The sequence below is a fragment of the Pantoea sp. MBLJ3 genome, from assembly GCF_000816655.1.
Taxonomy (GTDB): Bacteria; Pseudomonadota; Gammaproteobacteria; order Enterobacterales; family Enterobacteriaceae; genus Pantoea; species Pantoea eucalypti.
In genome coordinates, this window is the sequence record NZ_JSUT01000029.1 from 1 (window position 1) to 114,384 (window position 114,384).

At 52.1% G+C, this 114,384-nt stretch carries 114 protein-coding genes, 4 pseudogenes and 1 riboswitch (1 of these 119 only partly in view); of the genes and pseudogenes, 60 read left to right on the forward strand and 58 right to left on the reverse strand.

All coding sequences use genetic code 11. The features are described from left to right. Positions 1-142, forward strand: a pseudogene (locus NP77_RS19170) (IS6 family transposase); the annotation flags it as partial. A gap of 757 nt (positions 143-899) precedes the next feature. Here NP77_RS19170 and NP77_RS19175 read toward each other — a convergent pair. The 3 genes from NP77_RS19175 to NP77_RS19185 all read right to left on the reverse strand — a co-directional run bounded on the left by NP77_RS19175 (position 900) and on the right by NP77_RS19185 (position 4,688). Further along, positions 900-2,957: a pyrroloquinoline quinone-dependent dehydrogenase gene (locus tag NP77_RS19175; protein WP_369700129.1), complete on the reverse strand. Its 2,058-nt coding sequence runs from the start codon at positions 2,955-2,957 to the stop codon at positions 900-902. A 49-nt stretch (positions 2,958-3,006) separates the two neighbouring features. Beyond that, positions 3,007-3,366 carry a hypothetical protein gene (locus NP77_RS19180; RefSeq protein WP_039661328.1) on the reverse strand — a complete coding sequence of 120 codons (360 nt, stop codon included), beginning with the start codon at positions 3,364-3,366 and terminating at the stop codon, positions 3,007-3,009. 488 nt (positions 3,367-3,854) lie between these two features. Next, positions 3,855-4,688 carry an oxidoreductase gene (locus tag NP77_RS19185; RefSeq protein WP_039661329.1) on the reverse strand — a complete coding sequence of 278 codons (834 nt, stop codon included), beginning with the start codon at positions 4,686-4,688 and terminating at the stop codon, positions 3,855-3,857. Positions 4,689-4,793: 105 nt separating this feature from the next. On the opposite strand from NP77_RS19185, the gene NP77_RS19190 reads away from it, so the two are divergent. Continuing rightward, the gene (locus NP77_RS19190) at positions 4,794-5,714 is read left to right on the forward strand and encodes an AraC family transcriptional regulator (protein ID WP_039661330.1); all 921 of its coding nucleotides are present in this window, start codon (positions 4,794-4,796) and stop codon (positions 5,712-5,714) included. Between the two features lie 60 nt (positions 5,715-5,774). On the opposite strand, the gene NP77_RS19195 is transcribed toward NP77_RS19190, so the two are convergent. Next, complete coding sequence (locus NP77_RS19195; protein ID WP_039661331.1) at positions 5,775-7,253, reverse strand: SulP family inorganic anion transporter; 1,479 nt, start codon at positions 7,251-7,253, stop codon at positions 5,775-5,777. A gap of 485 nt (positions 7,254-7,738) precedes the next feature. On the opposite strand from NP77_RS19195, the gene NP77_RS19200 reads away from it, so the two are divergent. The 3 genes from NP77_RS19200 to arsC all read left to right on the forward strand — a co-directional run bounded on the left by NP77_RS19200 (position 7,739) and on the right by arsC (position 9,912). Beyond that, positions 7,739-8,092 (forward strand): metalloregulator ArsR/SmtB family transcription factor, encoded by a 354-nt coding sequence (locus NP77_RS19200; RefSeq protein ID WP_008924815.1) that lies wholly within the window; start codon positions 7,739-7,741, stop codon positions 8,090-8,092. Between the two features lie 86 nt (positions 8,093-8,178). Then, the gene (locus NP77_RS19205) at positions 8,179-9,462 is read left to right on the forward strand and encodes an arsenic transporter (RefSeq protein ID WP_039661332.1); all 1,284 of its coding nucleotides are present in this window, start codon (positions 8,179-8,181) and stop codon (positions 9,460-9,462) included. A 48-nt stretch (positions 9,463-9,510) separates the two neighbouring features. Next, positions 9,511-9,912 (forward strand): arsenate reductase (glutaredoxin), encoded by a 402-nt coding sequence (arsC, locus tag NP77_RS19210; protein ID WP_039661333.1) that lies wholly within the window; start codon positions 9,511-9,513, stop codon positions 9,910-9,912. Between the two features lie 363 nt (positions 9,913-10,275). Here arsC and NP77_RS19215 read toward each other — a convergent pair whose 3' ends face one another. After that, the gene (locus tag NP77_RS19215; RefSeq protein WP_039661334.1) at positions 10,276-11,937 is read right to left on the reverse strand and encodes a methyl-accepting chemotaxis protein; all 1,662 of its coding nucleotides are present in this window, start codon (positions 11,935-11,937) and stop codon (positions 10,276-10,278) included. Between the two features lie 297 nt (positions 11,938-12,234). On the opposite strand from NP77_RS19215, the gene NP77_RS19220 reads away from it, so the two are divergent. Continuing rightward, the gene (locus NP77_RS19220; RefSeq protein WP_039661335.1) at positions 12,235-12,687 is read left to right on the forward strand and encodes a GNAT family N-acetyltransferase; all 453 of its coding nucleotides are present in this window, start codon (positions 12,235-12,237) and stop codon (positions 12,685-12,687) included. 449 nt (positions 12,688-13,136) lie between these two features. On the opposite strand, the gene NP77_RS19225 is transcribed toward NP77_RS19220, so the two are convergent. Then, entirely contained in the window at positions 13,137-13,538 is a 402-nt protein-coding gene (locus NP77_RS19225; protein ID WP_008924809.1) for a helix-turn-helix domain-containing protein, read from the reverse strand. Between the two features lie 85 nt (positions 13,539-13,623). Between NP77_RS19225 and NP77_RS19230 the strand changes: the two genes are divergently transcribed. Continuing rightward, positions 13,624-14,559, forward strand: coding sequence for an aromatic alcohol reductase (locus NP77_RS19230; protein ID WP_039661336.1), 936 nt, complete (start codon positions 13,624-13,626; stop codon positions 14,557-14,559). A gap of 404 nt (positions 14,560-14,963) precedes the next feature. Here the strand turns inward: NP77_RS19230 and NP77_RS19235 are convergent, their stop codons facing one another. Beyond that, complete coding sequence (locus NP77_RS19235; protein ID WP_008924807.1) at positions 14,964-15,881, reverse strand: LysR family transcriptional regulator; 918 nt, start codon at positions 15,879-15,881, stop codon at positions 14,964-14,966. Positions 15,882-16,011: 130 nt separating this feature from the next. Between NP77_RS19235 and NP77_RS19240 the strand changes: the two genes are divergently transcribed. Further along, positions 16,012-17,409, forward strand: a complete 1,398-nt coding sequence (locus NP77_RS19240; protein ID WP_039661337.1) for an amidohydrolase family protein — start codon at positions 16,012-16,014, stop codon at positions 17,407-17,409. A 178-nt stretch (positions 17,410-17,587) separates the two neighbouring features. On the opposite strand, the pseudogene NP77_RS23880 reads toward NP77_RS19240, so the two are convergent. The 3 genes and pseudogenes from NP77_RS23880 to NP77_RS24085 all read right to left on the reverse strand — a co-directional run. Then, a pseudogene (locus NP77_RS23880) lies at positions 17,588-17,848 on the reverse strand (transposase); the annotation flags it as partial. A gap of 376 nt (positions 17,849-18,224) precedes the next feature. Beyond that, positions 18,225-19,469: an aromatic amino acid transporter gene (locus tag NP77_RS19250; RefSeq protein WP_039661339.1), complete on the reverse strand. Its 1,245-nt coding sequence runs from the start codon at positions 19,467-19,469 to the stop codon at positions 18,225-18,227. Positions 19,470-20,524: 1,055 nt separating this feature from the next. Continuing rightward, positions 20,525-21,109 (reverse strand): annotated as a pseudogene (locus NP77_RS24085) (DUF2778 domain-containing protein). Positions 21,110-21,736: 627 nt separating this feature from the next. Here NP77_RS24085 and hemH point away from each other — a divergent pair. Beyond that, positions 21,737-22,708: a ferrochelatase gene (gene hemH / locus NP77_RS19265; RefSeq protein WP_039661340.1), complete on the forward strand. Its 972-nt coding sequence runs from the start codon at positions 21,737-21,739 to the stop codon at positions 22,706-22,708. Between the two features lie 330 nt (positions 22,709-23,038). Here the strand turns inward: hemH and NP77_RS19270 are convergent, their stop codons facing one another. From NP77_RS19270 to NP77_RS19290, 5 genes are all read right to left on the reverse strand, one after another. Beyond that, a complete protein-coding gene (locus NP77_RS19270; protein WP_039661341.1) occupies positions 23,039-23,734 on the reverse strand; it encodes a cyclase family protein in 696 nt (231 codons plus the stop codon). Position 23,735: 1 nt separating this feature from the next. Next, the gene (locus NP77_RS19275) at positions 23,736-25,085 is read right to left on the reverse strand and encodes an MFS transporter (RefSeq protein WP_039661342.1); all 1,350 of its coding nucleotides are present in this window, start codon (positions 25,083-25,085) and stop codon (positions 23,736-23,738) included. Between the two features lie 539 nt (positions 25,086-25,624). Continuing rightward, complete coding sequence (locus NP77_RS19280) at positions 25,625-26,569, reverse strand: hypothetical protein (protein ID WP_039661343.1); 945 nt, start codon at positions 26,567-26,569, stop codon at positions 25,625-25,627. A gap of 182 nt (positions 26,570-26,751) precedes the next feature. Continuing rightward, the gene (locus NP77_RS19285; protein ID WP_039661344.1) at positions 26,752-27,024 is read right to left on the reverse strand and encodes a YrhB domain-containing protein; all 273 of its coding nucleotides are present in this window, start codon (positions 27,022-27,024) and stop codon (positions 26,752-26,754) included. A 291-nt stretch (positions 27,025-27,315) separates the two neighbouring features. Next, positions 27,316-28,290 (reverse strand): nitrilase family protein, encoded by a 975-nt coding sequence (locus NP77_RS19290; RefSeq protein WP_039661345.1) that lies wholly within the window; start codon positions 28,288-28,290, stop codon positions 27,316-27,318. Between the two features lie 100 nt (positions 28,291-28,390). Here NP77_RS19290 and NP77_RS19295 point away from each other — a divergent pair, with 100 nt between their 5' ends. Next, a complete protein-coding gene (locus NP77_RS19295) occupies positions 28,391-29,269 on the forward strand; it encodes a LysR family transcriptional regulator (RefSeq protein WP_039661801.1) in 879 nt (292 codons plus the stop codon). Positions 29,270-29,733: 464 nt separating this feature from the next. Here the strand turns inward: NP77_RS19295 and NP77_RS19300 are convergent, their stop codons facing one another. From NP77_RS19300 to NP77_RS19310, 3 genes are all read right to left on the reverse strand, one after another. Further along, positions 29,734-30,297 (reverse strand): TetR/AcrR family transcriptional regulator, encoded by a 564-nt coding sequence (locus NP77_RS19300; RefSeq protein WP_039661346.1) that lies wholly within the window; start codon positions 30,295-30,297, stop codon positions 29,734-29,736. Positions 30,298-30,545: 248 nt separating this feature from the next. Beyond that, entirely contained in the window at positions 30,546-31,247 is a 702-nt protein-coding gene (locus tag NP77_RS19305) for a glutathione S-transferase family protein (RefSeq protein WP_039661347.1), read from the reverse strand. Positions 31,248-31,592: 345 nt separating this feature from the next. Further along, positions 31,593-31,994: a VOC family protein gene (locus NP77_RS19310; RefSeq protein ID WP_039661348.1), complete on the reverse strand. Its 402-nt coding sequence runs from the start codon at positions 31,992-31,994 to the stop codon at positions 31,593-31,595. Positions 31,995-32,300: 306 nt separating this feature from the next. Between NP77_RS19310 and NP77_RS19315 the strand changes: the two genes are divergently transcribed. Continuing rightward, entirely contained in the window at positions 32,301-32,768 is a 468-nt protein-coding gene (locus NP77_RS19315) for a DUF1203 domain-containing protein (RefSeq protein WP_008924794.1), read from the forward strand. 313 nt (positions 32,769-33,081) lie between these two features. Here NP77_RS19315 and NP77_RS19320 read toward each other — a convergent pair whose 3' ends face one another. Continuing rightward, complete coding sequence (locus tag NP77_RS19320) at positions 33,082-33,420, reverse strand: helix-turn-helix transcriptional regulator (protein WP_003851702.1); 339 nt, start codon at positions 33,418-33,420, stop codon at positions 33,082-33,084. Positions 33,421-33,472: 52 nt separating this feature from the next. On the opposite strand from NP77_RS19320, the gene NP77_RS19325 reads away from it, so the two are divergent. Next, positions 33,473-34,465, forward strand: a complete 993-nt coding sequence (locus NP77_RS19325; RefSeq protein ID WP_008924793.1) for a threonine/serine dehydratase — start codon at positions 33,473-33,475, stop codon at positions 34,463-34,465. A gap of 241 nt (positions 34,466-34,706) precedes the next feature. After that, positions 34,707-35,312, forward strand: a complete 606-nt coding sequence (locus NP77_RS19330; protein WP_003851698.1) for a hypothetical protein — start codon at positions 34,707-34,709, stop codon at positions 35,310-35,312. Between the two features lie 228 nt (positions 35,313-35,540). Here the strand turns inward: NP77_RS19330 and NP77_RS19335 are convergent, their stop codons facing one another. Both NP77_RS19335 and NP77_RS19340 read right to left on the reverse strand, forming a co-directional pair. Next, positions 35,541-35,954, reverse strand: coding sequence for a hypothetical protein (locus tag NP77_RS19335; protein WP_008924792.1), 414 nt, complete (start codon positions 35,952-35,954; stop codon positions 35,541-35,543). Beyond that, positions 35,938-36,138 carry a hypothetical protein gene (locus NP77_RS19340; RefSeq protein ID WP_008924791.1) on the reverse strand — a complete coding sequence of 67 codons (201 nt, stop codon included), beginning with the start codon at positions 36,136-36,138 and terminating at the stop codon, positions 35,938-35,940. Before NP77_RS19340 ends, NP77_RS19335 begins: the two co-directional genes overlap by 17 nt. A 382-nt stretch (positions 36,139-36,520) precedes the next feature. Here NP77_RS19340 and NP77_RS19345 point away from each other — a divergent pair, with 382 nt between their 5' ends. Continuing rightward, positions 36,521-36,958 (forward strand): VOC family protein, encoded by a 438-nt coding sequence (locus tag NP77_RS19345; RefSeq protein WP_008924790.1) that lies wholly within the window; start codon positions 36,521-36,523, stop codon positions 36,956-36,958. Positions 36,959-37,118: 160 nt separating this feature from the next. On the opposite strand, the gene NP77_RS19350 is transcribed toward NP77_RS19345, so the two are convergent. Further along, positions 37,119-37,739 carry a protein phosphatase CheZ gene (locus NP77_RS19350; protein WP_052250676.1) on the reverse strand — a complete coding sequence of 207 codons (621 nt, stop codon included), beginning with the start codon at positions 37,737-37,739 and terminating at the stop codon, positions 37,119-37,121. A gap of 167 nt (positions 37,740-37,906) precedes the next feature. Further along, the gene (locus NP77_RS19355) at positions 37,907-38,581 is read right to left on the reverse strand and encodes a hypothetical protein (protein ID WP_039661349.1); all 675 of its coding nucleotides are present in this window, start codon (positions 38,579-38,581) and stop codon (positions 37,907-37,909) included. A 212-nt stretch (positions 38,582-38,793) separates the two neighbouring features. Between NP77_RS19355 and NP77_RS19360 the strand changes: the two genes are divergently transcribed. Continuing rightward, positions 38,794-39,105 (forward strand): cupin, encoded by a 312-nt coding sequence (locus NP77_RS19360; protein ID WP_003851688.1) that lies wholly within the window; start codon positions 38,794-38,796, stop codon positions 39,103-39,105. Positions 39,106-39,126: 21 nt separating this feature from the next. Here NP77_RS19360 and NP77_RS19365 read toward each other — a convergent pair whose 3' ends face one another. Continuing rightward, entirely contained in the window at positions 39,127-39,837 is a 711-nt protein-coding gene (locus NP77_RS19365; RefSeq protein WP_039661350.1) for an alpha/beta fold hydrolase, read from the reverse strand. Positions 39,838-39,942: 105 nt separating this feature from the next. After that, a complete protein-coding gene (gene gstA, locus NP77_RS19370; RefSeq protein WP_008924786.1) occupies positions 39,943-40,548 on the reverse strand; it encodes a glutathione transferase GstA in 606 nt (201 codons plus the stop codon). Between the two features lie 123 nt (positions 40,549-40,671). On the opposite strand from gstA, the gene NP77_RS19375 reads away from it, so the two are divergent. Next, positions 40,672-41,556 (forward strand): LysR family transcriptional regulator, encoded by an 885-nt coding sequence (locus tag NP77_RS19375; protein WP_181405308.1) that lies wholly within the window; start codon positions 40,672-40,674, stop codon positions 41,554-41,556. A gap of 334 nt (positions 41,557-41,890) precedes the next feature. On the opposite strand, the gene NP77_RS19380 is transcribed toward NP77_RS19375, so the two are convergent. Together NP77_RS19380 and NP77_RS19385 are read right to left on the reverse strand one after the other, a co-directional pair. Continuing rightward, positions 41,891-43,750, reverse strand: coding sequence for a M48 family metallopeptidase (locus NP77_RS19380; RefSeq protein ID WP_039661351.1), 1,860 nt, complete (start codon positions 43,748-43,750; stop codon positions 41,891-41,893). A gap of 364 nt (positions 43,751-44,114) precedes the next feature. After that, positions 44,115-44,552 carry a DUF2628 domain-containing protein gene (locus NP77_RS19385; protein ID WP_033762506.1) on the reverse strand — a complete coding sequence of 146 codons (438 nt, stop codon included), beginning with the start codon at positions 44,550-44,552 and terminating at the stop codon, positions 44,115-44,117. Between the two features lie 394 nt (positions 44,553-44,946). Here NP77_RS19385 and NP77_RS19390 point away from each other — a divergent pair, with 394 nt between their 5' ends. Together NP77_RS19390 and NP77_RS19395 are read left to right on the forward strand one after the other, a co-directional pair. After that, the gene (locus NP77_RS19390; RefSeq protein ID WP_003851674.1) at positions 44,947-45,288 is read left to right on the forward strand and encodes a hypothetical protein; all 342 of its coding nucleotides are present in this window, start codon (positions 44,947-44,949) and stop codon (positions 45,286-45,288) included. 71 nt (positions 45,289-45,359) lie between these two features. Next, positions 45,360-45,917, forward strand: a complete 558-nt coding sequence (locus tag NP77_RS19395; protein WP_003851672.1) for a hypothetical protein — start codon at positions 45,360-45,362, stop codon at positions 45,915-45,917. A gap of 149 nt (positions 45,918-46,066) precedes the next feature. Here NP77_RS19395 and NP77_RS19400 read toward each other — a convergent pair whose 3' ends face one another. Then, positions 46,067-47,245, reverse strand: coding sequence for an ABC transporter ATP-binding protein (locus tag NP77_RS19400; protein WP_369700126.1), 1,179 nt, complete (start codon positions 47,243-47,245; stop codon positions 46,067-46,069). A 265-nt stretch (positions 47,246-47,510) separates the two neighbouring features. Between NP77_RS19400 and NP77_RS19405 the strand changes: the two genes are divergently transcribed. The 6 genes from NP77_RS19405 (at position 47,511) to NP77_RS19430 (ending at position 55,020) form a co-directional block, all read left to right on the forward strand. Then, positions 47,511-48,731 carry an extracellular solute-binding protein gene (locus tag NP77_RS19405; protein WP_039661352.1) on the forward strand — a complete coding sequence of 407 codons (1,221 nt, stop codon included), beginning with the start codon at positions 47,511-47,513 and terminating at the stop codon, positions 48,729-48,731. Beyond that, positions 48,731-50,080 carry a carbohydrate ABC transporter permease gene (locus NP77_RS19410; protein WP_369700127.1) on the forward strand — a complete coding sequence of 450 codons (1,350 nt, stop codon included), beginning with the start codon at positions 48,731-48,733 and terminating at the stop codon, positions 50,078-50,080. Before NP77_RS19405 ends, NP77_RS19410 begins: the two co-directional genes overlap by 1 nt. A gap of 10 nt (positions 50,081-50,090) precedes the next feature. Next, a complete protein-coding gene (locus tag NP77_RS19415) occupies positions 50,091-50,942 on the forward strand; it encodes a sugar ABC transporter permease (RefSeq protein ID WP_003851665.1) in 852 nt (283 codons plus the stop codon). Between the two features lie 3 nt (positions 50,943-50,945). Next, entirely contained in the window at positions 50,946-52,139 is a 1,194-nt protein-coding gene (locus NP77_RS19420; RefSeq protein WP_039661353.1) for a glycosyl hydrolase 53 family protein, read from the forward strand. Positions 52,140-52,180: 41 nt separating this feature from the next. Then, complete coding sequence (locus tag NP77_RS19425) at positions 52,181-54,253, forward strand: beta-galactosidase (RefSeq protein ID WP_033762501.1); 2,073 nt, start codon at positions 52,181-52,183, stop codon at positions 54,251-54,253. A 449-nt stretch (positions 54,254-54,702) separates the two neighbouring features. Further along, positions 54,703-55,020, forward strand: a complete 318-nt coding sequence (locus tag NP77_RS19430; protein ID WP_003851663.1) for a glucose PTS transporter subunit EIIB — start codon at positions 54,703-54,705, stop codon at positions 55,018-55,020. Positions 55,021-55,125: 105 nt separating this feature from the next. Here the strand turns inward: NP77_RS19430 and NP77_RS19435 are convergent, their stop codons facing one another. After that, positions 55,126-56,388: a maltoporin gene (locus NP77_RS19435; RefSeq protein WP_003851661.1), complete on the reverse strand. Its 1,263-nt coding sequence runs from the start codon at positions 56,386-56,388 to the stop codon at positions 55,126-55,128. Between the two features lie 266 nt (positions 56,389-56,654). On the opposite strand from NP77_RS19435, the gene NP77_RS19440 reads away from it, so the two are divergent. After that, positions 56,655-57,725, forward strand: coding sequence for a LacI family DNA-binding transcriptional regulator (locus NP77_RS19440; RefSeq protein WP_003851659.1), 1,071 nt, complete (start codon positions 56,655-56,657; stop codon positions 57,723-57,725). Positions 57,726-57,909: 184 nt separating this feature from the next. Then, positions 57,910-58,236 (forward strand): hypothetical protein, encoded by a 327-nt coding sequence (locus tag NP77_RS19445; RefSeq protein WP_039661354.1) that lies wholly within the window; start codon positions 57,910-57,912, stop codon positions 58,234-58,236. Between the two features lie 108 nt (positions 58,237-58,344). Here the strand turns inward: NP77_RS19445 and NP77_RS19450 are convergent, their stop codons facing one another. Beyond that, positions 58,345-59,118: a membrane protein gene (locus tag NP77_RS19450; RefSeq protein ID WP_039661355.1), complete on the reverse strand. Its 774-nt coding sequence runs from the start codon at positions 59,116-59,118 to the stop codon at positions 58,345-58,347. Positions 59,119-59,887: 769 nt separating this feature from the next. Between NP77_RS19450 and NP77_RS19455 the strand changes: the two genes are divergently transcribed. Next, positions 59,888-61,135, forward strand: a complete 1,248-nt coding sequence (locus NP77_RS19455; protein WP_033762496.1) for a sensor domain-containing diguanylate cyclase — start codon at positions 59,888-59,890, stop codon at positions 61,133-61,135. A gap of 399 nt (positions 61,136-61,534) precedes the next feature. Further along, positions 61,535-62,893 carry an esterase-like activity of phytase family protein gene (locus NP77_RS19460; protein WP_039661356.1) on the forward strand — a complete coding sequence of 453 codons (1,359 nt, stop codon included), beginning with the start codon at positions 61,535-61,537 and terminating at the stop codon, positions 62,891-62,893. A 42-nt stretch (positions 62,894-62,935) separates the two neighbouring features. On the opposite strand, the gene NP77_RS19465 is transcribed toward NP77_RS19460, so the two are convergent. From NP77_RS19465 to NP77_RS19485, 5 genes are all read right to left on the reverse strand, one after another. Continuing rightward, complete coding sequence (locus NP77_RS19465; RefSeq protein WP_039661357.1) at positions 62,936-63,412, reverse strand: glutathione peroxidase; 477 nt, start codon at positions 63,410-63,412, stop codon at positions 62,936-62,938. Between the two features lie 166 nt (positions 63,413-63,578). Next, positions 63,579-64,601, reverse strand: a complete 1,023-nt coding sequence (locus tag NP77_RS19470) for an NADP-dependent oxidoreductase (RefSeq protein ID WP_039661358.1) — start codon at positions 64,599-64,601, stop codon at positions 63,579-63,581. Beyond that, entirely contained in the window at positions 64,601-65,422 is an 822-nt protein-coding gene (locus NP77_RS19475; RefSeq protein WP_039661359.1) for an oxidoreductase, read from the reverse strand. The genes NP77_RS19470 and NP77_RS19475 overlap by 1 nt, the downstream gene beginning before the upstream one ends. A gap of 123 nt (positions 65,423-65,545) precedes the next feature. After that, entirely contained in the window at positions 65,546-66,328 is a 783-nt protein-coding gene (locus NP77_RS19480) for an SDR family oxidoreductase (RefSeq protein ID WP_039661810.1), read from the reverse strand. A 67-nt stretch (positions 66,329-66,395) separates the two neighbouring features. Beyond that, positions 66,396-67,487, reverse strand: coding sequence for an alkene reductase (locus tag NP77_RS19485; protein ID WP_039661360.1), 1,092 nt, complete (start codon positions 67,485-67,487; stop codon positions 66,396-66,398). 128 nt (positions 67,488-67,615) lie between these two features. On the opposite strand from NP77_RS19485, the gene NP77_RS19490 reads away from it, so the two are divergent. Then, entirely contained in the window at positions 67,616-68,164 is a 549-nt protein-coding gene (locus tag NP77_RS19490) for a TetR/AcrR family transcriptional regulator (protein WP_003851633.1), read from the forward strand. 175 nt (positions 68,165-68,339) lie between these two features. Here the strand turns inward: NP77_RS19490 and NP77_RS19495 are convergent, their stop codons facing one another. Then, positions 68,340-69,140: an SDR family oxidoreductase gene (locus NP77_RS19495; protein WP_003851631.1), complete on the reverse strand. Its 801-nt coding sequence runs from the start codon at positions 69,138-69,140 to the stop codon at positions 68,340-68,342. 435 nt (positions 69,141-69,575) lie between these two features. Next, a complete protein-coding gene (locus NP77_RS19500) occupies positions 69,576-70,049 on the reverse strand; it encodes an Lrp/AsnC family transcriptional regulator (protein ID WP_039661361.1) in 474 nt (157 codons plus the stop codon). Between the two features lie 161 nt (positions 70,050-70,210). Here NP77_RS19500 and NP77_RS19505 point away from each other — a divergent pair, with 161 nt between their 5' ends. The 12 genes from NP77_RS19505 (at position 70,211) to NP77_RS19555 (ending at position 80,470) form a co-directional block, all read left to right on the forward strand. After that, entirely contained in the window at positions 70,211-70,567 is a 357-nt protein-coding gene (locus NP77_RS19505; RefSeq protein WP_003851627.1) for a Dabb family protein, read from the forward strand. Positions 70,568-70,596: 29 nt separating this feature from the next. Continuing rightward, positions 70,597-71,019 (forward strand): DUF2000 domain-containing protein, encoded by a 423-nt coding sequence (locus NP77_RS19510; protein ID WP_003851626.1) that lies wholly within the window; start codon positions 70,597-70,599, stop codon positions 71,017-71,019. A 97-nt stretch (positions 71,020-71,116) separates the two neighbouring features. Beyond that, complete coding sequence (locus NP77_RS19515) at positions 71,117-72,526, forward strand: phenylacetate--CoA ligase family protein (RefSeq protein WP_039661362.1); 1,410 nt, start codon at positions 71,117-71,119, stop codon at positions 72,524-72,526. Further along, positions 72,523-73,023, forward strand: coding sequence for an aminotransferase class IV (locus tag NP77_RS23895; RefSeq protein ID WP_231572347.1), 501 nt, complete (start codon positions 72,523-72,525; stop codon positions 73,021-73,023). Before NP77_RS19515 ends, NP77_RS23895 begins: the two co-directional genes overlap by 4 nt. Further along, positions 72,983-73,495, forward strand: coding sequence for an aminotransferase class IV (locus tag NP77_RS23900; protein ID WP_231572348.1), 513 nt, complete (start codon positions 72,983-72,985; stop codon positions 73,493-73,495). Before NP77_RS23895 ends, NP77_RS23900 begins: the two co-directional genes overlap by 41 nt. 21 nt (positions 73,496-73,516) lie before the next feature. Beyond that, the gene (locus NP77_RS19525) at positions 73,517-74,104 is read left to right on the forward strand and encodes a bacilysin biosynthesis protein BacA (protein WP_039661363.1); all 588 of its coding nucleotides are present in this window, start codon (positions 73,517-73,519) and stop codon (positions 74,102-74,104) included. Between the two features lie 3 nt (positions 74,105-74,107). After that, positions 74,108-74,653, forward strand: coding sequence for a carboxymuconolactone decarboxylase family protein (locus NP77_RS19530; protein ID WP_003851618.1), 546 nt, complete (start codon positions 74,108-74,110; stop codon positions 74,651-74,653). Between the two features lie 15 nt (positions 74,654-74,668). Further along, positions 74,669-75,640 (forward strand): ornithine cyclodeaminase family protein, encoded by a 972-nt coding sequence (locus NP77_RS19535; RefSeq protein ID WP_003851617.1) that lies wholly within the window; start codon positions 74,669-74,671, stop codon positions 75,638-75,640. A gap of 31 nt (positions 75,641-75,671) precedes the next feature. Next, positions 75,672-76,298: a LysE family translocator gene (locus tag NP77_RS19540; protein WP_003851614.1), complete on the forward strand. Its 627-nt coding sequence runs from the start codon at positions 75,672-75,674 to the stop codon at positions 76,296-76,298. Between the two features lie 643 nt (positions 76,299-76,941). Next, positions 76,942-78,282 carry an MFS transporter gene (locus NP77_RS19545; RefSeq protein ID WP_003851611.1) on the forward strand — a complete coding sequence of 447 codons (1,341 nt, stop codon included), beginning with the start codon at positions 76,942-76,944 and terminating at the stop codon, positions 78,280-78,282. A gap of 371 nt (positions 78,283-78,653) precedes the next feature. Continuing rightward, positions 78,654-79,823, forward strand: coding sequence for a S9 family peptidase (locus NP77_RS19550; RefSeq protein ID WP_039661364.1), 1,170 nt, complete (start codon positions 78,654-78,656; stop codon positions 79,821-79,823). Positions 79,824-80,026: 203 nt separating this feature from the next. Next, a complete protein-coding gene (locus tag NP77_RS19555) occupies positions 80,027-80,470 on the forward strand; it encodes a GNAT family N-acetyltransferase (protein WP_003851605.1) in 444 nt (147 codons plus the stop codon). Between the two features lie 60 nt (positions 80,471-80,530). On the opposite strand, the gene NP77_RS19560 is transcribed toward NP77_RS19555, so the two are convergent. The 3 genes from NP77_RS19560 to NP77_RS19570 form a co-directional block, all read right to left on the reverse strand. After that, positions 80,531-80,878: a cupin domain-containing protein gene (locus tag NP77_RS19560; protein ID WP_039661365.1), complete on the reverse strand. Its 348-nt coding sequence runs from the start codon at positions 80,876-80,878 to the stop codon at positions 80,531-80,533. 89 nt (positions 80,879-80,967) lie between these two features. Then, positions 80,968-81,918 (reverse strand): hydroxyacid dehydrogenase, encoded by a 951-nt coding sequence (locus tag NP77_RS19565; protein WP_008924763.1) that lies wholly within the window; start codon positions 81,916-81,918, stop codon positions 80,968-80,970. Continuing rightward, positions 81,918-82,610, reverse strand: a complete 693-nt coding sequence (locus tag NP77_RS19570) for an RraA family protein (protein ID WP_008924762.1) — start codon at positions 82,608-82,610, stop codon at positions 81,918-81,920. Before NP77_RS19570 ends, NP77_RS19565 begins: the two co-directional genes overlap by 1 nt. Positions 82,611-82,783: 173 nt before the next feature. Between NP77_RS19570 and NP77_RS19575 the strand changes: the two genes are divergently transcribed. From NP77_RS19575 to NP77_RS23740, 4 genes are all read left to right on the forward strand, one after another. After that, a complete protein-coding gene (locus NP77_RS19575) occupies positions 82,784-83,494 on the forward strand; it encodes an IclR family transcriptional regulator (RefSeq protein ID WP_008924761.1) in 711 nt (236 codons plus the stop codon). Positions 83,495-83,775: 281 nt separating this feature from the next. Then, positions 83,776-84,756 (forward strand): DUF1852 domain-containing protein, encoded by a 981-nt coding sequence (locus NP77_RS19580; protein WP_003851596.1) that lies wholly within the window; start codon positions 83,776-83,778, stop codon positions 84,754-84,756. A 27-nt stretch (positions 84,757-84,783) separates the two neighbouring features. Further along, positions 84,784-85,815, forward strand: coding sequence for a methionine synthase (locus NP77_RS19585; protein ID WP_039661366.1), 1,032 nt, complete (start codon positions 84,784-84,786; stop codon positions 85,813-85,815). Between the two features lie 270 nt (positions 85,816-86,085). Continuing rightward, positions 86,086-86,223 carry a hypothetical protein gene (locus tag NP77_RS23740; RefSeq protein ID WP_197066375.1) on the forward strand — a complete coding sequence of 46 codons (138 nt, stop codon included), beginning with the start codon at positions 86,086-86,088 and terminating at the stop codon, positions 86,221-86,223. Positions 86,224-86,309: 86 nt separating this feature from the next. On the opposite strand, the gene NP77_RS19590 is transcribed toward NP77_RS23740, so the two are convergent. Further along, entirely contained in the window at positions 86,310-86,888 is a 579-nt protein-coding gene (locus NP77_RS19590; protein WP_039661367.1) for an XRE family transcriptional regulator, read from the reverse strand. A gap of 63 nt (positions 86,889-86,951) precedes the next feature. Here NP77_RS19590 and NP77_RS19595 point away from each other — a divergent pair. From NP77_RS19595 to NP77_RS19605, 3 genes and pseudogenes are all read left to right on the forward strand, one after another. After that, positions 86,952-87,459 (forward strand): annotated as a pseudogene (locus NP77_RS19595) (N-acetyltransferase family protein). 137 nt (positions 87,460-87,596) lie between these two features. Beyond that, a complete protein-coding gene (locus NP77_RS19600) occupies positions 87,597-88,229 on the forward strand; it encodes a LysE family translocator (RefSeq protein ID WP_039661368.1) in 633 nt (210 codons plus the stop codon). Positions 88,230-88,318: 89 nt separating this feature from the next. Then, positions 88,319-88,747, forward strand: coding sequence for a GFA family protein (locus NP77_RS19605; RefSeq protein ID WP_039661369.1), 429 nt, complete (start codon positions 88,319-88,321; stop codon positions 88,745-88,747). A 15-nt stretch (positions 88,748-88,762) separates the two neighbouring features. Here the strand turns inward: NP77_RS19605 and NP77_RS23555 are convergent, their stop codons facing one another. Then, positions 88,763-89,311, reverse strand: a complete 549-nt coding sequence (locus tag NP77_RS23555; protein WP_039661812.1) for an ATPase AAA — start codon at positions 89,309-89,311, stop codon at positions 88,763-88,765. A gap of 214 nt (positions 89,312-89,525) precedes the next feature. On the opposite strand from NP77_RS23555, the gene NP77_RS19615 reads away from it, so the two are divergent. The 6 genes from NP77_RS19615 (at position 89,526) to NP77_RS19640 (ending at position 94,229) form a co-directional block, all read left to right on the forward strand. Next, the gene (locus NP77_RS19615) at positions 89,526-90,644 is read left to right on the forward strand and encodes an alkene reductase (RefSeq protein ID WP_039661370.1); all 1,119 of its coding nucleotides are present in this window, start codon (positions 89,526-89,528) and stop codon (positions 90,642-90,644) included. A gap of 16 nt (positions 90,645-90,660) precedes the next feature. After that, complete coding sequence (locus NP77_RS19620) at positions 90,661-90,975, forward strand: helix-turn-helix transcriptional regulator (RefSeq protein ID WP_008924754.1); 315 nt, start codon at positions 90,661-90,663, stop codon at positions 90,973-90,975. A 141-nt stretch (positions 90,976-91,116) separates the two neighbouring features. Beyond that, a riboswitch (TPP riboswitch) is annotated at positions 91,117-91,236 on the forward strand. 131 nt (positions 91,237-91,367) lie between these two features. Then, entirely contained in the window at positions 91,368-92,312 is a 945-nt protein-coding gene (locus tag NP77_RS19625) for an FAD-dependent oxidoreductase (protein ID WP_039661371.1), read from the forward strand. Beyond that, complete coding sequence (gene thiS, locus NP77_RS19630) at positions 92,296-92,493, forward strand: sulfur carrier protein ThiS (RefSeq protein WP_003851578.1); 198 nt, start codon at positions 92,296-92,298, stop codon at positions 92,491-92,493. The genes NP77_RS19625 and thiS overlap by 17 nt, the downstream gene beginning before the upstream one ends. Before the next feature lie 2 nt (positions 92,494-92,495). Then, a complete protein-coding gene (locus NP77_RS19635; RefSeq protein WP_003851577.1) occupies positions 92,496-93,251 on the forward strand; it encodes a thiazole synthase in 756 nt (251 codons plus the stop codon). Positions 93,252-93,260: 9 nt separating this feature from the next. Continuing rightward, positions 93,261-94,229, forward strand: a complete 969-nt coding sequence (locus NP77_RS19640; protein ID WP_039661372.1) for a HesA/MoeB/ThiF family protein — start codon at positions 93,261-93,263, stop codon at positions 94,227-94,229. A 9-nt stretch (positions 94,230-94,238) separates the two neighbouring features. Here the strand turns inward: NP77_RS19640 and NP77_RS19645 are convergent, their stop codons facing one another. Then, the gene (locus NP77_RS19645; RefSeq protein ID WP_039661373.1) at positions 94,239-94,652 is read right to left on the reverse strand and encodes an ASCH domain-containing protein; all 414 of its coding nucleotides are present in this window, start codon (positions 94,650-94,652) and stop codon (positions 94,239-94,241) included. 225 nt (positions 94,653-94,877) lie between these two features. Further along, positions 94,878-95,420, reverse strand: a complete 543-nt coding sequence (locus tag NP77_RS19650; RefSeq protein ID WP_008924751.1) for a thioredoxin domain-containing protein — start codon at positions 95,418-95,420, stop codon at positions 94,878-94,880. 320 nt (positions 95,421-95,740) lie between these two features. On the opposite strand from NP77_RS19650, the gene NP77_RS19655 reads away from it, so the two are divergent. Both NP77_RS19655 and NP77_RS19660 read left to right on the forward strand, forming a co-directional pair. Then, complete coding sequence (locus NP77_RS19655) at positions 95,741-96,010, forward strand: hypothetical protein (protein ID WP_003851569.1); 270 nt, start codon at positions 95,741-95,743, stop codon at positions 96,008-96,010. Positions 96,011-96,143: 133 nt separating this feature from the next. Next, positions 96,144-96,671, forward strand: a complete 528-nt coding sequence (locus NP77_RS19660) for a sterol desaturase family protein (protein ID WP_033762477.1) — start codon at positions 96,144-96,146, stop codon at positions 96,669-96,671. On the opposite strand, the gene crtB is transcribed toward NP77_RS19660, so the two are convergent. The 6 genes from crtB to NP77_RS19690 form a co-directional block, all read right to left on the reverse strand. Continuing rightward, complete coding sequence (gene crtB / locus NP77_RS19665) at positions 96,610-97,539, reverse strand: 15-cis-phytoene synthase CrtB (protein ID WP_039661374.1); 930 nt, start codon at positions 97,537-97,539, stop codon at positions 96,610-96,612. The genes NP77_RS19660 and crtB overlap by 62 nt on opposite strands. After that, the gene (locus NP77_RS19670; protein ID WP_039661375.1) at positions 97,536-99,014 is read right to left on the reverse strand and encodes a phytoene desaturase; all 1,479 of its coding nucleotides are present in this window, start codon (positions 99,012-99,014) and stop codon (positions 97,536-97,538) included. Before NP77_RS19670 ends, crtB begins: the two co-directional genes overlap by 4 nt. Beyond that, positions 99,011-100,171, reverse strand: a complete 1,161-nt coding sequence (crtY, locus tag NP77_RS19675; RefSeq protein ID WP_039661376.1) for a lycopene beta-cyclase CrtY — start codon at positions 100,169-100,171, stop codon at positions 99,011-99,013. The genes NP77_RS19670 and crtY overlap by 4 nt, the downstream gene beginning before the upstream one ends. Beyond that, entirely contained in the window at positions 100,158-101,453 is a 1,296-nt protein-coding gene (locus NP77_RS19680) for a glycosyltransferase (protein ID WP_003851562.1), read from the reverse strand. The genes crtY and NP77_RS19680 overlap by 14 nt, the downstream gene beginning before the upstream one ends. 9 nt (positions 101,454-101,462) lie before the next feature. Further along, positions 101,463-102,371 carry a polyprenyl synthetase family protein gene (locus tag NP77_RS19685; RefSeq protein WP_033762527.1) on the reverse strand — a complete coding sequence of 303 codons (909 nt, stop codon included), beginning with the start codon at positions 102,369-102,371 and terminating at the stop codon, positions 101,463-101,465. Between the two features lie 219 nt (positions 102,372-102,590). Then, positions 102,591-103,121 (reverse strand): YtfJ family protein, encoded by a 531-nt coding sequence (locus NP77_RS19690; protein ID WP_033742868.1) that lies wholly within the window; start codon positions 103,119-103,121, stop codon positions 102,591-102,593. A 165-nt stretch (positions 103,122-103,286) separates the two neighbouring features. Here NP77_RS19690 and NP77_RS19695 point away from each other — a divergent pair, with 165 nt between their 5' ends. Continuing rightward, positions 103,287-103,514: a hypothetical protein gene (locus tag NP77_RS19695; protein WP_003851555.1), complete on the forward strand. Its 228-nt coding sequence runs from the start codon at positions 103,287-103,289 to the stop codon at positions 103,512-103,514. A gap of 27 nt (positions 103,515-103,541) precedes the next feature. On the opposite strand, the gene NP77_RS19700 is transcribed toward NP77_RS19695, so the two are convergent. The 3 genes from NP77_RS19700 to NP77_RS19710 all read right to left on the reverse strand — a co-directional run bounded on the left by NP77_RS19700 (position 103,542) and on the right by NP77_RS19710 (position 106,541). Next, positions 103,542-104,219: a pirin family protein gene (locus NP77_RS19700; RefSeq protein ID WP_039661377.1), complete on the reverse strand. Its 678-nt coding sequence runs from the start codon at positions 104,217-104,219 to the stop codon at positions 103,542-103,544. 126 nt (positions 104,220-104,345) lie between these two features. Next, positions 104,346-106,076: a DUF2534 family protein gene (locus tag NP77_RS19705; protein WP_039661378.1), complete on the reverse strand. Its 1,731-nt coding sequence runs from the start codon at positions 106,074-106,076 to the stop codon at positions 104,346-104,348. A gap of 45 nt (positions 106,077-106,121) precedes the next feature. Next, positions 106,122-106,541, reverse strand: a complete 420-nt coding sequence (locus NP77_RS19710; protein ID WP_008924742.1) for a DUF2946 domain-containing protein — start codon at positions 106,539-106,541, stop codon at positions 106,122-106,124. A gap of 219 nt (positions 106,542-106,760) precedes the next feature. On the opposite strand from NP77_RS19710, the gene NP77_RS19715 reads away from it, so the two are divergent. Further along, entirely contained in the window at positions 106,761-107,714 is a 954-nt protein-coding gene (locus NP77_RS19715; protein WP_039661379.1) for a D-2-hydroxyacid dehydrogenase, read from the forward strand. Between the two features lie 198 nt (positions 107,715-107,912). After that, entirely contained in the window at positions 107,913-108,842 is a 930-nt protein-coding gene (locus NP77_RS19720; protein WP_003851547.1) for an Rpn family recombination-promoting nuclease/putative transposase, read from the forward strand. Between the two features lie 135 nt (positions 108,843-108,977). On the opposite strand, the gene glsB is transcribed toward NP77_RS19720, so the two are convergent. From glsB to fucO, 5 genes are all read right to left on the reverse strand, one after another. After that, positions 108,978-109,898 (reverse strand): glutaminase B, encoded by a 921-nt coding sequence (glsB, locus tag NP77_RS19725; RefSeq protein WP_008924740.1) that lies wholly within the window; start codon positions 109,896-109,898, stop codon positions 108,978-108,980. A 77-nt stretch (positions 109,899-109,975) separates the two neighbouring features. Next, entirely contained in the window at positions 109,976-111,175 is a 1,200-nt protein-coding gene (locus NP77_RS19730) for an MFS transporter (RefSeq protein WP_039661815.1), read from the reverse strand. Positions 111,176-111,349: 174 nt separating this feature from the next. Beyond that, positions 111,350-111,526, reverse strand: coding sequence for a hypothetical protein (locus NP77_RS23745; protein ID WP_197066376.1), 177 nt, complete (start codon positions 111,524-111,526; stop codon positions 111,350-111,352). 104 nt (positions 111,527-111,630) lie between these two features. Beyond that, complete coding sequence (locus NP77_RS19735) at positions 111,631-111,804, reverse strand: GhoT/OrtT family toxin (protein ID WP_008924737.1); 174 nt, start codon at positions 111,802-111,804, stop codon at positions 111,631-111,633. A gap of 309 nt (positions 111,805-112,113) precedes the next feature. Next, positions 112,114-113,262, reverse strand: a complete 1,149-nt coding sequence (gene fucO, locus NP77_RS19740; protein ID WP_008924736.1) for a lactaldehyde reductase — start codon at positions 113,260-113,262, stop codon at positions 112,114-112,116. A 258-nt stretch (positions 113,263-113,520) separates the two neighbouring features. On the opposite strand from fucO, the gene NP77_RS19745 reads away from it, so the two are divergent. Continuing rightward, a protein-coding gene (locus NP77_RS19745) for a dihydroxyacetone kinase subunit DhaK (protein ID WP_039661380.1) crosses the window boundary here: on the forward strand, positions 113,521-114,384 show its 5' portion. Its footprint extends 774 nt past the window's final position; the window shows 864 of its 1,638 coding nt (coding positions 1-864); the start codon lies at positions 113,521-113,523; its stop codon lies off the right edge, out of view.

Here is a 114,384-nt window from a genome sequence, read left to right on the forward strand (position 1 = left end):
TGCTGGGATTCAAATCATTTGGCGAACGCAGACGATACTGGCTGGCATTGAGTTAATGCACATGATACGCAAGGGTCAATTTCATCATTCAGCCAACAGTGAATTGTCACCGGCAGAGCAATTTTATCTGTTGGCTGTTTAATAAATCGGCAATGCCACTTTTGCTGACTTGTCTACGCTAATGCGACAGAGCCGTCACAGCGGCGCAGCCATTACCCATGCCTTTCTCATTTCGCTTCTCATAATGGTCGCCTGCCTGACTATCGGGGCAGCACTGTGTACCCGGCTTATCCGGCTCGGATCGCTCCGCGAGCCCGGCCCGCGTATCCCAACGGTAACTAGCAGGCTCAGCTGGCTGCGTTGCAGCGGCCAGCTGATAGACTCTCTGTTTTCACTTAAGTGGTGCACAGCCTATGCATGGGAATCTGATCGCTTCTTCAGTCCGGAACGACAGAAGAGTGGCCACTATTTCAGCAGTCATCGATCAAGCAGACAGGGCAACAGACCCAGTTCGCATTAAGTGAGCAGCAGATGCGCCATCACTGATATCAACCTTACTGACAGGCATCACACACTTATGGAAGGAATTGCGCCGCGAGGCCCGGAGTAATGGTGCATTTCAGAGCCCTGATCGACAACATTGCGTCATCGTCCATTACAGAGCTGGTTAAAAAGCATGCTAAAGCGGGGTTGGTTAAGCTGGCGCAGTAACAAAGCTAACGGGGTGCTTTAATCGGTCAAATGAACTGCACCTCATCAGTCAACAAGGCTTGTAAAAATTTCACAGGATTACGGCCAAAACGCAGTTAAATGGTCTGGTTTTAACAGGCACGTGATGCCTGGACGAAAAAAAATGGGGCCCTGAGGCCCCATGCTACTTAGCGTTTCTTCGGCGTCTGTTATTCAGGCAGGGCGTAAACCACCACCTGATCACCCACCTGATCTTTCAGGATGGTATTACCACCCGCGACAAACGCCACATACTGACGGCCTTTGTACTCGTAGACCGATGGGTTAGCTACCGCAGGGGCTTCTGCCTGATCGGACCATAATTCTTCGCCGCTCTCAACAGAGTAGGCGCGAACTTTTGCATCCATTGAAGCACCGATGAAAATGACGCCACCCGCCGTGACAGCCGGGCCGCCAATCGTCGGGGAGCCCCAGCTTTCTGGCATAAAGAAGCCATACTGCTGTGATGCGCCAACAGGACGACGCCATTTCACGTCACCGGTGTGCATATCAATTGCGACGATTTCACCAAATGGCGGCTGCCAGCACGGCATACCCAGCCAGTTATTAGCAACCATCAGGCGCAGGCCGTAGGGCGCGCCTTCCTGAGGGGCAAAACCGCTTTCATTGCCGGAACCATTATCCGCTTTTTCATAATCTTTGCGGCTGTAAAGTTTCACATACTGCACAATGTGAGAGGTGTTAACGATAGCAATCTGTTTTTGTGGATCGAACGCCACGCCGCCCCACTGTACGCCACCGGCACTGTCCGGGTAGGTCAGTGCACCTTCGCCTTTGGTCGTTGGCGGCGTATACATACCCTCATAGGTCAGCTTATCCCACAGTCGTGAACACTGACCGGCACCCACCACATCCGCCAGTTTCCAGATTGCCGGTTTTTTCGACTGATCGAGCAGCGGCGCAGGTTTGGTTGGGAATGGCTGGGTTGGCGAGAGCACTTCACCCTCTACGGATCCATCACCCTGAGGTACCGGTCGCTCTTCAATCGGCCAGACATCCTCGCCGGTCAGACGGTTAACCACAAACAAAAAGCCCTGCTTTGTGGCCTGAATCAGTGCCGGGATCTGTTTACCGTTGACGGTGATATCCATCAGCGTTGGCGCAGAGTTGATGTCGTAATCCCATACATCGTGATGTACCCACTGGCGGGACCAGACAACTTTACCGGTATTAATATCCAGTGCCGTGGTCGAGGTACCTAGTGGAATAGGCGCGGTGCGGTTACCGCCCCAGTAGTTAGGAGACGGCGACGAGACAGGCAGATAGACCAGACCGTGCGCCTCATCGGCAGACATATGCGTCCAGACGTTAGCCGTACCGGTGCGTTTGCGAACCTCCGCCGGAATGGCTTCAAATGTCCATTCACGTTTGCCGGTCTGCGCGTTGACGGCAAAAACGGTGCCTGGAGGGGCTTCAGCATAGGCCCAGTCTTTACCTGCCCAGCCAATCAGAAGATGGTTACCGACAACCGTGGGTGGCTGTAGCACCGACAGCGGGTATTTGGCATTCACAGTGTTCCACTGATTAAGATCTAATATGCCATTTTCCGCAAAATCGCTGCACGGCTTACCGGAATCTGCATCCAGCGCAAAAAGTTTGCCATCCACGGTTCCCATGTAGACGATCTTCTGACAGGCCTGGCCGGCAACCGGATTTTTAGCCTGCCAGTAGGAGACGCCACGGTTTTTCAGAACCGGCTGAGTCAGCGCTTTACGGGATGATTTAGTGTCATAGTGCCACTTCTCTTTACCTGTGCCTGGGTCAAGCGCGATCAGGCGATCAAACGGTGTACCGATATAGAGTGTCTGATTGGCAAAAATGGGTGTTGCTGACCAGACGGTAGCGGGTGTATCGCCTTTACCATCGGAGACATCGCCGGTATGAAACTCCCAGACTTTCTTCAGTTTGCTGACGTTGTCAGCGGTAATCTGTTTAAGAGGACTGTATTTCTGCGCATTCAGCTGACCATGAAAGCTGTCCCAGGTGGCAGAGGCGGGCACCAATGGGGTGGCGGGATTATCCGCAGAGACGACATTTTCTGCACTCTGCGTACCGCTTGATGCTTCATCTGTCGTTTTTGTCGTGCCTGGAGACTGTTGATTGGCCGCCTCAGCATCGACTTTTTCGCGCGCACCCATTGAGGCTTCTGCGGCTTTATCCTGCGCATGGAGAGTGAGCGGCGCAAGCAGCAGCGCCAGTGCCGTCATACTGACTTTCATGAGTGGAGAATAGTGATTGTTTTGCACAGGGGGTTCCTCAGGCGTTGACACGATGGCGGGCGGAGTGATTGTTAAGTGTAATCAGGCCAATCAGGCCGATCACCATCGCTGCGGTAATGATGTACTGATGCAGCAGCGCAGCAGCAAAACCGATACCGATCAACAGGAGTAAAGTCAGCACCATTAACGTAATGCGGGCACCACGCGTGGATGCGCCACGCAAAAGAAACGTCAGCAACGCCAGTACTACGCTGGCAATAGCCACACCCAGCGCTCCGATGGTGCCAGTCACGCCGGTCAGTGGTGTGAGCCACGCATACAAAGCGACCGCGAAGCCCATCACGGCGGCGAGTAGCAAGAGTAAGCCGCCCAGGCGGGAAGGTTGAGAGTGCATCATACCGGTAAATCCTTTTTGAATTCGATCAGTCATTAAATATGGCGCACTGACGTAATTTTGCGGATTATTTTTCCTGAACCCGGTAAAGGGAACTATTCACGCAATCCACACAACGATTATTGGTCACTAAATATCCTGTCGGCTGGTGAGCGCCCAACTGTTTTCCCTGTTCTTCTGTCTTTCAGCCCAAAGTGGTCAGAGAGTACGGGTATCGACGCGGAATTGCGCGTCTTGAGAAGGCGTATATGAAAACTATGCTCATCACCACAGCCGGAATCAGGTAATACAGACAGCAGTGTTTTATTTCGACAGGAGAAATGATGTTATGCAACGGATAATTAAGACATCGCTGTGCCCAAATACAGGACGTGCAGGCGCATGACATCTTAAATAAAGGGCAGCATAAAGATCAGTAAAGCGCCGGAGTGAAATGGCCGCTGGTGCGAGCGGCCATCATTATTCAGGGAACGCTTTGTATCAGTAACGGTTTACCCATCCGTTGAGCGTGTGAGGTTTTCCCATTGATCTATTTCCCGACCTAATGCGGCGAGATCCTGCCGTACTAACGTTAATGCATCACTGCCTAATAACAAATGCCTGGGTGGGTTCTGACTGTTAATTAATGTCAGGATGGCGTGAGCAGCCTTGACGGGATCTCCGGGTTGCTTACCACTTTTTTCCTGACGTGCCTGACGAATGGGGTCGAATAAAGCGTCATAGTCCGGGATACTGCGGTCGCTGCGCACCATTGAACGCCCGGCCCAATCCGTGCGAAACGAGCCGGGCGCCACGGCAGTCACATGTATATTAAAGGGTGCCAGCTCTTTGCTTAATGTCTCCGATATTCCTGCCAGTGCAAATTTGCTGCCACAGTAATAGCTTATGCCGGGCAGCGTAATGAAACTGCCCATTGAGGTGATATTAATGATGTGTCCACGGCGCCGATGGCGCATTCCCGGCAGGACAGCTTTGATCATCGCGACTGCGCCAAACACATTCACGTCAAACTGCCGTCGCATCTCAGCGAGCGAGGATTCTTCCAGAATGCCCTCATGGCCATAACCGGCATTATTTACCAGGACCTCAATGGGCCCGACGTCAGACTCAATCTCATTGACTACTTTATCAATACTCTCAACGTCCGTGACATCAAGCAGTCGTCCAAAGGCGCGCTGTGCATCGAGCGCCTCAAAAGCCTGTCGGGCTTCGCGGTTGCGCACAGTACCGATGACGCGATGGCCTGCGGCAAGTGCTTCCCGTGCCAGCGCGAGACCAAAGCCACTGCTGACGCCGGTGATTAAAATGGTTTTTGCAGATGTCATAAAAAGAACTCCCATACAGTGTGAAGGTTGCATGGTATTCTCAGTATCGCCGCATTCTTAGGCCGTATCTTCTCTTTTTCTTGCCTGATTTTATGAGGTGGCGGGATGTCAGGAATCATTTCTCTGGTGAAAACACTTGCGGTGCAGGAGGGATACAACCTCACTGCCTTACCTGATGTGCGCATTTTGCGCTCCGATCGATCGCTTAGCAGAACGCCTGTCCTTTACGATCCGGGCATTGTGATCGTCTGCCAGGGCAGTAAATGCGGTTATTTCGGTCAGCAGACTTATCTATATGATGAGCAGCGCTATCTGGCGGTTTCAGTGCCCGTACCCTTTGTGATGGAAACCGACGCGTCGGCAGAACATCCGTTACTGGCGATGTATCTGCATCTGGACTTTCAGCTTGCCGCTGAACTGATGCTGCAGATTGAGAAGCATGGCACCCCGCATCCCTCGGCAGCGCCGCAAAGCATGATGTCGAGCATGATGGATGACAGGGTAAAAACGGCTGTGCTGCGCTTGCTCGAAGTCCTGAATGATCCGCTTGAGGCGGAGATCCTGGGTCCTGCACGCCTTCGTGAACTCTATTTTCGCGTGCTGACAGGCGTACAGGGCAACGCAATGCGTGCCGCGCTGGCCTTACAGGGCCAGTTTGGCAAAATCGGCAAAGCGTTACAGCGCATCCATGCCACTTACGCGGAGCCGTTAACGCTGACACAACTGGCGATGGAGACGGGAATGAGCGTACCGACGTTCCATCATCATTTTAAAGCGATAACCCGGATGCCGCCGATGCAGTATGTGAAATCGATACGCCTGCATCAGGCGCGCATGCTGATGGTACGCCAGCAGATCACCGCGGCCGCCGCGAGTTATGCCGTTGGTTATGAAAGCCCGTCGCAATTTAATCGCGAGTTCAAACGCCTGTTTGGCTTGCCGCCAGCAGAGGAGATAAAACGTATGCAGCGTCATTTCGTTGTCCCGCCTCCGCAGCCAGCGTCGGTATTTGTTTCATCGCATTAAGGCTTTCTCAGCACCGCGGAATAGGGCGTGCGGATTGGCACGCCAGTGATCTCATGTGGATTAATGGCCACCCATTATCCGTTCAACCTCTTCAGGTTTGTCATGCACACCAAAACGGTCAATGAGCGTGCGGGTTGCGTCGTTCATGCCCCGGATTTCCACTCTGGCACCCTCGCGGCGGAATTTAATCACGATGCGGTCCAGCGCGTTGATCGACGTAATGTCCCAGAAATGCGCGAACGTTACGTCAATCACCACTCGTTCCTGAGTTTCCTGAAAATCAAAGTGGCGGGTAAAAAGATCTGCTGAGGCAAAAAAGACCTGGCCTGTCACTGTGTAGGTTCGGGTATCACCCTCCAGTGACGACCTGACTGTCATAAAATGGGCCACTTTTGTGGCAAAGTTCAGTGACGCAATCAGCACGCCGGTCAGCACACCAAACGCAAGATTGTGGGTTGCCACCACCACGACAACGGTCGCCAGCATTACGATGCTGGTTGAAACCGGATGGGTCCGCAGGTTCGTAATTGATCGCCATGAGAAGGTGCCGATGGAAACCATAATCATCACCGCAACCAGCGCCGCCATGGGTATCTGAGACACCCAATCGCGCAGGAAGATCACCATCAACAGTAGCACCACGCCGGCCGTGAGAGTGGAAAGCCGCCCCCGTCCACCCGACTTCACGTTAATCACTGACTGACCAATCATGGCGCAGCCCGCCATGCCGCCAATAAATGCCGTACAGACGTTGGCAATACCCTGCGCCTTGCACTCGCGGTTTTTATCGCTCGGGGTGTCGGTCATATCGTCCACAATAGTGGCGGTCATCATGGATTCCAGCAGCCCTACAACGGCAAGGCCGGCGGAGTAAGGCAGGATTATCAGCAACGTATCCATGTTCAGTGGAATGTCCGGGATAAGGAACACCGGCAGGCTATCCGGCAGCTTGCCCATGTCGCCTACGGTGCGCACATCTAAATGCAGCCACATGGAGATGGCGGTCAGCACCACGATGCAGACCAGCGGGGAGGGAAGGGTTTTATTGAGGTAGGGAAAGAGGTAGATGATTGCCAGGCCTGCGGCGGTGAGCGCATAGACGTGCCAGGTGACGTTTGTGAGCTCTGGCAGTTGTGCCATAAAGATCAGTATCGCCAGCGCATTGACGAAGCCGGTCACGACCGAACGGGATACGAAGCGCATCAGGCTGCCGAGTTTCAGGTAGCCGGCGAGCAGCTGCAATATGCCGGTCATTACCGAGGCAGCAAGCAGATACTGCAGCCCGTGGTCCTTAACCAGCGTGACCATCAGCAGCGCCATTGCGCCGGTTGAAGAAGAGATCATCGCCGGACGGCCGCCAAAGAAAGCCATGACGATGGGGATACAGAATGCGGAGTAGAGTCCAACCTGCGGATCTACGCCAGCGATAATAGAAAAGGCGATCGCTTCTGGAATGAGTGCGAGCGCGACAACAATACCAGCAAGGACGTCACCACGGACGTTGCCCAGCCAGTCCTTACGCGTCGAGGACAGCAGCATAGTAATTTCTCAGATTTTGAATACAGTCAGCCCGGGAGGGCAAAAAGTTTCAGGTACAAAAAAGCACATCCGCAGACGGGATGTTTTCGAGTGTGCGACTGAGATTACTCAGTGCGACAGGGGAGGGTGAAGACTCAGGGTGGCGTAAGACGCATGATTTTTGAGTTCTCCTTTAAGGCAAAAAGGTGCCTGCAGGACTGAATTTAGCCAGCAGAGACGGTGGAGGCTGCGCTGACGGTGATGTCCGTTCTTATCCGGACAGGCAATCAACTATAAACGAAAGGGATGTGAGGTCAACATTTGAGCGCGCAGAAGGGTGTCGGTGACAGCCGCAGAAACGGGCATGCAGGTACGCGCCATCCGGGGCATAGCACAGTAATATGTGAAACCAGCTGAACAATATATGTGGAATGATGCATGTGTGTTGACGGCACAGAGATAGAAAGTCACACTGTTTTTTTACCCCTGTTATCGGGAGCTCTATCATGCCCCAGCTTTCTCCTCTTCAGCTCTTCAAAGGGCTGTCGGACGAAACGCGTTTAAACCTTGTCCTACTTTTGCGCGAAAAAGGCGAACTCTGTGTGTGCGAGCTGACGCTTATACTGAAAGAAAGCCAGCCCAAGATATCGCGGCATCTCGCTTTACTCAGAGATACAGGCCTGCTGATTGACAGGCGAGAGGGCAAATGGATTCATTACCGGTTGTCACCTCACATGCCCGCCTGGGCGGCAGCAGTGATTGAACAGGCTTATCTTTGTCAGCGGGATGACATTTTGGATCTCAGCAAGCAGGCTGAACGGGACAACGTGACCACTAACGGCAAATCTGTCTGCATTTAAAAATTTTATACATACATATATGTTTTTTCATATGTATTTTGAATTGCTGTGCCCGTTATGACAGGCGCAGTATTAAAGGAGAGTGTATGTTTCTGGCGGGTGCAGTTTTTATCCTGACACTGGTACTGGTTATCTGGCAGCCGAAAGGGCTCAGTATTGGCTGGAGCGCCGTTATTGGTGCTGCGCTGGCACTGCTCACCGGCGTGGTGCATATCGATGATATTCCGGTTGTCTGGCAGATTGTCTGGAATGCCACGGCCACGTTTATTGCGGTCATCATCATCAGCCTGCTGTTAGATGAGTCTGGCTTTTTTGAGTGGGCGGCTCTGCATGTTTCCCGCTGGGGAGGCGGCAGAGGCAGACTGCTGTTCACCTGCATTATTTTGCTGGGCGCGGCGGTGGCGGCGCTGTTTGCCAATGACGGTGCTGCACTTATCCTGACGCCCATCGTCATCGCTATGCTGCTTGCGCTGGGTTTCAGCCCGGCTGCCACGCTGGCGTTTGTCATAGCGGCCGGCTTTATCGCGGACACGTCCAGCCTGCCGCTTATCGTGTCGAACCTGGTCAACATCGTGACGGCGGATTTCTTTAAGCTGGGCTTTAGTGAGTATGCGTCCGTCATGGTACCGGTGAATATCGCCTCTGTTGCCGCCACGCTGGGAATGCTGCATCTGTTTTTCCGCAAAGAGATTCCGGTCACCTATGACCTGACCAGACTGAAGCTTCCACGGGAAGCTATTCGTGACAGGCGAACCTTTAAAGCCGGCTGGCTGGTTCTGCTCCTGCTGCTGGCCGGCTTTTTTGGTCTGGAGCCACTCGGCGTGCCGGTTAGTCTGGTTGCGGCGGTGGCGGCATTTATCCTCTGGCTGGTTGCCCGAAAAGGGGCGGTTATTGATACCGGTAAAGTGCTTAAAGGTGCGCCCTGGCAGATAGTCATCTTTTCGCTGGGCATGTACCTCGTCGTCTATGGCCTGCGCAATGCCGGACTCACGGATTACCTATCGGCTGCACTGAACCGGTTTGCGGAGCACGGCGTCTGGGGTGCGACGATGGGTACCGGTTTTCTCACAGCCTTTTTGTCATCAGTGATGAACAACATGCCAACGGTCTTAGTCGGAGCGCTCTCCATTGACGGCAGCACCGCTCAGGGTGTGGTGAAGGAGGCGATGATATATGCCAACATCATTGGCTGCGACCTCGGCCCGAAAATCACTCCGATTGGCAGCCTGGCAACCCTGCTGTGGCTGCACGTTCTGGCACAGAAAAACATCAGCGTCAGCTGGGGCTATTACTTTCGCATGGGCATTATCATGACCCTGCCGGTGCTTTTTGTGACGCTGGCCGCGCTGGCCCTGCGTCTCTCTGTTTAACCTTAATCTGGCGCTGCGTGTACGCACCGTCTTAAAGGAACATCGCTAATGACTGACATAACTATTTATCACAACCCGGCCTGTGGGACGTCTCGTAACACCCTGGCGTTTATCCGCAACAGTGGTGTAGAGCCTTTAGTGATTCTGTATCTGGAGACGCCGCCGACCCGCGACGAGCTGCAAAAACTGATTGCAGATATGGGAATAAGCGTGCGCGAATTACTGCGCAAAAACACGGAACCGTATGAGCAACTGGGGCTGGCAGAGGACAAGTTCAGCGATGATGAACTGCTTGATGCCATGCTGGCTCATCCCGTCCTCATTAATCGTCCGGTGGTGGTGACGCCGCTCGGCACAAAGCTTTGTCGTCCGTCGGAGGGGGTTCTGGAGATTCTGCCGGACCCGCAGCAGGGACCTTTTACCAAAGAAGAGGGTGGGAGCAATCAGTGAAACATCAACGCGTCTGATAACGTTAACGTGGGCATCTTCGGTTACGCTTCAGGCAGACCTGAGAACACCTTGTGGGCATGCATCAGAGCGGATACGGCAGGGCCGCAGAGAGCGATGTTATCCGCAGCGGATAAAAGCGCGAAGGTAACCTGACCGTAAAACGGCTGGTTACTCTCAGTTTAATTGTGAAAGGTTCTCAGTTAATGATAAAAAACCCGCCATCTTCAGCGGGTTGAACAGTTAAGTCGTTCAAATTCTATTGCAGACGCCAGCTCCAGCAGTGAAGTGGCACATTTCAGCCTGGAAGAAAACGCAAATTCTGCAAGACGAATTAATAATAAAACAGATTAAAGCGCTGACTCATCAAAAGCTTTGCCAGTTCTGATCACCTGCTGCCGCGACGGCAGGACCCGTGCGCAAAACGGGTGCGGCCGGTACCGGGCGGTTTACATTGCTGTGTGATGGCGACGCAGGGACAGACAATGAAGCGAGCGTGAAAGTATTGACCAGCTGGTTAAGTGACGCTGCCTGCTCCATCAGCGAACGTGAGGCTGCAGAAGCCTCTTCAACCAGCGCGGCGTTTTGCTGTGTTACATCGTCCATCTGATCCACGGCTTGATGAACCTGTCCGATTCCCTGAGACTGCTCACTGGCCGCCACGGAGATTTCATCGACCAGATGAGTAACCTGACGAACGGCATCGTTCATTCTGGCAATATTTTCGCCCACACCTTCTGCCTGTGCTGAGCCAGCCTGAACAAAGCCCATAGACGATTCGATAAGCGCTTTGATTTCACGCGCTGAAGACGATGAACGCTGCGCAAGATTGCGGACTTCACCGGCCACGACGGCAAAGCCACGACCCTGCTCACCAGCACGGGCAGCTTCTACAGCGGCGTTGAGGGCCAGAATATTGGTCTGAAAAGCAATCCCCTCGATCAGTGAAATGATATCGGTGATTTTCGATGAGCTTCCCCGGATATCGCTCATTGTTGACAGCAGAGTGTGCACACGACCTGCACTGTCTTCTGAGATTTCATGCGCATTTTTTGCCAGCTGGCTGGCAAGACGCGTGTTTTCTGCGGTCTGACGAACGGTCTCACTCAACTCAGACATGCTGGCAGCCGTTTGCTCCAGTGAGGCAGCCTGCTCCTCAGTACGGGATGAGAGATCTTCGTTACCGGCAGATATCTGCGCCGAGGCTGAGCTGACCGACTGAGCAGAAGCTTCTACTTTTGAAAGCGAGGCTGAGACATTGCCGATGAGCTGATTGAAGGCCTTCGCGGTCATGCCGATTTCATCCCGGCGTGACTCGTCCACCCTGAGGGTAAGGTCAAGCTTCTCGCTGGCTGTTTCCATGGTCTTCCGCATACCATTCAGCTGACTACGGATGGCGAAAATAGTTTTCAACGCAAAGAATGCAAGAATAGTGATAGCCAGCGCGGAGCCACCCATCAGGCTCCAGAGTGTCACCTGATAACTCCGGTCGTTCTCAATTCTCAGGGCTTTACTGATGCCCACATTAAGCTGCAGCTGTTTCTTGTAACCTGCAATCAACTGGCGTGCCCATTCGCCAAGGCCGTCATTACTTTGAAGCGCGCCTAGCGCAACAGCGTCATTCTGTGCGCGTGAGCCAGCAAGAAACTCCGGAAGTGAGGCGTCAATTTTTTTTATGGTAGAGAATGCATCCTCAGTTAACTGCCGGTCTTCCTCATTGGAAATGTCGTTGCTGAGGTAAAACTGATTCATGGATTTGATATTGCTGATAGTTTCATCAATTTTTTTTTCAACTTCAGCCTGGCGCCGGGGTTCTGTTGCACTCTGGTGGCGGTACAGCCAGATAATTAGCGTATTACTGTCGTCAATCAGTTTGCCCAGATCCAGAAGCGATGGAACCGTGTTTTCCTGCACATACTGAAAGCGGGACTGAAATCCGCCAGCAACGAAGACGGCCACAATAACCATCGCGACCAGCGCGGTAGAGAGAAGTGAAAAGGTGAGCAATAATCGCTGTGTAATTGTCATCTTTATTCCTGCTTTTTTAAGTGGTTAATGATATGGGCTGTCTATTTGAAAATATTCAGCATATCTATCGGCATAAAGATGAACTTAATTAAAAAAAAACTGATGTTTCAGGTAACTGAATTGCAGTGTCTTGACTGGCATAGTCGTTTTCGGGAACAGAAATACAGGTAGGGAGTAACGTCTGCTTCTGGCACAAAGCGAACATTGATGGCATTAGCCATGAGAGGGTGCAATTGTCATACTGGACACAATTATGATTCTGTCCAGACCATGCAAATTGAAATCACAGGAAGAATTATGGACATCCAACTCACAAGCGTTACCCCGGACAGCCCAGGATTTGCTGAGTTAAGATCGCAGAGCATGGCTGAAGGATTTAACATGTTACGCCGACTGCAAGATAACTGGCTTAGCGGACAGAATCGCTTTGATAGACCAGGAGAAAAACTAATTGGGGCATCTATAGATGGATTAATGGTTGGCGTTTGTGGACTTAACATCGATCCATTTACCTCAGAAACTGGCATCGGACGTCTGCGACATCTCTATGTAGACTCAGGATGGAGAAAAAGGCAGATCGGCAGTGCCCTGCTCAGTGAGATAATTAAGGATTCTGACCGCTGGTTTGATTTTATCAACACAAACGCTCCTCCATTGGCATTCATTTTTTATGAACGAGCTGGCTTTGTTGCTTTAACTGGCATAGAAAAAGTCACCCACCATCTCTGCCTCAGAGACCTAGCGCGTTAATACAGTCATCTTGTGGATTGACCACATATTCTGTCCAGTGAACCTTTTTTACAGGAATGCCGGCCAGGGTATAGTCCTGGCGTAATCAAACCGTAAATCAGAGACATTACATTAAATCCATGCCGCCTGGACACACTGCGTTTCTGAGCAGGTTTGCAGAACGGCGACTGGAAAATCTTCAGGATATCAAAGGAACTGACTGGCAGCTTTGAGCGAAGAGCGGACCTGTAGGCTAAGAATGTAGGCTGCAATACCATTATGCTGATTTATTGTGCAGTGAGGTATCCTGCATCCTGCATCCTGCATCATGTTAATGAAGACAATATTCATAGCGATTAGCCAATCGGCATTTTTTCTGAAAGAGAGTATGTTGAACTGTCTGCTTTGATTAGAGTTTCAACATTCATAAAGTCCTCTGTTCTCTGCCTGCCAGTTTGTCACCTGAACATTCAATCACCGTCGTACTGTTCTCTTGCTACCCGAAAATAGCTGGAGGAGGTGATAATCCAGGACCATAAAGGTAACATCCGCATAAGCATTTCTTTTCCCATATGGGTAATCGCATAAACCACCCGGGGCAATTTTTCCTCGTAATCACAGCGGGATATAAGCCCGTCCCGCTCCAGATGGCGTAATGTTCGCGTCAGCATTCTTTGAGTGACATCCGTAAGGTAGCGGCGTAACTCACCATAGCGAAGAGGTCCGCTGGTACCAAGAATATGCAGCACGCCCAGCGACCAGCGATTACCTGCATGCGCCAGGATCTCACGTTTCAGTCCCTCATCATCGTTGCTTAATTCTTCACAAAACTCCTTTGAAAATTGCAACAGTGCTTCCCGTTCAGACTCCATATCACCTCCGGTATCATGTGTGTGCCTAATTGAACCAGGCTATGTCAGCTGTCAGGATGACGTTTTAATACAACAGGAAGCAAGAATGAATTTCGACATAAAACCTATAAACACTGTTCTTATACTGGGTGCTGGAGAGCTTGGTATTCAGGTACTGAGAGCGATGAGCAATAAAGCGCAGGCGCATACTCATGTAAAAATTAGCGTGTTACTCAGACGCGAAGCCGCTCATGCTGTTTCTGGTTCACGCAGGGCACGGCTGGATGAACTGATGAAGCTTGGGATCGCTGTGGTGGAGGGCGATCTGCAGGAAAACAGTATTGATGAACTGAGTGAGCTATTTGCTTCTTTCGACGCCGTCATCAACTGCAGTGGTTTTGTTGGCGGCCCGGGAACGCAGATAAAAATTACGCAGGCGATATTGAAAGCGGCTGTAGCTCGCTACTTTCCATGGCAGTTTGGCGTTGATTATGACGTTGTGGGTAAAGGCAGCGGGCAACAAGTCTGGGATGAACAGCTTGAAGTTCGCCACCTTCTACGCCAGCAGAATGTGACAGGATGGGTCATTGTATCTACAGGTATTTTTACCAGCTATCTGTTTGAGCATGATTTTGGTGTGATTGACGCAAAAAGTAAAACTGTCTGTGCTCTGGGAGACTGGCAGCACGCCGTAACGCTGACCACACCTGAAGATATCGGCCAACTGACAGCGGACATTTTCTTCCATCAGCCCACTTTCCAAAACGAGATTATCTATATTGCAGGTGATACGCTTACTTATAGTGAACTTGCTGATTTAATGCGTGACCACTGGGGTGCTGAAGTAAACAGAAAATTACTGGACAGGCAAAAGCTCCAGGATGATGTGCAACATAATCCGCAGGATGTCGGGGCAAATTACCGACTTGCTTTCGCACGGCCTGACGGACTAGCCTGGAATAAGAGCGATACTTACAATCAACGTCAGGGGATTGCAACTACAACGGCCCGTCAGTGGCTTGCAAAACAGCATGGAATGTAGCAGTCCGGTACTGACAAAAGCACAACATTACGCGGTGCGTGCCAAAGTCTGATACCGATGTCGTTAATATATTGCTCTATATTTCACCGAAAAAAATTTCCTGGCAGTTTTGCTGACAAGACGATTGGCCCAAGTATGCTAAAAAGGCCAGAACGTAAAGTGATGGCCCTAACTTAGTTAGGGAGGGCCTTTGTATTGGATCAAGGTTTTAATGTCCGCTTCTGGCACAAAGCGGACTGATGCATGGCCAACGTCCGCTTAAGGCGAGGAGCTGACGCTAACGTTATTTTTTAAAAATTTGGTTTGTATCTTTTTGCATTAGTCTGTAGTCGAAAAATATTGCGTCGGTTATTTACCCTATGTTTTTCTGAACATTGTAATAAACGCGCTGCCTGAGCCGTTTTCTATGGGGAAAACTGCTTTTCACCTGCGCCTTCGTTGAAAAGCCCGGCGACCCAGTCAGCAAAAGCACGCACGGCGGGAGAGAGAAAACGCTGATGCGGATAGAGCATCGTCACCGGCACGGAGGGTGGCTGCCAGTCCGCAAGAACCTCGACCAGTTTGCCTTGCTGCAGATTCTTTGAAATCACATTCTCAGCAAGCTGCGCCAGACCAAAACCCTCAAGACACAGTCTGATGTAAAGTCCCGTTTCGTTGACGGCTGTATCCCCCTCAACCGGAACAGAGAAGGCCTCAGCGCCTCGTATAAAACGTAGCTCATTAGTGCGTCTTCCCGAACCGGAAAAGTAATGAATCGCCCTATGCTGCGATAACGCCTCCGGCGTCTCAGGAATACCGTATTCCCTGAGATAGTCCGGCGAGGCGCAGGTCAACCAGCGAAAACGGCCAAGCGGACGTGCAACCAGTGTGGAGTCAGTTAATTCACCGGTTCGTATGACGCAATCCACACCTTCCTGCACAAGATCGACTTGCCGGTCGCTCACACCAATCATCAGGTAAATATCCGGATAAAGTCGGTAAAAGTCTTTCAGGTTGGGCAGGACGATGAAATGCGCGATCCCACCGGGCATATCAACTCTCAGGCGCCCACGGGGCCGCCTGTTCGAATCAGCCAGACTGGCTTCAGTATGTTCAATTAAGGCCAGAATCTCCCGGCATTGCGCCAGATACTGCAGGCCTTCAGGCGTAAGGCTGACCCGTCTTGTCGTGCGGTTCAGCAGACGCACCTGCAGGTATTTCTCCAGGTTTTTAATAGTACTGGTAACAGTGGAAGAAGGCAGTGACAGCGTTTCTGCCGCGCGTACAAAGCTCCCGGCCTCAGCAACCCGTATGAAAATCTGCATAGCCTGAATCCGATCCATCATCCTTCCCATGGGTAAAAATTGAGTCTGATTATTCGCAAATTATGAATTATGAAAACGGTTTAAGCACCTTTTTCAGGATAATGGCGTGGCGTATCGTTTCCACATTGATCAGGAAAGAGGGAAGTTAATGACCGGGTATATCAGAAATATTGTTAGCAATCAGAATGTCACTTCACAGGCTATGTTGATTCGTGGTGCCACGATACTGAGCATGGACGAGAGCGTCGGTAACATTGAGCGCGGTGATATTCTCATCAACGGTTCAACGATTAACGCTGTGGGTCAGAACCTTGACGCTCCGGGCGCTCACGTCATTGATGCCAAAAATATGATTGTCATGCCGGGTATGGTTGATTCCCATCGTCACGCCTGGGAAGGTCAGCTGCGCCGCATTAACCCTAACGCCACCTGTCTGGACGACTACAGCAACGCCACGCACTTCTCGTTCGCTAAATATTACCGCCCTGCAGATATCTATGTCGGTAACCTGCTGACGGCGCTGGGTGCGATTGACGCGGGCATTACCACGATGATTGATAATTCGCATAACAGCCGCACCGCAGAACACGCCGATGCCGCAGTCGAGGCCCTGTTTGATAGCGGTATTCGCGCTATCCATGCTTCCGGCGCACCGGTTGCGGGTGAATGGGATAATGCGCACTGGCCTTGCAACTGGCAGCGTCTGCAGGAAAAATATTTCAGGGATAATCCAGAGAGTCTTGTGACGCTGGGCGTCATGGCTCAGCTGGATCCGGAATTGTGGGCTGAGGCCCGCAGACTGGGGCTGCCGATTGTCACCGAGTTCTTTGGTGCTGAAATGGCCTCCGAGCTCGAATCACTGCATCAGCAGGGTCTTCTTGGCCCGGACAATATCTTTAACCACTGCACAGCCCTGCCTGATGAGGGATGGGAAATCCTGCGCGACGCCGGTGTCCGGGTCAACGTCTGCCCGCGCTCAGATTCGCACTATGGGATCGAAAGCGGGATGTTCGCCATTGAAGCCGCGCAGCGTCATGGCATCAATCCTGGACTTAGCGTGGACAATGAAACGTCTTACAGCACCGATATGTTTACAGAAATGCGCGTGGCGTTCTATCTGCAGCGTGTGATGGGTATGCATAAGCAGCACTGCTGTAATTCAGAGCATTCGCTGACAACGCTTCCGGCTGCTAAGTTGCTGAAATCGGCAACCGTTGATGGCGCGTTTTGTGCCGGACTGCAGGACAAAATCGGGAGCCTGACGCCAGGCAAACAGGCTGACCTGATCCTGATTAACGCGACTGACCTCAACCTCTATCCAAACGGGAATGCGTTTGGCACGGTGGTGCATGCTGCTGAACGCAGCAACATCGATACCGTGATGATCGGCGGTCGCATCGTCAAGCAGAACGGCAAAGTGCTGGGTGTGGACAGCGAGCGCCTTCGCGCAGCGATTGACGAATCACGTGAGCACCTTTTTGCGGCAGCAGGGTATGAACCAGACATCTTTGCGGAAAAATTCCTGCCACCTATTCAGTCTGACTGACAGAGACGAACAGCATGATTATTCGCCGGCTTGCAGCATTATGTCCTGTGGAGTTTCGGATCAACCAGAACCATCAGCAGGCCAGCGAAGTGCTGGGCGTTGAACCGAATATTGGGGACAAACTTGTCAGCCCGCAGGTACGACAGTGCTAAAGACCTGGAGCCTCACACTTGACTTACAAGACTTCATATTTTTGATTAATTGTCAGAACTTACGGATCAGAGTCATCTGAAGTGCCTCCCTGGCAAGCATGGCTTCAGCGAGCAGCTTCCTGAGGCGTGTATTATCCTCTTCAAGCGACTTGAGCTGCTTCACTTCAGGAACCGCCAAGCCGCCAAACTTCTTGCGCCAGGTGATAAAATGACGTCGGGAATAGCTTTTTACGGCAGAATTCACCGGAAGAAAAAACAGCCTCATCTGAGCGGAGGATACTGATGATCTGTTCGTCGGAAAAAGCTTCCTGGTAGGGGTGTACGCAGGTGGCTTATGAGGACATCACTTACATCGCCTGTGTTAATCAGCGGAGGGCAGGTCAGCCTGTTTATGCAGGAGGTTATATTACAAAAGCTTTTCTGGTTTAAGGATAAGGGATGTAAATCAGAACTGCTAATTTGACCTTTATCAGCTAATACAAAGCTGGTGGCGGGGTAGATAGTTAAGCACGGGATTTTGCCTGCGATGTTCATGGCCGTACGGTGTGTTGTTAACCAATCGGCCAGAAAGTATGCAATTGACGCACTTCCTGACCGGCTTAATCATTAAATTACAGGCTGTTTTGCAGGAAATTATTATGTCATCAGACCTTTCTGATGACGTTAAAATACCGGCAACAGATCAAACTCGCTCAGCGCCCATGAAAGGATGTTCAGGGCGGCGAATACCATAATCATGCACAACTGAAGCCCGTCCCACTGGCTGCGCTGATAGCCTGAGTCATGACGGGATCGCATTTTCAGATGAAGTAATCCCGGAACAATCACTGCCCATACTGTCGCGATTAGCCCGGCATAACCAATCGCCCTAACAAACCCATCCGGAAAAAGCAGAGATAAACTCAATGGCGGCAGGAACGTGATCGCTGTGGCTTTGAGGCGGCCCGTTCTGGTCCAGGGGAGAGTCAGGCGGTCACTGATGTAATCCACAAGGCCCGCTGTCACCCCCACGAACGAACAGATAACGGCAAAATGCGAAAATATTGAGAACAACAGCGACATCCCGGCGGTATAACCGCGCAGACTAAACGCGTGCATCAGCGCGGCAATGTCGCCGCCCTGGCTGGCAATTTCCGGAAAGGCTGAGCGCGGAAGGTTACCCATCGTGCAGATTATCCAGAAAAGATAGATAACCAGCGCCACGGCGGTGCCTGTGTACAGGCATATTTTCACACGTCGATGATCGCCATTGTAATAGCTAATCAGACCAGAAATGTTTCCATGATAACCGAATGAAGCAAGGCAGAATGGCACGATGCCTAACATATAGGGCCAGTAGGATGCTGCCGGATTCTGACTGTCCAGCAGGTAGTCGACATTCACGGTGGTAAGTAATCCACCAAACAGGATAAGTAACAGAACAATTTTAGTGATGAGCAAAACAGACATTATCCTGCCAATGCTGCTGGTGCCTAACCAGACGATGGCAGCCACGGTCAGGCTTAACATAACTTTGGCTTCGGATGATGAAACCGTTTTGCCGGTCAGTCTGCTCAGTGAGTGATCATAAACAGGCCCGACCGCTGAAATATAGGCGTATGTCAGAATGCCCAGCACGAAAACCAGGCTCAGGCCATTTACTTCAGCCCAGTTACGGCCTAATACATCACGGACGATTTTGTCATAGCCGGTTTCCAGAGGGTAATGCTGGCTCACACGGTGAAACATCAGACCACTGATTAACATACAGACCCAGCTAAACGTCAGTATCAGTAACGCCCATCCAAACCATGCCCCGGCCATCACGACCGGCAGGACGAACATGCCTGCACCCACCACGGTGCCGCAAATGATGGTCGCTCCCCAAAATACCGAAGGAGAACGCCTTGAAATTGCAATATCTGACATAGGGGTTCCTGAAGTGAAAATTTAGCGCTGAAGGATAGCCTCTATAGCCAGGGCATGGCTAATTAACTGACGATCTTCTTTCGGCAACCCATCTGACGATAATCCTACTGACAAATGTCCCCGGCCAGTAACCGGCATTTTATGCTGGGCACACCTGTGCTGCTGGCAATGTCGGTGTTACGAATAAGTTTATTGGAAATATCAGGTAGACCGGCATTACCGATTCGTGGCACTTCACACCACAGAGTCGGATAGACTCAGCCGGTAGCCCTGATCATGCAGGCAGATGAGGGATAACAGCGGGTTCACCCATCACTGCTGCGTCGGGTAGCGACAAGTTGCTGACTGTCGGGGCAACAAATCCAGGGGTATCTTTGGTGAGGGATATAGGAACAATACCCCGGCTGAATAACTTCCCTGCGAAAATGCGCACATACCGGCAGCTACCGATGCGATACTTCCGCCGCTGCTTATAACTACCCGCTCCCGGGGAAATCAGCGACAAAGAGCACCTAAGCAACAGGTTTCACGGCGGGACTGAGCGCTGATTTCAGGCATAGATTATGCAAAATCTGTGGGGTTCAGAGGCGGGCAGGGGGAGTTTAACAGGTTTAATACTTGTTTAGAGAAAGTGTGCTGCTCCGAAGGTCAGGGTTCGCTTTGAGCGATAAGCGGACGTGAAATAGTATCGATAGGGACGTTCTGCTATATCAAATATAACGATACGCTCGCGAACCCTTGTTGGTGTTGATTTTTCAGACAGAAGTGCAGGGCAATATAAACCCCAGGTTTTTAATGCAACCAGCCTATCCACGTTTTACTTTTTTAATTGCCATTTTTACTAACCAATACATGGCTAAAGCGTAAAAAGCGATAACGGTCACAAGGGAAAAGAACGTAACCGGATCCGTACCGGCTTCGTATACGTCATCCTGATAACTGCCGAAAATTTGATGAGAATGTTCAACGAGCCACGCCGTCAGCGGATAGAGTGGCATCCCGTAACGCGATACCATAAAGGCCGCAATAAAGCAGACGAAAAACCCGCTGCTTTTCTAGCGAATTTTGCTGTTTGCAAAATTACTTTCTCCCTGAACGTCAACGTAGCCGTATGCCATCAAGCTGTTTCGCGAACCCGGCTCGCGAATTGTTTTTCTCCGGAGCAGCGCCTGTCTTACCGTATAGAAATCAGTGCGCCGCACGAAGGTGATACACCCTTCACTTTCTCCGGAGCCGTCTGGCCGAAGAGGATGCAGGCGGAAACCGCCGCGGGCAACGCCATTGATGAAGATGGAAACACTCATCGTTTCCGAATTAAAGAGCGCAAACCATTCAGAATGATTTGAGTTGTTCCAGGTGTCGACGGCCTATCCTCTGATCCGGTTAGCGATACTGCCTTCAGGACGCGGAACAATCCAGTAGCGCCCGACCGGAATGGCACTGTTAGGCTTGTAAGTACAGTTTGGATCATTGGTATAAGGCTTTTGGCCGGAAAATACCGGGAAGGTACCCACGCCGTAAACGTGTAGCTTTGCTTCGCCGCCGCCCTTTGTCAGATCGTCGTAGGTCATTCTCTTTAACTGCATTAAACGCTCCCTGCAGGTTATAAGGCATGCCAGTGAACCGGGCAATGCTACCATTCATTCATAGAGAAGTTAACGGGCAGGCGGGCGCTTGACAGCCAGTGTTCTTCTGCGAGCCAGACAGCATTATTTATCATAAGACTATTTGCCGCATCCCGTCATAGGCATTCGGCGCGATCCTTCAGCACAAATACGTATGTCCGCTTCTGGCACAAAGCAGAAGTGCGTCTTAGGCAAGGTCCGCTTTTCAGCAAGTCGCGGACGTTGCTAAAAGCGTTCTGTATGAATTAACAGGGAGCAGGTCAGTCGCCTACATCACTCTTACGCATAAAAAGATAAAGCCTGAGGCATGCATCTGCGCGAGCATCCAGATGCGGTTTTTCTCACCTCCTCCAGCCAACTAACCCCCACACGCCGACTTCGATAATGACGTCGCGTAGCCCCGCACCGGTTAAATCTGACGATAGAGAAAGTAATGTTTTTACTGATGATATGCCCTAAAATCATGATCGTTCAGTCAAAGCGATGGCTGCAATCAGTTGCATAGAATCATAAGCCGTGAAACCGTAAAGCTGCATTGCAAATATTTCTACAAAATGAGGTCAATTTGAGGCCTGAAGACAAGCAGCTACGGAGTGACTGGCATGAGTGAATTAGTGACAATGGCTTTGAGGGCCCCACTTAATGACGAATAAACAGGGTGTTTTGATTGTTAACCTTGGAACACCAAATGAACCAACGCCTGCTGCGGTTAAGAAATTTTTATCTAAATTTCTGCATGACTACAGAGTGGTCGACTTACCGAGAATCATTTGGTGCCCCATTCTACATGGCGTGATTATCCCATTACGTGCAAAGCGAGTGGCGAAATTATACTCTTCGATTTGGATGGAGGAAGGTTCCCCTCTCATGGTTTACAGCGTCAGGCAAGCCCGTGCGCTTGAAGAAGTGACAGGTTTGCCCGTCGAGCTGGGGATGAGTTATGGCGAGCCGGGTATAGGTGGTGCAATTGACAGGCTACTGGAAAAAGGCGTCGATAAAATTATCGTCATTCCTTTGTATCCCCAGTTTTCATCTTCGACCGTTTCTTCTGTTTGGGATAGCGTGAGCCGTCACCTGCAGACAATGAAGAACCGCTATACACCCTCCATAAATTTCATCAATGACTATGCCGATCTTCCTGCCTACATTGAAGCGTTAAAAGCATCCGTTCTGGCATCTTTCGAAGCTAACGGCATTCCAGATGCATTGTTGATTTCATATCATGGTATACCGGTAAGGTTTGTCAAAGAGGGGGATCAATACCAGGAAAGATGTGAGTTAACGACAAAGTTACTCATTGAAGCAATCAATATGCCGTCATTGAAAATATTGATGACGTTCCAGTCAAGATTCGGCAGAGAGCCATGGTTAACGCCTTATACTGATGAGACAATTAAAAATCTTCCGAATGAAGGAATAAAAAGCCTGCATGTAATCAGCCCGGGGTTCGCATCAGACTGTTTAGAAACGCTTGAGGAGCTTGATGAGCAGAACAGGGAGATTTTTATGCATGCGGGTGGTAAATCGTTTACTTACATACCGGCGCTTAATGATAAACCGATTCATATCGAGATGCTGCGACAACTTGTGAAGCTTAATCGGTTTCAGGCATGATTTTCACATTCTTGTGAGCAGGATGTTGCAGGTGTCAACATTCATAGTGAAACCAGAAGTGGGCCCTCCCAGACATGTATTTGATACGTGCCGGGACGGCCTTATAGGGGCCGCCTGGAAAACCCGCTACGCCAGCTGCAAGCAACTGTCTTATACGTGGGTATGAGTCGAAGATTATTCGAGGGCAGGTCAGCTATAAGCGAGGAGCGGACATTGCTAACAGCGTTCTGTATGAATCAGCGGGGAGCAGGTTAAACATCGCCTGCTCCCCGTTAATTAATCCTGAGTCTCGTTAAAATTGCGTCCTGTTCAGGCAAACACCCGCGTCATTTACTCTACTAGCGCCACTGCCCGGATTGGCGAAGCCGATGCACCTTTAATCCTGAGCGGAAATGCCATGAAAATAAATTCGGAAGGCAAGGCTTGAAGATTAGCCAAATTCTCAATGATCAGGCAATCAGAGCCGAGAACGGCAAGGTGAGCCGGGTATGCTTCATTATTATATCTGTCCAGCGACATGGCATCTGTACCGAAAACAGTAACGCCTTTTTCAATCAGATAATCTGCTCCTTCGCCTGATAAGCCTGGCCAGTTTTGTAAAAATGGCGCATGGTTTGGACGACAGCTCCACTTCTCATCATAACCCGTTCGAAATATCACAATATCTTCTGCAATGATTCTTCCTTTATCAGCTTCCCAGGACTGGATCATTTCTACAGTGATGTCACTGTTCTCTGCCAGATGCGACATATCCAGGCAGCGACCCCGTCCGGTGAGCTGGCGCACGTCAATCTGCTCTATAGTTTTTCCACCTTCAATGAAATGAACAGGCGCATCCACATGAGTACCGCAATGATCGCCGAGGCTAAGTTGACAGTTATAATTGCCATCACCAGCAATGTAGTCTTCGGCACGGCTGCAGAAGAATTTTCCATGGGTTGGCCAGACTGGCATGAACTCTTCATAGAGATGGTTTAACTCAATGAGTTTATGGTGACGTAATAAAGTGATCAGATCGCTGGTCATATCAGGCCTTTTTCAACGTTACTGTTTCTTTAATGAACCAAAGTGGAACACATGAGATAAGTAATACCGCGACAATAACCAAATAGTGCACGGTGAAACCGTAGTTGTGAATAATCCAACCACTAATGGGTGCGACCAGAATACCAGCGATGCCAACTGCGAGGCCGATCATCAATCCCATGCTGGACGCTGCAGCACGAGGAGATGAGTCGATAAGTAAAGCATAAGCCACAGGGTAAGGTGAGTTGCGGAACAGGCCCCAAAAGATAAGAATGGCCCAGCCAAGTGTTGCGGAATGGATGAACATGCAAAGCGCCGCTGCCAGAATCCAGCCCGTAATAATGATGCCCAGAGAGCGTTTACGCCCTTTCAAATCCGAGAAGCTGCCCCACAAAATCTGCCCAATCCAGCCAGTCAATCCGGATGCACCAGAGATGATTGCTGCGGTCGAGAGGTCGAGTCCAACTTCACGCGTCAGTTGCAGCGTCAGAAAGTTAGCTATCCCCATCTCTGCCCATGTAAAACCAAAAATCAGCAGAATACTCAATTGGCAGTTGCGGTTTTTCAGGCAAGATGCGGCATTAGCCCATACCGAACTCTTTTCAATGGTGTTCTGCAATGATTCCGTAACGGGCGGGGTCAGCTTGTTATCAACAATCCAGTCATTAACCCTCTGATGATTTTTACGTGTACCAACGATTAACTGTGCCACTAAAATAACTAAGCCAATCAGTGGAATAAACAGAAATGCTTCACGCCAGGTCGCAAAAGCCAGAATGGCTGCGATCAGGATAGGACCAATAAATTGTCCTAGCGGAAATCCGGTATGATGTACTCCAATAGCAAATCCACGGTTCTCTTTCTGCCACCACTCCCCGAGCAGAGCAACGTTTATCGGTTCCGACCCCCCGGTTCCCATGCCCATTGTGACACGCAGCACCTGAAACGCTCCCAGCGTCTTACAAAAGGCAGTCGCCACACCTGAGATAATTTCCACAAGCACCGTTACGCACCAGCTGTAACAGCGCTTATGCCCGGCACCTAACCAGTCTGAGAACAAACCGAAAACCACAGCGCCAGCTAAGGTTCCAACAAAGCTAAGTGAGTTGAGCCAACCTGCCTGAACTTCGGTCAGGTTAAATGACTGCATTATTGCCGGAAGCAGAGTAGGAAGTATAATCCTGTCAATTGAGTTCATCAGGATCGCAAGAGTCGTAATGACCAGCATCCACCAGGAGAGAGGATGCGCTTTAGGGAGAAAACGATATAGCCCGGTGCGCGGAGCGTGTTCACCGTCAGTCCAGGTCTCTTTTGGCGACTTTTTCGTCTGTTCAGATGTGGAAGTTGTCATATCTGGTGCCTTAGAAAAATATTTATTGTCAGCAGCCCTACTGATGCCGCTGGCGAGCCCAGCCCCTATTTGTAGTTATTATTGTTATGTTTAAGGAAACAATAGATCAAAATTTAAACACCTTGGTAACATAGCTATTGCGGCTACTACCATACAAGTAGCTTGCAGTTGATACTTGACCTTGATCACGGTTAATCACTGATTAAATAAAAAAACCATTAAAGAGATCACATAACTGGACTGATTTGTCGGGTGATTTATAACCAGGCAGGCTGTTCAGGTATTAAATTGAGTTTAAAGCAGTAAAATCCGAGTGTCCGCTTCTGGCACAAAGCGGACTAACTTGATGCAAGGTCAGCTATGAACGAAAAGCTGACGTCAGAGTATTAGGCTTGCGACTACGGTAATGGCTGTCAAATTAAGTAGGCGTTTTAAACGGTTGAGGAAAACGCCCACGGCAGGTAAAAATCTGGAATATAGCAGTTAATTATTTTTCTTAAACTCAGTCCATTCTAACCATGGAGCGAGAACAAGAATTTTTATCTGGCTCGCACAAAAAAATGTACTTTTCCCTGCTTCAATATGAGAGCAGGTAACCCCTCATCTTCATGAGGGCTTAGGTGAAACACTACCCAAGAAGGAAGATGTCGGCTGACCTGTTGTAAGAAGGCATAGCTAAGACGCAGGCTGTCAGCCTTGGAATGCGATGACAGCTTTTCATAAACCGGGCTTATGTAACTTCCTTTTATTCCGTCAAGCCGGATCAAATAGCTTTTACCTGTGCCATTTGCGTTGATAAAATCGGGCGTGGAGACAATTTTTTCCGGATCATGGAAAGACGTAAAAAAAGTGCAGTCAGGACGGTTTTGGTGTTCCGATACGTAATATTTGTCCGTGGAAACTTCACACCCAGCATATGCATCTTCAAATTTGACAACCAGATAACGCCCGTCATTATCCTGAAAGACATATTTAGCCAGCCAAAAAGCGTTACTTTTCCCTTTACGCACATCCCCATAAGAGCGCCCCGTTTCCTTCAAAGTGCTTATTACCGCTTTCTCCAGTGTGTCCGAGAGTACCTGAGATGCCTGAGCGGGGGTGGAAGCAAGTGCTAAAGGAACCCATGCCAGAATTCCATCTTTAAGCCAGTCTTCAGGCCCTAAACCCACAGAAACAAATTCCATCAGGGGGGTTAAAGACACCGAGCCCTCGTTAAACCCGTTAGCTTTAACCACAGGAAATGACAAATCAAAGTCGGTACGAGTGAAAAGCAACTTTGCATTGGGGCTGACCTGAGCATCATAATACGGGGTCATACCCGACGCATTATTGATATTCCACGCGAGGCTATGATCACTTTTATAAGTGTATTTTTGGCTCGAAATATCACGGACCTTTGTACAGCCAGAAAGTATTAATAACAAAGTCAAGATAACCAGATATCCAGGTAAACGACAAATCATTTCTATCTCCATATAATCCATCACGTGAATTCTGTTATCGGCAGCTATTTAGAAATATTTAGCTAGAGCTAGTTGAGAATTAGTGAGTTTTACTGAGCTTCTTTCCTGAAGAGAAAAACTGGCACTGGAGAGAAATTCAGCCTCTTTTTGGCATACAGCCGCCTGACGTGGAGGCACATTCCGCTTAGAGCGATGAACGGATGTTATTCGTTTTTTTGTTGTTCGTAATCCAGCAAGTGTTTATCTAAAGGATAAGCAGTGCCAAAAGAGTGAATTTCTCCATTATCTTTATCAATTATGAACGGTGCATTTCCCGCCAACTGAGCAGAAAAATCACCCGTTTCCAGATACTCTTTCGATTGATAACAATAGAACCAGCCTTCTGAAAAGCGGCCATGAAGTGTAATGACGACTGGAATGTCAAAGCCTTTAAGGTAATCCAAAGCTCTGTCCATCGCATTTTGATAAGTAATCATTATTTCATTCTCAATCAATAATGTCATGTGAACTAGCGGGTTTGACCAGCTCCCGATAAACTAATATAGCACGATGTATGCAACGTCAGCTTCTGGCACAAAGCGGACAGTGTGACTCTTGCAAAGGTCCACTATGAGCAAGAAGCGGAAGTACGCAGTTGTTCTGCAACAGATAAAAATTTTGTTAATGTCGCCGCCTGTTCATTAATCGGGAGCAGGTCAAAAAATGTCCACTTGACCTGCTCCAGGAACAAAACGCCGCAGTCAGATGCGATTCTGTGTGGGTTCCTTTTAAGGTATCTCATCCGAAAATCGTGCGTTGATCGCATCACGTTCATAGCCCTGTGGTTGGGTCAGTATCTGGTATAGATCAGGACGTCGCCCGTGGATCCAGCGACGCCCGGTACTCATGGCAAGCAGGCTTAAATCCAGTTCAGCGCTAACCATTAAATCTTCAGCAGCCCAGGTTTCATTAATGACTCTGCCATAAGGATCAAGGATCATGGCATTGCCTGTGCGGACCTCGTCGTCATCTGCGCCGACACCGTTACTAAAGATAAGAAATAACCCGTTGTCGTGCGCACGGGCAGGAAGCCAGCGCATCAGCCATTCCCGACCGCTTGCCCCTTTGAATGCAGCAGTAATCTCTTCCTTTCGGGTTTCCCGCTCCGCCCAGAGTGTTAGCGGAATGGGTTTCATCGCATGAGGGCTGCGGGAATCGGTACCGCCTGTCTGATGTGGCGCGAGAAGAATATCTGCACCCAGCAATGCCGTAGCACGCACGTTTTCCACGAGATTATTGTCCCAGCAAATCAGGATCCCTGCCTTTACTCCCCAGGGAGTATCAAAAACGGTAAACCTGTCACCGCTGCTGATAGCCGGATGCTCAAAGGCATGAAGTTTACGGTGCGTCTGCATTGAACCGTCCGGCATACAGGCAACGTATGCATTATAAAGGCGGCCATCTTCAGCTTGCTCAATTAGCCCGGCACCAATAATCATTTGATGTTTTAGCGCCAGAGTGCGAATTAATTTCAGGGAGGTACTGGTTGCAATCGGTTCTGCAAGCGCATGAACCTCCGCGGTGGTGAGTTTTGGTACATGCCAGTAGCCGGTGATGCACATTTCCGGAAACGCGAGGATCTTCACCTGCTGAACAGCCGCCTGCTCAATAAATTTCTCCATTATCAGAAGATTATATCTTTTGTCATTTGCCTGATGCTGAAACTGTACGGTTGCAACTTTTAAAGACTTAAGCTCGTGCATGATGTTTCTCCAGTTGTTGTTGAAACTGGATTACATAACAGTTTCCAATAACTGTATAATCAAAATATTTCCATTTTCGATAACCTTCTGGAATGAAAAAGTGAATATCCGATTGCTTCAGGCCTTTTCGATACTGGCTGAAAAAGGAAATTATGCCGACGCTGCACGGGAACTTTGTATTTCACAACCCGCTTTGACCAAACAGATCAATCTTCTTGAGTCAATGGTGAAGGTGTCACTTTTTTCACGGGGCCGTCATGGCGCAACACTGACCGCCGGGGGCAAACGTCTGTTGCCAGAGGCTAAAAAAGTGCTCAGGCAAACCCAGTTATTTATGCAGCAGGCAGGGCGGGTATCAGCTGGTATTGAGGGGCATATAGACGTAGGGTTTGGCCTTTCAAGCTTCTATCTGGCACCACGCTGTATTGCTGAATTTCGCAAAGAGTATCCGGGAATTGAGATGTCATTGACGGATCTTCCCTCCTTCCTGCAATACGAACTTCTGCAAAAAGATGAGCTTCAGGTAGGCTTTGTCAGGGTACCGCCACCGATAGCGCTTGATTACCTGCCATTATTTACCGATCGGCTGGTTCTGATTGCACCCGCAACACCGTTGTTATCATCGTCTGCTGCTGACTGGCTAAAAAAATTCCCTTTGTTACGTCTTCATACTGAACGAGGCCAGGGTTTAAATATGCAGATTGATCGTTTCCTGCATGATAACGGCCTTTTTATATCATCCACCCAGCTGGCTGATGATATACAAACTATTGTCGCGTTGGTGATCGCGGGTGCGGGTGTTGCCATTCTCCCTTATAGCGTTGTTCATATCGCCCCACCGGAACGGACTATTATTCCGCTAACAGGTAAGTCAGTAAGCTGGGAAATGGGTGTCGCCTGGAACGGAGATAGGGAGGATGTCACGCGGGATAATTTTATTGCCAGTATAAGAAAGAGTATTGCGGCAGAAAATAAGTGAGCGGTCTGACATTTTCTCTCGGCCTGACGCTGGGCAATGCTAATAATGGGCTGCAGGGAAAGACTGATACGCATTTTATTATGTCCGCTTCTGCCACAAAGCGGACATGCGCGCTAGCACTCTGTCTGCTGTGAGACTGGAATTTAATGGGTCACAAACGCTATTCTTAAAGAAGTTTGGATGTCGCTATGAAACGAAGAACGCAAATTGACTCCCTGTGCCAGGTGGATCGTTTTCCGGTTTAGCTTAACAGGCGCGGGGTCAGATAATACGTAAGCGTTCTTCTGAAGAGCCCACATTGCGTATCAGCATAGATGGCATAGATAGTGGGCTCATCGTTACGAACCGTTTGCAAAAGTGATGCATTCCTGAGTGTAAAAGCACATGCACGATCGGGCGCCGCTTCGCATTGAGGGCGCATGCGGCAAAGCTGCCCGTTCATGGAACCGCATTGCTGGCAGTTGCTAAGCCGGCAGAGGTCCGAACGCGCGGTATGAGTCGACCAGTGCATCGTAAAGCGAGATATCTGAGCGACTTCTGGCAAAAAGCTGGGCACCAACAATAGCTGCGAAAATTGCGCGTGCTCTGGATTCACTCTCACTTGATTCGCACACCTCCGCAGCCAGCAGAAGCTTGTTTAGCCACGCAATATTGACATCAGCAAAGGTCTGGATTTCTTTGGTCAATTCAACAGGTAAATTATCTTTTTCAGCGCCCATGAAACTGCCCAGACAGAGACGATTGTCGGCCTCAAGCGATCTTCGGAAGATTTCAGGAAAGCGATGCAGAGCGTCAAGCGGAGAGGGACTTTCTGATTCGATCATCTCAAGTGCAAGCGCGCCATCCTCCCAATATCGTCTGGCAACGGCAACACCCAGCTCGGCTTTGCTTGGGAAATGGTAGTAAATACTCGCCGCTTTGATACCAACCTCTTGCGCGAGGTCGCGGAAATTCAAACCATTGTAGCCCTGAGATTGGGCAATTTTCCTGGCCGCCAACAAAATGGCTTCCTTTGAGTTCGTGCTCATCCTGGTGCCTCCCGACCTGGTAGGATCTTTTAAAGTGGTAAGCTTATTTTATAGCAAACCCCTAACGGTTGACAGGTAGATTATCAGTTAGCGCAATGAGTTCACTCCTTCCAGAGGGTTCATGCAGATGTCGTTCCATCATAATCGGGCAAGCGGCATCGACAAATGACGCTATCAGGCACAAGGCGGTGACCGGGAAAGTCAGGGAATGGCGATCCCGGCGTACCGGAGTGTTGATTGAGAAGCGCTTACTGGGCTGGCGAATCCAGCTCAGGAATGCCGCTGTTGCGATCAGAGTAGGCCGCCTGGAAAGCGGGACGTTTTGTCCAGCGCTGCCAGTACGCATCTAAGAACTCAAAACGCTCGTCCAGTGGAGTGGCATTGACCGGGAATTTCGAGAAGGCGATCGCGGTTGCCAGCGTTATGTCCGAAAAGGTCGGTTCATTGCCGCCAAGCAGCCATTCGCGGCCGTCTGAAAGGTGGCGATTGACCAGTGCGGCGTGAGCCAAAGCTTCCTTACGGCAGTGTTCGCCCCACGCCTCATTTTTGGTCAGTTCCAGCTTAAAGCCGAGACCGGTGTGCAACACGTGAAACGCAGTAACGATGCGATACAGAATATGCACCCACACCCGGTTATCCCACATGTTATCCAGACCCTGTTCCAGTGCTGTCTCCCCCATGATTCTGCGACCAGGATAAACCTGGTCCAGATAACGGACGATGGCAGCCGTTTCGGAAATGTAACTACCATCTGTCAGTTGAAGGGTGGGCGTTTCGCCCCACGGGTTCATATTCAGGTGACGCCAGCCACGCTGTTCTCCTACAGGAGACATGTCATAGATGGTCTCATTAAATTGGTCAGCGATGCCCTTTTCGTGCAGGAACAGGCGTAGACGCTGAGGGTTCGGAAAAGCTGAAGGCGAGGTGAAAAGGTGAAGTTTAGCAGTCATGGTCAATCCTTTAAGTGAGTGGCTGGGATACCTAACTAACGCTAGGTAAACAAACCTTAGCGGGCAACCTGACGTACGTCAATACCTATCTAACATTTGTTAGGTAAATCGTTTTGTGTGTCTTTCCGGTTGATACGATATCTCACCGCGTGCATCGCTGAAGGCAGGGAATAGGATGAGTCCAGAGGGTAGGGCGAATACCAAGACTGGTAAGGTCTGATACATACAGGTGTAAGGGTGCAATGCAATTTCGCGATTGCTGTCGGCAGTTCAGGGTCCGCTAAGAGCGAAAAGCGGACCTGGGATTGAGGCCGATTACGCATTAGTAACCGGACTCCAGAAGAGTTAACTTTGCTTGTTCTGGTAAAGATCCCAGCTGTTGCCGTAGATGTCTTCAAACACAACGACCATCCCGTACTCCTCCTCTCGCGGCTCCTGGCAGAAATGGACGCCTTTCGCCTTCATAGCGTTATAGTCGCGCCAGAAGTCGTCAGTCTGCAGGAACAGGAATACCCGTCCGCCGCATTGGTTGCCGATAAAGCCTTCCTGCCGTTCGTTTGAAGCACGGGCCAGGAGAAGATTACAGTCGCTTTCCGGATTCGGCGTCACAACGACCCAGCGCTTACCCGGCTGCGGCGTGTCTTCTACCAGCGTAAAGCCCAGCTTGTCGGTGTAGTACTCAATCGCGCGGTCATAGTCGTCGACCACGATGGCCACATAACCCATGCATCTTTTTTGCGTTCTCATTTCTGCTCCATCAGGTTTCAGACACAGCTGTCTTGAAACAACTTTTTAACACAGCCGAACGCTACTAGTTGCATTGATAAGTCCAAAATAATAACGTCCGCTTCTGGCACAGAGCGGACTTCCTGTGCCTTGAAATGATTCGCGGTTAACTTAATGTCGTGTAGAGGCTTCATGAAAAGCACAGGTCTCAGTAACCTGAGACCAACCCGTGGCCCGCCTTACATCAGCTATTTCCCTGTCCGAAAACAGCGAGCAGCAAATGAAAATAAAGAGGTAATGTCTTTCTGACAACAACGGGAGGCAGATATGGGTTTTAAAATTTCAGGGCTTAATGCTGAACCCTTTATTCATCTTTTTAAGCAGGACGAAGACTACTTAAAACGTCACGGCGCTTTAAGAATAAAGGTAGACAGCCATCCCGGTTATCCTGACAGAATTTCACTGCGAGATATTCCTGTCGGTGAAACAGCGATTTTGCTCAATCATACTTATCAGCCAGCCTACACTCCTTACCACGGCTCCCATGCAATTTACCTGTGGGAGGGATGTAATGATCAAGGTATATACATCAATAAAATACCAGAATCGATAGTTGCCAGGCTCCTTTCATTAAGGGCCTTCGGTGAAAACCATCTGATGTTACAGGCAGATATCTGTGAAGGTGCGGATACGGAAATGCTGCTGAAGCTTTTTTTCGACGACCCGTCAGTGAGCTATATCCATATTCATAACGCAAAACAAGGATGTTACGCCTGTCTTGCCGAGCGTTTATAGATAAGCCTGCAATCCGGACTCTTGAGGGAAAAGTAAAATGAAGATTACTGACGTTGTAAAACCTGCCCAGAAGTCCGCTTCTGACACGAGGTGGACGGAATCAGATGAACGTCAGCTAAGAGCGAAAAGCGCACCCTGACCTGCAGGATGGTTATCAGCCAGTGTAGTTTCTGAAGTTTAAACTGCACATAAGATGACGGCAGATAACGATGATTCGATATGTCCCTCTGAAAGGCAGGAGTACTATAAACGAAGTATACCTACTTACCGGTTTTGCTCGCTTCGTTATGGACATTCTGCCCGATTGTGGCTGTTAATTTGGACCCGTCTTAAGCTTCCCATATCCTGACAGCATTACGGTTGCTTCATCCATCCGCTGACGGTCGAGTTTATAGAACACCCAGTTCTTGATACGTTTCGAGGTCACTATTCCGGCCTTGGCCAGGATCTGAAGATGGCCTGTCACGGTAGGCTGACTGAGACCAATCTTTTCGGTGATAAACCCGACACACACCCCATCCTCGACCAGATCGCCATCCTGCTGTTCCGGAAAATATGACCTGGGATCGGAAAGCCACTCCACCACCACGAGCCGGTGCTCATTGCCGAGAGCGCGGAAAAGGTCTGCCATTGATGTTTCAGGATTGTTCATATAGCCAACCTCCTATATAGTTATTTTCCTATATAAACTCTGAGGTCATATTATGACAAACCACACCCAAAGACCAATGGACAGTGTCACGCTGAAGGCGATTTATGCTGCTTCCGCGCGCATCAAAACAACGGTTTGCAGAACCCCGCTGCAGCTTTCGCAGGCGCTGTCTTCTCTTGCAGGAGCAGAGGTCAGGCTCAAGATGGAGAGTCTTCAGCATACGGGTAGCTTTAAACTGAGGGGGGCTGCAAACGTCATTGCCAGTCTTAATGCAGACCAGCGCATTGCCGGCGTCATTGCCCCGACGGCGGGAAATCATGGACTGGGGCTTGCCTGCGCGGGTCACGCAGCAGGTGTACCGGTGTCCATATTTCTGCCCTATTCAGCAGACCCGATTAAGGTCTCAGCAATGAAAAGCTATGGTGCTCAGGTTACGTTCTTTGAAAATATTGAAGAGGCGAGACAGGCCGCGATTGTGGCTGCGCAGGAGTCCGGCGCGACGTTTGTCTCCGCCTACGATAATGAGCAGATGATAGCCGGAGCCGGCACCGTCGGTCTGGAAATAATGGAAGACTGGGCAGACGCTGACGTCATTCTCGTAAATATTGGCGGCGGCGGGCTGGCGTCAGGTATTGCGACGGCCGTCAAAGCTATCAACCCTGCAGCCGAAGTGTGGGCAATTCAAAGTGAAGCCAGCCCGACTTTTGCACACTGGAAAGAGGCTGGCCGAACGATCCCGGTTGAATTATCCCCGTCAATCGCCGAAGGCATCAGTGGCTATATTGAGCCTGAAGCAATAACCTGGCCCCTTGTACGCGACCGCGTTGATCGTGTTCTTATTGTTTCAGAAGCCGGGATCAAAGCAGCGATGCTGTTAATGCTGAATCAGCACAGCCATGTTATTGAACCTTCGGGAGCACCTGCAATTGCGGCAGTCCTTCGTTATGCAAAAGAACTGAGTGGACGTAAGGTCGTCTGCGTGGTTAGCGGCAGAAATATATCGGGTTACCGTTATCTGAAATTAATGAATGAGGCCACACTCTGACGACACGCAGCAAAGGTGCAGGCAGGAAACAGAATAGCACGCAGCCGGTGTGAGAGTGAGAATTGATAAAATATCACGCCCCCTTCTTTACTTAGATCGATATGCGAACTTGCCCTAAAAAGCGAGGTCTGCCCCGATTATGTTACTCTGTGCAGAAGACCGGGCCTCATCTGAACGCAGTCTGTCAAAATAATTACATTGTCCGTACCTTCTCTCCGAAGCTAAATAAAATGAGAATAATATGAATAAAAGCAGTCTTAAAACCTTTCACCTGTTACGTATTCTGATGCTGACGTGCGTACCCATGTTTTTACTGGGTTGTGCCAGTGCATTATGCCCTTTTGGCAGCTTTGAAGGCACGGTTCCGGACTTTAAAAATAGTTACTGGAGATCCACTGAAAAACATCCGGCTAAGTCTGATGAACAAGTCCAGGAAGAATGCACTCATGCTGCCGACGCTGAGGAGCAACGCCTTTCGCAGGTCTATCTGCAGTTGTGTAAAACCGGCCAGTTAACCGCCGAAAATCAACGATTTGCACAGAAATTACTGGTCAATCCACTCTATTCTGGCTTGAAATCAGCAAAAGCCGTACCACAGGATAAGTCCGTTAATACAGTTGAAGCCCAGCTGAGACGGTCGATTTCTGGGAGCGATAACGCTAAGTATTTCAAAGAAAATTGTGGCTATTACATTGAAAAAAACGCAGCCGAACGGACCAGCACCCTGCTGGGTTTACAGGCAGGGGATTACAAAAAGGAGGTTTTTAAACAGTGCATGGCAGAAAATCATATGGCGCTCATTGTTCCACAGACTGAATTCAGCCGGTGCAAGTCGATAGGATGGTAAACAACCCAGGCCTGACCTCTACTTCAGGTGAACAGGTAAAATGATGACATTGGCCATTTACGCTCCTTACCCCAGACAAACAGTGCTATGCAGGCAGATATAAAATTAAATGCGGGCTTTGCTATAGAATGCATGAGCCCGGAACAACATTAAATATGCTGAACAGCGTTCATGCCAGGCGGCGCGTTCGCCGTTTACCTTCGGTCTGCACTATCTGATGTATACGCATCATTCCCAGTAAACCAGGTAAGCAAGTGCAGCAGCTGAACAGAAAGCATAGGGGCTTAAAAGCAAAATATCCGAATAAGACGCCTCACATATCCTGATAACAGGCCATGCCAGTATAAACAGCCACATGAAGAGCACAGAGTACACAATACAAAAGCTCCCCTTCAGGGCGGCATCAGGATAAAATCGCTTCGAAATCATCGCTAATGGCATGCCGATTATCATTGTTCCCATCGTGGTCCCAATAATACTCATCGTAACGATGAAAAAATAAATAAATATGAGGCCCATTACCGGTGCACTGTCTTTCCCCAGGGAAAGATAGATTAAAACCAGTAATGAACCCACGAGACTACTAAATGTTGCTGATATCACAGATATCCTAATCCAGTTATCGTCAATAATGTTCGCCATAACTCTCTCTTTGTCTGAGCAGCTTTATTGATGCACCGTACCCGCTAAAATTTTCGGCACGAGGCTTGACTGCAAAACAGGCTTCAGGCACAGCATCCTCATGACGACCTGCGACGGGCATCCTGACAATAAGGACATAACGCCGCCAGTCAGTTTTTTTGGAGCAGGCCAGCATGATTGTCATCCCTTTTCCTGGTGAGTTTTATTCTACGAGCCTTTTGCATGTGCCATAAAAATTTTTAAGCATAACTATCTAATTCGAGTAAGGCGACAACATCTGCTTATGGCACAAAGCAGACCTACGTACTGCAAGGTCCGCTATGAGCAAAAAACGAAAGATCGCAGGACCTCTCTGATTGATAAAAACTTGCAACGCAGTCCCGTAATTTTCCTCAGGGATTAATAAATATGCATAGCTCTCACGCTGGATAATCAGAAATATTTCAGTCAGGTCAGCCTTAACTATATGTTTTAATGAGTAAACTAACTTCGCACTTATCGTGAAGTACTACAGCAGAGATTTCAGATAGTTTGGTGCTTAATTTTTAAACTCAGCAGGTAACTTCATGATAAGAAGAGTGGATCACGTCGGTTTTTCAGTTAAAAACATTGATGAGTCATTATTCTTCTGGACTCATATTCTCGGAGGGGAGTTATTACGCGAAGGGAAAATGTCTGGGCCCATCATTGATGAAGTTACAGGCGCAAGGGGGGCTGATGTACGAATGGCGTTGCTTGAGCTGGCTGGCATCAAAATTGAATTACTCCAATACGATAACATTAAACAGCCAGCAGAACCCTCAGCACCCTACATCCCCGGCTATGCTCACCTTGCGTTTATAGTTGAGGATCTGGATACGCTCTTGCGCAAAGTATCGGAGTATGGCTGGAAAACACCAGGTAAACCTCAGACAGTCTTATCAGGTCCCATGCAGGGAACCAGAGTAATTTATTTACAAAGCCCCGATGGACAGACGCTGGAGTTGATGGAGCACGGTCAATGAAGTCCACCTGGCATAGCCCGTTATCGGCTTATTTGAAACATTGATCTTTGCAATGTCCGCTTCTGGCACAATACGGGCTCACATCAGGACCGGCGATTTGTCCTGGCGAAAACCCTTTTCTTATCAGGCGTGAGAGTTCGCCTGGCCTCTTTCTGTCGACCTACATGCCCAGACTGGCCAGCAGGTCATCCACATCATCCTGACTGGCAGGCGTTTCTGATGCGGAAGCGGGTTTAGAAGGCGCATTACGTTCGGCGCTGCTATGTGAGCCTGCGTTATCACGGATGACCTGTATCAGTTGCTGCTCCGCCTGGTTCAGCACGGCCATCATTGCCTGCACAATTTGTCCTGTGAGATCCTGGAACCCCTGCGACATCATTATCGCGTGCAGTTGCTGTTGTGTCAGACCCGTGACACGAGGGACGTCATTCAGCAAGGCAACGGTATCTGTAGCTAATGCCTGGGTCTGTTCTTTGTCTGACAGCGTCCCGGAAGTGGCATCCCAGCGTTGTGTGAGTTTCTCCGCTTTTTCTCCCAGCTCAGTTTGCAGCGGCTGCGTGATTTCCACGCTGTTGATTACGCCCTCTGCTGCTTCGCGGGTCATTGTGACGACATAACCCAGCCTTTCACGGGCGTTCGGAATGCTTCCCGCCACATCGGCAATGGTTTTATCAAGCCCCAGCTGTTGCAGACTGTCGCGAAGCTGCCGCAGGATGTGGCCAGCACGCGCCGTAATTTCGCCAATTTCCTGATGCTTACTATAAATGTCGGATGGTGACATGGATGTTGTTTCCTGCGTACAGAGTGTCGATACCTGAGGTTATCGGCAGCTCTCGGCAGATTTTTAAATTTCCCAGGAATTTTTCCTCAGGTAAAAAGTGACATGATGACAATGAGGCGGCATTGGCTGAACGTCATCAGGCTGGTGGAAGCGAGAAATAACCCTGATTAAATCGTCAATGGGTAACATATCGTCCAGTTATAGTTGACCCTCGCCAATTTTAAATCCCCGGTAACATCGCCAAAATTAACGGCCTGGCGTTCAAAAATATACTGACGCTGAGAGGTGGGTAGAAAATCGGCGCCGTAGCGCAGAAGGGTGCTGTGCCAGAAAGGGGCGGGTAATGGGCTGCCACTGTGACGCAGCTGCAATTCATTCTTCCATTGAGAATTCAAAACGCTTTCGCAGAAGGACTGGCGCATAGCGATTGCAGTACTGTCAGGGATTCCCGCCAGCAACAACTGGCTGGGCAACGCAACCAAGCGAAGGTCTCGTATAACGATTCGCTTTGCATCAAATCCAGTCCAGATCTTCGTCAATTCTGCCACTTTTCCTGGCAGTGGCTCGTTTTCGTTCATGAACGGCAGAGTCAGGGGCAGGAAGGTAAAATGGAAACCCTCCGGGGGAAGAACATCAGCAAGTGGGTCATCTTTTGTGAGCTGCTGCAATTCACCAATAAGACGCGAGGCATCCAGAGAAACAGGGGGCTGTATACCCGAGGCAAGAGCCAGCCTGACGGGATCGTAATAGTTTCCCTGTTTAATATCCCCAACTCCTGCATTTTTCGCCCAGATGGCGGTGGTGTTTTCGTTTGTTGAACGATAGAGGTTTTGCAGACTCATCGATGACAGACCTTTTGGAATTAGAATGAATACAGGCTTTACCCTGCTATTTCTGCCCGGTATTTTACGCTATTCAATTAATTATTTAGTGTTCACCTGCCCTTAAACAGACAACGATGGGACAGATCAGGACAACATAAAGCGGACGCATAGAATCCATCCACTCTCTCTGATATTGATGACGCTAAAGCACGTCTGTTGAGGGAGAAAAGATGAATTTTTTTAGCAGTAAAGAATTTACTGGCTCAAGAGCATGGGACTCACTGCATATTGCCAGCTTTGATAATGTCAGCGTGAAACTTCACTGGACCGATCAGCCTTACAAGTGGCACATCAACGATGGACAGGAAGTTTTTGCTGTCATGGATGGATGCGTTGAAATGCAATATAAGGAACAGGGCGAAGTTAAAAGCCGTGTTCTCAACGCCGGTGATATCTTTTACGCCAGTGAAGGAACCGAGCATATCGCGCGCCCACAGGGCATCGCACGCGTGCTGGTTATTGAAAAAGAGGGCTCGGTTTAATCAGAGTGTTTCTTTATCGGGTCAGGCCTGATAATCCGTGACGAAACGGGATATCTCCTCTCCCAGACTGAGCAGAAATGATTCGCGTGAAGGATGGGTATCTATTATGTGCGGCGGCAGCGTGTTCATAAAAGTAAAATGGCCCGCATCCTTAACCACGTAAACATCAATTACCTTTTCTGATTCTGATTGCATAAACAGCGCTTGCGACGGCGGTGTCAGAGTGTCCTTTTCGCCTGTCCAGATCTTCACCGGCACATTGAGGGATGCGAGTGCCGAGGGGGCTTTAAAAAAGTCCGCCGCAGGCGCTAACAGGAACAGTTGATTTAAAACCTGACTGCCTGCAAACGTCACCTTCTCTCCGGCTCGGGTCCACGCCTCCGCGCCGACTTGCATCAACAGAATCACGGCGCCGAGGGAGTGCCCGACACCGGCAATCGATTCATAATCATGACCAAAATTATCCAGAGCGAGGGCAAGCCTCTGGCTACGATCCAGCAGGTCAATCTTTGAGGGTGTGGGTGAGGTCAACCGATCAAAATGCGGTGCGACCACCGCAATACCATTCCGGTTAAAGGTCTGCAAGAGCGCCAGATGACGCAATGGACTTCCTCCAGCACCGGCTGCGAAAAGGATGCATTGCCTGGCCTCTTTCGCCCTTAATAGCGTGACCTCGAAATCCTTACCGGCATGCCGGATGACAGCGGTTTCCACCTTCTCGCTGTAAATCATAAAGCCGACTCCCTGCTGAAACATGAGTCCCGTGATACTAACCCATCGCGTGTGAAACGATAGTTTTTGCCCACTCCGGAACCCGGCCTTGCAGCTTTGCTGCGCTTACTGCGACGCCTCTGCCAGTAATGCCGCCTGCACAGCAGGGCGCGCGCTGATCCTCGTCCGATAAGCCACCAGCGCTGGCCAGCGCGCCAGTTCAATGTTGAAGAATTTGCACCAGCCCAGCACGGTGTACAGATAGGCATCAGCAACGCAGAACGACGCTCCCATCAGAAAGGCTTTATCGGCCAGCGAAGTCTGCAGATAGTCGAACCGCCGGAACAGCTTCTCGCGAAAAATCGTCAGAACATTTTCGGGCAGGGACGTGTTAAACAGCAGCGCAGACCCCGCATGAATTTCACTGGTAATAAAGTTAAGCCACTCCTGCAGACGAACCCTCTCCCAGCTTCCTGCTGGCGGTGCCAGCTTGCTTTCTGGTTTCAGGTCAGCGAGATACTGCACAATCGCTGGCCCTTCCGTCAGTATCTGCCCGTCATCCAGTTCCAGCGCAGCGACATAGCCTTTGGGATTGATTGAGCGAAAGTCATGCCCGTCAGCGGTGAGCTTGCTCCTGTTATCCACTTTAACCAGCTCAAACGCTATTGCCAGTTCACGCAACACGATGTGGGGCGAAAGCGAACAGGTATCCGCGGCGTAGTAAAGTTTCATCTTTTCTCCGATAACATTAAAAGCGGGTAGCGTGTGTTGTGCCTGAATACACTGTGCTCAGTCTCACTGTTGCTGTAAAATTAATGTTTAATAAATTAACTATAAGCCTGGCTACTGATGACTATGATGAATCTTCAACACTGGCGCCTGCTGGTGGCGGTGGCTGATGCCAGTAACATCTCGCGCGGCGCTGAAGTGACGGGCATGACCCAATCTGCTGCCAGTCAGGCGATTGCCCAGTTAGAGTCCTCGCTGGGGTTCCCGTTGTTCGTGCGGGAGCGTCGTCAGATCGGTATAACCGCCCTGGGTGAGCAGGTGATTGAACATGCCCGAACGATGGTGGCGCAGCTCAATGCTATTCGCGAACTGGCTGATGCGCACAGGGGTTTAAAAGGGGAACGTATCCGGCTTGCCAGCTTCCCCTCGGTCACTTCTACACTTTTGCCTGGCTTGCTGCGGAGCTTTAAGCGTCTGCATCCGGACATGGATGTGGTGGTGCTTGAAGGGACTGATGAGGAAGTGGAGGCGTGGCTGGCAGCAGACACCGTTGAGCTTGGGGTGGTGATGAACCCCGCGCCCGGACGTGCTGACGTGATATTAGGACAGGACGCCTGGGTTGCGGTGATGCCTGCCAGCTCTTCGCAGGCTAGCGCGAACGGCATCACCCTGCAGGAACTGGCAGACCAGCCCTTTGTGCTTGCGACAGGCGGCTGCGTGGTGAATGGGAGAAGCCTGATCGAACAGGCAGGCCATCAGCTTACCGACGTGCGGGTAAAAGTCCGCGACTGGATCAGTGCCTGCCTGCTGGTGCGAGAAGGGATGGGGGTTGCACTGGTGCCGGAATCTGCTCTGCCAGCGGAGCTGCGCGGCCTGACCGTGCTGCCGGTAATCCCTGCGGTACACCGTGAGTTCGGGCTGGTCTGTTCACGCGCCGGAAAAGCTTCTGATGCCACGCAGATACTCCTGAAAGGCGTGCGAAAAGGGCAGGGACACCAGGCGGCATGCTGATCAGGCGGAACAATCGACATCACTCAGAATTCGCGTAAATGGTCGAAAAGCGGTAAAGCCGGGGCAGATTCACAAGTAAAGCGCCTTGCTCGCCCAGCGTCTGCTTCATTAAGCTTCAATCGCTTTTGTCATTCCGGCCACGTCGGGATCGGGTGAGGTAAACAGGATAGCCAGGCAGCACAAGGGCAGTCACCGTCATCGCGGGCATGCTGGCACTGCTTGCGCTTTTAAACACGATCGGTCCTTTCTTTATGTGGTCAGAAATACAGACTGGAAATGGATATTCGCATTGGCTCCCTTATCAGCTGCGATGAGGGAGCCGATGACAAACGGCTTATGCGCTTGGCGACGCTTCGGCTGATTCTTCTTTCATTAACGCCCTGACCGTCTGATGGCGATGCCAGTAAAGGCCGAGAGTATTTTTAAAGGCTTCAATCTCTTTCTTCAGGCCAGGTAAGGGGATCTCACTGCGCTTTTTACCTTTAGCGTTCGGCTGCTCATGCTGTAGGTAGAGCTTATCCCGGCCGAAATTACGAATGACATTGATGTTTTTTACGTTATCCCACTCCAGCAGTTCGGCGGTTTTCGGTGACACGATGCCCTGCCAGGTGATGACAATCTGCGAGCCATCTTTAAGCGTGTAAGGCACATTGGGGAAATGCTTCAGCACCAGCGCGGTTTCCATCTCACCCTCAGGCTGATAACGCCAGGCCAGGCTTTCCTCATGCACTGAAGAGAAGTCGCGTTCATATTTCTGCCACAACTGCTGCTCGATCTCGTTGGCAACCGGCATCAAATCAACCCAGCTCTTGGCCGGGAAATCGGCGGCGACCGCTGCATAGTCGGCTTCGTCGATGTTGTATCCGACGTTGCGCATCCTTTCTGCCAGCGGCGGGTGTGAGTCAAAGGGGTGCGGCACATTCTGTTCGCGGACAACGCTGATAAAGTCCGGAGACGCGACATGCTCAGGCAGACCGGCAGCGATAGCTTTACTGATCCCCAGTTCATTTTCATGCAGCGTCCGGTTATTAAAGAAATTGCGCTCAACTTCACTGCGGTAACTGGCATAGGCGGATACTTTGATCAGCGATTCGATAATCGCGGCGGGGGAGACCAGCGTTGAGGCATTGCGATCCGCCACAAACTCACGTTCACGGCTGTTGCGCTGCCATGCCAGCTCAAACAGCATGCGATAGAGGTAAAGCGGATAGTACACGATCAGTGTTGCCAGATTCTGACCCATCAATTGCATGTAGAGGTCAAAGCGATGCAGCTTCGGTCCCAGCAGTGCGCCGGAAGCGGTGTCACCTTCATGCAGGTGTGTCAGCTCATGGACCATCACGCCATCAGCCTGCGCAACGGTGAGCTGACGCAGCAGCGGAATGCTGACATAGAGTTTACGACCGGTAAGCGGGTGTCCGTTTACGCTGAGTGGGGCTTCCGTCACGTAAAAGTTGGTATCGATGCCCGCAACGATATGATCGGGGGGCGTGGTGCCGACTCTGGCGGCCAGCATATCAATCTGTGACCAGAGTGCCGGAGCGGCTTCGCGGGTCACGACTTCACCTTCAATACTCTCTTCCGGCGGGAGTTTTTTGAAGATGCCTTTAATCATGTAATACATGCCGGCCAGCACCAGCAGGCCTACGGCCATCACCAGCTTTGGATAGTAGGTTTGCGTGAAGAAAGCGGTACCCCAGAATGAGAGCCAGACCAGCATGCCGCCCTGAACCATAACTTCCAGTGAACAGGCCAGCATCAGGAATTTGCGGGCCAGCGCCAGACTGATCACCTGTCCCTGGCGGCTTTTAAAAGCCAGCGCACTGAACAATAGCACCATTAGCAGGACAACGCCGCTGCCGATCAGCGTCCAGAAAGCCACTTTATCCATCATGTAGAACTGCCACAACTCGGATTGCGGTGCGCAGACGGCGTTTTTGTAATCCTGCAGATTTTCATCGACCGGGCCGCAGACGCTGGACGGCGGGTTCTGCTGCAAAAATGTCTGCAGTTTGCCGGTATCCTGATGTTGCTCCTGCGCATCGTTCATAAAGAACTGGGTGTACTGCTGATCGAGTTGCGCATTGCCGTATTCAGCAAAAACCAGAGTAATAACAGGTACCAGAAACAGTGTGAACAGCAGCCAGAGAAATACCTTCAGATAACCCTTTTTCAATTCCGTTAATGATTTCAAAATAATAACATCCTATATGTCAGTGAAAGGGAGAAGCTGCTGACATCAGGAAGTTCTCAACAAGAATATCCTGGCCCCGACTATGCCGTGCGGGGCACGTAAGCGCTTCAGAGAGAGTGTAATGAGTGCAATGAGATTATAATCCAGTCTGAACTCATTTTGAAAAGCCCGGAAAATATTTCTGGATGTTTTTCATTGCCCGTTCGCTATTCTTCGGGCGGCTCACGTTGCTCAGGCATAACACCGATAATTTGAGTTAAAGTTTATTATTTATTTTGGTCAGCCTCCGCCATGAAGTTTAAAAAGCTGCCTTCCTGCTGACCCTATACCAGATTTTATATTTTGCCAGTTGCGCTGAAAAAAATTACCAGCGCATCCCTTTAAAGGGGTTCCAGCCGTTATCGCCTTTTCGCTCTTTCAGGTAATAATTGTAATTCGTACTCATGCCGTACAGTGCATTAAAGCCATAGGCCAGGCCGCCCTGAAGATACCGTGGGAACTCCATGCCCGCTATCGCTAAAGCGATGATCAAAATAACATAAACAGCCATCATAATTAAAATCAGCATGATGTTCTTTTTCCACAGGCCGAGTACAAACAGATAAATCGGGCCAAAAATGAAGGCAATTAAATTCATGTTCACTCTGAATTTTTGCCTGAAAGGCAGTTGCTTCAGTGCCTGTCTGAAGCCGGGTGAACTGGGAGCACCATAACGGTCGAAAAAATCAAAGCGGGCCTGCCACCTCGCACTGTATTCTTTAGATCTGTTCTCTTTACCATTATTTTCAGTGAGTTGTTCCATATCAACCTCCATGCTTTACACGAAATCTGACGATCACCATACTGTTTCATCCGGATGACAGCGGCATAAATGTCTCCCACCTAAACAGCCGATGCAAATGTTAAAAACAGCGATATCACAGCCGCGATTCATTCAAACTAAAATAATAGCGCAGTGCAACAAACAGCAGTGCCGCATCCGGCGAGCAATATTAATGGCACACTGGATCCGGGATAAGCAACAACCTCAGGAAATAATCCTGGCGGCATCAGGCGTTTTATAACGAATCGGGCTGATATGCCCTGAACGGGGCAGGGAGAATATTAGCACCAAAGAAAATATCGCTACAATGATAAAAATATGTTAATTTCAAGAAAATAATTTCTCGTTCCTCACCCATCTATAGGATATAAATATGATCGCCTGGAGCGGAGTCGGGTTTTTTGTCGCACTATTAATTTGTGCTGCTTATCTGCTGTGTAAATGGGTGCTGGATTTTTATTACTACGATGGTTTTTTTGTCGCGCATTTATGGGCGACAGGCGCAACGCTCATCGTTGCTGCCCTCTTTTGTGCGCTCTTCGTCTGGGCGCTCCGGCAGGAAAAATGGCTGGACTCCATCGCAACGGCGACCAAAAGTGAGCCGATGATGGCCCCCGAAAAAACCCACAACTTCTTTTTTATCCCCGTTCTTTACTGGCCGATAATTTTGTTATTGCTCGGTTCAGGGATCTGTATTTACGACCTGACCCGATAACGCCTCTGCCTCGCCGACACCCGATTCGGTGTCAGTGAAATGGAAATAGCCACTACACGAAGGAGTTCACGGTGAAATTACGTCAATCATTAAACATTATGGGTGCGCTCTGCCTGACGGCTGCACTTGGCAGCGCCCCGATGATCGCATCAGCAGCCGAAGCGAAAACAGCACAGGCTGCAAACACGCAGAATCAGACGATCTCGTTGCTGGATGGCAAACAGACTTTCAACCTGCAGGGTTATGAAAAGCAGCCTGTTCCGGGCGGTGGACCCGGAACCATGTATGTAAACAAGCAGGAAAAACGCGTGTTGATCATTGGCGAAGAAGAGATCCCGCTGATTGCGCGCGGTGGCAGTGACGCTGATTTTCTTGAAGGCGGGAAGTCTATCAAAGACAAGCAGAAGCAGGCGTCACCTTCTTATACGGTGATCAGTGAGAAAACTGAGAATGACAATGGTCTGCCCGTTTATCACGTTGAAGCCACTGACAAAATGGGGGGTAATGATGTTCAACAGGCGACGCTGCTGGCGGTTGCCAACAAGAAATTCTCCGTTATTCAGGTGGTTTCAAATCACAAAGATAAAGCTGGCCACCTGAAAGCGGTTAATAACATTCTTGGTAAATAAGCCGGGACAGCGGGTCAGTAAGAGAAGGGATTACGGGTGAGTCATGCGTTTACTCAGCCGGTAATGCCTTCTCTGTCCCCGGTTTTTTCCAGGTCTTAAAACATAAAAGGCCGTTTCCGGCCTCTCGTTATCTCCCCCAGATACTCACTTCAGGCCGCACGCACCTGAGGCATTTCAATATCCGTACTGATGCGTGCGCCCTCGGCATCAAATACCATGCAGTGATGCGGATGGAAAGACGGACGCAGCGTCTGGTAAGGGCGGAAATGCACATCACCCGGCAGCAGCATTTTGAAGCCGTCGTGGCCATGGCTCTGACCAAACAGATAGGTGTTGTTGCCGAGTCGCTCAACCACCTCACAGTGGAAGTCGATGTTCAGTGGCGCATCGCCGTTGATCTGTAACTGTTCCGGCCGGATACCCAGCGTGATCTCATCACCGGGCTGCAGCTGACGGATTGGTGAGGGGAGTTGCAGCCGGTTTTCGCCGTCATTTATCAGGGCGACCAGCCCGGAGGGGCCACACTGCTCCACGCGCGCGGGCAGGAAATTCATCTTAGGTGATCCGATAAAGCCCGCGACAAAGCGGTTAATCGGGTTGTAGTAGAGTTCCATGGGCGAACCGACCTGTTCCACCTTGCCGTAATTCATCACCACAATCTTATCGGCCAGCGTCATCGCCTCCGTCTGATCATGTGTCACATAGACCATGGTGGTTTTCAGCTCCTGATGCAGCTTAGCAATGTGCAGCCGCATATCGACACGCAGTTCCGCATCCAGGTTCGACAAGGGCTCATCAAACATAAACACCCGAGGATTACGGACAATAGCGCGGCCAATCGCAACACGCTGACGCTGCCCGCCAGAAAGTTGTTTAGGTTTACGATCCAGCAGATGCGCCAGCTGCAGCGTCTTCGCCACCATCTCGACCTGATGCTGAATCTGCGCTTTTGGCAGACCGTTTACTTTCAGACCGTAGCCGATATTCTCCGCCACCGTCATATGGGGATAGAGCGCGTAACTCTGAAACACCATCGCCACGCCGCGGTGCGAGGGTGCGACATCATTCATCACCTCATCCCCAATCAAAATCTCGCCTTCACTGATCTCTTCCAGACCGGCAATCAGCCTCAGCAGCGTGGATTTACCGCAGCCTGATGGACCGACAAAGACGGCAAATTCACCGGCCTCAATATCGAGCGCAATATTTTTCAGCGTTTCTGTTTTACCAAAGCGTTTGGTGACGTTTCTCAATCTGATACTGGACATGCTAATCCTCACAACAAGATGTCTGGCGGCTAAAATGTATGACGTATAACAGTTGATCATTTTTCACGTCAGCCCTGATGGTGCCTGTGCTGACTATAACGTTCAGCCAGAGTGCACCCTATCGCTGTTTTTGATTTCTGTAATACCGATCACACATTGGTGCAAACGGGCTGGAGCGCAGCACCTGTTCCGCGTAGTTTATGGCTCAAATGCGATACGTTATTCACTCTTCACATGCCTGATAAATCCTTATTCAGCGTGTGTCTGAAAAAAGAACAACAGCAAATGACAGCTAAAAATGTCATACCTTCACACGAGGCCAGCAATGAAAATTAAAATCAACGTTACGCTACTCCTGTCAGCATTGATGCTTAATCAATCCGTCTGGGCCGCTCAGCAACTTACCGTCTGGGAAGACATTAAAAAGTCAGACGGCATTAAAACGGCGATCGCCGATTTTCAGAAACAGTTTGGCGTTGAAGTGAAAGTACAGGAGATGCCGTTTGCACAGCAGATCGAAAAGCTGCGCCTGGATGGTCCGGCAGGCATCGGACCCGATGTGCTGGTGATCCCCAACGACCAGCTTGGCAGCGCAGTCGTGCAGGGCCTGCTGGCACCACTGAAAATCGACACGGCAGAACAGAGCGCCTACACCCCGTCAGCGATGGCGGCTTTTACTCAGAACAACGTGGTCTATGGTGTCCCCAAGGCGGTTGAAACGCTGGTGCTGATCTACAACAAAGATCTTTTGCCTGCGCCGCTGAAAACCCTGGATGAGTATCGCGTGTTCTCGCAGAAGCAGCGCGAGGCAAAACAGTATGGCTTGCTCGCGAAGTTTGACCAGATTTACTACAGCTGGGGCGTGATGGCGCCAATGGGGTCTTACATCTTTGGCAAAGACGCTAAAGGCGCGGTTAACACCAAAGATATCGGGCTGAACACGCCAGGCAGCGTGGAGGCGGTGACTTACCTCAAGCGCTTCTTCAGCGAAGGATTGCTGCCAGGCGGCATCATGGGCGACAACGGCCTGAACGCTATCGACTCCCTGTTTACCGAGAAGAAAGCGGCGGCGGTGATTAACGGGCCATGGGCGTTCCAGCCCTATCAGGCTGCCGGTATCAACTATGGCGTGGCACCGCTGCCACTACTGCCCAACGGCAAGCCAATGAGCTCCTTCCTGGGTGTAAAAGGCTATGTGGTGTCCACCTGGAGTAAAGATCAGGCGCTGGCGCAGAAATTCCTCACCTTTATTAACCAGCCGCAGTATGTGAAAGAGCGCTATCAGAAAACGCAGGAGATCCCGCCCGTTACAGCATTGATGAACGATCCGATTATTAAAAATGATGAGAAGGCCAATGCGGTCGCAGTGCAGGCGGCACGTGCGTCAGCCATGCCAGGCGTACCAGAGATGCAGGAAGTGTGGGGGCCGGCCAATGCGGCGCTGGAGCTGAGCGTTTCAGGCAAGCAGGAGCCAAAAGCGGCGCTGGATAACGCGGTGAAGCAGATCACCATGCAGATTGAAGCGATGCAGGCCAGCAACCAGTAATGCGGGTTCGCGGGATAACCGTACAGGATAAGGATCAGAGTGTGGCTATATCTTCCGATGAACATCTGGTGACGGCTAAGCCGCCGCGTCGTCATGCGACCACCGGTGCGCTGCTGGCACTGCTGCCTGGCTTTGGCCAGTTTTACCACCGCCAGTGGGCGAAAGGGTTGTGCTTTCTGATTCTGCTCAGCAGCTTTACCGGCGTCTTCCACGATTTTCTGCGTGAAGGATTCTGGGGGCTGTATACGCTGGGTGAATCAGTTCCGCGCGATAACTCCATTTTCCTGCTGGCTGAGGGGATTATCAGCGTGCTGATTGCCGCTTTCGGCGTCGCGGTATGGAGCGTGTCTGTGCGCGATGCGTGGGTCAATGGCGCCAGGCGCGACAGGGGCCAGCAGCTTAACAGCGTGCGACAGCAGTACCAGTTACTGCTGCGCGACGGCTTCCCGTATCTGATGATTTCGCCGGGCTTTATTCTGCTGGTATTCGTGGTGGTGTTTCCGATTCTGTTTGGTTTCGCCATCGCCTTCACCAACTACAACCTCTATCACACGCCCCCGGCGAAGCTGGTGGACTGGGTGGGGTTCAAAAACTTCATCAACATTTTCACGCTGTCGATCTGGCGCTCCACGTTCTTTGACGTGCTGCAATGGACGGTGGTCTGGACGTTGCTGGCGACGACGCTGCAGTGCACCGTGGGCGTGATGCTGGCGATTCTGGTGAATCAGAAAGACCTGCGCTTTAAGCCGCTGATCCGCACCATCTTTATCCTGCCGTGGGCGGTGCCGGGCTTTGTCACCATTCTGGTGTTTGCCGGGATGTTCAACGACAGCTTTGGGGTGATCAACAACGCGATTCTCGACTTCTTTGGTATCGCGCCTAAAGCCTGGATGACCGATCCGTTCTGGACCAAAACGGCGCTGATCATGATGCAGACCTGGCTGGGCTTCCCGTTTGTGTTTGCGATGACAACCGGCGTCCTGCAGGCGATCCCGGATGACCTTTATGAGGCCGCCATCATGGACGGAGCCAGTGCCTGGACGCGGCTGAAAACTATCACGCTGCCGCTGGTGCTCTACGCCATTGCGCCGATCATCATCACGCAATACACCTTCAACTTTAATAATTTCAACATCATCTATCTGTTTAACAACGGCGGTCCGGCCGTGGCGGGGTCGAATGCCGGCGGAACCGATATCCTGGTGTCATGGATTTACAAGCTCACCATGTCGTCGTCGCAATATGCGATTGCCGCCACTATCACCATTTTGCTGTCGATTTTCGTGGTAGGTCTGGCGCTGTGGCAGTTCCGCGCGACCCGGTCATTCAAACAAGATGAGATGGCGTAAGGAAGCAAGTATGGCGAAGTCCGGCAGTATTAAACGCGAAAGGTGGATACGCCTGTCGCTGACCTGGCTGGTGGTGCTGGCCGTCTCGACCATCATTATTTATCCGCTGGTCTGGACGGTAGGCGCATCACTGAATGCAGGTAACAGCCTGCTCAGCAGTTCAATCATTCCGGAGAATGCGTCGCTGCAGCACTACCGCGACCTGTTCAATGGCACGGTGCCGTATATGACGTGGTACTGGAACTCGATGAAAATCAGTTTTCTGACCATGGTGCTGACGTTGATCAGCGTCAGCTGTACCGCCTACGCCTTTTCCCGTTTTCGGTTTAAGGGGCGGCAGAACGGCCTGATGCTGTTTCTGCTGCTGCAGATGATCCCGCAGTTTTCGGCGCTCATCGCCATTTTCGTCTTGTCGCAGCTGCTGGGATTAATCAACAGCCATCTGGCGCTGGTGTTGATCTATGTCGGCGGGATGATCCCGATGAACACCTATCTGATGAAGGGCTATCTCGACTCGATTCCCAAAGATCTGGATGAGTCGGCGCGCATGGACGGGGCAGGTAATTTCCGCATCTTCGTGGAGATCATCATGCCACTGTCGAAGCCGATTCTGGCGGTGGTGGCACTGTTCTCTTTCACCGGGCCGCTGGGTGATTTTATTCTCTCCAGCACCATTCTGCGAACGCCGGAGCAGTTCACGCTGCCCATTGGCCTCTATAACCTGGTGTCACAAAAAATGGGTGCCAGTTACACCACTTATGCAGCGGGCGCGGTGCTGATCGCCGTGCCGGTCGCGGTGTTCTATCTGGCCCTGCAGAAATACTTCGTTTCCGGCCTCGCCTCAGGCAGTACTAAAGGATAAATCATGACGCCAAAAACATTGATTCTCGCCCTGGCACTGGCCTGGGCGACACCGCTGCTCGCCGCCGATCAGCCGGTCATCGCCTCTGCCGGGCCGTGGCCAGCCGATTTTATCAAGGGAGCAGATATCTCATCGCTGGCTGAGCTGGAGAAACAGGGCGCAAAATTTTACAACGCGAACAATCAGCAGCAGGACGCCATCGCCATTCTGAAAGCCAGTGGTATCAACACCATCCGGTTGCGACTGTGGGTCGATCCCACCGACGGCAGCGGTCACACCTACGGCGGTGGCGGCAACGATCTGGCGACCACGCTGGCGCTGGCGAAGCGGGTCAAAGCGGCGGGAATGAAGCTACTGCTCGATATTCACTACAGTGATTTCTGGACCGATCCCGGCAAGCAGTTCAAGCCCAAAGCCTGGCAATCGCTGACCTTTCCGCAGCTGGAAACCCAGGTGCATGACTACACGCGCGACACCATCGCCCGCTTTAAAGCGGAAGGTGTAATGCCGGATATCGTGCAGATTGGTAACGAACTTAACGGCGGCATGCTCTGGCCAGAAGGTAAGAGCTGGGGCCAGAACGGCGGCGAGTTTGATCGGCTGGCGGGTTTGCTGAAGGCCGGTATCAGCGGTTTGCGCGAGAACCTCAGCGATCCGCATCAGGTGAAGATCATGCTGCATCTGGCCGAGGGCACGAAAAATGACACTTTCCGCTGGTGGTTCGATGAAATCGTTAAGCGTGATGTCCCGTTCGATGTGATTGGTCTGTCGATTTACACCTACTGGAACGGTCCTGTCAGCGCTCTGAAAGCCAACATGGATGATATCTCCCGGCGCTACAACAAGGATGTCATGGTGGTGGAGGCCGCCTACGGCTACACGCTGGAAAACTGTGACAATGCTGAAAACAGCTTCCAGGCCAAAGAGGAGAAAGCAGGTGGCTACCCCGGCAGCGTCGCGGGTCAGGCGGCATACCTGCATGACCTGATTAAGGCGGTGCTGGCGGTGCCGGACCATCGCGGCAAGGGCGTGGTCTATTGGGAGCCCGCGTGGATCCCCGCACCAGGCAATACCTGGGCTACACCTGCTGGCATGAAATATATCCACGACGAATGGAAACTGGGAAACGCCCGCGAAAACCAGGCGCTGTTTGACTGTCACGGCAAGGCGCTGCCTTCGCTGCAGGTTTTTCATTAACGCTTAGCGCTAACGCTAATGTCTTCCTCTGAGGAACAGGTATGAATAAATTTCCCCCGCTCAGCGCCCGGGTTAACCGGCTGCTGCATGGTGCTGACTACAATCCGGAACAGTGGGCGCATCAGCCGGGTATCATTAATGACGACGTTGAAATGATGAAGCAGGCGAACTGTAACGTCATGTCGGTGGGTATTTTCAGTTGGGCGAAGCTGGAGCCGGAAGAAGGCCGCTATGAATTTGGCTGGCTGGATGAGGTCATCGACACGCTGTGGCTGCAAGGCATTTCGGTATTTCTTGCAACACCCAGCGGGGCACGTCCGGCCTGGATGTCGCAGGCCTATCCTGAGGTGCTGCGCACAGGGCGCGATCGCGTTCCGGCGTTGCATGGCGGCCGCCATAACCATTGCATGACCTCGCCGGTTTATCGTCAGAAAGTGCAGGCGATGAACAGCAGGCTGGCGGCGCGTTATGCGCACCATCCGGCGGTGATCGGCTGGCACATTTCCAATGAATATGGTGGTGAATGTCACTGCGATCGTTGTCAGGAGGCCTTTCGCGGCTGGCTGCAGCGCCGTTATGAGACGCTGGAGGCGCTGAATCTTGCCTGGTGGAGCGACTTCTGGAGTCACACGTACAGCGACTGGTCACAGATTGTGTCGCCTGCGCCACAGGGTGAGATGTCGATTCATGGCCTGAATCTGGACTGGCGGCGGTTTATGACCGATCAGGTGACTGACTTCTGTCGTGAGGAGATTAAACCGCTGAAGCAGGCCAATCCCGATCTGCCTGCTACCACCAATTTTATGGAATATTTCTACGACTACGATTACTGGAAGCTGGCACCGGCGCTCGATTTTATCTCGTGGGATAGCTACCCGATGTGGCACAACGAGAAGGATGAGACCACGCTCGCCTGTTATACCGCGATGTATCACGATTTGATGCGCACCCTCAAGCAGGGCAAGCCGTTTGTGCTGATGGAGTCGACACCGGGTGCGACCAACTGGCAGCCGACCAGCAAGTTAAAGAAGCCGGGTATGCATATTCTCTCTTCACTGCAGGCGGTCGCCCACGGTGCGGACGCGGTGCAATATTTCCAGTGGCGCAAGAGCCGGGGTTCGGTCGAGAAGTTTCATGGCGCAGTCATCGATCATGTCGGTCATCTGGATACGCGCACCGGTCGTGAAGTGAGTGAACTGGGCCGGATGCTGGCCGCTATGACGCCCGTAATGGGCAGCCGGGTCGAGGCGCGTGTTGCCATTATTTTCGACTGGGAAAGTCGCTGGGCGATGGACAACGCTCAGGGGCCGCGCAATCTGGGTCTGCATTACGAGCGCACGGTAAACGAGCATTATCGGGCGTTCTGGGAGCAGGGTGTTGCGGTAGATGTGATTAATGGCGACAGCGATTTCAGTGGTTACGATCTGGTGATTGCACCAATGCTCTATATGGTGCGCGACGGTTTCGCGGCGCGTGCAGAGCAGCATGTTGAACGGGGCGGGCATTTCGTGGCCAGTTACTGGAGTGGCATCGTCAATGAGAGTGACCTTTGTTATCCAGGCGGTTTCCCGGGTCCATTGCGGCCGCTGCTCGGTATCTGGTCAGAAGAGATCGACAGCCTGACCGACGAGGAGTTTAACGGCGTGCGCGGTGTGCGCGGCAATGAGCTGGGGTTGAGCGGACCTTATCAGGCCAGAGAGCTTTGTGAACATATTCATCTGGAGGGTGCGACTGCGCTGGCCAGTTACGAGAGTGATTTTTATGCCGGCACCCCGGCGGTGACGATGAATCGGGTCGGTCAGGGTAAAGCCTGGTATATTGCCTCGCGTAACGACCTGTCATTCCATCGGGATTTTTATGGCGCGTTGATTAAGCAACTGGGATTACCGCGTGCGCTGGCGGGTGAGTTGCCGCCGGGCGTGGTGGTTCAGCGCCGAACTGACGGTGAGCAGGCGTTTCTGTTTGTGCAGAACTTTACCGCTCAGACGCAGCAGCTGTCGTTGCCCGCCGGGCTGAGTGATTTGGTGGATGGCATGAGTGTTGGGGAATCGCTGACGCTGGGGGCGTGGGGGTGCAGAGTGTTGAGCGGACCTATGGCGCAGGGAGCGGTATAACCGGAGGCAGCCAGCGGTCAGGGGCAAATTTAGTGGCGGTGGCAGGCCGTTTGAGCACAGGCGCAGAGGACCAGCGCCCTGGGCAAAGACGCAAAAGAGGCCGCCCCTGTCCGCTCAACACAGGCTATTACGCACCTCATCCCTGAGGTGCGTCCGTTACCGGTCCAACGCGTTGCGTTGTTCAGAAACGCTCCCGGCGTTTTTGTCCATGGCCCGTAATGCTTTGCTACAGGCACTGGCCCCCATCGCTTATGGTTTTGGCGTTGCCTGTTCTAAGGTCTGAATTTAACTGTTGATAGGGAGCCGGTTTTTTAGAGGCTGCTAACAGGATAGATGCAGGAAGCGTGTATATTCAGTGAGCGTTCCCAGGCATGTCCCCCGCGTTTTCATTAATCAGTCGTGAGTGGCGGGCCATTGCCCGCCTTTTTTATTATCTGAAGGAGAACAACATGTTGAGTCTGAAATCGTTTAAGCAATATTTCAGTCGGCAGCCGCTGACGGTGGAAGAGCTTGAGGTAGACAGCGCACTACTGGAGCGTCTGGTGAACTGTTTTGGCGGGCGTGAGAATATTCAGCAGGTTGACGCCTGTTTAACCCGGCTACGGGTAAAAGTAACGTCGCTGAAGGCAGTTGATACGGCGGGATTACAGAAAGCGGGGGCGATTGGCGTGGTGATCCTGGGGCATGAGGTACATGCAATCTTTGGTAAGCAGTCTGACCAGTTGCGTCAGTTGCTGGAAGAACGTTTCTTTAAGCCAGAGCAATAAACCGCTGTAAAAATATGATGCAAAAAAATGGATAACCGTCGCCGGTTATCCAAATAAGCCCCTGCATAAGAGCTTAACAATGATCACAATGAGGAGACTGCTCTGTTACCACCAGGCTTCGACCTGTACGCCGAAGTTCCAGGTGTTGTTACTGGTGTTGTCTTTGAAGCTGTGTCCGTCTTCTGAATCATTCAGGTAAGAAGCAAACAGACGCAGTTCCGGACGAGACATAAATTCGGGACCGGCTGCCAGGCCCAGCGCCAGCGTATATTTCTGTCCCGCCGCTTTATAGTCGCTGCCCACTTTATTCTCATCTTTCTGCCAGAAACTGCCGACTTCGCCGATACCACGGACATACTGTGTAAACTGATACTGTCCACGGCCCACCAGCGACAGCAGCGTACTTTTGCTGGTCTGCGCGGTGATATCATCGGCTGAGCCCCAGGTGAAGACCTGATTCAGGGAGAATTTATCGGTTATCGGCAGCAGGCCGGTATTGATCACGCGATAGCCGGTGGCATTGCTGGTATCGTTCCACATGTCATACCAGCCGCCGCCCTGCGAGATCATGTTTTGTGCCAGGCCTTTGTTGGCATACTGGAACACCAGTTTCTGATAGCCACCCCACATATCCTGACTGATCTCACTGGTGAGCATAACGCCGTTATCCGCGTCATACAGGCCACCATATTCTTTCTGTTTGTTCGTGGTGTTCGGCATGGCGTAGTCAACACCAAACTCGGTCCAGGCACCGCTCCAGGGTTTCCAGCCGGCATAGCGAAGGTCGAGGTAGTTAATGTTGACGTCGTTATCGCCATCCACGCGGTAATCCACATCATTGGCGTCGCCACGAATCCACGCAAACGAGATAGCGCCCGGACCCAGGGTGTAGTTTTCGATACCGGCACCTGAACCGGAAATATTCCAGTATTTGGTATCAATGATATGCAGATCGTGACGCTGGTAGTAGCGTTTGCCGCCCCAGATCACGGCATCTTTGTCACCCGGCACCAGTCCTTTTATCTGCAGGTTCAGCTGACGTAAACCAAACTGCGCATCATCGCCGAAGGTGGTTTCGTTATCGTTTGAGCCGTCGGAGAACATGCTGACCATGGTGTCGACATAGAAACTCACGTCGTCCTTTTTGTAGACCTCGCTGCCCAGCTCAACCTCGCCATAGGTGTCGGCTTCGTTGCCAAGACGGCCAACCTTGTTTTTTTGATACTCTTCAATACCGCCATCCTGCGATACGCCCACGCCACCACGCAGATAGCCATGGAAATCAATGTTGTCGATAGCGGCATAGAGTGTCGGGGAGGTCAGGGCCGCAGCAAGCGCCACAGCAGCAGTACGTAACCTTGTTTCCATGTTATCCTCAATTTTTATTTGTAATACGTTCACATGACAGCGGCAGTAAACGTCTTTTGTCAGATGAGTGACAAATAAAATCGCGATAATGTGTGACGCACTGCAAATAAAGCGGCGCTATTTGTAACGATTAGTGAATTGGATCACCAAATTTTACTATGTGAAGGTATTACTTTTACTTTTTATTTCCGCAATGTGACTGCGGCAGCCTGGCTGTCACTGCGGCTGTGATACCATGCCGACTTCGGTCATCAGGGATGCGAATTATGAAATCAAAAAATGCCACCTTAGAGGATGTCGCCCGTCATGCTGGCGTGTCGTATCAGACGGTTTCACGGGTTTTGAATAAGTCGGCAAATGTCTCGGAATCAACGCGGCGCAAGGTGGAGCACTCCATTGAGACCCTGCGTTACGTGCCTAACAGACTGGCGCAGCAGCTGGTGGGTAAGCAGAGCACCACGCTTGGTCTGGTGACAACATCGCTCGCCCTGCATGCGCCTTCTCAGGTGGCCGCCGCCGTTAAACGTTATGCCAATGCTGCGGACTATCAGGTACTGATTGCGATGATTGATGAGAACGTCAACCAAAGCCTGCAGGACTGTATCAATGAACTGAAGTCTCAGCGGGTGGATAAAGTCATTATCAACGTCCCGCTGGAGAGTGCTGACGCAGAACAGGTCGTGGAGGAGAATCAGGACATACTCTGTCTGTTCCTGGATGTTGATCCCTACAGTTCGGTGTTTAACGTTTCGTTTAACCCGGCTGACGGTACTCGCGCCAGCGTCAAATATTTGTATGAGCAGGGGCATCGCGAATTCGCGCTGCTGGCCGGGCCTGAGCAGTCGGTCTCTGCCAATCTGCGGTTGAAGAGCTGGCTGGATACGCTGGAAAGTTATCGTCTGAAGCCGGTCAGTGTCAGCCACGGCAATTGGGATGCGCAGAGTGGTTATAACGGTGTATTGCAACTGTTGCGGGAAGCGCCGGAATTCAGCGCGCTGCTCGTGGGCAATGACCAGATGGCGCTGGGTGTGCTGAGCGCACTGCATCAGCGCGGCGTGGCGGTGCCAGGGCAAATTTCGGTGATTGGCTACGACGATACCTATGAAAGCGCCTTCTTCCATCCGGCGTTAACCACGGTATCGCTGGATCTGGATTTACAGGGTAAAGAAGCGGTGTCGCGTCTGTTGTTAGCCAGTGAAGAGGATGATCAGCGTTCCTCTTCCATCCTGCCAGCAAAACTGGTGGTGCGCAGTTCAACCGGTAGCGCCGGGCAGCAGCAGCGGGATTTAAAGCAGATTGCCGAACAGTTGCGGCTGATCGCCAGCCGGCTTGAGTAACCCGACAATTCCTGAAGATAAAAAAGCACAAGAACGCACCGCTGCTATGCTCAGATCAGGATAATTATTCTGAATGTCGGACAGATTGCCCGATTATCTGATGCTGTCGTGACGTGCATTTTGATTCGCGCTAAGGCACTCCGATACATTCAGCCCGATTTCATTGGCTTCAGGGAGTGACATTATGCTGTGGCTCGAACAGGGACTTTACCTTCGGATTGAGGAGTTAGCGCATGGCCCCAGGCCGCTGCCGCTTTCGAGTGGTTTTACGCCCCAGACGGCTTATCGGGCGCTGGGCTGTTTTAACCCCTCCGAAACTTCAGATGCTTACTACATTCTTTCAAATGACCGCGATGAAATATGGTTTATCTGTAATCGTCATCTGAGAACCGTTTTTCTTGATGCCAGTAACACCGCATTTCGGGTAAAGATGCAGGAGCCAGCAGAGAGTCTGCCGGTGCTCTCCGCCGCGCCCGAGGGTCATAACATCTCTTTTGAGCGCTCAGTCTGATTTCGCTGTCTGCGAACCATGACGCACCAGAAATATAAAAGCCGCCATTGCTGGCGGCCCTGATGACATCTGTAAAAGCGTGACCTGTAAGTCTAAGGGTCGCGCTTTTTAATTTTCGGTTGCCGTCTTTATCGCCGGTCGCTGTGGCAGTACGACCATACAGGTGATAATGATCAGTGCCAGTGTCAGCGAGGCACCGTATCGACTCAGCGCCAGTCCACCTGCGGCAAGGGGTTTATCCAGAAAGTCGCCAACAACGGCACCTAAAGGTCGGGTCAGAATAAAGGCTGCCCAGAAAAGCGCTGTGCGGGAAAGTGACGTAAAGCGACTGGCAGCCCAGATAATAGCAAGTGCCCCAACAAACAGCAGGATCCCGCCATCGTAACCCAACCCTTCGGTGTCTGCCGTCCAGTCACCCAATGCTGTGCCCAGTGTTTGTGAGAACATAATGGTGACCCAGTAAAAACACTCCGTGACCCCATTGTTGACTGAGCTTACTGCGACTGTGCCGCAGGTAATTTTCCACAGGAACAGAGAGAGAACCAGTAGTGTGCTCAGTAGCAGCGTGCCCCCTGTATAGCCAATGTTCAGCGAGCGATCGGCAAAGTCTGCCATCGTCGTGCCAACTGTGGTTGTGGCGACCACGGTGAACCAGTAAATCCATTTATTGAAGTTTTGACGGTTAATCTGCACCACCACCGCGACCAGGAAGATGATGGCAAATATCAGTGTCCCGGTCAGATAACCCAGATTCATCGACATGGTCACTGCATCACCACCGGTTTCACCCAGGGTTGTCGCTGCAATTTTGATTAACCAGAAAGCCGCGGTGACGGCCGGAACTTTGCTTAGGGAGTGAGAGGCTGTGTTGTTATTTTGCATGAGGTCGTGCTCCGGAAAAGCCCAACATGGGCTAATATCGCAGCGATTCTATGAGATTAATCTTAAGAAAATGTTAAGCTGAAGGAATGAAAAAGATTTTCCCTAACAGGATTTTTAACGTGGCGTGAATCGGGAAGGGCGTTTTGAAATGAGACCTGAATTTCAGATGAAGTGCCCACATCACGATGTAATCACATGTTATTTTTTATCCGGACGGAAAGCTGGTTTTCGTGACTGGATGCGGGTAGTCAGACATGCGCAAATAAAACTCTCTGACAAACATCCATCTATAAGCAATAAAATTAAAGAATCACAGCACGCCAGCACAGTGTCTCAGATTACCGTCAATCTCCTGTTGTGAATGCCGTAAGGGCCAGCCAGAGTGACTAATCCCTGTTACAGGAAGAAAGGGACGGTGCCGGCGGCGTAAAGGTTTTCAGCTAAGCTGTCCCTCCAGCGTTTCAGTCCCTGATATATCAGGGATGTGACTAAAGATTCTGTCCCGATGCGCCGATATACTCAGGCTGATACTTCTGACACTGCATACTGTCATGGACGTTTTGCGCAGACTCATAGGGAAAGGGTGACTCAAAAACGGTAGCCGCAGTGGCGCCGGTTTAAGCCAGTGTTTATGGCGGGTATTTTTGCAATGATAAACCTGTTCCCAGGCCTGTTTTAGATGCAGGCGGGGACTTAAGGTTATAATCAGGTGTGTAGCGACGAGTATTGCGCACAGTTAATATCGTCAGCAACATCGGAGTCGGCCACCATGAACACAATGATCAAACCCTCTTTTACCGCTGTTTGGTCTACTGACGCCCAGGGTATCTGCATCACCAGTCAGGCAAGCCCGGCGGGTATGATGCCTGAACTGAAAGGCGTGACGCTGAGTTCATGGCTGAGGCTGGCGCAGGCTGACGACGATGCGAAAGTTGCGCAGAAACTGACTGCAGCGCTGGAAGAACTCACGCCTTTTCATATCGAAGTGCCTATTCACTGTCTGGACGGTAAGACGCGCCGTGTCCTCTTGTCTGGTCTGCCGGATTCCCTGCCAGGGCGATCTCATCTGCAATATAACGGCTTCATTCTTGATGTCACCGGACAGCGTAAAGCGCTGGAGGATGCGCTGCGCACGGCGGCAGAATATCGTCTGTTAATTGAAAACAGCACCGATCTTATTGCCCATTGCGATGCGGAAGGCCGCTACGTGTCGATCTCACCTTCTTATAGCGAAATGATTGGCTGGACCGCCGAAGAGGTGGTGGGCAGGTTAGTACTGGATTTTCTGCATCCCGACGATCATGACGCTGCCACTGAAACACTCTCATGCATCTTTAGCGGGGGAGTATGGCCGGATGTGGTGGAAGTGCGCAAACTGCATCGTGACGGTCACTACATCAATCTGGGCACCAAAGCCTGTGGCGTCACCAATCCTAATACGGGAAAAAACATTGGTGCCGTACTGGTGTCGCGCGACATCACGCGAGACAAAGAGCGGATGCGTGATCTTGAGAAGCTGGCGACCCTGGACACGCTGACTGGCCTGCATAACCGCGCCTGGATCATTGAGAAAGTGGGCGGCATGCTGTCTCAGGTGGAGGATCAGGCCTACACCACAGTGATGTTTATTGATCTTAACGGCTTTAAGGCGGTAAATGATCTGATGGGGCACGCGACGGGCGATGCGCTATTGCAACAGGTGAGTCAACGGCTGCAACGCTGCATGCGTCCCGGAGATTCCGTAGCGCGACTGGGCGGCGATGAGTTTGTCGTGGCAGCGAAGTGTCATAATCGCGAAACCGCATCTGCTATTGCTCAGCGTATTATTGACAGTCTGCAGGCGCCATTTGCTATCAATAATATGGATGTGCGCATCGGCGCAGCGATCGGTATCAGTCTTGCCCGCTTCGGTACGGTATCGGCCAAAATGTTATTCGAAAATGCGGATAAGGCGATGTATCAGGCCAAAGCACGGCGTGATGGTTCTTACCAGTTTTTTGAGTCAGCAGCGCCTTAGCCAATCAGTAAGCTGGCGAGGAACGCTCTCTGAATTCTCCATTTCTCTTGCTCCGGCGAACAATCATCATACGGTGTCATCACAGTAGCCATAACGCCGTCAAGCCTGGCTGATTAACCCCATTCCTGTCAGACACTATGCCCGTCCTCTCCTGTTATCCGGGAGAAGGCCAGATCGATATCATGCCCGTCGTGTGCCATCGAATCTGCCTGCCGGATTCGCGTTACGGGTATGCTGCCGTGAACGGCTTTCATTGAAGCTATACACCCCTCCTTTTCCAGCCACTCTTCTCAACGGTGTAATAATCAAGCTTTTAGCCGTGAATGTTTCCAGGTTATTTCATTTTCCTGTCATTTTCATTCTTCACGCTGTGCGTTTCCCTTCATGGATTTTAGAAATATGAAAATAAAAGCGATATCTCTGGTTACCAGTTGTGTGCTCTCTTTATCCACATTCGCGGCGCAGCCGCAGGTGGAACGCTACATCGTCAGTTTTCCGGAAGGAACGCGTGTCAGTTACAACGGCACGTTCGCCAGTGCATTTCCTCAGGGGTTGCCAGTGGGCATTGGCTCCGGTTTGTTATTTACAGGCAAGGAAGGGGATGTGCTGACATTTGAAACGGTCACCGATCGCGGGCCGAATGCTGATTCGCCTGATGTGGGTAAGAAAGAGTCAAAAATCTTTGTCACGCCAGACTTCGCGCCACTGCTGATGAGAGTTCGGGTTCAGAACGGCAAAGCTCAGGCCACGGATGCCCGACCGTTGCATGACAATAAAGGCAGTATTAATGGATTGCCTTTACAGAATGACGTCATCGGGTCAACTAATGAAATCGCGCTAAGCGATATGTTGAAAGTGCTGCATGGCGATAATCGCGGTCTGGATACAGAAGGCATTACGCCCGATGGAAAGGGCGGGTATTGGCTCTGTGATGAATATGGCCCGTTCCTGATTAACGTTGATGAGCGTGGCACAATTCTGGCCATTCACGGACCGCAGGCCGCAGAGGGAGAGAAAGCTCTGGCGGGCGGTCTGCCGAATATTCTCAAATGGCGTCAGCCAAATCGCGGCTTTGAAGGGATCACCCGCATGCCGGATGGGCGCCTCATCGCCGCAGTACAAAGCACGCTGGATATTGACGGTAAAAGTAAAAAGCAGGCGCGATTTACGCGTCTGGTGAGCTTTGATCCGGCGACCGGGAAAACCGCGATGTATGGCTACCCCATCGACAGGGGGGTTTACAGTAAAAACAGTGACGCAAAAATTGGCGATATTGTGGCGATAGACAATCAGCATATCCTGTTGATTGAGCAAGGCAGCGACAAAAACGACACAATGCGCAACCTTATCTACAAGGTCGATCTCAGCCCGGCTACCGATCTTACAGCCTTTGATAAGCCGGGCGACTATCCGGAATTTAATGACGAGAAAGCGCTGGCGCAGCGCGGTATTAAGCTGGCCGATAAAACCCTGGTGGCCGATTTACGTCAACTCGGCTGGCAGCAGGAGAAGGCTGAAGGACTGGCGCTTATCGACAGGAAAACGCTCGCGATCGCCAATGACAATGACTTCGGCGTGAAAGCGGTCATGCAAAATCCGGTTAAAGGTAAGAAGCGTAAAGATTATCAGGTGACCGGGCAGGGGACGCTCACGATTGATGATAAGCCCGTGGCAACGACCATTGGCCTGAAACCCTTAGAGAAACCTGAATCGGACAGCGAGTTGTGGATTATTACGCTGGCAGAGCCGTTGCAATAAACGCTTTGCTCACTCAGGGCTGCATGCCTTTACTGCAGCCCCTTAAAGGGCAGCAATAATGGCGGCTTCCATTTTCCCGGGCGTGGTGTTTGGGGCAAATCGTTTGATCGGTTTGCCGTCGCGCCCGATAAGGAACTTAGTAAAGTTCCATTTAATACGCCCACCCAGCACGCCGGGTAATTCCTCTTTCAGGTACCGAAAAATCGGATGGGCTGCGGCGCCATTAACCTCTACCTTGCCGAACATCGGGAAACTCACACCATAGTTGATGTGGCATGTCTGCGCGATCTCGTCGGCTCCGCCGGGCTCCTGTTTACCGAACTGATTGCAGGGGAATCCCAGCACCACCAGTCCCTGAGCAGCATACTTTTTATAGAGGTCTTCAAGACCTGCGTATTGGGGCGTGAATCCACAATGGCTGGCGGTATTCACCACCAGAACCACTTTGCCTGCGAAGTCGTTCATTGAGATAAGCTCACCATTGAGGCTGGCGGCCTTAAATTGATAAAAGGGAGACATGTCACCCTCCTCTGAGCAAAACCCGGTATGCGTCAACAGTAGCACAGCACGAACAGCGGAGGGAGATGGTGCCCGGCAGAGAGTGCGCTCACAGACCCGTAATCCTGATGCCAATCTCTGCCGCCAGCGTACAGAATGATCTTTCGCTCCCGATGAGAGTCGGGGGCTATTCCTGCTGAACCTTAACCACAACTTTACCTTTTGCACGCCCTTGTTGAAGCCAGTCAAGCGCCTCCTGAGTTTTAGTGAAAGGGAAAACTCTGTCGATCACCGGCTTAATGTGTTCCGCTTCAATCAGGCTGGCTATATGGCTGAGCTGATTGCCATCGGGACGCACAAAATGAAAGGAATAATGCAGGCCACGTTTTTTTGTAAGCCGCACAATCTTACGGCTCATCAGGCCCAATATTAGCCGCAGGACGATGTTCAGGTGTCTGGCTCGTGCGAAATCAGCGTCTAAAGGTCCAATCAGAGAGACTATTTTTCCACCGGGTTTTAGGATCTGCGTGGATTTCTCAATGGCATCCCCACGGAGCGTACCGAGAACAACATCATAATCCTTCAGCACCTGTTCAAATTCCTGTTTTTTATAGTCAACCACTTCATCTGCACCCAGCCGACTGACCCATTCCACATTAGCCGTACTGGTCGTCGTTCCTGTCTTTGCGCCAAGATGTTTCGCCAGTTGAATCGCAAAGCTGCCGATGCCTCCTGAACCTGCCGGAATGAAGACCTTCTGTCCCGGCTGCAGAGAGGTTCTCTCTGTGAATGCCTGCCATGACGTCAGACTCACCATCGGAAGCGAAGCCGCCTGAACGAAATCCAGATTCTTTGGCTTTATTGCGGCGTGACTTTCATGAACCCGCGCATACTCAGCCAGAGAACCGGTACCGGTGTCGAAAATGCTGGCGTAAACCTCATCACCCGGCTTAAAACGCGTCACGCGACTCCCGGTTGCGACAACCACACCCGCCAGATCGCTGCCGAGCGTAGCGGGCAGCTTAAAATGCAAAACCGGCTTGAACGTTCCCGCAGGGATCATGTTATCGATGGGATTCAGACCTACGGCATACACCTTCACCAGGATTTCTTCATCGCCGTGAGAAGGATAATCGCTCTCTTCAAACCCCAGTTCAGGTGATTTTCCGTAGCGTTTAAACGTAAAAGCTTTCATCGTTCGGGTTTTCATCATTCATTTCTCGCATCAAGCTGAAGGCTGTTTCGCACAACTTTGTCGAGCAATGAAGCGGGCGCAAAACGGCGGATAAAGTTGAGTTTTGCAGCCAGCGTTCCTGCTGTATAGCGTATTTTTGGCCGTGCGCTCTGCGCCGCGTTAACCACGACCTCTGCCACCACCTCAGCGCTTTCTGCTGTAGCCATTGCCTTACTGACCACCTTCGTTAACTTAGCCCGAATGAGTTCGTACGCTTCAAGCTTTGCGTCTGGTTCTATATTGTGAGCTTCAAACTGCGTTTTTATGTATGCCGGTTCGATGACGGAGACCCTGATACCCTGTGTGCGCAGTTCATGATCGAGTGCGCCCGAGTAACCCTCTACGGCATGTTTACTGGCGGCATACAGGGCGACATAGGGCAATGGCACGATGCCGAGAATCGAACCGATGTTAATAATGCGCCCACTGCCCTGATGGCGCATGTGGGGCAGCACGGCCCGTGTCACTCTTACAATACCCATAAAATTGGTGTCGAAGATCTGCCGCGCCTGCTCAATAGAACTCTCTTCTGCGGCTGCTGGAGAAACCCCGAAGCCCGCGTTGTTCACCAGAAGGTCGATTCGGCCTTCCCGCTGGATTAACGCCTCAATGGCAGCTTTAACCGACGCGTCATCCGTCACATCCAGTGGCAGTAAGGGAAAAGCGTGTTCACCTGCCGCCGGACCACGCCGGCTTGTGCCATAGACCCGATAACCCGCCGCAAGAAGTTTATTAGCAGAGGCTTCGCCAATTCCTGAAGATGCGCCAGTCACAAGTGCTACACGTATTGGTGTCATGATGAGTATGACCTTAAGTTTGCGTTTGGATTTTTCTGCAGGAAAAGAGACGCAGCCGCAGATTAATCATTGGCTTCACTCTCAGCAGAACCCTGATGGAGGGTTCCGCTGAAATGACTTTTATTACAACGTCTTGTAGCGTTCAGCTGCTTCATCCTGTCTGATGTCAGACAGCAGCCCCTGACGGGCGGTATCAAGCACATCCCAGCGCTCAGCATGATGCAAAGGCGGAATCGTCACGAGCTCGCGGCGGTCAAAGCCTGCCAGAGCGGCGTCAACCAGTTCGCCGACTTCCATCATTTTCGGCGCGTTAGTGATGTCGATACCGGCGCGATTCCATATTTCGGTGTAAGTCCCCGCCGGAAGTACCGCCTGGATATAAATCCCTTTTGATGACAGCTCTACGTTCATTCCCTGAGACAGGAACAGAACAAAGGCTTTGGTTGCGCCGTAGACCGTCATAGCAAATTCCGGGGCGAGTCCAACGATTGAACTGATATTGACGATTGAACCTTCTCCGGCGTCGGCAAAACGGGTAGCCGCAACACTGGCAAGTCGCGTCAGGGCGGTTACGTTTAAGGCGATAAGCTTTTCCATGGAATCCGGTGTTTGCTCGGTAAAACTGCCGGACTGAGCGATACCTGCGTTATTGATAAGAATACCTATCCCCGCATCTTCACGCAGGCGCGCTTCTACTATGGTTAAATCACCAGCTTGAGTCAGATCGGCAGGCAGAACATCCACGGAAATGGTGTGTTCCTCTCGCAGCCGTTTCGCAAGGGCTTCCAGTTTTGTTTTATCGCGAGCAACCAGAACAAGGTCATGTCCACGGCGGGCAAACCGTTCTGCATAGACCGCACCAATACCTGCGGATGCCCCGGTGATAAGAACTGAAGGTTTTTTCATCATTTTATCTTCTTTGTTAGTGGGTAAGAATCGCCGTCGGCGAAGTATGTTAAGCACACCCAGGAATTTATTCGCTGGTATCGTTTAGTGACGGATAATCGGTATAGCCTTGTGCTCCACCGCCATACAGTGTTTCAGGATTGAGAGGGGCCAGAGGCGCGCCCGTCTTCATTCTTTCGACTAAATCAGGGTTAGAAATGAAGGGGCGGCCGAACGCGAATAAATCGGCTTTATCCTGTGCAAGATGCTCAGATGCCAGCGCCAGGTCATAGCCATTATTAGCGATATAGGTGTTTCTGAAGCGGCGACGCAGCGACGTGTAATCGAACGGCGTTGCATCACGGGGACCGCCCGTTACGCCTTCGACGACGTGCAGATAGGCGATACCTGAAGCATTAAGCTGGTCTGCCACATAGTCATATTGTGGCTGTGGATCGCTGCATGAAATCGCATTGGCGGGAGAGACAGGTGAGATGCGAACGCCCGTACGCTCTGCGCCGATCTCATCTTTGACGGCCTGCACGACTTCCAGCAGCAGGCGCGCACGATTCTCTACAGAACCGCCATATTCATCGGTCCGCAGGTTGGCACCATCCTTCAGAAACTGTTCCAGCAGGTAGCCATTCGCGCCATGTATTTCTACGCCATCAAAACCGGCGGCAATGGCATTAGCCGACGCCTTTTTGAAGTCAGCGACAATCCCGTTTATTTCATGCAGTTCAAGGGCGCGGGGTTCAGAGACGTCAGCGAATCCGTTGTTCACAAAGGTCTTAGTTTCAGCGCGGATGGCCGAGGGTGCGACTGGTGCAGCGCCGCCGGGCTGTAAATCGACGTGTGAAACCCGACCCACGTGCCATAGCTGTACAAAGATGCGCCCACCTTTCGCATGCACTGCGTCAGTCACTTTCCGCCAGCCGTCAATCTGCGCCTGGGTGTAGATGCCAGGCGTATCCTGATAGCCCTGCGCCTGCTCAGAAATCTGCGTGGCTTCGGTTATCAGTAATCCTGCCGTGGCACGTTGCGCGTAGTAAGTCGCTGCCAGTTCGCCCGGCACCAGTCCTGCTTCGGCCCGGTTACGCGTCAGCGGAGCCATCACTATGCGATTTGCCAGCGTGATGGACCCCAGTTCATAAGTTTGAAATAGCGCGTCATTGGTCATGATCATTCCTCGGTGAAGTAACGGGCAAAAGTACTTTTTTAATGATGATGATCGTAATCATTAATGTCAACTGGTTTGATTATGATCATCATCAATGTATAATCAGGCTCTGTGTCAGGAGGTAAAATATGAAAGTGTCCAAAGAGCAGGTTCGTGAAAACCGGTTGCGGGTCGTTGAAACCGCGTCAGCGCTTTTTCGCGAGCGTGGTTATGATGGAGTAGGCGTTGCAGAACTGATGTCAGCCGCAGGGTTAACACATGGCGGGTTTTATAAGCATTTCGGGTCGAAAGCTGATCTGTTAGCCGAAGCGATGCGCTGCGGTTTTGCGCAATCCGCAGAAAAAACCCAGGGTGTGAGTCGCGAAACGTTTATCGAATACTATCTTTCCAGACAGCATCGCGATGATAGAGGAAAGGGATGTGTCATGTCGGCTCTGGGGACTGATGCAGCCCGTCAGTCTGAATCCATTCAGGAGACATTTGCGGCCGGGCTTGAACGGCAACTGGCTATTCTGGAATCAGAAAAAGCAACGCGCGCAGAACTGATCAATACCCTTGCGCATCTTGTGGGTGCGATAATGCTTTCGCGGGCCTGTCCGGACAACTCCGGGCTCGCTGACGAAATTCTGGACGTCTGCCGGACGCGTTTGCTTACGCCGGATGAAGATGAACATTGAGTCCCTATTTTTCCGCTCCACTGGTATGAAGCCACGACGCACTGACGGGAGTGTTCAGCTTGCTGGCGTGTAATTTATAGCAGCAGGCGTGCGAAATCAGGACCTCCTGTTCCGGATTTCGTACTGGCTGATGGATATAAACCTGCCGTCCATCTCCTGAACCAGCGACTCACGTTCAGCCGTTGTCGCGAAATCCAGGATACAGGCTCATTCCGCCATCGATAAATAGCGTTGTCCCATGAACGTAGTCAGATAAATCGCTGGCAAGCCAGACGACGGCATTCGCCACGTCTTCAGCTGCACCGATGCGCCCGTAAGGAATGAGTTTCAATAACTCTTTGCCTGCCTCGCCCTGCGTCGCTTCCTCGTTGATGGCCGTGGCAATAGCGCCGGGGGCCACGGAGTTAACGCGGATGCGATCTTCACCCACTTCCTGTGCCAGGCTTTTCATCAGCAAATCAACCCCGCCTTTTGACGCGGCATAGTTGACGTGTCCGGCCCAGGGAATAAGCTGATGAACCGAACTCATATGAATAATTTTTCCCACCGCGCGGCTGAGGTGAGGGCGGTGCTCCTGGCTGCGGAACTGTCGCAACGCAGCGCGCGCGCACAGGAACTGGCCGGTGAGGTTGACGTTAATAACGGTGTTCCAGTCCTCAAGCGTCATCTCAATGGAGGGCGCATCCTTCTGAAGACCTGAGTTTGCGACCAGGATATCCAGTCTGCCAAATTCAGCAATCGTCTGGTCGAAAAGGTTCTGCACGTCCGCTTCTTTCGATACATCTCCTTTAACTGCGATGGCACGTCCACCGTCTGCACGGATGTTTTCAACCAGTTTCTCTGCCGGTTCCGCCTGACTGTGGTAGTTAACCACCACACAGGCACCTTCTCTGGCGAGAGCTTCAGCACAGGCATAGCCGAGACCTGAGCTGGCGCCGGTGACCAGCGCAACCTGATTTTTGAGAGAAAAGATCATGAGGCTTCCTTAATTCAGTCAGTAATGGGCATCGTTAACCCGGCAGGCATCGTGCAGGATGGAATGGCGTTTGTTCGCTGACACGTTGACGTTCAGGCACTCAAACGCGGCTTAGCGGGTCAGCCGGATGCGATGCCTGGGCCTGAGTCACTGAATTATAGATGCGAAATTTAGGATTAGCAGCGATGACGGGCTTGACTGACGGGATCTTCGTTGCACAGGCTTTGCAGGAGCAGTGCCTGCGGGCAGGAAATGTGGATTCACCCTGGCTGGTTTTCTGGCGGGCAGGTCAATTGACTGCCCGATGCTCAGCTGAGTAACCGGGAGGCAATGCCCTGATGCCGCAGACAGCGGACGCCCGCTTAACCGGCGATGGCCGACCGGCAAAAGGGCCCGGCCTGAAACCGCCATCCTCAGCGAGGCCGGTGTCATCATCTATTCAGGCATTTTCTTAATAGGATAAGTCACGAGTGGTTTGATCTCCTTCAGCACAAACATGCTCTGCATCTCTTTGATGCCGGGTAACCGGCGTACCACGGACATGGCAAAATCGGCGTAGGAGTCGAGATCTGACGCCACCACCTGCAGGAGGAAGTCAGCATCGCCACCGATACTGTAGCAGGCCACCACATCCTCCAGCGCAGTCACTTCCTCTTCAAATTTTCGGGCCTCGGCTTCGCTGTGACTGTCAATGACGACCCGGATGAAAACCATCACGCCCAGACCAATTTTTTTGCGGTCAAGTACAGCACGGTAGCCCTGAATGACTTCATCTTCTTCCAGCTTGCGAACTTTGCGCCAGCACGGCGAGGCTGAAAGGCTTATTTTCTGTGCCAGCACCTGGTTCGTCACGCGCGCATCATCCTGCAGGATTTCAAGTATTTTCATATCTGTCGGGCTAAGGGCCATGCGGGAAAACTCCTTTCTACAGAGAGGCTTTAGAGGGTTATTTTTACCTAATTATCCGCATCGGGTAAATGATATAGGTAACAATTTTCTGCCCCGCTACGGCATAATACATTCATCTTTCTAATGAATATTATCAACGGAACAAGGAATGAACGGATCCTATGTTAATGCACATCGTCATGTTTACGCTGAAAAGTCCGTGGAGTTGGTCATCCCTGGAGACTATTGATGCAGAGAGAGCCACGCGTGCTCACCCGGATCATATTAATGAAATAAAAGGTTGGAGCTGTGGCAGGAATATCACCCGACGCGACATCGCAGCGGATTTTGTCGTAATTGGCCTGTTTGAGAACCGCGAAGATTTGAACGCCTATATTATCCACCCTGACCATCAGAAAGGCGTCGCCAAATGGAAATATATTGCGGACTGGAAGGTGGTTGATATTGAATTTCCCGGCGACTTTACATTAAACCGTGGTTTGCTCTCTGTACTGAATACGCTTTCGCACGCACATTAAGATCCATTCCAGAGAAGTGAGGAATTACGATGAAGTTCGACGCCAGTCAGCATCGCTGTACGATTATTATTGATAAAGATCTCCCGGCCGGTCTTGCCATGAACGCAGCAAGCGTTATCGGAATCAGTTTTGGACGCACGGTCGATAATCTCGTTGGACCTGATATGCAAAGCCTCGATGAAGTCAATTACCCCGGTGTTATTTACGCGCCTCTCCCGGTGCTACTGGCTTCAGGTGATTATCTGCATGAATTACAGGCCAGTGCTGAAAGTGATGATGAGATGTATGTCATGCCATTCAGCGCACTGGCACAGTCGTGTAAAACCTATGAAGAGTATGGCGAAAGAATTTCGTCTGTGAAAAGCGAGAATATTGAGCTGGTCGCCATTGGCATTATCGGCCCTAAAAAGAAGCTGACCCGAATGACAGGGAATCTGCCGCTCTACAAATAAATCATCTTAAAGCGCGTTAAGCAGCCGATCGCATAGCGATCTCACCCTGCATGCCTGCCTGTTTTTATTTTAATTTATCCTGACTAAGGAAGAGAAGATGTACGCTATTTTTAAAGAACGAGTCATCGCGCAGGCGAAGGAGGTTTATTATCTGCATAGCGCCTTCCATGCGGGTAATATCAGCCTGAATGAGCTTGGTCTTCATCAGAATAATAAACTGCGAGAAGTGGTGAAATATGTTGCAGAGCATTCACCCTTTTATCGCGAACATTTTAAAGGTTTAACCTCTTCCGATATTGAATCATTAACTACCGCTGGTCTCACGTCTCTTCCGTTCACGACTAAAGATGATCTGAGAATGCAAGGCGCAGCGCTGGCATCTGCCCCCCTTCATCAGAGCTGGATTTATTACGAAACGACAGGCACAACGGGGAAGCCGACGCCGTGCCCGCGTAATGAAACCGATTCGGTGCATAATAATACGCCTCTGATTATTCATTACCGTAATATCTTTGAGCAAATTGCGCCCCATCATGTGGTGGGCGTCATGGGGCCAACAGAACTTCATTCGACCGGGGATACCTTCGAGGATGTATTCCGCAGTCTTGGTTACAGCGTCGTCAAAATGTGGCCGCGTTCGCCCGTCGTGGGAATGAAGCGGGTAATGGCATTAATTAATGAACTGCAGATAACCGCACTGGTCTGTACGCCCGCCGTGGCGATTGCTGTAGCGCGTTTCATTAAAGATTCGGGCGGGGACCCATCGGCAACCAGCGTGAAGCTGATTCTTACCGTGGGTGAATTGACCACGCCACCTCTGTTAAGAAACATAGGTGAGATCTGGGGGGCAAAAGTCTATAGCTGTATGTATGCCTCACAGGAGTCTTCTATTCTTGCCGTGTGCGCACAGGATAGTCACCTCTACACCGTCCCGCTGAACAACTACTACGAGATTATCAACCCTTTCAGTGGCGCAGCCTGTGACATCACCACGGGACAGGGGGTAGGTGAGTTAGTCATCACGCATCTCTATAAGGGCCAGAAACCGCTAATCCGTTACCGTACCGGTGACATGGTACGGTCAACCTTGATGCCGGATGGCAGCCAGAGAATTGTGCCGATTGGTCGTGTTCGCGATGTCCTGACGCTCAACGGGCAGGCTTACTGTGCCTGGGACCTTGAAGCCGCGCTTCTTGAAAAACTGGAAGGCTGTCTGGATTACGCTATCCAGATTGACAACCGCGAAGGGAGAGATGTGCTCAACATCACGGTGGAGATGTTTAACCGGCAAGCCGATGTTTCTTCGTTACTCAGCAACGTCAAACGGCATATTGAACAGAACATTGCCGGTGTCAGCATTCACCTGATTGATGGCGAAACCAGTCGCGTAACCGGCACCTCTGCAATGGTGAGCTGGAAAGCGGCACGTATTCATGACCTGCGTCCGGCGGCAGATAACAGCGATCGTGACGCGGCACTTGCGCTGATTAATCGGGGATTTGAATGATGACAATCAGTGACGCTGATAAACGTGATGAAACCCGGTCACCTCACCATCTATGGAGCTACCTCAACGGCGAGTTTATTACCGCCGATAGCGCGCTGTTACCGGTTACCACCCAGGCCTTCAATTATGGCACCGCTGTGTTCGAAGGTATTCGTGGTTACGCGCATCATGCTGATAACACCGTTAATGTGTTCCGTCTGGACGATCATATTAACCGGCTGATTCAGTCAGCCTTATTACTGCTGATTGATGATCTACCCGAACCTCAGGCGTTAAAGGCGTTAACGCTGGCGCTTCTGAAAAAAAATGATGTCGAAGACGACTGCTATATCCGACCGATAGCATATAAACGTCATCTTTTACCTGGCACCGGATTTGGCGTAAAGCTCTCCGGCGTCAGTAGCGGGCTTTCGGTTAATAGTCTGAATATGCGCGCCTATATAAAGCAGGGGGGGGGTGAAGTGTACGGTTTCAGGCTGGCGTCGCATTGCCGATAATTCTATTCCCGCGCGGGCTAAAATTACCGGCAGCTACGTCAATTCGGCTCTGGCAATGGAGGCGGCTCATCGTGGCGGATATGATGACGCCATAATGCTTAACCACCACGGTTACGTTGCCGAAGCGACCACATCCAACGTGTTTATTGTGAAAAACAGGACGCTCATTACTCCGCCGGTTACCGCTCATATTCTGGAGGGTATTACCCGCAGCACCGTCATTGAACTGGCTACAACCTGCCTTGATCTGCGTGTCGAGCAACGGGATATATTGCCTTCAGAACTCCTGACGGCGGACGAATGTTTTTTAACAGGCACGGGCGTCGAAATATCGCCTGTCATTCAGATCGACCATCGCAAGCTGAATAGCATGGATGAGAAAAGTATTTCCCTGTCTGTTAAAGGTCTGTATGAAAAGTTAGTCCGCGGTCAGTTAACTGCCTTTAATCACTGGCTGACTCCTGTCTGTTAATTCATTAATTTAGGTGAAAAGATGCGCCATCATTTTATGGATATGGGCTTAACGCATGTTGTGAATTATCCCATTCATACTTTAGGCCCTTCAGGAACAAGCAGCGAATATGCCTCACAATTTTTCCATCGCTGGATGGGTGATCATTATTCTGACAGCTCTCATACGATTCATCTTGATGACTCCTATGAACTGGCAAGAAAAAATATTGATGAAGAGAACGGGTTATTAATTGTCGCCAATGCGTACCCTAAAATTAACGATTTTTATATGGACACCCGTCTGAAACTCTTAGCAACATTCCTTTATGACACGCCTCTTTATGTGCTGGTTGCTAACAGGGTTTTACCGGACAGGCCTTTGACGGCTGCCTCTCATCCGGCGCCTGTTCCATTGATTGCCGAATTACTCCCGGCCGGATTACGTATTGCAAAGATTGTTGAGATGTCTTCTACCAGCGCGGCAGCACAGGCGGTGGCCTGCGGTGAAGTGGATATTGCGTTAACAACAGAAATTGCCGCCAGACTGCATAACCTTAATTTTATTTCGCGCACCCGCCCGATACATATGCTCTGGTCTGTTTTCGCCTCAACGATTCGTAAAGGATAAAAAATGACAATGTTTAAAATGCACACACTTGAAAGTGCACCCGCTGCCAGCCGCCCTTTGCTGCAAAGCTCCATTGACGGTTTCGGCTGGATTCCCTGGCAAAGTGCGTTCATGGCAGAGTCGCCCGCACTGCTCGCTTCTTACCAGTTCGCCCATGACGCCTTCTCTCAGTGCTCGCTGACAGAAGAGGAGCGGGCCGTTGTCTGGATCACCACAGGGCTGCTCAATCAGTGCGCCTATACGGTTCAGGCGCATAGCTGGATTGCGCAGCATAAAGGTGTATCGGCCGACATCCTGAGCAGGCTGACTGAGCAACCTGAAGCCCTGCCGGCGAAGCTGGCTGCGTTATACCACTTTACCCGCGACGTTGCTCTGGCTCAGGGTCAGATATCGCACAACGCGGTTAAGGCGCTTCTGGCTGCAGGGTACAGCCAGCAAAATGCGCTGGATGTGGTGCTTGGGGTCGCCCAGAAAACCATGTCAACGCTGCTTAACAGCATGGCAGATACCCAAATCGAACCGCATTTTCAGACCTTTTCGTCGCGATAACCACGGACATTCACCATGCAATTTATCCATCGTGAGCAGGTTGAGCAGATTTTATCGTCTGCGACATGCCTGCAGTTGAGCCGGGAGGCGTTTACCCTGATGAGCAGGGGCAAAGTTAAACAGACTTTGCGGAGTGTTATCGCTTCTGAGCAGGGTTCCCTGATGGGCACCATGCCCGCTTACATTGAGGATGGCCCCTATGCGGGATTCGGGCTCAAAACAGTCAGAGTCGATTTCAATCATCACAATCAGTCTACGTCCCATGAGGGGTGTATCCTGCTTTACGATGCCACTGATGAGGGCGATATCGTGCTGGTTGATGCCGCGTCTGTGACAGAATTACGCACAGCCGCCGCATCTGCACTGGCTACGGACCTGCTTGCTCACCAGAACGCAAGCCATCTGGCAATCCTGGGAACAGGGGTTCAGGCGCGAAAACATGTTCAGATGATCATGGCCGTTCGTGCAATCACGTATATCTCAGTCTGGGGAAGAAGCCGGGCTGGCGCGGCGCAGTTTGCAGCGTGGTGTCAGCACTATTCCGGGCTGCCCGTTACGGTTGCGGAAACGCCTGCTCAGGCCATCGCTCAGGCGGATATCATTTGTACGGTGACAGCGGCAAAAGCACCGTTTCTTCGCGCCAGCGATCTGCCTGCGCGCTGTCATATCAATGCCGTGGGGGCGTCTGCCCCCGGCTTTCAGGAAGTGGCGCCAGATATCTACACGGCGGTCAATCTGTATTTGGATTCCAGAGAGGCCGTCTGGAACGCCTCCTCCTGCCTACTTAAGGCAAAACAGCAAGGATTATTACTTCAGGACGCTTCAGGCACGGAAATAGGCACCCTGCTGACCTCAGGCGATCGTCCTGACCTCCCTGTGTCACAGAGAACGCTGTTTAAGTCCGTGGGGCTTGCCGTGCAGGATCTGGTTTTTGCCCGGGCTATCGTCGCCGGAAGCCGGTCCGCTATGAACAATACGCTGAAATAACTTTTCGTCCTCTCTTTCGACAGGAATCACTATGTCAGGAACTGCTCAGATACTCTCTTACATGGCTGCATTGGGACTCGCGGCCGCCATTCCGGGGCCGGGGATGACCGCATTAGTCGCCCGTAGCGTCAGTGGCGGTCTGATGACCGGCTTTACGATGCTGGCTGGCCTCATTCTTGGGGATTTGATCTATTTATCGATTGCCGTCTTTGGTCTGGCGGTAATCGCGCACAACTACACATCCATTTTTACGCTGATTAACTGGGCTGCTTCACTCTATTTATGCGTGCTGGCATGGCAGTTCTGGTGCCACCAGCCGCAGGCGATAAACATCAATCAGAAAGCGACAAAACGGGAACTGGCATCGGCGTGGTTTTCCGGGCTGACGATTACGCTGGGCAATCCGAAGACCATCGCTTTCTATATGGCGATATTACCTCTGGTGATCTCGCTGGATAATGTCTCGTTGCAGATGTGGGGGGGAATGCTGGTGCCACTAACCGTATTTGTCCTGCTCTGTATTGGCGCAGTTTTCATTCTGGCGGCGCTCAGAATACGCCACCTCCTCACCAGCGAAAAAGCGCAACGACGCCTTTTCCGATCGGCCGGTTTCATTATGATGCTGGCCGCGGCAGGCATGGTCATTAAGACGCTGTAAAATCCGGTGGCTCCGCCTGCCGGCAGGGGCGGACTGGCACGTCTGTCCGGGATTGGCGGCAGTTGCGAACCCGACGGTCAGCGGCAGGGGCGGTAAGACGTGCGGCTGACCTGTCGCCTTGATATCAGCTTGATCGCTTAACGCCACGCCGGTGGCCGTCAGGCTGCAGGGGGGCTAGGCTGCACAGCCTGAATGCTGCGGGAAACGGACAGCAGCTTGCGGCTGCGGGATAACACATAGTTAACGCTGCACGGTTTCTCTGGCCGCTGCCAGCGCAGCAGCTGGAGGGTGATAAGCCCCGCAGCAGTTCACCGACTCACCCTCATGGAAGTTAACCGTCCTCCGCAGGCCTGCGTTACTTAACCTCTGCTTCCCTTTCGCGACGATCAGCGTCCCTCCTGACGATTACCGTTAATCAGCGCCAGAGATTCCCCGCTGCCTGCTCATTTACGGCATGCCCGTCACATAAACTAAAACTGCCTCATACTTTTCTGTGACAAATAACACAACCTGATTACATCTTCCGGCGGAGAAGATTTTTTATCGTGATAATAGTTTTACTGAGTACATTTATGTTGTACTGGGTACAACAAGGCGCTTTGCGCTTAGCGCGTTAAGTGATGAAAAAATTGTGAGGATCATCATGTCTGAAAAACAGCACATCACGACTTTCTCTGCCGATATTGAGCAGCAGACCGTTAAGAAGGTGGTCTGGCGCATTTTGCCCTTCCTGATTATTTGTTATCTGATTGCCATTATCGATCGCGGCAACATTGGTATGGCTTCGTTACAGATGAACGAAGATTTAGGACTGTCGAAAGCGGTATTTGGTTTTGCGAGCAGTCTGTTTTTCGTCGGTTACTTCCTGTTCGAGGTTCCCAGCAACCTCGCCATGCAGAAAATAGGCGCAAAAATCTGGATCTCCCGCATCATGGTGTCCTGGGGCATCATCTCGGTTTGTACCGCCTTTGTAGAGAGCGCCAATACCCTCTATGTACTGCGCTTTTTACTGGGGGCCGCGGAGGCAGGATTTTTCCCGGGCGTGATTCTGTATCTGACATACTGGATCCCCGGTAAGTACCGTGCCCGCGTGATTGCGACTTTCATGGTGGCTATTCCTGCAGCGAATTTTGTTGGATCGCCAATTTCTGGTCTGATTCTGTCACTGGATGGCTGGCTGGGCATGCGTGGCTGGCACTGGCTATTCATCCTGGAAGGCATTCCTGCGGTGATTCTGGGGATTGCGGCCTTCTTCGTATTAAGCAATCGTCCCACCAGTGCCAGCTGGTTAAATGAGGAACAAAAAGCGTGGCTGAACAGCACCCTTGAAGCTGAAAATGCGAAGAAGAAAGCCATTGGTCACATCTCTCTCTGGCAATTGCTGCGTCACAAACATATCTGGGTAATGGCGCTGATCTATGCAGGTGCGTCTGCGGCAGGCTCAACGCTAAGCGTCTGGTCTCCGCAACTGCTTAAATCGTTTGGTCTGGATAACCTGACCACCGGTTTGATCAATGCAATTCCATATGGTCTGGCATCGGTTCTTATGATTGTCTGGGGCAGAAGTTCTGACCGCAGCGGCGAGCGTCGCTGGCACACCGCGTTAACGCTGTTTCTGATTGCGGGTGGTTTGCTGTCCGCCTTCATCACCAATAGTCTGACCGGCAGCGTTGTCATCCTGTCGCTGGTTCTGATCGGCGCGTATTCGATGAAAGGGCCTTTCTGGGCACTGGCATCGGGGTGGATGTCATCCACTACCGCTGCTGCGGGCCTTGCTGCAATCGGCGCGGTGGCCAATCTGATTGGGGGAGGACTGATGGTTAACGTTTACGGCATTATTAATCAGGCGACCGGCAGTCATACTCTTGCCATGGTACCACTGGCTATCCTCTGCGGTGCTGGAGGTATCGCTGTGCTGGTCATGGGCCGTAAAAAAGAGTCGGCGATTAACGTTGAGAATAACGCTTCGCCAGTCGGCAAATAATCTCACCAGGCCAGCAGACATTAATCAAAATGTCTGCTGGTCACACCGCCCGGCTTTTTATCCTCGTAACTAACGCGCCGCTTGCTGCAGACACCTCAACCAGTGAGAACTGCCTGATAGCCTCAACGCTAAAGTGCATGATGAAACCAGCAACAGAATACTGCTGCACATCCTTCTGGCGGGTTTTAAAAAGTCTGAGAGAAGTGCACATGAACCTGCGCTGAAACGACGACAAAACGATCTGACACTCATCCTCGTCCAGAAAGAGATCAGTAACAATCTGACAAGAAAATTCCTTTCCTCATCTCTACTGACTTAAACAATCTCAGGCTAGTTTATCCAATTAAAATGGATATACGGAGCCGCTAAACGTGTTTACATCCTCTCTGAATCATTCAGCATGCGGGCTTATAGTTATATTGACGTTAGGGCTGGCAGTTTCCATACCCAATGCGAACGCGGTTAACGCTGAAGAAAACCAGCAGATTAACGGTCTTGTCAGAGAGCCACTCATGCTACCTGTGACTTTACCAGAGGGTAAGCCAGCACTCCTGGAAGCTTTCGTGACGCGACCCGCCGGAGATAAACGCTGGCCTGTTGCCCTTATCACCCACGGCACGGCGGAGACGGCTGAGTTCGATCGGCTGGAAATGAACCCGAACTGGATGTCAGGAATGGCACTGGCATTCGCCCGGCACGGCTATGCGGCGGTGGTCGTTATGCGTGAAGGTTACGGGTATTCAAGCGGCGGTGCTGAATATACCGGCAGTACCTGTGTTGAGCCGCGGCATGATCTTGCCGGAAAACGGGATGCTGACGACCTGCTGGGAGCGCTCAACGCTATCAGGCATGAGCCCTGGGCATCCCATCATTCAGCCATTCTCGCCGGGATGTCAGCGGGGGGTTTTGGCGTCCTGGCTACGGGGGCCCGCCAGCCAAAAGGGGTTCAGGCAATCATCAACTTTGACGGCGGGCGGGGTGCCGGAAAGGGTGGGTCGTTGTGTGACAGAGCCGGGTTACTTAAAAGCTTTGCTTCCATGGGCGCCACTTCGCGCATTCCTTCGCTTTGGCTCTATTCGCAAAACGACACATTATTCCCGCCTTTCACCGGCATCTCTTTTTTCCATTCTTATACTTCAGCAGGTGGTCTCGCCAGCTTTATCGTGATGCCACCTTATGATACTAACGGTCATACTTTTATAGAATCCGCACCTGAAGATTTCTGGTGGCATCCTGTCGCTGAATTTCTTCAGAAACAGCGGTTGGCATACAAGGCGATAGTGGCGACACGCATTGAAAGACTGCCTCTGCCGCAGACTCTCAATAGCGCCTCAGGAACCTTAGCATTCAGAAAATATGAATCTGCACAGCTTTATGAAAAAGCATTTGCTACCGATGTCAGAGGTGTTTGGGGGGTGTCTTACCGGGCGCGCACAACGAAAGATGCTGCTGCGAGGGCGCTTAGCAACTGTCAGATGTATGAGCATACCGCGAATGTGAAGTGCAGGATTTATGCTGTCAATAACACCCTCATGCCGTGATAAAATTAAATGGGTCAGTAACGTGATTCCTCGGGTGGAATGAACGTCTCTGCATATCGCGGATGTATTCTCATTGATCAGGTTTACAGGAAGGGTGTACGGCTTAATAAAGACACCTTCCCATGACCGGGATGTTTAATTGTTAAAAAGGAATAGGTGTGGAAGTAATTGCAGAACTGTGTCCTCCAGAGGAATGGGAATCAATGGTGAACATTTTTACTGAAATGGAAGAATACTATTACGGTAAAGGAATTATTCATGAGTCACTGTTGAAAAACTATCTTCATACTCAACTGTTCAGCACACTCTCTGGCACACAGGTCATCAGGGCGCGCTGTGGTACCCACATCGTTGGGCTGGCCTGCTGCACTATTCTTTATCCTTCTCCCCGGTATAGCGGTGAGTTTCACATCAAAGAACTTTTCGTCTCTCAACATGAGAGAGGCAAAGGGATTGGTAAATCACTCATGCAGTTTATGGCGCAACTTGCCCTTAAGCAGGCGTGTCTCAGCCTGAGCTGGAACGCAGAAAAATCCAACCATCGTGCAAACCGTTTTTATCAGTCACTCGGCGGAAAGATCAACGACAGTATCGTGAGTTATTCTCTGCAGGGTGACTCCCTGAGAACACTGGCTACTGAAGGTTAATCAGATCCTCACAACGCTGACCTGAAGAGAAGATAATCGGTAGCACGCTTTCATGAGTTGTCAGCCGTTTTCAGGGAGGTCAGCACGATCGCCACGGGTTGATGGATGCGAAATCACAAGAAATTCCACAGGAAACCCGCTGTCATTTCTGGCCTGATGCTTTGCTCCCGGCGGGATTTCGAGTCCTTGCTGAGCCTTGATGTCATGTTTCTCACCCTCTGACTCCATGGTAAGAACACCACTGAGTACAAAGAAAAATTGTCTTGAGACGGCGTGCCAGTGGCGTTTTTCAGACGTGCCTGGCGGCATCTTTTCATGAATCACCAGCATGTCCTGGCGATTTAACAGATACCAGCCGTCGCATTCTTCACCCCATACATAGTGCTCTGCGTTTTCCTTAGAAATCATCCTTATCGTCCTTTTAGCTGAATCTAATGAGTGCCTTCAGGATGAGATACAGCACTGAGTGAGTCATGTCTAATCTTTGACACTCAGAATTACGCTGCTGGACTTCCTTCCTTAAGCGTTACCGCCAGAACATCCAGAATGTTACGTGCTGCAACAGTGCCCATCTTCACGTAAGAGTTATCACTGACGCCGCCGATGTGTGGCGACAGAATTACGTTCTCAACATTCTGCCAGATATGTGGTGCCGTGAGGGGTTCTGAGTGGAAACTGTCCAGTGCGGCCCAGGCCACGGTGCCATTCTTCAGCGCCGCGCTCAGCGCGTCATCATCAATGAGTCCGCCGCGTGCGGTGTTCACCAGAATGGCGCCTTTTTTAAACAACGCCAGTTTCTCTGCGTTAATCATCTGGCGCGTCTGTTCGGTGAGCGGGCAGTGCAGCGAAATGACGTCAGACTGTTGCAGCAAATCGTCAAGTGAGGAGGACTCACACTCATCAGGGAAGGTTTTGGCAAAAGGATCATAGGCGAGAACCTTCATGCCAAAAGCCCGGCCAATGCGGGCAACGCGACCACCAATTGCGCCCAGCCCCACCAGTCCCAGTGTTCTGCCTTCCAGCTCAATGGACTTATGGGTGGATTTATCCCAGTATCCCTGACGCATACGCTGATCCAGCGTTATCACCGATTTGGCGCAGGCCAGAATCAGCGCCCAGGTATGCTCGGCCACGGCCGCTGCGTTGGCACCCGGCGCGGACTGGACACTGATATGGCGTTCTGCCGCTGCTTTTTGATCAATAACGTCAATACCGCTGCCATGTTTGGAAACCACCCGCAGGGCAGGTGCGGCGTCCATGATGCGGGCGTTGATTTTACCGTAGCGGACGATAATCCCCACCGGGTTGTGCTGCTGGCAGAGCTGGAATAGCGTGTCTTCGTCAGGTTGCTTGCCAGCATAAACGATGCGGAATTCAGTCAGCAGATTCAGCGCCTGCGGTGCCAGATCGTTGCCGGTCACCAGAATGACGGAAGATGATGTTGTCATCACAGTGTCTCCCCCTCGTGCAGCATGCCTGCGATTTGAAGCGATTTCTCTAACCAGGGTGCGCGCAGGTCGCCATCACGAATGGCTGCAATGCGGCCGGTCTCAAAATCCAGTTTTTTCTGTGCCAGTTCGAGCAGCACCGGAACGGCTTCACGCGGCAGAACCACCACGCCATCAATATCACCAATGACAAGATCGCCTGGCTGAATGGCTGCGCCCGCCACAGAAACAGGGAAGTTAACGCGTCCCGCAACAGATTTAGTCGGGCCGCAGGGATTCAAGCCTGCAGAGAAAACCGGGAATCCGTTTGCGCTCAGTGAATCGGCATCACGCACCGCACCATCAATAATGATTCCGGCGATACCAGACGCTTCAGCCTGAGTGGACATAATTTCCCCGATTAAGGCACAGCTGATATCGCCTTTGCCATCGACAACAATCACATCACCTGGCTGAGCAATTGCCAGTGCGGCGTGAATGGCGAGGTTATCGCCTGGCCTGACTTCAACGGTAATTGCCGGTCCGGCGACTTTCATCGTCGGGGAGACAGGTTTAACGCGACCATGCAGCGTTCCACGTCGTCCGGCAACATCAGCGAGTATCGCTGCCTGATACTGCGCAGCCTGTTTTACGAGCTCTGGCGCGACACGGATGATGTCGCGATTGATAAAGGTATTCTCTGCATTAGGCATAAATCATTCCTCGTTTGTTTTACCAGGTACAATCATGTTGTACAATATAAAACAACTATATCTATGTTAATTCCGATCGCACCAGTGTTAAGCGTTCATTTGTGATGTAAATACGATGTGAATCACAAATTGCGCGGTAAACTGCCTGCCGTCGCACACAGGAGGACGTACCGATGGGGAATGAAGGCGTAATTGCCGTAGAAAAAGCGCTGGCGCTGCTGGATTGTTTCAAACCTGGCGAGGAGTCGCTGACGCTTACCGCCCTGGCGCAGCTGTCGGGCTACCATAAAACGACGGTTTATCGCCTGATGAACTCACTTGAGCGCATGAACTATGTGATTCGCCGCGACAATGGCGTTTACACTCTGGGGCCCAGACTGCTTTATCTGGGCAAGCTCTATGAGCAGTCCTTCCATCTGGCGAGTATTGTTCAGCCTGAACTGCATGCACTGGCGACCGCGACGGGCGAAAGTGCCTCATGGTATGTGATGGAAAATGAGCAACGACTCTGCCTTTTCAGAGCCGAGCCGTCGGAAGGATTACGCGAAACGCGTCTGCCGGGCACCTTTCTGCCGCTGGATAATTCTGCTATCGGACAGGTGCTTCGCTACTGGGGTCTGAATGAACCTCTGTTTGACACTGCGCCTATGCTTCCCCTGTTCACGTCAGGTATACGCGATCCGCATATCGCGGCGTTCTCAGTACCGGTGTTTGGCGAAGGTGACAAACTGATTGCGGCGCTGGCACTGACCGGGCCCGCATCACGCCTGACGCAGACAACGTGTGACGGAGGATTGGGTAAACTGATGAAAGAGGTGGCCAGCAGGCTTTCGATTAAATCAGGCGCGCACAAAGTGATGTGCGATAACTTTTATAAAATTTAGCGGTCAGCTTAACCCGCCTGCAGCGAGGCTTTTATACACGGATTTAACCTACCGGCGTTAAAAGCCTCGCTCTTGTCATGAAAAAATCCCCACTTCCCCACCTCAACATGAATTTCCTTCATGTTCGTTGAAATTTAATCACTTTTTTTCAACCCGGCGTTGAGGCATAAAGTAAGAATTGTTAATAACTTTGAGTCATATGAATGCTTGTAAAGGGATAGCAACGCTGGATAAACCCTTAAAACAACCATTCATCTCAGCGACCAGGATACCCGATAGCGATGAACAATTTAGCCTTTACCCTCAAGCGCATTCGTTTCGACGAAAACTATAATCCTTCGAAAAATACGCGGGCGACGACTAACTTCGCTAATTTAGCGCGCGGCGAAAAACGTCAGGAAAATCTGCACAACGCCCTGGCGATGATCGACAATCGTTTTAACGCGCTGGCGCACTGGGACAATCCTAAAAGCGATCGCTATTCTGTTGAACTTGAGATTATTTCTGCTGAGCTGAATCTTCGCCCGGAAAGTTCCGACGAGCTGTTCCCGGCGATTGAAATTCTTAAAACGCACATCGTGGATCATCAAACCGGTCAGCGCATTGAAGGGATTGTCGGCAATAACTTCTCATCCTATGTGCGTGATTATGATTTCAGTGTCGTGCTTGCAGAGCACAATAAAGGCCAGTCAGAGTTCAGTCTGCCGGATGATTTTGGTCAGCTGCACGGCAATATTTTTAAAAGCTTTGTCAACTCAGCGGCCTATAAAGAGAGCTTCAGTAAATCGCCGGTTATCTGCCTGAGCGTGTCGAGCAAAAACACCTACGTGCGCACCGGTAACCATCATCCGGTACTGGGCATCGAATATCAGCAGGATGCGCCTTCCCTGACTGACGTTTACTTCGGAAAAATGGGTCTGAAAGTGCGCTTCTTCATGCCGCAGGGCAGTGTTGCGCCGCTGGCCTTCTACTTCCATGGCGACCTGCTCAGCGATTACACCAATCTTGAGCTGATCAGCACCATCAGTACGATGGAAACGTTCCAGAAAATCTATCGCCCGGAAATTTATAACGCCAATTCTGCAGCCGGACAGTGCTATCAGCCCACGCTGCAGCATCAGGATTATTCATTAACCCGCATTGTTTACGATCGCGAAGAGCGCAGCCGACTGGCCGTCGAGCAGGGCAGGTTTACTGAGGCGCATTTCATCAAGCCTAATCAGACACTTCTCGCACAATGGTCTGCTGAATTCGTTCTTTGATTAATTAAAACCAGAAGGTCACCTGCTATGAAAACCTTATTACCGACATCCACCGCGGGCAGCCTGCCTAAACCTTCATGGATTGCGCAGCCAGAGGTGCTCTGGTCACCCTGGAAATTGCAGGATGATGAGTTAGTTGACGGCAAAAGAGATGCGCTGCGTCTGTGTCTGGACGATCAGGTTCGTGCCGGTATTGATATCGTCAGTGATGGCGAACAGACCCGTCAGCACTTCGTGACGACGTTTATTGAGCACCTCAGCGGTGTGGATTTTGAAAAGCGCGAAGTGGTCCGCATCCGTAATCGTTACGACGCGAGCGTCCCGACCGTGGTGGGTGAAGTCTCACGTCAGAAGCCTGTGTTTGTCGAAGATGCGAAAATCCTGCGCAAACTGACCGATCGTCCTATCAAGTGGGCGTTGCCGGGGCCGATGACGATGATCGATACCCTGTATGACAATCACTACAAAAGTCGTGAAAAGCTGGCCTGGGAATTCGCAAAAATCCTGAGTCAGGAAGCCAAAGAGTTAGAAGCAGCAGGCGTGGATATCATTCAGTTTGATGAGCCTGCGTTTAACGTCTTCTTCGATGAGGTGAATGACTGGGGTATTGCTGCGTTAGAGCGTGCCATCGAAGGTCTGAAGTGCGAAACCGCCGTTCATATCTGTTATGGCTACGGCATTAAGGCGAATACCGACTGGAAGAAAACGCTGGGTACAGAGTGGCGTCAGTATGAAGAGGTATTCCCAAAACTTCAGCGTTCGGCTATCGATATCGTTTCACTGGAGTGTCAGAACTCGCGCGTTCCGATGGACCTGATCGAGCTGATTCGCGGTAAAAAAGTCATGGTCGGTGCTATCGACGTGGCAACCCATGAAATTGAGACACCTGAAGCAGTGGCAAACACGCTGCGCAAGGCGCTGCAGTTTGTGGATGCTGAAAATCTCTATCCTTCTACCAACTGCGGCATGATCCCGCTGCCGCGTCAGGTGGCCAATGGCAAACTGCATGCGTTGAGTGCCGGCGCAGAGATTGTCCGCAGAGAGATTCTGGGAAAATAAACTTTTCCTGAGCAGGCTCAGTCCGGCTGGCGATTCGCTAGTGAGAAACCAAAAGCCGGACTGAGTAGTATTCCCTGTGCTGGGAGTGGGTTTGCACAGGGATACGTGTCAGCATTAAAATTACGCTACTACCTATCTTCTGCACCTTCTCTTTTCCCGCCAGCCTCATCGTTAAAATATCTTCTTACCTTATCCCTTACTCATATCGTCATGTTATATCTGTTGTTAAAGCTGATATTGTCAGTCAATCATCAGGTAAAAGGATCGAAGATGAATACAATATTTGAGTGGCGCCATAACCATTATCTGATCAGTACCGACAAGAAAAAATCAGACCAAAAGGCTAACCGGGAGAACTATATCTGGACGATTACGCGGCCTGATATCTATGCCGGGAATAATCGTTAAATAACCACGGCTAAACAGCGATAATCCGTTCAGATACAGCGCGGTGTAAATACATCATCAAGCATGGATATCTGCCAATAAACGGATCAGACTGGCCGCAGGACGATCACAGCGTATCGACACGCCTTGCTGGTGCTATTTCTGAAGACACAATCAGCTGGATCGCCCAGTTCCAGACAGTCGCCAGACGCCATTTCATACGTGCTGGAGCCGGCTTCGAAGGTCAATGACCCTTCCAGTACCCATATAAGCTGACGTCTCGAAATATACGAGATAGCGGGCATCGGCACAGCGGTATTGGCCGGCAGTTCGACACTGACCAGATCGACCGGCATCTCACCCGGTGAAACGTGCCGACGCAAATAGCCGGTTTCAGGATCCTGCCATACCGGCTGATTTTCGTGCCTGACCAGCGTTCCTGTCTGAACTTCGGTCTGGGCCAGAAGCTGCGAGATGCTCATGTCAAAAGAGCCCGAAAGCCGCGCTAACAGCACTGCCGTCGGGCTGCTCTCTCCACGCTCAATTTTGTGGATCATCGCCCGTGATACACCGGAGTGACCTGCCAGGTCAGTCAGTGACCAGCCGCGCTTTTCTCTTTCCTCTTTAACCTTTAATCCGATCCGGATATTCAGGCTATCTTCTTTGCTGGACATTTCATCTAACATAATGGATAGCTATCATTGTGTACAATTCATCTACTTTAGTGAATGGGCAAAGGGGTGTCTACCATGATTATTCGTGCGGCTATTGAAAGTGATGCTGATGTGATTGCTGAGATTTATAACGATGCGGTGCTTAACACCACGGCTATCTGGAATGAAAGCAGGGTAGATGTCGCGAACCGCATCGCATGGATACACAGTCGTCAGCAGGCGGGTTTTCCTGTGATAGTCAACGGACAACGATGAAAGCGTGCTGGGATATGCCTCATTCGGTGACTGGCGGCCCTGGGATGGATATCGCCACACCGTTGAACATTCTGTTTACGTTCATAATCACGCGCGGGGACAAGGCATAGGTGATGCCCTGATGCGGACGTTAATTCAGCTTGCCTGTAAGAGCAAAAAGCACGTGATGGTGGCGGGCATTGAATCGGAAAATGTAGCGTCAATCACACTGCATAAAAAGCTGGGCTTCACGGAGGCGGGCACCATGAAAGAAGTCGGCAATAAATTCGGGCGCTGGCTGGATCTGACATTTATGCAGTTGCGTCTGGATGACCGCAAACATCCATGACTATCACTGCCTGAAAGTTAACGCGCGCATGTGATGGCGGACATCCTTTGGAGGCTGAACGACATCGTGTGAATGAATTGTAAATTCATACACCAGCCGATATAACAGACGAATAACCACGCATCACCGAGGCAATGATGGCGCTTTCACACGAGTTAGTCCTGATATTCACCACCTATCTTGTCGCCACGGCCAGTCCCGGGCCGAGCAATATGGCCATTATGGGCACGGCAATGAAAAAGGGCAGAGGTGCCGCACTGGCGCTGGCGGCGGGGGTCGTGAGTGGTTCAATGATCTGGGCGCTGCTGGCCGCCTGCGGTGTGCTGACCGTGCTGGCAACCTTCGCCCAGTTACTGATTGCGTTAAAAATCGGCGGTGGATTGTATCTGCTCTGGCTGGCGTTTAAAGCGGGCAAATCAGCATTACGCCGCACGGAAACCAGTGACTTTACCGCCAGTGATGAACGTGTTGCCTATGGCAGGCTTTTCCGGCAGGGAATACTGATGCATATCGGCAATCCCAAAGCGATTCTCACCTGGGTAGCCATTATGTCATTTGCACTGAAACCGGATGGGATGGCGTCAACGCTACCGATTATTATCTGCGGCTGTGCGGCCATTTGCATGTTTGTCTTCGGCGGATATGCTCTGCTGTTCTCAACTGCCGTCATGAGCGCCTTTTACCGTCGGATTCGTCGAGGACTCGATGCGCTGTTAGCCTGCTGCTTTGGTCTGGCAGGGTTAAAACTGATATTCAGCCGCAACTCGTGACCTTTAATGATGAGTGATAGAATTTTGCTTCTGGCTTAAAACCTGAAATGATCGGGTAATTTCAGAATCCCCACTTACAAGGCAAAAAAATGCAAGGCGCATGTCTCTGCGGAACCGTGACTTTTGAACTATCGATTACACCCAGGCACTTTTATCGGTGCCACTGTTCACTCTGCAGAAAGCAAAGCGGAACCGGCTACAATCTTGCAACGCTGGTGAATGAGACAGACTTTAGCTGGCTATCCGGTGAAAGCCAGATCGCTTCCTGGCGTAAACCGACCGGTTATCGCAACGATTTTTGTTCCAGCTGTGGTTCGACCGTACCTAACGCGCTGCGTGACAGGCCCTATATCTGGATCCCGGTGGGTTTACTCAATGAACCTGCCGATATGCAGTGCATCGGAGATTACTGTACCGATGACGCGATGCCCTGGGACACAACCCGTTCAGAGACAAATCATGCCGGGCCTGTTGAGTCGCTGAATGCGCTATTGGCGAGCTTAACGTTACTGGATTAATAACAGCAGCCATGGTCAGTTATTCGTAAACGTTAAGCCCCAAAATTCCAGACAGGCATTCACATCAGTTGAAGAATGCAGCAGAAGTTTAGGGAGCCTGACATCGTCATAAAGTTTCTTATGGCGCTTTCTGTTCTTTGGGGCAGTAAGGATAATATATTTCAGCATATTCAGGGTTATATGCTCTTTGCGTATTCCGAGACCGCCAACTCGCGGCGTGAATGAGTAGCATCTGCGAATATACCGAAACAGCGCCACTGGCACTTTTACATCCAGAAGAATGAATCCGGTGGCGCGCGCGAGACGTTCTTCAATACATTTTGTGTAATTTCCATCCATTACCCATTTTTCCTGACTCACCGCGGCAGCGTGCAAGCGGAGAAATTCAGCTGGTGCTCTGGGAATCCATTGGCTTCCCGGAAGATGGTGAAGTTGATCCAGATGAATGGCAGGTAATGCTGTTTTGTGGGAAATAGCGTCCGCTAAAGTCGATTTTCCGCTGTTCGACGGGCCCATAATACAAATGCGCGGTCCGAGCGCGTCTAAAGAAAGTAATGTGGTCACAATATTTTCCGGGATTATTCTGTCAGGAAAAAGATAAATGAGTACAGCTCTGATAGCCATCCGCATACCGCAATGATGAGATTCAACGGGTAAAAAGCGTGTAAAAACGCCACCAACGGTAAAGGTCCGGGAACAAAAAGCACAGATTACACATTTACAAATTTAAATGTGTAAATATAATGGCGCCTCTTCACACATCAGAGGACTTTTTGTTATGCCGTCACTTTTTACCCCCCTGAACCTGGACGATCTCAAACTTCGAAACCGCATTGTCCTGCCGCCGCTGACGCGTTGCCGCAGTGAACAGCCGGGCAATATTCCCGGCGATATGATGGTGGAATACTACCGTCAGCGTGCCGGTGCGGGACTGATGGTCACTGAAGGCACCCAGATTGAGCCTCGCGGGCAGGGCTATGCATGGACGCCGGGGATCCATAGCGACGCGCAAATCGCGGGCTGGAAAAAGGTTACAGAGGCGGTACATCAGGAAGGTGCCACCATTTTCTGCCAGCTCTGGCATGTTGGCCGCGTGTCACACAATGAACTTCAGCCAGGTAAACAGCCACCGGTAGCGCCTTCAGCCATCGCAGCCGATAACGTCCGGGTATTTATTGAAACCGGGCCAGGCGCGGGGATACTGACCGCACCCAGCGAGCCACGGGCACTGACCACAGAGGAAGTTAAAGAGATCGTTGCGCTTTACCGACAGGCAGCGGAGAACGCCAAAGCAGCCGGTTTCGACGGCGTGGAACTGCATTCCGCTAACGGCTATCTGATTAACCAGTTTATTTCAGAGCATACTAATCTGCGTACGGATGAATATGGTGGCTCAGCGGAGAATCGTCTGCGCTTCCTGCGTGAAGTCGTTGAGGCCGTCAGCTCGGTCTTTGGCAGCCATCGCGTGGGCGTCCGGTTTGCCCCTCTGTTTTCGAGTACTGACGAAGAGCGCGTTTATCTCGGTCTGGTTGAAAGCGATCCCCATGCCACCTACATCCGTGCCGCTAAACTGTTGAATGAACTTGAAGTCGGTTATCTCTCCATTGCCGAAGCGGACTGGGATAATAGCCCGGACATGCCTGAAAGTTTCCGCGTTGCGCTGCGGGAAACATTCCGCTCTCCGATCATCTATTCCGGTCGTTACACGGCTGAAAAAGCGCAGCATGTACTGGAAAAAGGCTGGGGCGATCTGTTTGGTTTTGGTCGTTCATTTATCGCTAATCCTGATTTGCCTGCACGCATTAAATCAGGTCATCCGCTGAATGAGGTCGACCACGCCTCTCTGTATGGCGGCACGGAGAAGGGTTATACTGACTATCCTGTTTTTCAATCCTGATACTCTGTGAGGCGGCATGTCCCCCGAAAATGCCCTGAAGTTACTGTCCAATCCAACCCGAGTGGCAGTGCTGAAGTGGCTTAAGCATCCTGAAGAAGCGTTTGCGGGCTATACCCAGCTCTATCCCTTCGATCAGTATGGCGTCTGTGCCAGCCTCATACAGGACAAGGCGGGCTTATCACAGCCCGCCACGTCGTTATGCCTGAAAGCACTTCACAGTGCCGGGCTGGTCGAAGCCAGCAAAGTGGGCAAATGGACCTATTATCGTCGTGCTGAACCGCGTATTCGTGAAATCACCGACGTGCTGACACAATCACTGCAGGCGCTGTAAGGCGACTGCAGTTTAAACACCCTCTCATTGCCTACTGCTAACGCATTGCATTTGACTCTGGCGCAAAACCTTGCCTGTCCCCTAAAATTCTTAGCAGCCATCCTGTGCGCGCTTGACGAAGCTGCCCGCTTCACTTACAACTAAACCCGTCAGGGGAGTCTCGCCAGAGAGACTGAGAGGCTAATAGCGCATCGCGCGGCTTAGCGACCCTTAGAACCTGACCCAGTTGATACTGGCGTAGGAAGACGGGTATCGCATCAGATACTTGCCGCAGGGGCGCATGCACGACGCCTCTGCCTTTTCCCTCCGTATCACGGGTCTTCGTTAACGTATAACGAGGCCAAAGTGAAATATCTCATCCAGAATCTCTCTCTTCCTCGCCGGTGGACATCATGAGCCGCTGGTCGGTGCTTGGCAGTGGCGTGGCCGGGCTGTGCGTCGCCACACTGCTGATGGAGCGGGGCGAAACCGTCGAAATCATTACGCAGCCTGACTGTCGTGCCGCCTCACACTGGGCGGGTGGCATGCTCGCGCCCTGGTGCGAAGCGGAAAGCGCGCCTCAGCAGGTGATCGATTGGGGCCAGCACGCTGCAGGCTGGTGGTCGCAACGTGTTGATGGCGTGGAACAGCAGGGTACGCTGGTGGTTGCGCCGCCGCGTGATAGCCGCGAATTGACGCGCTTCGCCAGCATGACGGAAAAACATGAGTGGGTCGTACCGGGTGATATCGAACCGGCGCTGGAAAATCGCTTTACCCGTGGTCTGTATTTTGCGGCGGAGGCGCATCTCGATCCCCGCCTGGCGTTGCAGCAACTGCGTGACAAATTACAACAGGCTGGCGTGCCCTTACACAGTGGTGAACCCACCGGCACCATCATTGACTGCCGTGGCATTCACGCCGCGGATCAGCAGCCCGCGCTGCGCGCCGTACGGGGTGAAATGCTGATCCTCCAGACGCATGACGTTCAGCTCTCCCGTCCTGTCCGGCTGCTGCATCCTCGCTTTCCCTGCTATCTGGTGCCCCGAGCAGAAGGGCACTTCATGCTGGGTGCCACCATGGTCGAAAGTCACGACAGCAGTCCGATTAGCGCCAGAGCCATGATGGAGTTGCTAAGCGCCGCTTACAGTCTGCATCCGGCGCTGGCTGAAGCGCGGATTGTGGAGAGCGGCACCGGCCTGCGCCCTGCCTATCCACAGAACCTGCCGGAGGTTCGTTTTGAGAATGGCCGTTTTTCGCTCAATGGGCTGTATCGCCATGGCTTTTTGCTGGCGCCGATCATGGCTGAAAACCTCATGCTGCAACTGACTCAGGAGATGACTCATGCGAGTTCAACTTAATGGACGCACGATTGAAACCGATGCAGGCACGCTGGCGGAACTGCTGCAGGAGCAGCAGATCGACCCGCGCTCCGTCGCCGCCGCGCTGAACGGTGAGTTTGTGCCGCGAAGCCGGTATGCCAGCCAGCAACTTGAGGCGGGTAATCAGCTGGAAATCCTGTCACCGATGCAGGGAGGTTAATGATGTTCTATCAATTTGCGCCGCAATCCCGCTTTCTTCTGGGTACTGCTGGCTATCCGTCTCCCGACATTCTGCAGCAGGCGATCGACGCCTCAGGTGCAGAAATCATTACTGTCAGCCTTCGACGGGAGGGCAGCGAAGGGGGTGCCTTCCGCACGCTACTGCAACAGCTCAACAAGCGCATTCTGCCGAATACAGCCGGTTGCCACACGGTAAAAGAAGCCGTGACAACGGCGCAAATGGCGCGTGAACTGTTCGACACGCCATGGATCAAACTGGAAGTGATCGGCCATGCTGACACGCTGCAACCCGATCCTTTTGCACTGGTTGAAGCCGCGCGCATCCTCTGTGCTGACGGTTTCCAGGTTTTTCCCTATACCACCGAAGATCTGATTGTCGGTGAAAAATTGCTGGAAGCGGGTTGCGAAGTGCTGATGCCCTGGGGCGCGCCAATTGGCTCCGGTCAGGGGCTGCGCAATATCGAAGGGCTGCGCACGATGCGTGCGTGGTTTAAAGATGTGCCGCTGATTATCGACGCAGGTATCGGCTCACCCGGTCAGGCGGCGCAGGCTATGGAGATGGGTTTCGACGGTGTGCTGCTCAACACAGCGGTGGCAAAAGCAGGCGATCCGGTGCGGATGGCCGGTGCGTTTGCTGCTGCGATTTATGGCGGACATCAGGGATTCCAGGCGGGCCTGATGGAGCAGCGTGATATGGCCTCTGCCTCTACGCCCATTTTTGGTCTGGCAGAGTTCTGAGGAGAGACAATGGCGCGTTATCAGCGACAGACCATGTTGCCTGAAATTGGCGAAGCGGGGCAGCAGCGGCTGGCCAGGGCAAGCGTGCTGGTGGTGGGCGCGGGCGGCCTCAGCGCCACCCTGCTGCCGTTACTGGCAGGTGCGGGCGTGGGATTTATTCGTCTTTACGATGGCGATCGTGTTGAACTGCACAATCTTCACCGGCAGACGTTGTTTGGTGTCGGCGATGTGGGCGAGCCTAAAGCACGCTGTGCGCAGCGTGCGCTGGCGCAGCGAAATCCTGACTGCCTTGTCGAGGCGCATTCACACCTGCTGAGCGCCAGTCAGCTACCGCAGGCGCTGGAGGGAATCGATCTGGTGGTGGATGCGGCGGATAACTTCGCCATTACTTATCAGCTTTCTGACGCCTGCTATCCGCGCGACCTGCCGCTGATCTGCGCCTCGGTGCTGGGGCGTAAAGGGTATGTCGGCGGATTCTGCGGCGGTGCGCCCGGCTATCGCGCAGTGTTCCCGCAGTTGCCCACAGCCTCGGGTAACTGCAATACCGCTGGCGTAATGGGACCTGCGGTGGCGACGCTGGGTGCAATGCAGGCACAGATGGCACTGAGTGTATTACTCAGGCTGATGCCATCGCCGCTTGGCTGCATGATCCAGTGTGACTTTGTGGACTGGCACATCAGGCAGTTTCGCTTCGATGATGCACCTGAGCCGGACACGCCTGGCACGCCTTTTATCGATCGTCTGATGCTCAGGGATGATGACTGCGTTGTGGAGTTGCGTAGTCTGGAGGAGGCGTCTGAAAGTGTGGCTGATAGGGTGTTACGGATTCTGCCGCAGCAGATAGCAGCCTGGCAGCCGCCATCCGATCAGCGCGTGGTGCTGGTGTGCGCCAGTGGCATGCGCGCCGCCCAGGCGGCGGATAACCTTGCCGCGCGGGGCGTTACGCGGCTGGCGCTGATGGCAGCGAATACGCTGTAGGAGGCGGGTTTAAATCACCTCGACCAGCTGGAACGTCTCGAAGATCAGCTCCATTTCGCTGTGGAAATAGCCTTCACGTTCGAAGTAGCGCTGATGTTCCTGTCGCCAGTAGTCGAGGCTGAGATCGCCTTCACCCTCCAGCATCGCCATCTCTGGCGTCACGCGGTCAAAGCGCGTCAGGAAAAGTCCGGTCGTGCGGATAACACACACCGGCTGCTTTTCGCCGTTCAGAACAATGCTGTAACCGCCCGGCTGAGGCATGGCATCCTGCTCCTGCCAGCTCCGCAATGAACCGCAGGTAGCCACCTTCTTTCCGGCAATAATCAGCGTTGCAAGCTCGCTGGCTAATTCCGGAGAATCACCAAATGCATCTGTAAATGCACCCGGATATTTGTCCTGTATCTGTTCAAGCGTCATTGTCATCTGCAAATCCTTAGTGAAATAAGCGCCTGACCAGCATAACTGCAGGCCAGCGGCGCCGTTTAGAGGATGTAGCAACGGCTCAAACGCTGCTAATAGCCGTACAGCTTACCCGGCCTGCTTACGGGAAAACAGGCATAATTATCAGGACATTGAAAGAGATGGCGTACTGGCTCTCTTAGCGGTGGTTTAAAGCCTGGCGCGGCAACGGCGGCCGCGCACGTAAAACTAACGCATCAGAAAGCTCGACCAATGTTCGATGTCGTCACCACTGCTGATTTCAGGTTGTACCAGACCATTGACCATAAAGGTCGGGGAAACGTGGATACCATTCTGACGAGCATACTTGCAGTGCCATTTAATCGCGTTCTGCAGGTCAGGCTGATCAAACGCGGCGCTGGCATCTACGCCACTGTACGCTTTAAGACGGTCCAGAATCTGGTTTGGCGTGGTATCGCGATTCGGGCCGGTGCAGTGGTCGGTGAATTCGAACTCTTCACGATGATCGGCCACCGCCTGCATCACCTTCTTCGCTGCGTCTTTACTTTCGCAGGCGGCGGCAAGGATATAGCGGACAATCAGCCCGGAATAAAGATGCCATGGCTGAGATTGCAGCCGGATCTTCACGGTGATTTTATCTTCACCTGCGTGCGCCAGTAATGCGTCTAATTTATTGAATGCACGCACCGAAAAAGGACAGGTAGGTTCCAGGAAAACTTCAAACACTTCGGGGCCATGGCCCCACACCAGGACATCAGCATGCTGATACATCGGTCACTCCTAAAAGATAAACAGGAAGGTAAGACATATACTCTGGCAAATCCTCTTTATTTCAGCCAGTTGAGAATCAGCCGCAATTGTTACAAAAATCAGCAATCAATCACTGACTGGCGCGTAACAGGAGACAGGCAGGTCCATTGATCGCTAGAATTAAAGGCAATAGCATTCTCATTATCTGACTCTTTATCGTCAGCTGAACTGAAGAGCGCTATAGTTACCCGCAGAGTTTGCTATCTGCATGATGAAGCCATCTCTGCGACTTTCCTGCTGATCGCCTGCCCCGAGCCGATAAGCGTTAAAAGAGGTTAATTTTGCATACCGATCTCACCTGGAAAACTCTGCATCGCGTCATTAACCAGACGATCTCAGACATGCTGGACGAGCAGCAGAGTATCAATGTGTTGTCACTCCGCGCCCGATTGCATGAACTGGCAGAAAAAGAGGAGGATGAGGTCATGGTCTTATGTTACTGGCAGGCGAGTAAAATTTTAATGCGATTGCCCGCCACGGTAACCGCCAGTCAGTTAATGGTTGCTGCACGTCACGCGTTTCGCACACCAATGGATCACGATTTAACCTGAAAGATATTTCACGCACGAAGGTGCCCGCCCCGTTCCCGTTATCCTCTGTTTATCTCCCGAACGCGGTTTTCCCCAACTTCTGTTAAAATTGAACCTCTGCGCCACTTTGCAGGATGCATGCTCGGGAGAAACTATGTTGTGGATTTGGAATGCCCTGATTGTTCTGGTCACCGTTATCGGTATGGAGATAACGGCTGCACTGGCGCACAAATATATTATGCACGGCTGGGGTTGGGGCTGGCATTTGTCTCATCATGAACCCCATAAAGGCTGGTTTGAGGTTAACGACCTTTATGCAGTGGTATTCGCCTGCCTGTCGATTTTGCTCATTTATCTGGGCAGCACAGGTGTCTGGCCGTTGCAGTGGATTGGCGCGGGGATGACGCTTTACGGTTTGCTCTATTTTATCGTGCATGATGGCCTGGTTCATCAACGCTGGCCGTTCCGCTATGTTCCGCGCCGGGGTTATCTGCGCAGACTTTATATGGCGCACCGCATGCATCATGCTGTACGTGGCAAAGAGGACTGCGTCTCGTTTGGTTTCCTTTATGCGCCGCCGTTGTCAAAACTGCAGGCGACGCTGCGGGAACGTCACGGTGTTAAACGGGGCGCTGCCAGAGGTAAGCGGGACGTGGAGCAGGATGCGCCATCCGGGAAGTAACCGCCTGACCTGATGCCGCCACCAGCATAGCCAGTTTCTCGGGTGTGCTGGTGGACTGGCGTTGATCCCACGCCTGTGAACCCGCCTGAACCACTTTCATCCCGATTTTACGATACACCTGTTTAGCAGTAGCAATCGCCCACGCTGAGCGCAGAGGCAAACCGGGCAGTCCGGCTAACGACGACTGGTAATAGGGCTCGGCCGTCTCTACCAGCCGACGGGCCACGCGACTCAGTGCCTGGCGATTATGCGGGTCAGCCAGCGTCTCTCGTGTCAGACCCGCTTCAGTCAGCCACTCGGCGGGCAAATAGCAGCGTCCCGCTTCAGCATCTTCAACGATATCGCGCGCAATATTGGTCAGCTGAAATGCCAGCCCGAGATCACAGGCACGATCCAGCGTGGCATTGTCTCGCACGCCCATAATCTGCGCCATCATCAGACCCACCACGCCCGCGACGTGATAACAGTAGCGCAGCGTATCATCCAGCGTCTGATAGCGTGTCTCGCGAACATCCATCGCAAAACCTGCAAGATGATCAAAGGCATAAGCAGGCAGAATGTCATGCGCCATCGCCACCTCCTGAAAGGCCGCAAAGGCAGGTTCATGCATCTGTGATCCGGCATAGGCCTGACGCGTTTTCATCTCCAGCTGCGCCAGGCGCTGTTCCGCAGATTGCAGCGACGGCGTATTGTTACTGAAGCCCAGCACCTGATCGTCAATCACGTCGTCACAGTGCCGACACCAGGCGTAGAGCATCAGCACACTGCGTCGTGTTTTGGCATCAAAAAGCTTCGATGCCGTGGCGAAGCTTTTTGAACCCACTTCCATGGTTTCTACGGCATGGTCGAGCAGTGACGGACTGTTCAAGCCAAATCCTCCAGCATTAATCCTGCAGTGGCTTTGGCCGAACCAATGACGCCCGGAATACCCGCGCCCGGATGGGTGCCTGCACCGACCAGATAGAGATTTTTGATCGTCTTATCGCGGTTGTGCGGCCGGAACCAGGCGCTCTGCGTCAGGATCGGCTCCACCGAGAACGCCGAGCCCTGATACGCATTCAGCTCATCGCGAAAATCAAACGGCGTGAAGATGCGGTGCGTCACGAGCTGACTGCGCAGGCCCGGCATATAGTGCTGCTCCAGATAGTCGAAGATACGATCGCGCAGGCGCGGACCTTCAACACTCCAGTCGATATCGGCGGTGCCGAGATGCGGCACGGGCGCCAGCACGTAATAGCTGCCGCAGCCTTCAGGTGCCAGTGACGGATCGGTCACGCAGGGCGCATGCAGATAGAGTGAGAAGTCCTCTGCCAGCGCGTCTTTGTTGAAGATCTCATCAATTAATTCGCGGTAGCGCGGACCAAAGCAAACCGTATGGTGCGCCAGCTGATCATGATGATGATTCAGGCCAAAATAGATCACAAACAGCGAGTTACTCATGCGCTTATTCTGCAGGGTTTTCCCCTGCGCCACCGATGCCGGATGCTGGCTCAGTAATTCGCTATACGTGTGAACCACATCCGCGTTAGAGGCGACCGCACGGGTCGGGAATACCCGCCCGTCATCCAGATGCACGGCGGTAATTTTATTTTCCAGCGTCTCCAGACGGGCAACGCTGGCATTCAGCTCTACTTCCCCGCCCAGATCCTCAAACAGCTTCACCATGCCCTGAACCAGGGCGCCAGTGCCGCCGCGTGGGAACCAGACGCCCCATTCACGTTCCAGTGCATGAATCAGGGTGTAAATTGACGACGTGGCAAAGGGATTTCCGCCCACCAGTAGCGAGTGAAAAGAGAATGCCTGACGAAGATGTTCATCTTCAATGTAGCTTGCCACTTTGCTGTAGACACTGCGCCACGCCTGTAACTTTGCCAGCTGAGGTGCAGCACGCAACATGTCGCGGAAAGAGAGAAACGGCACAGTGCCGAGTTTCAGATAGCCTTCCGCAAACACCGCACGGGAATAGTCAAGAAAGCGCCGATAGCCTTCAACGTCACGCGGGTTAAACGCAGCAATCTGTGCTTCCAGCGTTGGCTGATCGTTGTCATAACTGAATACCTTGCCAGACTCCCAGCAGAGGCGATAAAACGGCTTGACTGGCATCAGCTCGACATAGTCAGAGAGCCTTTTGCCCGCCAGCGTGAACAGCTCTTCAATGGCGCTCGGATCGGTGATTACCGTTGGACCGGCATCAAAGGTGTAGCCCTGATCCTCATAGACATAAGCCCGGCCGCCAGGCTTGTCACGCTGTTCCAGCAGTCGGGTGGGAATACCGGACGCCTGAAGGCGAATGGCCAGAGCCAGACCACCAAAGCCTGCGCCAATTACTGTCGTTCTATTCATTGCATCGCCTGTTGACGGTGAGGAGTCATAATAGCCTGTAATGCCGCCAGTACGGGAACCGGTGGCTTGCCGCTTAGGATACGCAGCCGATCAGACAAAGTGAGTTTTCCCGCATAAAAACGGGCGATCAGATTTTCGGGAAGTCCGTAAAAACGTTGCATAACCTGCCAGCGCTGGTCAGCCGGACCCGCGAGAAACAGCATCCGGTTTAGCATGCGGAAGAAGCGCTGCTGCTGCCAGGCCTGACTGGCGAAATGCGCAATGGTGGCGTGCAGGGTTTCAGAGGTAAACGTCTGCATCTGAGCCAGCCGGTCAGCCAGTGAAACCGCCAGTGGCAGAGAGTAGCCGGTGGTAGGATGAAATAACCCGGCACGCAGACCACTGCAGGGTAAATCGCGTTTATGCCAGAAGGCAGCCACGTCGCCGGTCAGTGTAATCGGTAACGCGCCTTGCTCTTCTCGCAGTAGCTGATTCAGTTTCCAGCCCTGCTGCGCGGCATAGTCACGGATATTCTGACGGGCGCGATCGCCTTCCAGCGTGGCGTGGTCAATATAGTGGGTATCTTCAATCAGCAGTGTATCGGCAGAAAACGGCAGGCTGTAGACAAAACGATAGCCTGCCTGCTGATCCACCGTCGCATCCATGATGATCGGTTCAGTCAGTCCGTGTGGTTCACTGAGCTGCCACTCCTGCCCGACGAACGACTGGAAGCCCATACGCAACGCGGTATCGGACTGATAGCCACGACCATCGATCACCGCGTCAGTGTCCAGTACGCGGCCATCCTCCAGCGTGACCGAGCGTGAAGCAATGTTCGCCACTCTGGTGTTTAGCAGCAGATCCGACGCAAATCTGTCACGAATGACCTGCGCAAAACGCTCTGCGGTTACGCAAAAATAGCCACTGTTCAGGGAACGATGTCGTTGAGGAAAGCGCACTTCATAACCGGGCCAGTGATGAACGACCAGTGGCGCAATCCAGTGATGCTGTGTTTCAGTCAGATCTTCCGCATGAAATGACCAGGTGTGATGCGCGCCTGGCTCATTTTCGGCATCAATTAAGAGAATGCGCAGGGACGGCCGCTGCTGACGCAGGCGCAAAGCAATCAGGCCGTTTGCCAGTCCCGCACCCACCAGAATAAGATCATACCGCGGCATAATCTCTCCTCTTAAGCACCGGTTTACGGGTCAGCATCGCCTGTTCGACAATGTCCGCTGCCAGTGTTGTCCCGCCCGCCTGACGAAGGGCGGTGCGCAGCGTTTTCATCTGCTCAACGTAACTTTCATCTGCCAGCAAGGTCTGGAGCTGGCGGGCCATTGAGTGGCTGGTGGTAAAGCGTGATGCGCGACGTCCGATACCGTGCCAGACCACTCTGGCCGCAACGCCTGGCTGATCAAAGGCCAGCGGGATCGCCAGAAGCGGCGTCAGGTGGTTAACTGCATCCAGCACCGTGTTCATCCCGCCGTGGGTGATGGCCAGATCGGCCTGCGCCAGAGCCGCTGCCTGATCGGCAAAATCGACCACCTGAACATGGCTGGCCTGCGCGAGCTTCTCCGCCTGAAACGGTGACAGGCGACCGCAATGCGCCAGCAATAACTGCGCGTCAATCTCCTGACAGGCACGGACGATGGTTTTAAACAGGCCGTAGCGATGACCCTGCAGGGTGCCGAGTGAAGCAAAAACCTTCGGTTTGTCGTCCTGCGTGAAATAGCGTGTCTTCGACGCAGCCGATGACGATTCCGCAGCGCGCAGAGGTCCAACCGCGTGGAAATGGTCGGGCAGGGTCTGGCGGGGAAAATCGAGTGCCGGGATAAGCTGGCTGATCTGTGCCAGCGGTGAAAAACAGTGATGCAGTTTTTCGCGCGGTGCTAATCCCATTGCATGAGCATTGCGGGCGATCACCCGATCGTGACGCCGCATCAGCCAGTCGTAGATTTTTTCACTGGTGCGATAGCGTTCGCGCGCCTGATCTGTCCCTGCATAGTCAAATGGCATCACGGCCAGCGGAAAATCTGCCTCACGGTTTAGCGGCAGCGCACAGGCAACCGAAACGAAAGGCAGATTCAGAAACTCTGCTGCCAATGCACCGGCAGGTTCCATCTGATCGACGATGACGCCATCGATCGCCAGCGTGTTCAGCACCACCGGCAATTCGCGACAGAGCATATCGGTGCTGCGCGCCATCTCATTGATCAGTTTCAGCATCGACGGGCCAAGAGGATGCGCCGCCAGCTGCAGGGTATGCGCCAGACTGCCCGCGGGATGCGAGGCTAAGCCCAGCGGGAAAAAGCCAATTCGCCGGTCAGTGAGAAGCGCGCTGACGTCCGTCTGCTGGATAAAGGTAATCTGGTGTCCGCGCGCGATTAAAGCCTGGCTAAGATGCTGAAGCGCCTGCACATGGCTATAAAAGGGCGGTGCGATGACCGCGTAGTGGCTCATGCAGCATCCTTAACTGACGGCAGCGAGTTTTTTCTCAAACCAGGCCTGAACAAAATGATGTGTGGAATAACCGTCCTGACAGGCCGAGAGCAGATGCTCGCTGGCGCAACGCAGATGGTCTCGCAGTCGCGTTTCCACTGCCTGAGGCCCAAGCAGATTCACCAGCGTCGATTTACCCTCATCCTGATGGGTATCTTTGCCGGTATCGGCCATGCCGTCGGTAAGATCGTCCAGCAACTGGAAAGCCTGACCGAGATTCAGTGAAAAACGGTGCAGCTCTTCGCGGGTCTCTGCAGATGCTTCTGCCACAATGGAGGCCATCTGCATTGAGGCGCAGAACAGCGTGCTGGTTTTATAGTGATTGGTCATCAGAATGGCATCAGCACTGCGTGGTTTGTCACCCTCTGAGAGATCTTTGAATTGACCCTGCACCAGTCCCTGCATACCGACCGCATGGGATAACTCCGCGACGGCGTCTGCTCGGGCGGCCGCTGTTAAGCCTTCTGCCATGGCGACCACGCCAAATGCCTTACTCAGCAGTGCAACCGCGGCCAGAATCGCCACATGTTCGCCATACTGACAGTGAATGGTCGGCCGTCCACGACGCAACTGCGCATCATCCATGCAGGGCATGTCATCCAGAATCAGGGAGGCGGCATGGACCATCTCCACTGCACAGGCGAGATCAAGCAAACCGGCGGGCGTGACGTCGCAACCGAGATCGCGCGCGGCCAGCAGCAGCAGCAGCGGACGAATACGCTTTCCCGGTGCCAGCGCACCGTCGCGCATTGCAGCGCCGACCAGGTCACGTTCACTTTCAACCGGTAAAAGCTGGTCGAGCCGTTGCTCAATCTCGTTCAACAGGCTCGCAGCCTCACTGCGGTTGAAATTGACGTGTTGTTCTGCACAGACCGTCATCATGGCTGTCCTTATCTACAGAGGAAGTCACAGCAGGTCGAAATTCTTCGATGCCATCTTCAATAATCGTCCCCGACTGCCCTTGCATAGTGGGCAGGTTTTCAAAGAACGGCGGGTAATTCCATTACAACTAAGCGTAGTTCACAGAGATAAAAATGTCGGTAAATTCAGCAGCATTCCGTGTTTAACGTCGATAATTAACGGGGCATTCTGCCTGAATCAACCCAGTAATGCGCGCAGCGTTTTTATCACGCTGGCGACATCCTCGTCAGATAATGCGCCATCTTTGGCGAAACGCACAATTCCCTTCGGATCAATGACGACCACTGACGCGTTTTCCGGCAGAAGATGCCAGCTGTGAGCGGTAACGCCACTGCTGTCGATAATGAATTGCTGCCATGGGTCAGCCTTTTTACTGGACGCAATGCTGCGCACTACAAAAATGGCACTGCCGGGCAGAGCATCGTCAGTATTGACGATGGTGGTGGTCTGGAAACGGTCTCGCGGCAGTCGGGCCTGCTGAATGGCATTGATTAAAGGCTCGCTCTGATCTTTCGCAGAGAGACGACCCGCCACATGAATCACCAGACGCACTTTTCCGGTCAGAGTCTGACTATTCCAGCGCTGATAATGAATGTCGCCCTGTTTCAGCACCATTTCGCCTTTGTCGGCGACATAGACGGTGGGGACAGGAAAACCCGTTTTCAGGGTGTGGGCAGTGGCGAAACCCGAAAAAAGAAGGGCTATCATCAATCCATAATGGCGCACAGGGTCCTCACTTCTTTTTGGTTTACGTAGGCCAGCTATCTCATCAGCAGGCAGAAGATTAGTATCACATCTATGTTTCAGATCAATAAAGGCATTTAATAACTGGAGTCAAAATAGCGGGGAAGATCTGATTACTGGAGGTGTGAAATGAGTACAACACTGATGACGCTACCTGAATTTGCCCGTTATATTGGCATCGCAACCCCAACGCTGGCGCGCGCCTTTTGCTGTCGGGGATCGCTGGGAGGCGTGCCGCTGCCACAGGCGCTGGATGATGCCCCGCTGACGCAGCGTCACTGGCTGCGCGACGATGTCTGTCAGTTTGATCATGCCTATAAACGGGTTCAGGCGAGGCAGCAACGTAAAACGCTTTAATCAGCGCGGGGATAGTCCCGCGCTTTCTTATGCAAAATTATCGGGCTTCACCAGGAAACAGACCAGATTAGCCTCACGGTCGCCCACGATTTCAATGGTGTCATCCAGCCCGCTGAATGCGTCTCCACGACCCAGACGGTGATCGCCCACGCGGATAATGCCTTCAAGCACGGTGAGATAAGCGACAAATCCCGGCATTGAAGGCACATTGAGCGTATGGTTGCGCGCCAGCAGCGTGTCGTAGATATAGACCTCCTGACGCAGTTCCAGTGGCGCGTCAGACGTTTCTGGCCCGGCCAGTTCAGTCCAGCCGTTGGTCATAATGCCCTGGTCGCGTTCCAGCACCTGAGTCATCGCTTCCCCGCCCGGCTGTGAAGGCCGAATCACGGCCTGCAACAGCTCCGCTTCATACAGCGGCACCGACTCTTCGTACTGAACACCTTCACCCGCATTGACCACCATCACTTTCTTTGCAGAGAGCTGTGTGCGCTCGCCGTTGCTGTCCTGATGTTGCATCGAACCGCGCCAAAGGTAAGTGAACACTTCTTCATTCTGATGCTGCTGCATCGGAATCCGGGCATCCAGTTTTAACGACATCAGGTCAACACTGATCAGCGGGCTCAGGGCAGCGCCGGGCCGCTGGCGACGAACGGTGAAAGGACCGTACTCAAAAAGTTGCTCAGGATTTGCTCGCACAATGTTCATGATTAGCTCTTAAATAAAGTGACCAATAACAACGATCATAGACCTCAGACGTAAAATGAGAAGCCGGGGGATTTGCCCGGCTTCGTCAGTTATTTTGAATAATAGACAATTTGCCGTGCTGGCAGCCTACTTGCCCTGTTCGTCACTTTCACCCAGAAAGAAATACCAGAGTGGAATCGACAACAGCCCGGTAAAGACGGTGGAGTAGAGCAGGATCATCATCGCCTGAGTGATATACATAGTCAGTGACCAGTGGCTGAAAGGGATCTGATACTGATCAATCACGCCACCAATCATCGCATTTGCCATTACCGAGATGACTATCAGCGCCAGCACCGTGACGCTGCGCAGAAAATAACGCATCTCTTTACGTTTACCGGCGAAGCGCGACTGAACGATAGCCAGCGGCGACTGCTTATCCGGGGCGATTTCCACCTGAACGATAGCGGCTCGCTGCGCACTGCGCCAGCGCTGAATATCCAGCAGAATCAGCACTATCAGGCTGACACCCATAACGGGCAGGGCATAGCCCAGGGCCAGCATGACAATCAGACTGGTACCCTGTGCGTAGCGCGGCAGTGACAGCCAGGCGGACAACAGCGTCTGCGATGGGCTGAGCTGAGGAACAGCCGGGCGACGTATCCACCACATGCGGTAGCCCAGCACAATCATTGTGCAGAGACCAAAGCCAAACAGCGCCAGAATCAGCTGGTTGGGCAGGCCAAACAGCACGCCCATATGGGCATCCACGCCCCAGCGGGTCAGTTTCGCCACCAGCGGGAAGCTGGCGAACTCAACGCGATCGACCACGCTGAAATTAACCGGATTGATGGAAACTGCATCGACCTGGCTCGGCCAGCTGCGATCAATCTCTGACACTGTCCATGCCTGTTCAGCGTTCTTAGGCTGGCGCAGTTCCAGTTTCGTGGCGTGAAGTCCGGCCTGACGTGCAGCCGCCAGGGCCTGATCCCAGCTGGCATTCGGCTGATTCAGGATCACCGGCGGCGCGGTTTTCGCTGGCATGGTCATCCCGGACATCGTCATTCCTTCCATCGCACCGCGATGGTCAGCATGGGGATCGGCGGCTTCGGCAGGAACGTTACCATTCAGCGCGGTGTTAACCTGCGGCGTTGTCCAGCCGAAGTCGCTGCGCATCTTATCAATGTTGTTGCCCGCCCACTGTGACCAGGTCAGCCCCGTGACTGAAAAGAACACCAGGCCGATGGCCAGAATCAGACCCAGCGTGACGTGCCAGTGACGCGTTGCTGCAAAGCCACTCAGCGCTTTTTTACGGTGTCGTGGTGGCCGCGTGCCGGCCCATAAAACGAGTCCACCCAGCGCGGCGACCCACAGCCACGAAGCCGCCAGTTCACTGTAATTGCGACCAAAATCTCCCAGCAACAGGCCGCGATGCAGCTGATCCAGCCACATTCGCAGCGGCAACACACCGCTGGTGCCATACACCGTCATATCGCCTTTCACCTGCAGGGTGTAGGGATCGATAAACAGCGAGCGCGACTCAGATGGACCCAACTGAGGCTCAGCAAACTGCACCCGGGTTGTATCCAGCGGGCCTGGTGCGGGACGCACGGCGTAAATGCGCGCGGACTCACCGGCACGGGCACGGGCAGCGGCAATCTGAGCTGACAGCGGTTGTGCGACACCCTGCGCGTCAGTGGTCAGGGCATCGTGGTAAATCGCCTGTTCCAGCTGCGGCGTAAGAACGTAGAGCGTACCGGTGAGAGCGGCGACGAAAATAAATGGCGCAATAAACAGGCCAATATAAAAATGCAGGCGGCGAAACAGGTTAAAAACAGTGCCGCGTGGTGCAGGGGACATTTCCCGATTAGAGGACATAGCATTCCACACTTTTCAAAAGACAAAGGCGATCTGGTGACGTTGTCACGCAATCGAATCAGTTAGCAGTCGGTGTGACGCAAAACAGGGTGGCGCACGCGGTCGGTGAAGGCGCAGTAATCGTCGCCATTGCGGCGGATTAATGGCAGAAGGAGGCGGGGCGCGGCTTATCAGGCACATCCACCAGATGAACGGGATAAAGACCCATAGCATCAGCGGCACATGAACCAGCAAATCGCAGTAACCACAGGCAAAGCCCGAACCCATCATCATCCCGTGATCCGCCATCGCCATCTCGCTGTGATGATCCATCATGGGCATCTCTGCGCTCATGGCAGAGGCATCCTGCATCATGGCGCGATGTTCAGCCAGATTTTTAGAGATCATCGGGGCAACAAACAACAGCAGCACGGCCAGTATCGCAATACCGGCTGTGAGTCGCTGTCGGATGTCAGATCTCTGCATGATTTTAACAGGCATTTGGGGTCAGAATTCAGGGCGGCAGTGTAACGCGAAGGGGATAAAAGGGTTAAATAAAGTGGCTTCTGTAGCGAGAAAATTCGCACTCTTTGAACATATTCACTTTAATTTCAGCATCATTTAACGTAGTTGTTACCACCAGAACACATACAAATAACATTAATGTTTCGGCTGCAGTTAAACCGAACCCAAAAAGGATTAAGAATGAAAATTGTCATGCTGGATGGCGACACGCTGCCTGTTTCACTGCCGACCGGAAAGCAGAATGCTGACTGGGAAATTCGTGCACAGACTTCGGTCAGTGAAATCGTGTCGGCGCTTACGGGCGCCACGGTCGCGATCACCAATAAAGTGCCGTTGCGTGCCGACACCTTAAAACTCTTACCCGATCTGCGCTTTATTTGTGTCGCGGCGACCGGATATGACTGTATTGATCTCGATGCCTGTCGTACACGCGGCATTGTGGTCAGTAATGTTCCTGGTTACTCCACCCAGAGCGTTTCAGAGGCGGTTATCGCCGCGATTTTTGCCCTGCGCCGTCAGATGATGGCTTACGCCAGCAATACCCGCATCGACTGGCCGCAGGCTCAGCACTTCTGTCTGCATCGTCAGCCGATAGGGGATATTGGCGGCGCAATGCTGGGTATCGTGGGCAAGGGCGACATTGGCCAGGCGGTCGGCAGGCTGGCTAAGGCGCTGGGTATGCAGGTGCAGTACGCCGAACGTAAAGGCAGTGACAGAGTGCGTGAGGGTTATGTCAGCTTCGAACAGATGCTCGCGACAAGCGATATTATTTCGCTTCACTGCCCGTTGAGTGACAGCACTCGTCAGATGATCGATCGTCATGCGCTGGAGAAAATGAAATCGCATACGCTGCTGATCAATACCGCGCGCGGCGGACTGATTAACGAAGCCGACCTCGCTAAGGCGTTAAAACAGGGTGTCATTGGGGGGGCGGCGCTGGATGTGCTGAGCAGCGAGCCGCCCGCGCCCAACAATCCGCTGCTGGCGGATCTGCCAACTCTGCTGCTGACGCCGCACATTGCCTGGGCGAGTCGCAGCGGTGTGGAGAATCTGGTGACTGGCGTGATGGCCAATATCGCGGCCTTTATGCAGGGCGAGCCGGTTAATGTGGTGAGTCAGGCCTGGCGGAAATAGTTTTAATCTCTGATATGCGTTGATATTCAGAGCAACCTCGTAGAATTCAGGTGACACGTTTTACAGTGGTTATTAATCAGGCTATTAGTTTCGTTATCTCCATCAGTGACTAAACGTGCGTGCGCGACAGGAATTAGCGCCTTTTACTGGCTGACTCAGCCGTTGTAAGCGCTTCAGGAACAGAAAGGATTCTGGCCAGTGAAAAAGAAGAACAGCACGCCCACACCTCATGATGCGACATTCCGGCAATTTCTGACTCAGCCGGATATTGCCCGGGATTTTATGGCGCTGCACCTGCCGCCGGAGCTGCGCGTACGCTGTGATCTCAGCACCCTGAAGCTGGAGTCGGGGTCGTTTGTGGAGGATGACCTTCGGCAGTACTTCAGCGACGTGCTTTACAGTCTTAAAACAACCGCTGGCGATGGATATATCCATGTACTTATTGAGCATCAGTCAGCACCTGACAAACACATGGCATTTCGGCTGATGCGCTATGCAGTGGCAGCTATGCAGCGCCATCTGGAAGCCGGGCATAAGACATTGCCGCTGGTGATACCCATCCTGTTTTACACCGGCAGACGCACGCCCTATCCCTATTCGACCCGGTGGCTGGATGAGTTTGATGACCCGGTGCTGGCGGACAGGCTTTACAGCCACAGTTTTCCGCTGATCGATGTCACGGTGATTCCTGACGATGAGATCATGCAACACCGCAACATGGCGGCTCTGACCCTGTTGCAAAAGCACATCCGGCAGCGAGATCTGACAGAGCTGATGGACAGGCTGGTATCCATTTTGATGGCAGGCGATCACTCTTCATCACAGGTGATATCGCTGGTACACTACATGGTACAGGCGGGCGAAACATCAGACGCCAAAGCCTTTGTACGGGAGCTGGCACGGCGTGTGCCCCAACACGAGAACGCACTTATGACTATTGCACAACAGCTTGAGCAGATAGGTCTTGAGAAAGGCATCGAACAGGGCATCGAACAGGGACGAAAAGAAGGTGTTCGTGGCGCGAGCCTGAGAATTGCGCGTAACCTGCTGATGAATGGTATGGATCGCAACACGGTTATGCAGATGACCGGTCTGAATGAAGACGATCTGACACAAATTTCACACTAAGATATTTTTTGCACTCTGATAATTACTGGTGCCTCACATCGCCAGTGCGCGGCACCCTTCAAATCAGACGGCTTTCCCAACATCCTGAAATTACGCCGTGTTTTATGACGGCGAGCTAAATATTCTCGCTCAGCATCAAAATATCGAGCGCCCCAGCTTATCAGTCAGCAATTCCAGCACAGCGGTTCCCGCCAGTGAATTACCCGCGCTGTCCAGCCCAGGTGACCAGACGGCGATGCTCATCTCGCCGGGAATGATAGCAATAATTCCACCCCCCACACCTGACTTAGCTGGCATTCCGACGCGCCATGCGAACTCGCCTGCGCCATCGTACATCCCGCTGGTGATCATCAGTGCGTTTATCTGTCGGGCCTGACGTGGCGTGATCATCTGACTGCCATCCAGCGTTTTTCCCTGATTCGCCAGGTAGATAAAGGTGCGGGCCAGCTCAATGCAGTTCATTGAAAGTGAGCAATAGTGGAAATAGGTCTGCATCACGCTGGTGACATCATTATCAAAATTACCAAACGACTTCATTAACCAGGCGATGGCTGCATTACGGGCCGAGTGTTCAAATTCAGAACGGGCAACATGGCGATCATAATTAATATCGGGCTGCTGACTGAGCTGACGCACAATTTCCAGCATTCGCTGCCGTGGTGCGGTCAGACGGGTTTCCAGCAGATCGCAAATCACCAGTGCACCGGCATTGATGAAAGGGTTACGCGGCTTACCCTGTTCCAGCTCAAGCTGCACCAGCGAATTAAAAGGCTGACCTGAGGGCTCTTTGCCGACCCGCTGCCAGATTTCGCTGTCGTCATAGCGCGTCAGTGCCACAGTGAGTGAGAGCGCCTTTGAGATCGACTGAATCGAAAAGCGCGTCTCAGCATCACCTGCCTGAAAGAGCGTGCCGTCACGCAGGCAAACCGCAATCGCCAGATTGTCGGCCGCCACATCCGCCAGCGCAGGAATATAGTCAGCCACCTTTCCCTGATGGACCAGCGGACGTACCTGGTCCAGGATCGCCTGCAGCAGAGCATTATTCAGTTCAGACACTTACCTTCTCCCGTCGATTCTTGCTGTCCGCATCCGCGACCAGCGAATCATTAATTGATAGCGGCTGGGCCGCAGGTTCAGCTGATAGGTTTTGACTGCGCTGCCAGCGGAGCCAGCAGCATCTGTAGCAGGCTCAGCAGGGCCAGTACACCGAAAGGCAGCGTCCAGTTACCGCTCTGCTCATGGAGCACGCCGAAAAACAAAGGGCCAAATGCCGCCAGTGCATAACCCACACACTGCGCCATGCCCGACAGTTGCGAGGCCTGGCGGTGATGCGTGGCTCGCAGATTAAACAGCGAAAGGCAGAGCACCAGTGATGCGCCTGCGCCAAGGCCGGCCAGTGTCAGCCAGATCATCGCCCACTGTGGATTGAGCAATAAACCCAGCATGCCGAGGAAAATGCCTGATGAGGCAATGAATGCAGTGAGCCGGGCGTCTTTAACCCGCTTCAGAACCACCATACAGCCCAGATTGGCAATGATCGCAATCGCCTGATACCAGAATAGCAGCCAGCCCGCACGGGTCTGACTGAAGCCATTGTCCTGAGCAAAGACAGCAAACCAGTCGATCAGGGTATAAAATGCCAGCGACTGCAGCGCCATAAACAGCGCGATCTGCCAGCCCCCGGCTGATTTCCAGGGATGACGATACGCGACGGGCGCATCGGTTGCCGCGACTGTTGACTGCCGCTGACGCAACAGCGGCAGCCAGACAATCAGCGCCACCAGCCCGGGCAGTGCCCAGACGACCAGCGAGAGTCGCCAGCCGGCCGATGAAAGCTGGCTCAGCGGCACGGCAATGCCTGAAGCCAGGCTGGCAGTGATCGACATCGTTGCAGCATAGAGACCAATATATTTAGCGGTGTGGGCGGTGAAATCGCGTTTAATCAGTGGCGGCAACAACACGTTGGCGGCGGCAATGCCTGCGCTAAGCAGCAGCGTTCCCCCCCACAGTGCTGCTTCGGCGGGGTGCCAGCGCAACAGTGAACCGGCCGTGATCAGACACAGCGCACCCCACAAACTCCGCTCCAGCCCAAGCTGATTTCCCAGCCAGGCGGCGGGTGGGGCGAGCAGTGAAAAGAGAATAAGTGGAATAAAATTAAACAGGCCCGCTTCACCGGCAGTGAGTCCAAACGTCTGACGAATATCCTGCAATACCGGGCCAGCGACAGTAATAGGTGCGCGAAGGTTCGCGGCAGTAAGCAGCAGGACGAACAAAAAAAACGTAGCGCTTGAAAACGCAGTAAGAGATTTAGCGGCGTGTTGTACAGGCATCATGGCAGGGATCATCACAGGCAGCAGTGCTGCGGGGGCGTTGCTTGACGTTAACGCTTACGCATCAGAATTGATGTCTGGACGCTACTCTACTGACCGGTTAGGGGCGTGTAAAGCCTTGTAATGCTATGAGATAGCGCAAATGCGATCTCGCAGCACTGTTGGCCGTTTTACCGATCAGTGAAATTCAGGTTCAGGGAAGTGACCGCAGTCATTCTGGCTGGGATTGGTGCCGGGCTGGCAGGTCTGCTGACGGGTTTCGGCTGCGGGAACTGGTTTTTCAGCGTGCCACGGGGCGCTGGCGCTGCATGCACTGAGAAGTGAAACCAGAATCATCACACTGACAACGCGCATAGCCGCTCCTTATTAACCGTCACGAACAAAGTCACGTCGGTGATCGCCGGTTTGCAGGTCAGGGACGTCTTACCTGAGTGTGGTCGCTAAGGAGATTCTGTCAATTAAAACAGCGCAAACATCAGGGCGACAGGAAAACTCATCGGCCAGGTCGCACCGACTAAAAAGGCGCTCAGCAGTTTGATACTCAGCTTATCTTTTGCGATGAAGAACGTGATCAGCGTAGCGACCAGTGCAACAACAGCATAGAAAATGAGCATTCCCTGGTACAGTGTCATCGTAATCTCCGCAGCGTCATTAAGGTTTTCGCTGCGCATGATGCGGATTTTTGTGATCCAGATCAAGAGGTGCGCGGTTTAGGATCTAAAGAAATCATGGATTAAGCGCGCAATTCGGACGCTGAACTGCACTATCACATCAGGCGATTTCAGGCTGAAACCCGGCCGAAAAATGCCGCTAAAACCTTTGCGGCCGCCGCAAATGCATTCCTACAACCGCTGGCGAATACTTCTCTGTTATTCGTTTGCAGGATGTAAAAAGCCCGCCAGCGAGTGCGGGCAATATATTACAGCGCCAAGGGGTGTGACTTAACTCTGGTGATATAACGCCATCACTTCCTCCAGGTCCGGAGTCCGTGGGTTGCCGCCAGTGCAGACATCATCCAGCGCCGCCTGTGCCAGTGCTGGGATATCCACTTCTTTTAAGCCCACTTCACGCAGCGAGCGGGGAATACCCACATCGCGACAGAGCTGACGAACCGCGGCGACCGCCGCTTCCCGCGCCTGATCCAGCGATAATGACTCGACCTGTTTTACACCCATTGCGCGGGCAACATCGCGATATTTTTCGCCTGTGCAGGAGGCATTCCACGCCATCACCTGCGGCAGCAGAATAGCGTTCGCTACACCGTGCGGGACGTTATAAAACGCGCCAAGCGGGTGTGCCATGCCATGCACCAGACCAAGGCCGACATTGGAGAAACCCATACCGGCCACATATTGTCCCAGCGCCATCTGCTCAACCGCCTCAATATTTCCTGCCACCGATTTGCGCAGTGACTGGCTGATAATCTCAATGGCTTTGAGGTGCAGCATATCGGTCAGGGGCCAGGCGCCGCGTGTGATGTAGCCTTCAATGGCATGGGTTAAGGCATCAATACCCGTCGCAGCCTTCAGCGAAGCTGGCATGCTCGCCATCATCTCCGCATCAATGATCGCCACTTTCGGAATGTCATGAGGATCGACACAGACAAACTTACGGCGCTTCTCTTCATCAGTAATGACGTAATTAATCGTCACTTCTGCGGCTGTGCCTGCCGTGGTCGGGATGGCGATGATTGGCACACACGGATGGCGGGTGGGGCTGGCGCCTTCCAGACTGCGGACATCTTCAAACTCAGGGTTATTAATAATAATGCCGATCGCCTTGCTGGTATCCTGTGGTGAGCCGCCACCGATGGCTATCAGGTAGTCGGCACCTGACTCTCTGAACACCGCAACACCCTTCTGCACAACCCGAATGGTAGGATTCGGCACCACCTCATCATACACCGCCCAGTCAAGCTGATGGTGCGCCAGCAGATCAGTCACCCGTTTCAGCGCACCCGCCGCGACCAGCGCTTTGTCAGTAACGATCAGTGCTTTTCGCATCCCGCGACGTTGTACCTCTTCCGGCAAATGGCGCAAAGCACCAGCACCAAACCAGGCGGTTTCATTGAGAATCATACGTTGGGTCATTAAAACATCCTCTGTTAACAAATGAATTTTTAACATCCGTGATCTCCGGTGGATGTTCTGCGCAGACCCTCTCACTTTCAGGTAAAGACATTTGATAAAAATCAATCAATTATTAAAAATCGCTGCGCCTGTGCCCGCTGGTTTTCGTGCGGTATGTCTGAAATCAGGCTATAGACCTGTTGATGGATTTCTCACAGTCGTCAGTGGTATGTAACACTGCTTCATCAGCAAACCCGCATGCCTATGAGGAAAGAATACATGACCCGATTCGTAATGAATAAAAAGGATGATCTCGTCGACAGCGCGTTAGATGGCATGATTTACGCCAGCCCGTGGCGCAATCTGGTCCGGTTGCAGGTCGATCCGCGCATTCGCATCGTGATGCGTAATGACTGGCAAAAACAGCAGGTCGCGCTGATTTCCGGTGGCGGTTCAGGCCATGAACCGGCGCATGTCGGTTTTATCGGCAAAGGGATGCTGACGGCGGCCGTCTGTGGCGATGTGTTTGCTTCTCCCAGCGTGGACGCGGTTTACAACGCCATCATCAATATTACCGGTGAGGCAGGATGTCTGCTGATTGTGAAAAACTACACCGGGGATCGACTCAACTTCGGTCTGGCAGCAGAAAAAGCGCGTAAAGCGGGATTCAGCGTCACTATGGTGATTGTCGGTGATGATGTTGCGTTGCCCGATAACCCTCAGCCACGCGGCGTAGCGGGCACGTTGCTGGTGCATAAAGTGGCGGGCTTCGTCGCAGAAAGGGGGGATGACCTGGCGGCGGTGACCGAGGCAGCAGAGGCAGCCAGTCTTGCTATCGCCACTATGGGCGTTGCGCTCTCAAGCTGCCATCTGCCGGATGAGCAGACCGGCCAGCGGGTGCCAGACGGCAGCGTTGAAATGGGGCTGGGGATTCACGGCGAACCGGGTGTTGACGTAATGCAGACGCAAAACAGTCAGCAGATTGTGCAGCATCTGCTGGAGAAAGTGGTGCCGGACAACGATCAGCCACGCGCGCTGTTAGTCAATAATCTTGGTGGCATGTCCGCGCTGGAGATGAGTCTGGTAACGCGGGACCTGATTGAGTCGCCGCTCAGCCGGGGCAGTGATTATCTGATTGGCCCG

Coding starts and splice junctions, on each gene's coding strand:
- NP77_RS19175 (WP_369700129.1), bottom strand. CDS start 2,957: ATGACGGCACTGGCGCTGCTGCTTGCGCCGCTCACTCTCCATGCGCAG.
- NP77_RS19180 (WP_039661328.1), bottom strand. CDS start 3,366: ATGATGCACTCTCAACCTTCCCGCCTGGGCGGCTTACTCTTGCTACTC.
- NP77_RS19185 (WP_039661329.1), bottom strand. CDS start 4,688: ATGACATCTGCAAAAACCATTTTAATCACCGGCGTCAGCAGTGGCTTT.
- NP77_RS19190 (WP_039661330.1), top strand. CDS start 4,794: ATGTCAGGAATCATTTCTCTGGTGAAAACACTTGCGGTGCAGGAGGGA.
- NP77_RS19195 (WP_039661331.1), bottom strand. CDS start 7,253: ATGCTGCTGTCCTCGACGCGTAAGGACTGGCTGGGCAACGTCCGTGGT.
- NP77_RS19200 (WP_008924815.1), top strand. CDS start 7,739: ATGCCCCAGCTTTCTCCTCTTCAGCTCTTCAAAGGGCTGTCGGACGAA.
- NP77_RS19205 (WP_039661332.1), top strand. CDS start 8,179: ATGTTTCTGGCGGGTGCAGTTTTTATCCTGACACTGGTACTGGTTATC.
- arsC (WP_039661333.1), top strand. CDS start 9,511: ATGACTGACATAACTATTTATCACAACCCGGCCTGTGGGACGTCTCGT.
- NP77_RS19215 (WP_039661334.1), bottom strand. CDS start 11,937: ATGACAATTACACAGCGATTATTGCTCACCTTTTCACTTCTCTCTACC.
- NP77_RS19220 (WP_039661335.1), top strand. CDS start 12,235: ATGGACATCCAACTCACAAGCGTTACCCCGGACAGCCCAGGATTTGCT.
- NP77_RS19225 (WP_008924809.1), bottom strand. CDS start 13,538: ATGGAGTCTGAACGGGAAGCACTGTTGCAATTTTCAAAGGAGTTTTGT.
- NP77_RS19230 (WP_039661336.1), top strand. CDS start 13,624: ATGAATTTCGACATAAAACCTATAAACACTGTTCTTATACTGGGTGCT.
- NP77_RS19235 (WP_008924807.1), bottom strand. CDS start 15,881: ATGGATCGGATTCAGGCTATGCAGATTTTCATACGGGTTGCTGAGGCC.
- NP77_RS19240 (WP_039661337.1), top strand. CDS start 16,012: ATGACCGGGTATATCAGAAATATTGTTAGCAATCAGAATGTCACTTCA.
- NP77_RS19250 (WP_039661339.1), bottom strand. CDS start 19,469: ATGTCAGATATTGCAATTTCAAGGCGTTCTCCTTCGGTATTTTGGGGA.
- hemH (WP_039661340.1), top strand. CDS start 21,737: ATGACGAATAAACAGGGTGTTTTGATTGTTAACCTTGGAACACCAAAT.
- NP77_RS19270 (WP_039661341.1), bottom strand. CDS start 23,734: ATGACCAGCGATCTGATCACTTTATTACGTCACCATAAACTCATTGAG.
- NP77_RS19275 (WP_039661342.1), bottom strand. CDS start 25,085: ATGACAACTTCCACATCTGAACAGACGAAAAAGTCGCCAAAAGAGACC.
- NP77_RS19280 (WP_039661343.1), bottom strand. CDS start 26,569: ATGGATTATATGGAGATAGAAATGATTTGTCGTTTACCTGGATATCTG.
- NP77_RS19285 (WP_039661344.1), bottom strand. CDS start 27,024: ATGATTACTTATCAAAATGCGATGGACAGAGCTTTGGATTACCTTAAA.
- NP77_RS19290 (WP_039661345.1), bottom strand. CDS start 28,290: ATGCACGAGCTTAAGTCTTTAAAAGTTGCAACCGTACAGTTTCAGCAT.
- NP77_RS19300 (WP_039661346.1), bottom strand. CDS start 30,297: ATGAGCACGAACTCAAAGGAAGCCATTTTGTTGGCGGCCAGGAAAATT.
- NP77_RS19305 (WP_039661347.1), bottom strand. CDS start 31,247: ATGACTGCTAAACTTCACCTTTTCACCTCGCCTTCAGCTTTTCCGAAC.
- NP77_RS19310 (WP_039661348.1), bottom strand. CDS start 31,994: ATGAGAACGCAAAAAAGATGCATGGGTTATGTGGCCATCGTGGTCGAC.
- NP77_RS19315 (WP_008924794.1), top strand. CDS start 32,301: ATGGGTTTTAAAATTTCAGGGCTTAATGCTGAACCCTTTATTCATCTT.
- NP77_RS19320 (WP_003851702.1), bottom strand. CDS start 33,420: ATGAACAATCCTGAAACATCAATGGCAGACCTTTTCCGCGCTCTCGGC.
- NP77_RS19325 (WP_008924793.1), top strand. CDS start 33,473: ATGACAAACCACACCCAAAGACCAATGGACAGTGTCACGCTGAAGGCG.
- NP77_RS19330 (WP_003851698.1), top strand. CDS start 34,707: ATGAATAAAAGCAGTCTTAAAACCTTTCACCTGTTACGTATTCTGATG.
- NP77_RS19335 (WP_008924792.1), bottom strand. CDS start 35,954: ATGGCGAACATTATTGACGATAACTGGATTAGGATATCTGTGATATCA.
- NP77_RS19340 (WP_008924791.1), bottom strand. CDS start 36,138: ATGACAATCATGCTGGCCTGCTCCAAAAAAACTGACTGGCGGCGTTAT.
- NP77_RS19345 (WP_008924790.1), top strand. CDS start 36,521: ATGATAAGAAGAGTGGATCACGTCGGTTTTTCAGTTAAAAACATTGAT.
- NP77_RS19350 (WP_052250676.1), bottom strand. CDS start 37,739: ATGTCACCATCCGACATTTATAGTAAGCATCAGGAAATTGGCGAAATT.
- NP77_RS19355 (WP_039661349.1), bottom strand. CDS start 38,581: ATGAGTCTGCAAAACCTCTATCGTTCAACAAACGAAAACACCACCGCC.
- NP77_RS19360 (WP_003851688.1), top strand. CDS start 38,794: ATGAATTTTTTTAGCAGTAAAGAATTTACTGGCTCAAGAGCATGGGAC.
- NP77_RS19365 (WP_039661350.1), bottom strand. CDS start 39,837: ATGATTTACAGCGAGAAGGTGGAAACCGCTGTCATCCGGCATGCCGGT.
- gstA (WP_008924786.1), bottom strand. CDS start 40,548: ATGAAACTTTACTACGCCGCGGATACCTGTTCGCTTTCGCCCCACATC.
- NP77_RS19375 (WP_181405308.1), top strand. CDS start 40,672: ATGATGAATCTTCAACACTGGCGCCTGCTGGTGGCGGTGGCTGATGCC.
- NP77_RS19385 (WP_033762506.1), bottom strand. CDS start 44,552: ATGGAACAACTCACTGAAAATAATGGTAAAGAGAACAGATCTAAAGAA.
- NP77_RS19390 (WP_003851674.1), top strand. CDS start 44,947: ATGATCGCCTGGAGCGGAGTCGGGTTTTTTGTCGCACTATTAATTTGT.
- NP77_RS19400 (WP_369700126.1), bottom strand. CDS start 47,245: ATGATCAACTGTTATACGTCATACATTTTAGCCGCCAGACATCTTGTT.
- NP77_RS19405 (WP_039661352.1), top strand. CDS start 47,511: ATGAAAATTAAAATCAACGTTACGCTACTCCTGTCAGCATTGATGCTT.
- NP77_RS19410 (WP_369700127.1), top strand. CDS start 48,731: ATGCGGGTTCGCGGGATAACCGTACAGGATAAGGATCAGAGTGTGGCT.
- NP77_RS19415 (WP_003851665.1), top strand. CDS start 50,091: ATGGCGAAGTCCGGCAGTATTAAACGCGAAAGGTGGATACGCCTGTCG.
- NP77_RS19420 (WP_039661353.1), top strand. CDS start 50,946: ATGACGCCAAAAACATTGATTCTCGCCCTGGCACTGGCCTGGGCGACA.
- NP77_RS19425 (WP_033762501.1), top strand. CDS start 52,181: ATGAATAAATTTCCCCCGCTCAGCGCCCGGGTTAACCGGCTGCTGCAT.
- NP77_RS19430 (WP_003851663.1), top strand. CDS start 54,703: ATGTTGAGTCTGAAATCGTTTAAGCAATATTTCAGTCGGCAGCCGCTG.
- NP77_RS19435 (WP_003851661.1), bottom strand. CDS start 56,388: ATGGAAACAAGGTTACGTACTGCTGCTGTGGCGCTTGCTGCGGCCCTG.
- NP77_RS19440 (WP_003851659.1), top strand. CDS start 56,655: ATGAAATCAAAAAATGCCACCTTAGAGGATGTCGCCCGTCATGCTGGC.
- NP77_RS19445 (WP_039661354.1), top strand. CDS start 57,910: ATGCTGTGGCTCGAACAGGGACTTTACCTTCGGATTGAGGAGTTAGCG.
- NP77_RS19450 (WP_039661355.1), bottom strand. CDS start 59,118: ATGCAAAATAACAACACAGCCTCTCACTCCCTAAGCAAAGTTCCGGCC.
- NP77_RS19455 (WP_033762496.1), top strand. CDS start 59,888: ATGAACACAATGATCAAACCCTCTTTTACCGCTGTTTGGTCTACTGAC.
- NP77_RS19460 (WP_039661356.1), top strand. CDS start 61,535: ATGAAAATAAAAGCGATATCTCTGGTTACCAGTTGTGTGCTCTCTTTA.
- NP77_RS19465 (WP_039661357.1), bottom strand. CDS start 63,412: ATGTCTCCCTTTTATCAATTTAAGGCCGCCAGCCTCAATGGTGAGCTT.
- NP77_RS19470 (WP_039661358.1), bottom strand. CDS start 64,601: ATGAAAACCCGAACGATGAAAGCTTTTACGTTTAAACGCTACGGAAAA.
- NP77_RS19475 (WP_039661359.1), bottom strand. CDS start 65,422: ATGACACCAATACGTGTAGCACTTGTGACTGGCGCATCTTCAGGAATT.
- NP77_RS19480 (WP_039661810.1), bottom strand. CDS start 66,328: ATGAAAAAACCTTCAGTTCTTATCACCGGGGCATCCGCAGGTATTGGT.
- NP77_RS19485 (WP_039661360.1), bottom strand. CDS start 67,487: ATGACCAATGACGCGCTATTTCAAACTTATGAACTGGGGTCCATCACG.
- NP77_RS19490 (WP_003851633.1), top strand. CDS start 67,616: ATGAAAGTGTCCAAAGAGCAGGTTCGTGAAAACCGGTTGCGGGTCGTT.
- NP77_RS19495 (WP_003851631.1), bottom strand. CDS start 69,140: ATGATCTTTTCTCTCAAAAATCAGGTTGCGCTGGTCACCGGCGCCAGC.
- NP77_RS19500 (WP_039661361.1), bottom strand. CDS start 70,049: ATGGCCCTTAGCCCGACAGATATGAAAATACTTGAAATCCTGCAGGAT.
- NP77_RS19505 (WP_003851627.1), top strand. CDS start 70,211: ATGTTAATGCACATCGTCATGTTTACGCTGAAAAGTCCGTGGAGTTGG.
- NP77_RS19510 (WP_003851626.1), top strand. CDS start 70,597: ATGAAGTTCGACGCCAGTCAGCATCGCTGTACGATTATTATTGATAAA.
- NP77_RS19515 (WP_039661362.1), top strand. CDS start 71,117: ATGTACGCTATTTTTAAAGAACGAGTCATCGCGCAGGCGAAGGAGGTT.
- NP77_RS23895 (WP_231572347.1), top strand. CDS start 72,523: ATGATGACAATCAGTGACGCTGATAAACGTGATGAAACCCGGTCACCT.
- NP77_RS19525 (WP_039661363.1), top strand. CDS start 73,517: ATGCGCCATCATTTTATGGATATGGGCTTAACGCATGTTGTGAATTAT.
- NP77_RS19530 (WP_003851618.1), top strand. CDS start 74,108: ATGACAATGTTTAAAATGCACACACTTGAAAGTGCACCCGCTGCCAGC.
- NP77_RS19535 (WP_003851617.1), top strand. CDS start 74,669: ATGCAATTTATCCATCGTGAGCAGGTTGAGCAGATTTTATCGTCTGCG.
- NP77_RS19540 (WP_003851614.1), top strand. CDS start 75,672: ATGTCAGGAACTGCTCAGATACTCTCTTACATGGCTGCATTGGGACTC.
- NP77_RS19545 (WP_003851611.1), top strand. CDS start 76,942: ATGTCTGAAAAACAGCACATCACGACTTTCTCTGCCGATATTGAGCAG.
- NP77_RS19555 (WP_003851605.1), top strand. CDS start 80,027: ATGGTGAACATTTTTACTGAAATGGAAGAATACTATTACGGTAAAGGA.
- NP77_RS19560 (WP_039661365.1), bottom strand. CDS start 80,878: ATGATTTCTAAGGAAAACGCAGAGCACTATGTATGGGGTGAAGAATGC.
- NP77_RS19565 (WP_008924763.1), bottom strand. CDS start 81,918: ATGACAACATCATCTTCCGTCATTCTGGTGACCGGCAACGATCTGGCA.
- NP77_RS19570 (WP_008924762.1), bottom strand. CDS start 82,610: ATGCCTAATGCAGAGAATACCTTTATCAATCGCGACATCATCCGTGTC.
- NP77_RS19575 (WP_008924761.1), top strand. CDS start 82,784: ATGGGGAATGAAGGCGTAATTGCCGTAGAAAAAGCGCTGGCGCTGCTG.
- NP77_RS19580 (WP_003851596.1), top strand. CDS start 83,776: ATGAACAATTTAGCCTTTACCCTCAAGCGCATTCGTTTCGACGAAAAC.
- NP77_RS19585 (WP_039661366.1), top strand. CDS start 84,784: ATGAAAACCTTATTACCGACATCCACCGCGGGCAGCCTGCCTAAACCT.
- NP77_RS23740 (WP_197066375.1), top strand. CDS start 86,086: ATGAATACAATATTTGAGTGGCGCCATAACCATTATCTGATCAGTACC.
- NP77_RS19590 (WP_039661367.1), bottom strand. CDS start 86,888: ATGTTAGATGAAATGTCCAGCAAAGAAGATAGCCTGAATATCCGGATC.
- NP77_RS19600 (WP_039661368.1), top strand. CDS start 87,597: ATGGCGCTTTCACACGAGTTAGTCCTGATATTCACCACCTATCTTGTC.
- NP77_RS19605 (WP_039661369.1), top strand. CDS start 88,319: ATGCAAGGCGCATGTCTCTGCGGAACCGTGACTTTTGAACTATCGATT.
- NP77_RS19615 (WP_039661370.1), top strand. CDS start 89,526: ATGCCGTCACTTTTTACCCCCCTGAACCTGGACGATCTCAAACTTCGA.
- NP77_RS19620 (WP_008924754.1), top strand. CDS start 90,661: ATGTCCCCCGAAAATGCCCTGAAGTTACTGTCCAATCCAACCCGAGTG.
- NP77_RS19625 (WP_039661371.1), top strand. CDS start 91,368: ATGAGCCGCTGGTCGGTGCTTGGCAGTGGCGTGGCCGGGCTGTGCGTC.
- thiS (WP_003851578.1), top strand. CDS start 92,296: ATGCGAGTTCAACTTAATGGACGCACGATTGAAACCGATGCAGGCACG.
- NP77_RS19635 (WP_003851577.1), top strand. CDS start 92,496: ATGTTCTATCAATTTGCGCCGCAATCCCGCTTTCTTCTGGGTACTGCT.
- NP77_RS19640 (WP_039661372.1), top strand. CDS start 93,261: ATGGCGCGTTATCAGCGACAGACCATGTTGCCTGAAATTGGCGAAGCG.
- NP77_RS19645 (WP_039661373.1), bottom strand. CDS start 94,652: ATGACAATGACGCTTGAACAGATACAGGACAAATATCCGGGTGCATTT.
- NP77_RS19650 (WP_008924751.1), bottom strand. CDS start 95,420: ATGTATCAGCATGCTGATGTCCTGGTGTGGGGCCATGGCCCCGAAGTG.
- NP77_RS19660 (WP_033762477.1), top strand. CDS start 96,144: ATGTTGTGGATTTGGAATGCCCTGATTGTTCTGGTCACCGTTATCGGT.
- NP77_RS19670 (WP_039661375.1), bottom strand. CDS start 99,014: ATGAATAGAACGACAGTAATTGGCGCAGGCTTTGGTGGTCTGGCTCTG.
- crtY (WP_039661376.1), bottom strand. CDS start 100,171: ATGCCGCGGTATGATCTTATTCTGGTGGGTGCGGGACTGGCAAACGGC.
- NP77_RS19680 (WP_003851562.1), bottom strand. CDS start 101,453: ATGAGCCACTACGCGGTCATCGCACCGCCCTTTTATAGCCATGTGCAG.
- NP77_RS19685 (WP_033762527.1), bottom strand. CDS start 102,371: ATGACGGTCTGTGCAGAACAACACGTCAATTTCAACCGCAGTGAGGCT.
- NP77_RS19690 (WP_033742868.1), bottom strand. CDS start 103,121: ATGATAGCCCTTCTTTTTTCGGGTTTCGCCACTGCCCACACCCTGAAA.
- NP77_RS19695 (WP_003851555.1), top strand. CDS start 103,287: ATGAGTACAACACTGATGACGCTACCTGAATTTGCCCGTTATATTGGC.
- NP77_RS19700 (WP_039661377.1), bottom strand. CDS start 104,219: ATGAACATTGTGCGAGCAAATCCTGAGCAACTTTTTGAGTACGGTCCT.
- NP77_RS19705 (WP_039661378.1), bottom strand. CDS start 106,076: ATGTCCTCTAATCGGGAAATGTCCCCTGCACCACGCGGCACTGTTTTT.
- NP77_RS19710 (WP_008924742.1), bottom strand. CDS start 106,541: ATGCAGAGATCTGACATCCGACAGCGACTCACAGCCGGTATTGCGATA.
- NP77_RS19715 (WP_039661379.1), top strand. CDS start 106,761: ATGAAAATTGTCATGCTGGATGGCGACACGCTGCCTGTTTCACTGCCG.
- NP77_RS19730 (WP_039661815.1), bottom strand. CDS start 111,175: ATGATGCCTGTACAACACGCCGCTAAATCTCTTACTGCGTTTTCAAGC.
- NP77_RS23745 (WP_197066376.1), bottom strand. CDS start 111,526: ATGCGCGTTGTCAGTGTGATGATTCTGGTTTCACTTCTCAGTGCATGC.
- NP77_RS19735 (WP_008924737.1), bottom strand. CDS start 111,804: ATGACACTGTACCAGGGAATGCTCATTTTCTATGCTGTTGTTGCACTG.
- fucO (WP_008924736.1), bottom strand. CDS start 113,262: ATGACCCAACGTATGATTCTCAATGAAACCGCCTGGTTTGGTGCTGGT.